Origin of the sequence: Nocardioides sp. (genome assembly GCA_037045645.1) — a bacterium.
Classification (GTDB): Bacteria; Actinomycetota; Actinomycetes; order Propionibacteriales; family Nocardioidaceae; genus Nocardioides.
On the sequence record JBAOIH010000001.1, the window covers coordinates 1487971 to 1603313 of the forward strand.

Annotated in this window: 108 protein-coding genes, 1 tRNA gene and 3 pseudogenes (2 of these 112 only partly in view); 83 read left to right on the forward strand and 29 right to left on the reverse strand. The window is 66.9% G+C overall.

Annotation, left to right across the window (positions count from 1 at the left end):
* On the reverse strand, positions 1 to 26 hold the 5' end (the start) of the coding sequence (locus tag V9G04_07340; GenBank protein MEI2713104.1) for a glutamine synthetase family protein. The gene continues 1336 nt to the left of window position 1, outside the view; the window shows 26 of its 1362 coding nt (coding positions 1–26); it begins with the start codon at positions 24 to 26; its stop codon lies beyond the left edge, outside the window.
* Between the two features lie 30 nt (positions 27 to 56).
* On the reverse strand, positions 57 to 791 hold the full coding sequence (locus V9G04_07345; GenBank protein MEI2713105.1) for an FCD domain-containing protein: 735 nt from the start codon (positions 789 to 791) through the stop codon (positions 57 to 59).
* 153 nt (positions 792 to 944) lie between these two features.
* On the opposite strand from V9G04_07345, the gene V9G04_07350 reads away from it, so the two are divergent.
* From V9G04_07350 to V9G04_07360, 3 genes are all read left to right on the forward strand, one after another.
* Positions 945 to 2561, forward strand: a complete 1617-nt coding sequence (locus tag V9G04_07350; protein ID MEI2713106.1) for an amino acid permease — start codon at positions 945 to 947, stop codon at positions 2559 to 2561.
* A gap of 5 nt (positions 2562 to 2566) precedes the next feature.
* Positions 2567 to 3478, forward strand: a complete 912-nt coding sequence (locus V9G04_07355) for a phosphotransferase (GenBank protein MEI2713107.1) — start codon at positions 2567 to 2569, stop codon at positions 3476 to 3478.
* A 244-nt stretch (positions 3479 to 3722) separates the two neighbouring features.
* The gene (locus tag V9G04_07360) at positions 3723 to 6149 is read left to right on the forward strand and encodes an FAD-dependent oxidoreductase (protein ID MEI2713108.1); all 2427 of its coding nucleotides are present in this window, start codon (positions 3723 to 3725) and stop codon (positions 6147 to 6149) included.
* A gap of 5 nt (positions 6150 to 6154) precedes the next feature.
* On the opposite strand, the gene V9G04_07365 is transcribed toward V9G04_07360, so the two are convergent.
* Positions 6155 to 7171, reverse strand: a complete 1017-nt coding sequence (locus V9G04_07365; GenBank protein ID MEI2713109.1) for an Ig-like domain-containing protein — start codon at positions 7169 to 7171, stop codon at positions 6155 to 6157.
* Positions 7172 to 7307: 136 nt separating this feature from the next.
* Here V9G04_07365 and cobA point away from each other — a divergent pair, with 136 nt between their 5' ends.
* The 3 genes from cobA to V9G04_07380 all read left to right on the forward strand — a co-directional run bounded on the left by cobA (position 7308) and on the right by V9G04_07380 (position 10165).
* Positions 7308 to 8534 carry a uroporphyrinogen-III C-methyltransferase gene (gene cobA / locus V9G04_07370; protein MEI2713110.1) on the forward strand — a complete coding sequence of 409 codons (1227 nt, stop codon included), beginning with the start codon at positions 7308 to 7310 and terminating at the stop codon, positions 8532 to 8534.
* Positions 8527 to 9342 (forward strand): RNA methyltransferase, encoded by an 816-nt coding sequence (locus V9G04_07375; GenBank protein MEI2713111.1) that lies wholly within the window; start codon positions 8527 to 8529, stop codon positions 9340 to 9342. The genes cobA and V9G04_07375 overlap by 8 nt, the downstream gene beginning before the upstream one ends.
* Before the next feature lie 91 nt (positions 9343 to 9433).
* Positions 9434 to 10165, forward strand: a complete 732-nt coding sequence (locus tag V9G04_07380; GenBank protein MEI2713112.1) for a hypothetical protein — start codon at positions 9434 to 9436, stop codon at positions 10163 to 10165.
* A gap of 20 nt (positions 10166 to 10185) precedes the next feature.
* Here V9G04_07380 and def read toward each other — a convergent pair whose 3' ends face one another.
* The gene (gene def, locus V9G04_07385) at positions 10186 to 10782 is read right to left on the reverse strand and encodes a peptide deformylase (protein MEI2713113.1); all 597 of its coding nucleotides are present in this window, start codon (positions 10780 to 10782) and stop codon (positions 10186 to 10188) included.
* Between the two features lie 84 nt (positions 10783 to 10866).
* On the opposite strand from def, the gene V9G04_07390 reads away from it, so the two are divergent.
* A complete protein-coding gene (locus V9G04_07390) occupies positions 10867 to 12237 on the forward strand; it encodes an acyl-CoA dehydrogenase family protein (GenBank protein ID MEI2713114.1) in 1371 nt (456 codons plus the stop codon).
* Positions 12238 to 12250: 13 nt separating this feature from the next.
* Entirely contained in the window at positions 12251 to 13477 is a 1227-nt protein-coding gene (locus V9G04_07395) for an acyl-CoA dehydrogenase family protein (GenBank protein MEI2713115.1), read from the forward strand.
* A gap of 62 nt (positions 13478 to 13539) precedes the next feature.
* On the opposite strand, the gene V9G04_07400 is transcribed toward V9G04_07395, so the two are convergent.
* Positions 13540 to 13824 carry a YiaA/YiaB family inner membrane protein gene (locus V9G04_07400; GenBank protein ID MEI2713116.1) on the reverse strand — a complete coding sequence of 95 codons (285 nt, stop codon included), beginning with the start codon at positions 13822 to 13824 and terminating at the stop codon, positions 13540 to 13542.
* A gap of 107 nt (positions 13825 to 13931) precedes the next feature.
* Between V9G04_07400 and V9G04_07405 the strand changes: the two genes are divergently transcribed.
* Both V9G04_07405 and V9G04_07410 read left to right on the forward strand, forming a co-directional pair.
* Positions 13932 to 15146: a pyridoxal-dependent decarboxylase gene (locus tag V9G04_07405; GenBank protein ID MEI2713117.1), complete on the forward strand. Its 1215-nt coding sequence runs from the start codon at positions 13932 to 13934 to the stop codon at positions 15144 to 15146.
* Positions 15103 to 15381: a hypothetical protein gene (locus V9G04_07410; GenBank protein ID MEI2713118.1), complete on the forward strand. Its 279-nt coding sequence runs from the start codon at positions 15103 to 15105 to the stop codon at positions 15379 to 15381. Before V9G04_07405 ends, V9G04_07410 begins: the two co-directional genes overlap by 44 nt.
* 18 nt (positions 15382 to 15399) lie before the next feature.
* Here V9G04_07410 and galK read toward each other — a convergent pair whose 3' ends face one another.
* The gene (gene galK, locus V9G04_07415) at positions 15400 to 16554 is read right to left on the reverse strand and encodes a galactokinase (GenBank protein ID MEI2713119.1); all 1155 of its coding nucleotides are present in this window, start codon (positions 16552 to 16554) and stop codon (positions 15400 to 15402) included.
* 83 nt (positions 16555 to 16637) lie between these two features.
* Here galK and V9G04_07420 point away from each other — a divergent pair, with 83 nt between their 5' ends.
* Positions 16638 to 18080, forward strand: coding sequence for a S8 family serine peptidase (locus V9G04_07420; GenBank protein ID MEI2713120.1), 1443 nt, complete (start codon positions 16638 to 16640; stop codon positions 18078 to 18080).
* Between the two features lie 86 nt (positions 18081 to 18166).
* Entirely contained in the window at positions 18167 to 18730 is a 564-nt protein-coding gene (locus V9G04_07425; protein ID MEI2713121.1) for a nucleosidase, read from the forward strand.
* On the opposite strand, the gene V9G04_07430 is transcribed toward V9G04_07425, so the two are convergent.
* Positions 18709 to 19269, reverse strand: a complete 561-nt coding sequence (locus V9G04_07430) for a LysR family transcriptional regulator substrate-binding protein (protein MEI2713122.1) — start codon at positions 19267 to 19269, stop codon at positions 18709 to 18711. The two genes, V9G04_07425 and V9G04_07430, sit on opposite strands and share 22 nt — an antisense overlap.
* 105 nt (positions 19270 to 19374) lie before the next feature.
* Here V9G04_07430 and V9G04_07435 point away from each other — a divergent pair, with 105 nt between their 5' ends.
* Entirely contained in the window at positions 19375 to 19761 is a 387-nt protein-coding gene (locus V9G04_07435; GenBank protein ID MEI2713123.1) for a nuclear transport factor 2 family protein, read from the forward strand.
* Between the two features lie 97 nt (positions 19762 to 19858).
* Here the strand turns inward: V9G04_07435 and V9G04_07440 are convergent.
* A tRNA-Leu gene (locus tag V9G04_07440) sits at positions 19859 to 19947 on the reverse strand.
* 106 nt (positions 19948 to 20053) lie between these two features.
* Between V9G04_07440 and V9G04_07445 the strand changes: the two genes are divergently transcribed.
* Complete coding sequence (locus V9G04_07445) at positions 20054 to 21364, forward strand: M20/M25/M40 family metallo-hydrolase (protein ID MEI2713124.1); 1311 nt, start codon at positions 20054 to 20056, stop codon at positions 21362 to 21364.
* Here V9G04_07445 and V9G04_07450 read toward each other — a convergent pair.
* Positions 21361 to 22296, reverse strand: coding sequence for an aldo/keto reductase (locus V9G04_07450; GenBank protein ID MEI2713125.1), 936 nt, complete (start codon positions 22294 to 22296; stop codon positions 21361 to 21363). The genes V9G04_07445 and V9G04_07450 overlap by 4 nt on opposite strands.
* Positions 22297 to 22384: 88 nt before the next feature.
* Here V9G04_07450 and V9G04_07455 point away from each other — a divergent pair, with 88 nt between their 5' ends.
* Positions 22385 to 23209: an undecaprenyl-diphosphate phosphatase gene (locus tag V9G04_07455; GenBank protein ID MEI2713126.1), complete on the forward strand. Its 825-nt coding sequence runs from the start codon at positions 22385 to 22387 to the stop codon at positions 23207 to 23209.
* Positions 23210 to 23212: 3 nt separating this feature from the next.
* Here the strand turns inward: V9G04_07455 and V9G04_07460 are convergent, their stop codons facing one another.
* A complete protein-coding gene (locus V9G04_07460; GenBank protein MEI2713127.1) occupies positions 23213 to 24190 on the reverse strand; it encodes a magnesium and cobalt transport protein CorA in 978 nt (325 codons plus the stop codon).
* Positions 24191 to 24223: 33 nt separating this feature from the next.
* On the opposite strand from V9G04_07460, the gene V9G04_07465 reads away from it, so the two are divergent.
* The 4 genes from V9G04_07465 (at position 24224) to mshC (ending at position 27727) form a co-directional block, all read left to right on the forward strand.
* Positions 24224 to 24919, forward strand: a complete 696-nt coding sequence (locus V9G04_07465; GenBank protein ID MEI2713128.1) for a histidine phosphatase family protein — start codon at positions 24224 to 24226, stop codon at positions 24917 to 24919.
* Between the two features lie 9 nt (positions 24920 to 24928).
* Positions 24929 to 25504: a DUF3090 domain-containing protein gene (locus V9G04_07470; GenBank protein ID MEI2713129.1), complete on the forward strand. Its 576-nt coding sequence runs from the start codon at positions 24929 to 24931 to the stop codon at positions 25502 to 25504.
* Entirely contained in the window at positions 25501 to 26256 is a 756-nt protein-coding gene (locus V9G04_07475; GenBank protein MEI2713130.1) for an SCO1664 family protein, read from the forward strand. The genes V9G04_07470 and V9G04_07475 overlap by 4 nt, the downstream gene beginning before the upstream one ends.
* Positions 26257 to 26491: 235 nt before the next feature.
* Positions 26492 to 27727 (forward strand): cysteine--1-D-myo-inosityl 2-amino-2-deoxy-alpha-D-glucopyranoside ligase, encoded by a 1236-nt coding sequence (gene mshC, locus V9G04_07480; GenBank protein ID MEI2713131.1) that lies wholly within the window; start codon positions 26492 to 26494, stop codon positions 27725 to 27727.
* On the opposite strand, the gene V9G04_07485 is transcribed toward mshC, so the two are convergent.
* Complete coding sequence (locus V9G04_07485; GenBank protein MEI2713132.1) at positions 27724 to 28572, reverse strand: PAC2 family protein; 849 nt, start codon at positions 28570 to 28572, stop codon at positions 27724 to 27726. The two genes, mshC and V9G04_07485, sit on opposite strands and share 4 nt — an antisense overlap.
* Positions 28573 to 28648: 76 nt before the next feature.
* On the opposite strand from V9G04_07485, the gene metH reads away from it, so the two are divergent.
* A complete protein-coding gene (metH, locus tag V9G04_07490) occupies positions 28649 to 32374 on the forward strand; it encodes a methionine synthase (GenBank protein ID MEI2713133.1) in 3726 nt (1241 codons plus the stop codon).
* A 4-nt stretch (positions 32375 to 32378) separates the two neighbouring features.
* The gene (locus V9G04_07495) at positions 32379 to 32693 is read left to right on the forward strand and encodes a hypothetical protein (GenBank protein MEI2713134.1); all 315 of its coding nucleotides are present in this window, start codon (positions 32379 to 32381) and stop codon (positions 32691 to 32693) included.
* A 16-nt stretch (positions 32694 to 32709) separates the two neighbouring features.
* Here the strand turns inward: V9G04_07495 and V9G04_07500 are convergent, their stop codons facing one another.
* Both V9G04_07500 and V9G04_07505 read right to left on the reverse strand, forming a co-directional pair.
* Positions 32710 to 33099: a hypothetical protein gene (locus V9G04_07500; protein ID MEI2713135.1), complete on the reverse strand. Its 390-nt coding sequence runs from the start codon at positions 33097 to 33099 to the stop codon at positions 32710 to 32712.
* Positions 33093 to 33605: a hypothetical protein gene (locus V9G04_07505; GenBank protein ID MEI2713136.1), complete on the reverse strand. Its 513-nt coding sequence runs from the start codon at positions 33603 to 33605 to the stop codon at positions 33093 to 33095. Before V9G04_07505 ends, V9G04_07500 begins: the two co-directional genes overlap by 7 nt.
* A 16-nt stretch (positions 33606 to 33621) precedes the next feature.
* On the opposite strand from V9G04_07505, the gene V9G04_07510 reads away from it, so the two are divergent.
* From V9G04_07510 to arc, 12 genes are all read left to right on the forward strand, one after another.
* Positions 33622 to 33939: a hypothetical protein gene (locus tag V9G04_07510; protein ID MEI2713137.1), complete on the forward strand. Its 318-nt coding sequence runs from the start codon at positions 33622 to 33624 to the stop codon at positions 33937 to 33939.
* Between the two features lie 168 nt (positions 33940 to 34107).
* Complete coding sequence (locus V9G04_07515; protein ID MEI2713138.1) at positions 34108 to 34755, forward strand: HAD family phosphatase; 648 nt, start codon at positions 34108 to 34110, stop codon at positions 34753 to 34755.
* 261 nt (positions 34756 to 35016) lie between these two features.
* Positions 35017 to 36687: an ABC transporter substrate-binding protein gene (locus tag V9G04_07520; protein ID MEI2713139.1), complete on the forward strand. Its 1671-nt coding sequence runs from the start codon at positions 35017 to 35019 to the stop codon at positions 36685 to 36687.
* A 139-nt stretch (positions 36688 to 36826) separates the two neighbouring features.
* A complete protein-coding gene (locus V9G04_07525) occupies positions 36827 to 37837 on the forward strand; it encodes an ABC transporter permease (GenBank protein ID MEI2713140.1) in 1011 nt (336 codons plus the stop codon).
* A gap of 6 nt (positions 37838 to 37843) precedes the next feature.
* On the forward strand, positions 37844 to 38860 hold the full coding sequence (locus tag V9G04_07530) for an ABC transporter permease (GenBank protein ID MEI2713141.1): 1017 nt from the start codon (positions 37844 to 37846) through the stop codon (positions 38858 to 38860).
* Between the two features lie 4 nt (positions 38861 to 38864).
* Complete coding sequence (locus V9G04_07535) at positions 38865 to 39911, forward strand: ABC transporter ATP-binding protein (protein MEI2713142.1); 1047 nt, start codon at positions 38865 to 38867, stop codon at positions 39909 to 39911.
* Positions 39908 to 41023 (forward strand): oligopeptide/dipeptide ABC transporter ATP-binding protein, encoded by a 1116-nt coding sequence (locus V9G04_07540; GenBank protein ID MEI2713143.1) that lies wholly within the window; start codon positions 39908 to 39910, stop codon positions 41021 to 41023. The genes V9G04_07535 and V9G04_07540 overlap by 4 nt, the downstream gene beginning before the upstream one ends.
* Positions 41024 to 41033: 10 nt before the next feature.
* The gene (locus tag V9G04_07545; GenBank protein ID MEI2713144.1) at positions 41034 to 42806 is read left to right on the forward strand and encodes a glycoside hydrolase family 15 protein; all 1773 of its coding nucleotides are present in this window, start codon (positions 41034 to 41036) and stop codon (positions 42804 to 42806) included.
* Positions 42807 to 42816: 10 nt separating this feature from the next.
* Entirely contained in the window at positions 42817 to 43959 is a 1143-nt protein-coding gene (locus tag V9G04_07550) for a M50 family metallopeptidase (GenBank protein ID MEI2713145.1), read from the forward strand.
* Positions 43960 to 43968: 9 nt separating this feature from the next.
* Complete coding sequence (locus V9G04_07555; GenBank protein ID MEI2713146.1) at positions 43969 to 44916, forward strand: tRNA (adenine-N1)-methyltransferase; 948 nt, start codon at positions 43969 to 43971, stop codon at positions 44914 to 44916.
* Positions 44913 to 46085, forward strand: a complete 1173-nt coding sequence (locus V9G04_07560; GenBank protein MEI2713147.1) for a glycoside hydrolase family 16 protein — start codon at positions 44913 to 44915, stop codon at positions 46083 to 46085. Before V9G04_07555 ends, V9G04_07560 begins: the two co-directional genes overlap by 4 nt.
* Positions 46086 to 46249: 164 nt before the next feature.
* Positions 46250 to 47992, forward strand: a complete 1743-nt coding sequence (gene arc, locus V9G04_07565; GenBank protein MEI2713148.1) for a proteasome ATPase — start codon at positions 46250 to 46252, stop codon at positions 47990 to 47992.
* A 38-nt stretch (positions 47993 to 48030) separates the two neighbouring features.
* Here the strand turns inward: arc and V9G04_07570 are convergent, their stop codons facing one another.
* A complete protein-coding gene (locus tag V9G04_07570; GenBank protein MEI2713149.1) occupies positions 48031 to 48654 on the reverse strand; it encodes a class I SAM-dependent methyltransferase in 624 nt (207 codons plus the stop codon).
* Positions 48655 to 48806: 152 nt separating this feature from the next.
* On the opposite strand from V9G04_07570, the gene V9G04_07575 reads away from it, so the two are divergent.
* The 17 genes and pseudogenes from V9G04_07575 to V9G04_07655 all read left to right on the forward strand — a co-directional run bounded on the left by V9G04_07575 (position 48807) and on the right by V9G04_07655 (position 62860).
* Positions 48807 to 49061, forward strand: coding sequence for a proteasome accessory factor PafA2 family protein (locus tag V9G04_07575; GenBank protein ID MEI2713150.1), 255 nt, complete (start codon positions 48807 to 48809; stop codon positions 49059 to 49061).
* A pseudogene (locus V9G04_07580) lies at positions 49058 to 49240 on the forward strand (proteasome accessory factor PafA2 family protein). Before V9G04_07575 ends, V9G04_07580 begins: the two are co-directional and overlap by 4 nt.
* A 73-nt stretch (positions 49241 to 49313) precedes the next feature.
* A pseudogene (locus tag V9G04_07585) lies at positions 49314 to 50330 on the forward strand (proteasome accessory factor PafA2 family protein).
* Between the two features lie 373 nt (positions 50331 to 50703).
* A complete protein-coding gene (locus V9G04_07590; GenBank protein ID MEI2713151.1) occupies positions 50704 to 50985 on the forward strand; it encodes a GIY-YIG nuclease family protein in 282 nt (93 codons plus the stop codon).
* A 262-nt stretch (positions 50986 to 51247) separates the two neighbouring features.
* Positions 51248 to 51445, forward strand: a complete 198-nt coding sequence (locus V9G04_07595) for a ubiquitin-like protein Pup (protein MEI2713152.1) — start codon at positions 51248 to 51250, stop codon at positions 51443 to 51445.
* Positions 51445 to 52281, forward strand: a complete 837-nt coding sequence (prcB, locus tag V9G04_07600) for a proteasome subunit beta (protein MEI2713153.1) — start codon at positions 51445 to 51447, stop codon at positions 52279 to 52281. Before V9G04_07595 ends, prcB begins: the two co-directional genes overlap by 1 nt.
* A 43-nt stretch (positions 52282 to 52324) precedes the next feature.
* The gene (gene prcA, locus V9G04_07605) at positions 52325 to 53068 is read left to right on the forward strand and encodes a proteasome subunit alpha (protein ID MEI2713154.1); all 744 of its coding nucleotides are present in this window, start codon (positions 52325 to 52327) and stop codon (positions 53066 to 53068) included.
* A 45-nt stretch (positions 53069 to 53113) separates the two neighbouring features.
* A complete protein-coding gene (gene pafA / locus V9G04_07610; GenBank protein MEI2713155.1) occupies positions 53114 to 54475 on the forward strand; it encodes a Pup--protein ligase in 1362 nt (453 codons plus the stop codon).
* Between the two features lie 34 nt (positions 54476 to 54509).
* Positions 54510 to 55457, forward strand: coding sequence for an FKBP-type peptidyl-prolyl cis-trans isomerase (locus V9G04_07615; protein ID MEI2713156.1), 948 nt, complete (start codon positions 54510 to 54512; stop codon positions 55455 to 55457).
* 19 nt (positions 55458 to 55476) lie between these two features.
* The gene (locus V9G04_07620) at positions 55477 to 56439 is read left to right on the forward strand and encodes a WYL domain-containing protein (protein ID MEI2713157.1); all 963 of its coding nucleotides are present in this window, start codon (positions 55477 to 55479) and stop codon (positions 56437 to 56439) included.
* Positions 56436 to 57434 carry a WYL domain-containing protein gene (locus V9G04_07625; GenBank protein MEI2713158.1) on the forward strand — a complete coding sequence of 333 codons (999 nt, stop codon included), beginning with the start codon at positions 56436 to 56438 and terminating at the stop codon, positions 57432 to 57434. The genes V9G04_07620 and V9G04_07625 overlap by 4 nt, the downstream gene beginning before the upstream one ends.
* 25 nt (positions 57435 to 57459) lie before the next feature.
* Positions 57460 to 57693 carry a Sec-independent protein translocase subunit TatA gene (locus V9G04_07630; protein ID MEI2713159.1) on the forward strand — a complete coding sequence of 78 codons (234 nt, stop codon included), beginning with the start codon at positions 57460 to 57462 and terminating at the stop codon, positions 57691 to 57693.
* A gap of 98 nt (positions 57694 to 57791) precedes the next feature.
* Entirely contained in the window at positions 57792 to 58586 is a 795-nt protein-coding gene (gene tatC / locus V9G04_07635) for a twin-arginine translocase subunit TatC (GenBank protein MEI2713160.1), read from the forward strand.
* Positions 58587 to 58595: 9 nt separating this feature from the next.
* The gene (locus tag V9G04_07640) at positions 58596 to 58997 is read left to right on the forward strand and encodes a hypothetical protein (GenBank protein ID MEI2713161.1); all 402 of its coding nucleotides are present in this window, start codon (positions 58596 to 58598) and stop codon (positions 58995 to 58997) included.
* A gap of 32 nt (positions 58998 to 59029) precedes the next feature.
* Positions 59030 to 59896, forward strand: a complete 867-nt coding sequence (locus V9G04_07645; GenBank protein ID MEI2713162.1) for a diacylglycerol kinase — start codon at positions 59030 to 59032, stop codon at positions 59894 to 59896.
* Positions 59896 to 61881, forward strand: a pseudogene (locus tag V9G04_07650) (DEAD/DEAH box helicase). The gene V9G04_07645 and the pseudogene V9G04_07650 overlap by 1 nt, the downstream one beginning before the upstream one ends.
* Before the next feature lie 361 nt (positions 61882 to 62242).
* On the forward strand, positions 62243 to 62860 hold the full coding sequence (locus tag V9G04_07655; GenBank protein MEI2713163.1) for a hypothetical protein: 618 nt from the start codon (positions 62243 to 62245) through the stop codon (positions 62858 to 62860).
* 51 nt (positions 62861 to 62911) lie between these two features.
* On the opposite strand, the gene V9G04_07660 is transcribed toward V9G04_07655, so the two are convergent.
* The gene (locus V9G04_07660; protein MEI2713164.1) at positions 62912 to 63832 is read right to left on the reverse strand and encodes a 5'-3' exonuclease; all 921 of its coding nucleotides are present in this window, start codon (positions 63830 to 63832) and stop codon (positions 62912 to 62914) included.
* 598 nt (positions 63833 to 64430) lie between these two features.
* On the opposite strand from V9G04_07660, the gene V9G04_07665 reads away from it, so the two are divergent.
* Together V9G04_07665 and V9G04_07670 are read left to right on the forward strand one after the other, a co-directional pair.
* Positions 64431 to 64922 carry a hypothetical protein gene (locus V9G04_07665; protein ID MEI2713165.1) on the forward strand — a complete coding sequence of 164 codons (492 nt, stop codon included), beginning with the start codon at positions 64431 to 64433 and terminating at the stop codon, positions 64920 to 64922.
* Between the two features lie 10 nt (positions 64923 to 64932).
* Entirely contained in the window at positions 64933 to 65373 is a 441-nt protein-coding gene (locus V9G04_07670) for an Lrp/AsnC family transcriptional regulator (protein MEI2713166.1), read from the forward strand.
* A 30-nt stretch (positions 65374 to 65403) separates the two neighbouring features.
* Here the strand turns inward: V9G04_07670 and V9G04_07675 are convergent, their stop codons facing one another.
* From V9G04_07675 to V9G04_07690, 4 genes are read right to left on the reverse strand one after another with little or no spacing between them, the layout of a single operon-like run.
* Positions 65404 to 66450 carry a low specificity L-threonine aldolase gene (locus tag V9G04_07675; GenBank protein ID MEI2713167.1) on the reverse strand — a complete coding sequence of 349 codons (1047 nt, stop codon included), beginning with the start codon at positions 66448 to 66450 and terminating at the stop codon, positions 65404 to 65406.
* 23 nt (positions 66451 to 66473) lie between these two features.
* Positions 66474 to 66611 (reverse strand): hypothetical protein, encoded by a 138-nt coding sequence (locus V9G04_07680; GenBank protein ID MEI2713168.1) that lies wholly within the window; start codon positions 66609 to 66611, stop codon positions 66474 to 66476.
* Complete coding sequence (locus tag V9G04_07685; GenBank protein ID MEI2713169.1) at positions 66592 to 67188, reverse strand: SDR family oxidoreductase; 597 nt, start codon at positions 67186 to 67188, stop codon at positions 66592 to 66594. Before V9G04_07685 ends, V9G04_07680 begins: the two co-directional genes overlap by 20 nt.
* Complete coding sequence (locus V9G04_07690; protein MEI2713170.1) at positions 67185 to 69005, reverse strand: DUF6421 family protein; 1821 nt, start codon at positions 69003 to 69005, stop codon at positions 67185 to 67187. Before V9G04_07690 ends, V9G04_07685 begins: the two co-directional genes overlap by 4 nt.
* Positions 69006 to 69151: 146 nt before the next feature.
* On the opposite strand from V9G04_07690, the gene V9G04_07695 reads away from it, so the two are divergent.
* From V9G04_07695 to V9G04_07705, 3 genes are all read left to right on the forward strand, one after another.
* Positions 69152 to 70657, forward strand: coding sequence for an amidohydrolase family protein (locus tag V9G04_07695; GenBank protein ID MEI2713171.1), 1506 nt, complete (start codon positions 69152 to 69154; stop codon positions 70655 to 70657).
* Between the two features lie 421 nt (positions 70658 to 71078).
* Positions 71079 to 72605 carry an apolipoprotein N-acyltransferase gene (gene lnt / locus V9G04_07700; protein MEI2713172.1) on the forward strand — a complete coding sequence of 509 codons (1527 nt, stop codon included), beginning with the start codon at positions 71079 to 71081 and terminating at the stop codon, positions 72603 to 72605.
* Positions 72602 to 73087 (forward strand): FxsA family protein, encoded by a 486-nt coding sequence (locus tag V9G04_07705; GenBank protein ID MEI2713173.1) that lies wholly within the window; start codon positions 72602 to 72604, stop codon positions 73085 to 73087. The genes lnt and V9G04_07705 overlap by 4 nt, the downstream gene beginning before the upstream one ends.
* A gap of 30 nt (positions 73088 to 73117) precedes the next feature.
* Here V9G04_07705 and V9G04_07710 read toward each other — a convergent pair whose 3' ends face one another.
* The 5 genes from V9G04_07710 to V9G04_07730 all read right to left on the reverse strand — a co-directional run bounded on the left by V9G04_07710 (position 73118) and on the right by V9G04_07730 (position 78973).
* Positions 73118 to 73501 (reverse strand): RNA polymerase-binding protein RbpA, encoded by a 384-nt coding sequence (locus tag V9G04_07710; GenBank protein ID MEI2713174.1) that lies wholly within the window; start codon positions 73499 to 73501, stop codon positions 73118 to 73120.
* Between the two features lie 179 nt (positions 73502 to 73680).
* Positions 73681 to 75087, reverse strand: a complete 1407-nt coding sequence (locus V9G04_07715) for an MFS transporter (GenBank protein ID MEI2713175.1) — start codon at positions 75085 to 75087, stop codon at positions 73681 to 73683.
* A complete protein-coding gene (locus V9G04_07720) occupies positions 75084 to 75899 on the reverse strand; it encodes a glycerophosphodiester phosphodiesterase (GenBank protein MEI2713176.1) in 816 nt (271 codons plus the stop codon). Before V9G04_07720 ends, V9G04_07715 begins: the two co-directional genes overlap by 4 nt.
* Before the next feature lie 14 nt (positions 75900 to 75913).
* The gene (locus V9G04_07725) at positions 75914 to 77440 is read right to left on the reverse strand and encodes a UDP-N-acetylglucosamine 1-carboxyvinyltransferase (GenBank protein ID MEI2713177.1); all 1527 of its coding nucleotides are present in this window, start codon (positions 77438 to 77440) and stop codon (positions 75914 to 75916) included.
* Positions 77441 to 77512: 72 nt separating this feature from the next.
* A complete protein-coding gene (locus V9G04_07730; protein ID MEI2713178.1) occupies positions 77513 to 78973 on the reverse strand; it encodes an SGNH/GDSL hydrolase family protein in 1461 nt (486 codons plus the stop codon).
* 112 nt (positions 78974 to 79085) lie between these two features.
* Here V9G04_07730 and V9G04_07735 point away from each other — a divergent pair, with 112 nt between their 5' ends.
* The 6 genes from V9G04_07735 to V9G04_07760 are packed head-to-tail and all read left to right on the forward strand — an operon-like array spanning position 79086 to position 86277.
* Positions 79086 to 81368: a molybdopterin-dependent oxidoreductase gene (locus V9G04_07735; protein MEI2713179.1), complete on the forward strand. Its 2283-nt coding sequence runs from the start codon at positions 79086 to 79088 to the stop codon at positions 81366 to 81368.
* Positions 81365 to 81817: a helix-turn-helix domain-containing protein gene (locus V9G04_07740; protein MEI2713180.1), complete on the forward strand. Its 453-nt coding sequence runs from the start codon at positions 81365 to 81367 to the stop codon at positions 81815 to 81817. Before V9G04_07735 ends, V9G04_07740 begins: the two co-directional genes overlap by 4 nt.
* Positions 81818 to 81821: 4 nt before the next feature.
* Positions 81822 to 82313, forward strand: coding sequence for a hypothetical protein (locus V9G04_07745; GenBank protein ID MEI2713181.1), 492 nt, complete (start codon positions 81822 to 81824; stop codon positions 82311 to 82313).
* Entirely contained in the window at positions 82258 to 83874 is a 1617-nt protein-coding gene (locus tag V9G04_07750) for a M3 family metallopeptidase (protein MEI2713182.1), read from the forward strand. Before V9G04_07745 ends, V9G04_07750 begins: the two co-directional genes overlap by 56 nt.
* A gap of 34 nt (positions 83875 to 83908) precedes the next feature.
* On the forward strand, positions 83909 to 85144 hold the full coding sequence (locus tag V9G04_07755) for a sulfotransferase (GenBank protein MEI2713183.1): 1236 nt from the start codon (positions 83909 to 83911) through the stop codon (positions 85142 to 85144).
* Positions 85144 to 86277, forward strand: coding sequence for a hypothetical protein (locus tag V9G04_07760; protein MEI2713184.1), 1134 nt, complete (start codon positions 85144 to 85146; stop codon positions 86275 to 86277). The genes V9G04_07755 and V9G04_07760 overlap by 1 nt, the downstream gene beginning before the upstream one ends.
* Before the next feature lie 15 nt (positions 86278 to 86292).
* On the opposite strand, the gene V9G04_07765 is transcribed toward V9G04_07760, so the two are convergent.
* The gene (locus V9G04_07765) at positions 86293 to 87795 is read right to left on the reverse strand and encodes a hypothetical protein (GenBank protein MEI2713185.1); all 1503 of its coding nucleotides are present in this window, start codon (positions 87793 to 87795) and stop codon (positions 86293 to 86295) included.
* Between the two features lie 153 nt (positions 87796 to 87948).
* Here V9G04_07765 and V9G04_07770 point away from each other — a divergent pair, with 153 nt between their 5' ends.
* The 5 genes from V9G04_07770 to V9G04_07790 are packed head-to-tail and all read left to right on the forward strand — an operon-like array spanning position 87949 to position 92036.
* Positions 87949 to 90306 (forward strand): excinuclease ABC subunit UvrA, encoded by a 2358-nt coding sequence (locus V9G04_07770; protein ID MEI2713186.1) that lies wholly within the window; start codon positions 87949 to 87951, stop codon positions 90304 to 90306.
* Positions 90307 to 90321: 15 nt separating this feature from the next.
* Positions 90322 to 90531, forward strand: coding sequence for a type II toxin-antitoxin system VapB family antitoxin (locus V9G04_07775; protein ID MEI2713187.1), 210 nt, complete (start codon positions 90322 to 90324; stop codon positions 90529 to 90531).
* Positions 90532 to 90534: 3 nt separating this feature from the next.
* Positions 90535 to 90927, forward strand: coding sequence for a PIN domain nuclease (locus tag V9G04_07780; GenBank protein ID MEI2713188.1), 393 nt, complete (start codon positions 90535 to 90537; stop codon positions 90925 to 90927).
* Between the two features lie 22 nt (positions 90928 to 90949).
* A complete protein-coding gene (locus V9G04_07785) occupies positions 90950 to 91600 on the forward strand; it encodes an MOSC domain-containing protein (GenBank protein ID MEI2713189.1) in 651 nt (216 codons plus the stop codon).
* A gap of 1 nt (position 91601) precedes the next feature.
* Positions 91602 to 92036 (forward strand): Fur family transcriptional regulator, encoded by a 435-nt coding sequence (locus tag V9G04_07790; protein MEI2713190.1) that lies wholly within the window; start codon positions 91602 to 91604, stop codon positions 92034 to 92036.
* Here V9G04_07790 and V9G04_07795 read toward each other — a convergent pair.
* A complete protein-coding gene (locus V9G04_07795; GenBank protein ID MEI2713191.1) occupies positions 92033 to 92389 on the reverse strand; it encodes a VOC family protein in 357 nt (118 codons plus the stop codon). The genes V9G04_07790 and V9G04_07795 overlap by 4 nt on opposite strands.
* Before the next feature lie 9 nt (positions 92390 to 92398).
* Entirely contained in the window at positions 92399 to 92872 is a 474-nt protein-coding gene (locus V9G04_07800) for a hypothetical protein (GenBank protein ID MEI2713192.1), read from the reverse strand.
* 78 nt (positions 92873 to 92950) lie between these two features.
* Between V9G04_07800 and V9G04_07805 the strand changes: the two genes are divergently transcribed.
* Entirely contained in the window at positions 92951 to 94843 is a 1893-nt protein-coding gene (locus V9G04_07805) for a hypothetical protein (GenBank protein MEI2713193.1), read from the forward strand.
* Between the two features lie 192 nt (positions 94844 to 95035).
* Complete coding sequence (locus V9G04_07810; GenBank protein MEI2713194.1) at positions 95036 to 95611, forward strand: hypothetical protein; 576 nt, start codon at positions 95036 to 95038, stop codon at positions 95609 to 95611.
* Between the two features lie 514 nt (positions 95612 to 96125).
* On the opposite strand, the gene V9G04_07815 is transcribed toward V9G04_07810, so the two are convergent.
* Positions 96126 to 96938 carry a hypothetical protein gene (locus V9G04_07815; protein ID MEI2713195.1) on the reverse strand — a complete coding sequence of 271 codons (813 nt, stop codon included), beginning with the start codon at positions 96936 to 96938 and terminating at the stop codon, positions 96126 to 96128.
* A gap of 197 nt (positions 96939 to 97135) precedes the next feature.
* Here V9G04_07815 and V9G04_07820 point away from each other — a divergent pair, with 197 nt between their 5' ends.
* Together V9G04_07820 and V9G04_07825 are read left to right on the forward strand one after the other, a co-directional pair.
* A complete protein-coding gene (locus V9G04_07820; protein MEI2713196.1) occupies positions 97136 to 98014 on the forward strand; it encodes a DUF6576 domain-containing protein in 879 nt (292 codons plus the stop codon).
* Between the two features lie 272 nt (positions 98015 to 98286).
* Positions 98287 to 98997: a peptidylprolyl isomerase gene (locus V9G04_07825; GenBank protein ID MEI2713197.1), complete on the forward strand. Its 711-nt coding sequence runs from the start codon at positions 98287 to 98289 to the stop codon at positions 98995 to 98997.
* Here the strand turns inward: V9G04_07825 and V9G04_07830 are convergent.
* Positions 98984 to 100075: an oxidoreductase gene (locus V9G04_07830; protein ID MEI2713198.1), complete on the reverse strand. Its 1092-nt coding sequence runs from the start codon at positions 100073 to 100075 to the stop codon at positions 98984 to 98986. The two genes, V9G04_07825 and V9G04_07830, sit on opposite strands and share 14 nt — an antisense overlap.
* Before the next feature lie 143 nt (positions 100076 to 100218).
* Between V9G04_07830 and V9G04_07835 the strand changes: the two genes are divergently transcribed.
* From V9G04_07835 to V9G04_07895, 13 genes are all read left to right on the forward strand, one after another.
* Positions 100219 to 101742, forward strand: a complete 1524-nt coding sequence (locus tag V9G04_07835; GenBank protein MEI2713199.1) for a gamma-glutamyltransferase — start codon at positions 100219 to 100221, stop codon at positions 101740 to 101742.
* Positions 101739 to 102782, forward strand: coding sequence for a tocopherol cyclase family protein (locus V9G04_07840; protein MEI2713200.1), 1044 nt, complete (start codon positions 101739 to 101741; stop codon positions 102780 to 102782). Before V9G04_07835 ends, V9G04_07840 begins: the two co-directional genes overlap by 4 nt.
* Positions 102783 to 102839: 57 nt before the next feature.
* Positions 102840 to 103283 (forward strand): NAD(P)H-dependent oxidoreductase subunit E, encoded by a 444-nt coding sequence (locus V9G04_07845; protein MEI2713201.1) that lies wholly within the window; start codon positions 102840 to 102842, stop codon positions 103281 to 103283.
* Positions 103280 to 103513 (forward strand): hypothetical protein, encoded by a 234-nt coding sequence (locus tag V9G04_07850; GenBank protein MEI2713202.1) that lies wholly within the window; start codon positions 103280 to 103282, stop codon positions 103511 to 103513. Before V9G04_07845 ends, V9G04_07850 begins: the two co-directional genes overlap by 4 nt.
* Positions 103482 to 104771: an NADH-ubiquinone oxidoreductase-F iron-sulfur binding region domain-containing protein gene (locus tag V9G04_07855; GenBank protein MEI2713203.1), complete on the forward strand. Its 1290-nt coding sequence runs from the start codon at positions 103482 to 103484 to the stop codon at positions 104769 to 104771. The genes V9G04_07850 and V9G04_07855 overlap by 32 nt, the downstream gene beginning before the upstream one ends.
* Positions 104772 to 104776: 5 nt before the next feature.
* Positions 104777 to 107611: a formate dehydrogenase subunit alpha gene (fdhF, locus tag V9G04_07860; GenBank protein ID MEI2713204.1), complete on the forward strand. Its 2835-nt coding sequence runs from the start codon at positions 104777 to 104779 to the stop codon at positions 107609 to 107611.
* A 136-nt stretch (positions 107612 to 107747) separates the two neighbouring features.
* A complete protein-coding gene (locus V9G04_07865; protein MEI2713205.1) occupies positions 107748 to 107879 on the forward strand; it encodes a hypothetical protein in 132 nt (43 codons plus the stop codon).
* 40 nt (positions 107880 to 107919) lie between these two features.
* Entirely contained in the window at positions 107920 to 108702 is a 783-nt protein-coding gene (locus tag V9G04_07870; protein MEI2713206.1) for a formate dehydrogenase accessory sulfurtransferase FdhD, read from the forward strand.
* 60 nt (positions 108703 to 108762) lie between these two features.
* Positions 108763 to 109920 carry an exonuclease SbcCD subunit D gene (locus V9G04_07875; GenBank protein MEI2713207.1) on the forward strand — a complete coding sequence of 386 codons (1158 nt, stop codon included), beginning with the start codon at positions 108763 to 108765 and terminating at the stop codon, positions 109918 to 109920.
* The gene (locus V9G04_07880) at positions 109920 to 110948 is read left to right on the forward strand and encodes an SMC family ATPase (GenBank protein ID MEI2713208.1); all 1029 of its coding nucleotides are present in this window, start codon (positions 109920 to 109922) and stop codon (positions 110946 to 110948) included. The genes V9G04_07875 and V9G04_07880 overlap by 1 nt, the downstream gene beginning before the upstream one ends.
* Positions 110902 to 112941, forward strand: coding sequence for an SMC family ATPase (locus V9G04_07885; protein MEI2713209.1), 2040 nt, complete (start codon positions 110902 to 110904; stop codon positions 112939 to 112941). Before V9G04_07880 ends, V9G04_07885 begins: the two co-directional genes overlap by 47 nt.
* Before the next feature lie 17 nt (positions 112942 to 112958).
* Positions 112959 to 114476 carry a TldD/PmbA family protein gene (locus V9G04_07890; GenBank protein MEI2713210.1) on the forward strand — a complete coding sequence of 506 codons (1518 nt, stop codon included), beginning with the start codon at positions 112959 to 112961 and terminating at the stop codon, positions 114474 to 114476.
* On the forward strand, positions 114476 to 115343 hold the 5' portion of the coding sequence (locus V9G04_07895) for a metallopeptidase TldD-related protein (protein MEI2713211.1). Its footprint extends 518 nt past the window's final position; 868 of the gene's 1386 nt are visible here — the first part of the coding sequence; it begins with the start codon at positions 114476 to 114478; its stop codon lies beyond the right edge, outside the window. The genes V9G04_07890 and V9G04_07895 overlap by 1 nt, the downstream gene beginning before the upstream one ends.

Genomic DNA, 115343 nt, shown 5'->3' on the forward strand with positions numbered 1-115343 from the left:
AGGTAGCGGTCGTTCGGTGCGGTCATGCGCTCATCTCTCTTCCGTTGGGCAGGGCTTCACGCCACCAATCCGCGCAGCAGCGCGGCGGTGTCGTCGCAGTGTTCGAGCATGGCTGTGCGCGCGGCGTCGGGGCGACCGGCCAGGATGGCCTTGACCAGGCGCGCGTGTTGGCGATGTGAATGCGCGATGTTGGTCTCCAGCACCGGGATCGCACTCAGCATCTCGTGCAGCGTGGCCTGCACCGACGCGACCGCCTCGATCACGCGGGGTGAGGCGGACAGCGCCGCGACCGTGAGGTGGAAACGGCTGTCGGCTTGTCGATGTCCCGCCCTCGTCGTGGCCGTCACGACCGCATCCTGGGCGTCGACGAGTTGCTGACGCCGTACGTCGTCGAGCTCCGTGCCGGCCGCGAGTTCGGCTGCTCCGGGTTCCACGACCCTTCGGAAGGCCAGCGAATCCAGCCAGTCCGCGCGCTGCGCCGCAGTGAAGCGGGCTGCCTTGCGTGCCGACGGGGAGGCCGGCCGCAACGTCACGATGGTGCCGCCCGAACGTCCCCGCGTCGTCTCGACGAACCCGGCCTGACGCAACGCCACCATCGCCTCGCGCAGCGTCGCTCTGGAGACTCCGAGCCTGGCCGCGAGCTCACGTTCGGACGGCAATGTCGAGCCGCGTGGATATACCCCGAGGCGGATAGCGGTGGCGAGTTGCTCGACGCAGGCCTCGAATGCGTGGTGACCGCGCACCGGGCGCAGCAACGCCTCGCTGAGATGATCGTGCGGCACAGCGGTCACGGCGCCAGTGTGCCAGAGCCGTCGACCGTGTAAAGGTCTGACTCCATACCAATTTCCGCCAGGGCCGCGAAGGTCATGGACGTGACCCACGTCACGGGTCTAACCTCGCCACAGCCGGACCCGGCCGCCGGGTCCCGTCCTGGAAGGTGAGACATGCCCGAAGGCCACGAACACGTCGATGAGACCGAGCTCACCGAGGACGAGAAGCATCTCGCAAAGCTCGGCTACAAGCAGGATCTGCACCGCTCCTGGTCCGGGTTCTCCAACTTCGCCATCTCGTTCTCGATCATCTCGATCCTGGCCGGCTGTCTGACGAACTTCGGCGCCGGATTCAACAACGGCGGCCCGATCTCGATCTCGTGGTCGTGGCCGATCCTGGGGCTGTTCATCCTGATCATCGGGTTCACGATGAGCGAGTTGGTCTCGGCCTATCCGACGTCCGGAGGTATCTATTGGTGGGCCTCCAAACTCGGAGGTCCTGCCGCAGGCTTCTTCACCGGCTGGCTGAACCTCATCGGCCTGGTCGCCGTGACGGCTGGTGTCGCGTACGGATGCGCGACGTTCTGGGACCTGACCATCTCGACCTGGTCTGAAAGCTATGCGGGGTCCTACTCACTGACCCGAGTGTTCGTCATCTTCTTGGTCGTGTTGGGCATCGCTGCCGGTCTCAACATCTTCTCCAGTCACCTGATGGCGATCATGAACAACGTCTCAGTGTGGTGGCACGTCTTCGGCGCTGCCCTGATCGTGCTGATCCTGGTCTTCGTGCCCGACCATCACCAGAGCGCGAGCTATGTCTTCACCGAGCGTTTCAACAACTCGGGATTCTTCGGTGGTGACACCGGGGGAGCGGGCTTCTGGTTCATGATCATCCCTTTCGGCTTCTTGCTGACGCAGTACACGATCACCGGCTTCGATGCTTCGGCTCACCTGTCGGAGGAAACGTCGGCGGCCTCCACTGCAGCGGCCAAGGGCATCTGGCAGTCGATCTTCTATTCGGTCGTCGGTGGTTACATCCTGCTGCTCGCGGTGGTCTTCGCGATCCCCAACGACGCGTCCGGCAACCCCGACAACGCGGGCGTCGGCGCCGGCGGTGTGGCGTACATCTTCACGTCCGCACTGGGCAACAAGTGGGCCACCTTGGTGCTGTTCATCGCGGCCGCCGCGCAACTGTTCTGCGCCACCGCGTGTATGACGTCGGCGTCGCGGATGACGTACGCCTTCGCTCGCGACGGCGCGATCCCCGGCTCCAAGCGTTGGGCCGCGCTGAACAAACTCAAGGTGCCGGCAAATGCTGTGGTGCTCGTCGGCATCGTGGCCGCGATCGTGACTCTGCCCGCGCTGATCGAGGTCAACCTGGGCACTCCCGAGGAGCCGCTGATCATTCCGGTCGCCTTCTATGCGGTTACCTCGATCGCGGTGATCGGGCTCTATCTGGCGTTCGCGATCCCGATCTGGCTGCGGTGGCGCCACGGCGACGAGTTCGAGGTTGGTTCGTGGAACAACGGCGCCAAGTACAAGTGGATGAACCTGATCGCGGTCGCCGAGATCATCATCGTCTGCGGTGCGCTGATGCTGCCCTTCGTACCCGAAGCTGTTCCCGGCAACGAGGACTTCGCGTGGAAGTTCGTGAACTACGCACCGATCATCACGATCGGCGCACTGGTGGCGCTGACCATCTGGTGGTTCGCGTCGGCGAAGAAGTGGTTCACCGGGCCCAAGCACACCATCGACCAAGCTGTCATCGACGCGTTCGACGAGCGCTCCTGAGGCACGTGACCCCCGAGATCGAGGCTCTCCTCGACCAGATCCCGATCCTGGCTGATCGGACCCTGGTCGAGGAGTTGTCGGGCGGGCTGACCAACCGCAACCTGCGTGTCCACCGCCCCAGTGGTGACGTGGTCGTACGCCTGGCCGGCGCTTCGGGTGAACTGCTGGAGATCGATCGCGTGGCCGAGCACCACGACAGCGTCGCTGCGGCGGCCTCCGGTGCGGCGCCGGAGGTGTTGGCCCACCACCCAGAGCTCGCGGCCATGGTGATCGACTATGTCCCGGGCTCCACGCTGAGCAACGACTCTTTCGCGGACGCCGGGGTGATGGCACGAGCCGCCGGCGCCGTGCGCCAACTCCATGCGGGGCCGGCCTTCGCGCGTACGTTCTCCATGTTCGAGCGCCGCGAGCGATACCTGGCCACGATCGCCGAGCGTGGCTTCGAGCTGCCGCCGGACTATCACCGGTTCGACGCACACTGGGCTGACGTACGCCGGGTGCTGGAGGGGACCGCCGCCGAGTTGGCGCCGTGCAACAACGACCTGCTCGCCGAGAACTACGTCGACGACGGCGACCGGTGCTGGCTGATCGACTACGACTACGCCGCCAATGGCGACCCTGCCTTCGACCTCGGCAACACGGCCACCGAATGTGAGTTCACGCCCGAGCAGACCGAGGCGTGGGTGGAGCAGTACTACGGTGCGCTGACGCCCGCGCGGCTGTCCCGGGTACGGCTGCAAGCGCTGTGCAGTGCGTACGGCTGGTCGCTGTGGGGCTATATCCAAAAGGACGCCAGCGACCTGGACTTCGACTACGAGGGCTGGGGTCTGCACCGTTTCGACAAGGCCGCGCGGGTGTTCACCAGCCCGCACTTCACCCGACTGCTGACCGCCGTGGTTGAGGAGCGAACGACGTGAGCGTCTCGAAACCACTCCCGCCCCGGGCACCTCATCCGGTGGTTGAGGAGCGAACGACGTGAGCGTCTTTAAACCACTCCCGCCCCGCGCACCTCATCCGGTGGTTGAGGAGCGAACGACGTGAGCGTCTCGAAACCACTCCCGCCCCGCGCACACCATCCGGTGGTTGAGGAGCGAACGACGTGAGCGTCTCGAAACCACTCCCGCCCCGCGCACCTCATCCGGTGGTTGAGGAGCGAACGACGTGAGCGTCTCGAAACCACTCCCGCCCCGCGCACAGGTGGTGATCATCGGCGGCGGAGTGATGGGCTGCTCGACGGCCTATCACCTGGCGCACCTGGGCTGGACCGACGTCGTCGTGTTGGAGCAGGGGCGGCTCTCGGGGGGCACCACCTGGCACGCGGCAGGCCTGGTCGGACCGCTGCGGGCCAGCGAATCTGGGACCCGACTGGTGCAGTATTCCGCCGAGCTCTACGCCCGATTGGAGGCCGAGACTGGCCTGGCGACCGGCTATCGCAACACCGGCGGCCTGGTGCTGGCTCGCACTCCTGACCGGCTCACCGCGATCACCCGCACGGCCGCCAACGCGGTCGCCTACGACCTGCCCTGCGAGTTGATCTCGCCCCGACAGGCCCAGGAACTGTGGCCACCGATGCAGGTCGACGATCTGCTCGCGGCGTTGTGGCTACCCGGCGACGGCAAGGTCAATCCGACGGATCTGACCATGTCTTTGGCCAAGGGTGCTCGCAACCTGGGAGTGGTGGTCCGAGAAGGTGTGCGGGTCCGCGAGATCCTCACCGACGGTGAGGGTCGTGACCGCCGCGTGACGGGCGTACGCACCGACATCGGTGAGATCGAGGCTGAGTACGTCGTCAACTGCGCCGGTCAGTGGGCGAAGGCACTCGGCGACTCGGTCGACGTCACGATTCCGATGCATTCGGCCGAGCACTTCTATGTCGTGACCGAGGCCGTGGCGGGCACTCACCCCGACCTGCCGATCATGCGCGACGCCGACGGGTGGACGTACTTCAAGGAGGAGGTCGGCGGTCTTGTCGTCGGCGGCTTCGAACCCAATGCCAAGCCGTGGGTTGCCCCGGACCAGATCCCCTACCCCTTCGAATTCGCGCTGTTGGAGGAGGACTGGGAGCACTTCTCGATCCTGATGGATGAGGCGCTGCATCGGATCCCGGCGCTGGAACACACCGGCATCCGCAAGTTCTACAACGGCCCGGAGTCGTTCACCCCGGACAATCAGTTTCTGTTGGGTCAGACGCCCGGACTTCGCGGGCATTTCGTCGGCGCGGGCTTCAACTCCGTCGGGATTGCGTCGGCCGGTGGAGCCGGCCGGGCACTGGCCGAGTGGATCGTCGCGGGGGAGCCGACCTCGGATCTGGTGGCGGTGGACGTACGCCGGTTCGGCCCCTTGCAGAACGACAACGCCTGGCTTCGCTCACGGGTTGCCGAGGTGCTGGGGGTGCACTACGCGATTCCGTGGCCCAACCGCGAGTTCACCAGCGGGCGCGACCAGAAGCACTCGTCCGTGCACGACCAGTTGGTCGCGCGCAACGCCTGCTTCGGCTCCCGCAACGGCTGGGAACGCCCGCTCTTCTTCGCGCCGGAAGGGCAGACCCCCGGGATCGACTACTCGTGGGAGGCACAGAATTGGGTGCCATGGGTGGATGCCGAACAAGTCGCCTGCCGTACTGGCGTGGCGGTGTTCGACCAGTCGTCCTTCAGCAAATACGTCGTGGCCGGGCCGGTCGAGGCCCTGCAACAGATCTGTGCCGCGGATGTCGACGTGGCCGTCGGCACGGCCGTCTACACGCCCTGGCTGAACGCACGCGGCACGTACGAAGCCGACGTGACGGTGACTCGGGTCGCGCCGGGGGAGTTCCTGATCATCTCCAGTGCGGCGACCACGCAGCGTGACCTCGACTGGCTGGCGCGACACCTGCCGGACACCGCCGGGGTGATCGACCTCTCCGAGGACTTCGCGGTGTTCGGCGTGATGGGTCCGCGCTCGCGCGCACTTCTGGGCGAACTAACCACGGCCGACCTGGACGACTTCGACTTCGCCACCTCACGTGAGATCCCACTCGCCGGTGGACAGGTGCGTGCAACGCGGATGACGTACGTCGGCGAACTCGGCTGGGAGTTGATGGTCAACGTCTATGACGCGCCCGAGGTGCATCGGGCGTTGCTTGACGCCGGTGCGGCCCCTGCGGGCTACTACGCGATCGAGGGGTTGAGGTTGGAGAAGGGCTACCGCGCGTTCGGACGCGAGTTGACCCCGGACCTGACGCCCGTCGAGGCGGGCCTCGTCTTCGCCACCGCGCTCGCCGGCGACAAGGAATTCCTGGGGCGCTCGGCGTTGGAGGCGCATCGTGCTGCGCTCGCGCGCGGGGGTGAGCGACGACGAATCGTCTCGATCCGTTGTGCCGAGCCGGACGCCGTGCTCTGGGGTGGCGAACTAGTGCTGCGCGATGGGCAACCGACCGGCCAGGTGACCAGCGCCGCCCGTGGCGCGACCGTGGGGGCATGGGTCGGGTTGGCACTGATCAAGGCCCCCGGCCCCGTCACCTCAGACTGGCTGACCCACGGGGACTGGACCGTGGACGTCGCGGGTCGCCGCGTGCCGATCGTCGTCGGGCTCAAGGCGCCGCTCGGGTGACGGGGTCAGACCGTCTTCTTGAATGTGGGGGCTGCCGAGGCCTGGAATCGCGTCTGCCCGACGTATTGCACCACGATCTTGTACGTGCCCTTCCGGGGTGCGGGCGCGGTGAAGACGGCGACGCCGTTCGACGACACCCGGACCCGCTTCTTGGCCGGTTTCAGACCCTTGTGGGTGACGATGAACTGCACGCTGCCCAGCATGGGCATGCCGTGGGCGGGCACCACCCGAGCACGCACCCGCAGCGTCTTCCTGGCCAACTTGTAGGCGGCTCTGGCCGTGGTGGTCGTCGCGTCCTTCACCACGTTGATGGTCCACGCCCCGTCGTCGGTGGTCGCGAAGTTCTGCACGTTGTCGGGTCGGTAGTTGACCTTCACCTCGCGCTGACCCACGAGCGCCTTCGGCAACTGCCAAGTGGCGCGTCCGGTGTCCGGTGAAACGCGCAGCGGACCTGAGGTCTGGGAGTGGTAGTGGAAGTTCACGGTGCCCACCGGCGTGAAGCCGTTCGCGGGCACCACGGTGGCCGTGACCTCGCCGCTCTCGCCGTAGGCGAGGGTGGCGGGCCCGGCCAAGGAGACCTGGGCCGGCAGTCTGGCGATCAGGACCGGCGCGCCGTCGGCCTCAGCCGCGGTGTACGCGCTGCCCGGTGCGGGAGTGAACCACACCGTGAGCGGCCGGGGGCCGCCGGCATCGAGGAGCGGCATCGAGAACAGAGCCGTGCCGTTCGCGTCGAGCGGCCGGGCCTTTGCCCCGGTCTCGTTCCACGCACCCATGACCAGGGAGACGCTTCCCCGAGCTACTCCCGCTGCGCCGGACACGCGGACAGTCACGGGCAGAGGGTCGCCGTAGGTGAGGTGGGCGACTCCGCCGACGAGGGGCACACTGCTCGGATAGGTGATCGTCACCACCGGGTCAGTGGCGACGGCAGCGACCTCGGGAACAGCGGTCGCAGGTGAGTTCAGCGCGGGCAGGCACAGGACGGCAGCGGCGCCCAGAGCGCCAGCCAGTGTACGAAACTTCATGGGGGGACTTTCGATCGCTCGGTGGAGGGTTCAGGGTCGCCCTCACATGAGCGCAGGTTATCTGCTTCCTTTCGAAGAAGGTCCACGAATTCCCTCGTGTAATCGCGGATGCGTGCCGTCTGGGAAGATCCACGACATGGGATCTCAGGAGCCGTCGATCTATCCCGTCGGGCTCCGCCTGGCGGGTCGGCGCGTCGTGGTGGTCGGCGGGGGACAGGTCGCGCAGCGACGAGTCCCCGCCCTACTAGCGGCAGGAGCTCTCGTACGCCTGGTCTCACCCGAGGTGACTCCCGCGCTGGAAGGCATGGCCGCAGAGTTCGAATGGGAGCAGCGCGGCTTCGAGCCCTCCGACCTGGACGACGCATGGTACGTCGTCGCCGCCACCGACGACCGCGCCGTGAACGAGGAGGTCAGCGCGGCGGCTGAGGAACGGCGGGTGTTCTGCGTACGAAGCGACGACGGCGCAGCCGCGAGTGCCTGGACACCGGCCACGGGCCGACACGGCAGTGTCACCGTGGCGGTGCTGGGCAATCGCGAGCCACGCCAGTCCGCTCGACTGCGCGACGACATCCTCACGGCGTTGCGCGACGGAGCGTTGAACACGACCGGCGCTCTCGATCACGCGCCCGGAGTGGTCCTGGTGGGTGGCGGCCCCGGTGATCCCGAACTCGTCAGCGTCGCCGCCAGGCACGCGCTCGCCAGCGCGGACGTCGTGGTCGCGGACCGGCTGGCCCCGCGCGAGCTCCTCGCCGAACTGGCACCGCATGTGGAGTTGGTCGACGTCGCGAAACTCCCCCGCGGGCGGTCGGCACAGCAGGCCCGGATCAACGAGGTCATCGTCGACCGCGCGCGACAGGGCAAGCGAGTCGTGCGCTTCAAGGGCGGCGACAATTTCGTGTTCGGCCGAGGTTTCGAAGAGGTCCTTGCCTGTCGCGAAGCAGGTGTACCGGTCAGCGTCGTGCCGGGCCTCTCCAGCGCGATCGCGGTGCCGGCTCGGGTCGGCATCCCCGTCACGCATCGCGGCGTGGTGCACGACTTCACCGTCGTCTCCGGCCACCTGCCTCCTGGCCATCCCGAGTCGCTGGTCCAATGGGACGCCCTGGGGCGCAGCCGCGGCACGCTCGTCCTGCTGATGGCCGTAGACAACGCCGGCCCCATCGCCGAGGCGCTGCTCACAGCGGGCCGCCCTACGGGCACCCCGGTGGCGGTGATCGCCGACGGAACGATGCCAGAGGAGCGGGTCGTCCTCGGCACCCTCGCCACGCTGGCTGATCGCCTGGCTGAAGAGGTCGTACGCCCGCCCGCCGTGATCGTGATCGGTGAGGTCGTCGCGCTGGCCCACCCCGAGGCGTTCGGTGGCTGAGTACGTCGAGATCGAAGATCCGACCGATCCGCGACTGGCCGACTACCGCGACCTGCGCGATGTGGAGTTGCGCAAGTCGTTGGAGGCCGAGCACGGCCTCTTCCTGGCCGAGGGTGAGAAGGTCGTACGCAGGGCACTGGAGGCGGGCCATTCGCCGCGCTCGTTCCTGATGGCGCCTCGCTGGCTCGCCGGCCTCGTGGATCTGCTCGACGGCACTGACGCTCCCTGTTATGTGGTGGACGAGGCACTCGCCGAACAGGTCACCGGCTTCCACGTCCATCGTGGCGCCTTGGCCGCCCTGCAGCGCACGCCGCTGCCTCGCGTGGAAGACATCGTCGCGCAGGCACGTACGCTGCTCGTGTTGGAGGATCTGGTCGATCACACCAATGTCGGCGCGATCTTCCGATGCGCCGCGGCCTTCGGTTTCGACGCGGTCCTACTCGCGCCGCGCTGTGCCGACCCGCTCTATCGCCGAGCCGTCAAGGTCGCCATGGGCACGGTCTTCGCGATCCCCTGGACCCGACTGGACGACTGGCACGATGCGTTGGAGGACCTCAATTCACGCGGGTTCCGGACGGTCGCGCTGACCCTCGCGGCCGACGCGCAACCGCTGGAGGAGGCCGTCCGAGGGGCCGACCGTCTCGCACTCGTGCTGGGGTCGGAGGGCCACGGACTGTCGCGTCGGTGGGAGGAGACCGCGCAGCGGCGAGCCGTCATCGAGATGGCACCCGGAGTCGACTCGCTCAACGTCGCGGCTGCTGCCTCCGTGGCCTGCTATGTCACGGCGCGACGATCAGCTTCCCGCTGACACCTTGACCTCGGTTTCCTCGGTTTCCTCGGTCTCCGGACTGCTAGCGTGCTGTTTCGTCCACACCGCCTAGCCGCATCGGGGCCTCCTCATGAGCATGCCGCCGCCCTATCCACCGCCCGCCCAACCCCCCGCCGCACCGTTCAGCGTCGGAACCGGCCTGAGCTGGGCCTGGGAGAAGTTCAAGACCAACCCGGTGCCATTCCTGCTGGTGATGCTGGTGGGTTTCGTCGCCAGCCTGTTGGTGGCCTTGCCGTTCGGTGTCTTCAACGCCATTACCGACGGCCTGGACACCACGAACAGCGACGGATCGCTCGACGGGACCAACTTCTCGCTGATGATGGGCGGCGGAGTGCTCCAGTTGGTCGGACAGATGCTGAGCACCGTGGTCGGCCTGATCTTCTCCGGCGCGATGGCCAAGGGTGCGCTCGACACGACCCGAGGTGCACCCGTGTCACTGGGCTCGATGTTCCAGGACCTGCCGTGGGTGCCGCTGATCCTGGCCGGATTCGTGATCGGTGTCCTCGGCACTATCGGCCTCCTCTTGTGCCTCATCCCCGGTCTGATCGTCTACTTCTTGACGATGTGGACGACGTACTTCATCGTCGGCCACGGTCAGGACGCCTTCACGGCGATGCGTTCGAGCTTCGCGCTCGCGACGGCACGAGTCGGCGACAGCCTGCTGACCCTGATCACGGTGATCGCACTCGGCATCGCGGGCGCCTGTGCCTGCGGTATCGGACTCCTGGTGACCATCCCGCTCGGTGTGCTGCTCACCGCGTGGGCCTTCCGGACGCTGGTAGGCGAGCCGGTCGCACCCTGAGCTGATCCTCGGACCTGTACTCAGGCCGGCCACCCTGCCGGGAAGTCGTCCACGGCCCCGTCGTGCTCGCGACGCAACTTCTTCATCGCGCGAGCTGAGATCCGGTCGCCGAAGACCATCCCGACAGTGTGGTCGGTCTCGTGCTGCAGGCATCGCGCCAGCAGCCCGTCTCCCGAGAACTCGACGGTTTCTCCGGTGAGCCCGAGCCCACGGACGTACGCCCGGTCGGGACGCGCGCACGACACGAAGGCGCCCGGGTAGGACAGGCATCCCTCCAGATCGTCGTCGAGTTTGCGCTCTCGGCCTTCCGGCAGCACGAGTTCGGGATTGCACACCACACCCACCACACGTTCGCCCGACTCATCGGGGCAGTCGAAGACGAAGACCGCCGCATCGACCCCGATCTGGCACGCTGCCAGGCCGACGCCGTCCGCTGCGTACATGGTGGCCACCATGTCGGCCACCAGCGTGTGGAACTCGTCACCGAAGTCGGTGATCGGGCGCGCAGGGCGATGCATCACGTCCTCGCCCCATCGGGTGATGGGGCGTACTGATCCGCCCGTGGGCAGCAGGCCGTACGGGGCACGTACGGCGCGTCTCTCGTCGCTTTCGGCCATGTGCGCGATCCTACGAAGCAACGTGACGAGTCCCACCGCAGGTCGGTCTGGGCGATGTTGTAACTCCAAGTTACGGTGAAGGGCATGGCAGTGACAGATCGAACCACCCCACGAGGCGGCAACCGCTTCGGGCTGGCCTCCGGCGAGACGCGCGACCCCCTGGGGTTGGTCGTACGCGGACTCAACCAGCTCGCCAGCGCCGACGTCCTCGACCGCCTCGGCTTGCGCAAACAGACCGAACGCGCGGTCTTCGCGATCACCCGCTCGGGCTTTCGCACCGCGACTTCGGCCGCGCGGGCCTTCGCCAAGGCCGGCAAGCCCCGACAGCCGGGCAGTCGGCCCAGGACCGCAACGGCTGGCGCGGTCTTCGACCTGACTCCGACCGAGGACGAGCAGATGCTGGTCGACGTCGTCACCGAGTTGGCCACCGAGGTCGTACGCCCGGCCGCGGCAGCGGCGAACGAGACCTGCACGGCTCCGGCCGAGGTGCTCGACGCCGCCCGAGAACTCGGCCTGCCTATCTTGGGTGTGCCCGAGGCGCTGGGCGGCATCTGCGAAGAGCGCTCCGCCATGGCGGGCGTGCTGGTGGCGGAGGCCCTGAGCAAGGGCGACATGGGACTCGCCGTCGCGGCGCTCGCGCCCGGCTCGGTCGCCACCGCGCTGGGACTGTGGGGTGACGATGCCCAACAGCAGACCTATCTGCCGGCCTTCAGCGAGCCTGCGGCACCCGCGGCTGCGTTGGCGCTCAACGAACCCACGGTGCTCTTCGACGTGCTGTCCCCCACGACCCGGGCAGTGCGTGACGGCGACGAACTCCTGCTCAACGGGGTCAAGTCGATGGTCCCGGTGGGCGCCGACGCCGAACTGTTCCTGGTCGGCGCGAACCTTGAGGGAGACAACGTGCTGATCCTCGTCGAGGGCGGCACCGATGGGCTGACGGTCGAGGCCGAGCCCAGCATGGGCGTACGCGCGGCCGGACTGACCAAATTGATCCTCCACGACGTACGCGTGCCCGCCACCGCGATCCTCGGCGAGTCCGACGGTTCGACTTATGCCGAATGCGTACGACTCTCGCGACTGGCGTGGTGCGCGTTGGCCGTCGGCACCGGACAGGCCGTGCTCGACTACGTGATCCCCTACGTCAAGGAACGCAAGGCATTCGGTGAGCCTGTCGCACACCGTCAGGCCGTGGCGTTCATGGTCGCCGACATCGCCATCGAGTTGCAGGCGATGCGGCTGGTCACCTACAAGGCAGCGTCGCGGGCTGCCGCCGGGAAGGACTTCGGCCGCGAAGTCGCACTGGCCCGGCAGTTGTGCGCGGAGAAGGCCATGAAGATCGGCAACGACGGCGTCCAACTCCTCGGCGGCCACGGCTACGTCAAGGAACACCCGGTCGAACGGTGGTACCGCGATCTGCGCGCCATCGGCCTCGCGGAAGGAGGAGTCCTCGTCTGAGGACACACCCGACATGATCAATCTTGAGACACCCAAGAAGCACCGCACGCTGATCGACCAGGCCCATCAGGTCGCCATGAACATGCTGCGACCGATCTCGCGCAAGTACGACGCCGCCGAGCACGCGTACCCCAAGGAACTCGACATGCTGGCCGCGATCTTGGACGGCCTGTCGGAGTCGGGCGCCAGTGCGGGGGCAGGTGCGGCCGGTGTGAAGCGCAGTGAGGACGAACCTGCACAGGACTCCGCGCAGCGCCGGATCAAGAACGGCACCAACCTCGCCTCCGTCCTCTCCATCGCCGAGATGTGCTGGGGCGACACGGCTCTGCTGTTGGCGTTGCCTCGCCAGGGTCTGGGCAACTCGGCCATTGCCTCGGTCGCCGATGACGCACAGCAGGCGAAGTTCGCCGGCACCTGGGCGGCGATGGCGATCACCGAGCCGGGGATGGGCTCGGACTCGGCCGCATTGACGACCACCGCGACCAAGGACGGCGACGAATACGTCCTCAACGGCGAGAAGATCTTCGTCACCTCCGGCGATCGCGCCGACAGCGTCGTCGTCTGGGCCACGCTCGACAAGTCGCTCGGCCGTGCCGCGATCAAGTCGTTCGTGGTGCGCAAGGGGACGCCCGGGATGACGGTCGAAAGGCTGGAGCACAAGCTCGGCATCCGTGCCTCCGACACCGCGGTCATCACGTTCACCGACTGCCGGGTGCCCGCGGAGAACCTCCTGGGTTCGCCCGAGATCGACACCAGCAAGGGATTCGCGGGTGCGATGGCCACCTTCGACAACACCCGGCCGCTGGTCGCGGCGATGGCCGTCGGATGTGCCCGCGCCTCCCTCGACCTCACCCGCGACCTGCTGGAGCAGGCGGGGGTGGAGATCGACTACGACCGACCGGGGCGGGTGCAGTCTGCCGCCGCCGCGAAGTTCCTGCAGATGGAGGCCGATTGGGAGGGCGCAAAGTTGCTGATGATGCAGGCTGCCTGGAAGGCCGACAACCGACAACCCAACTCGCTGGAGGCCTCGATGGCCAAGGCCAAGGCGGGACGAGTCGGGAGTGACATCACCCTGTCGTGCGTCGAACTGTGCGGCACGATCGGCTACGACGAGGGTGAGTTGCTGGAGAAGTGGGCCCGCGACTCCAAGATCCTCGACATCTTCGAGGGGACCCAACAGATCCAACAGCTGATCGTCGCGCGGCGGGTGCTCGGGTTGAGCAGCGCCGAACTCAAGTAGGCATCAGACAGCAAAGCGCCCCGCACCGGATCTCTCGGTGCGGGGCGCTTTGCTGGTGTTGGTCAGGCTGCCCTGAAGGGGTCGTGTTCGGCGAGGAGTTTGTCCACCCGGGCCTGGTCGAGTCGGTGGATCACGCTGCTGTCCTCCTGCTGGTCTCGGATCACCTTGGCCAGCGTGAAGGCAGACGTCGTGAGGTAGCAGATCCCGATGCCGAGGAAGGCCTTGATCCAGCCGTCGGCGGGCAGGAAGTAGACCCCACACAGGACGGTCAGCAGCGCCAGTCCGAACGAGATGGCGGCCTGGGCGAAGAAGGCGGACGTGTTCTTGGTGTTCGTGTTCGTCGTCATGACACCAGCCAACCGGGCCGGGGCGGGCTGTCGGATCGGACTTTCGACCCGGTGGAGGTGAGTACGCAGCCTCATCTTCGGCTGGCACGATGGGCGTCGTGACGCATATGCCTCCCGAGGAGTTCCGACGCCTCGGCCACCAAGCTATCGACTGGATCGCCGACTACTGGGAGAGGCTCGACGACTTGCCGGTGCTGGCCCAGGTGGAGCCGGGAGACGTACGAAAGGCGTTGCCGGCGACTCCGCCGGAGTCAGGAGAACCTTTCGACGCGCTGCTCGACGACCTCGATTCGCTGGTGATGCCCGGGATCACGCACTGGCAGCATCCACGCTTCTTCGCGTACTTCCCGGCGAACTCCTCACCGGCGGCGATCCTGGCCGATCTGCTCTCCAGCGGCATCGGAGCACAAGGGATGATCTGGGCCACCAGTCCGGCCGTCACCGAGGTCGAGCAGGTGGTCGTCGACTGGCTGGCCCAGGCGCTCGAACTCCCCGAAGGGTTCCGTGACGGCTCGGGCCGAGGTGGGGGAGTCATCCAGGACACCGCCTCCACTGCCACCTTCACCGCACTGCTGGCGGCGTTGCATTCCGCCAGCGGTGGGCAGGCTCGCGACGCCGGTGTCGGCGACGCCAGCTGGCGGGTCTACGGCTCCACGCAGGCGCACTCCTCCTTGGTCAAGGCGGCATTGATGGCCGGACTCGGTGCGGAATGCGTACGCGCGATCGAGGTGGAACCGGCGACCCAGCAGATGGATACCCGAGCCCTGCGAGCAACCCTGATCGCTGACCTGGAGGCTGGTTGTCGGCCGGTCTTCGTCCAGGCCGCGATCGGCTCGACGTCCACAGGTGCCATCGACGACGTGCAGGCCATCGCGGAGGCGATCGACGCGGCGTACGAAAAGCACGGCGACGAGGGCATCACCGGTCCCTGGCTGCACCTCGACGCGGCGTGGGCCGGGGTGGCCGCGGTCTGCCCCGAACACCGAGACCTGCTCTTCGGCAGCGCCCACCTGGCGGACTCGATCGTCACCAATCCGCACAAGTGGCTGCTGACCACGTTCGACTGTTCGGTGTTGTGGGTGCGCGAACGCCGCGCGTTGACCGAGGCGCTGACCCTCACGCCGGAGTACCTGCGCAACCCGGCCTCGGATTCGGGGCTGGTGGTGGACTATCGCGACTGGCATCCGCAACTCGGCCGCAGGTTCCGGTCGTTGAAGCTTCTGGGCGGTGCTGCGTACGTACGGCCTGGAGGGCCTGCGCGCACATATCCGCTCGGGCGTGGCGATGGCCGAACGATTCGCCGACCTGGTGCGCGAGAGTGACGAGTTCGAGTTGGTCACCGCGCCCGTGCTCAGCCTGGTCGTCTTCGCGCATCGAGACGGCGACGAGGCCACGATGCGGGTGATGGCACAACTCAACGCGTCGGGTCAGGCCTACCTGTCCCACACCAAGGTCGAAGGACGCTCCGCTCTGCGACTTGCGGTCGGTTCGTGGCGTACGACCGACGCCGACATCGACGCGACCTGGAACGCATTGCTCGACCTGGCCCCCGCGTAGTCCCAGGGCGCCCGGCGCTCAGATGGAGCGAGAGCGTGCGCCGTCGGACGGTGTCGCGACCAGCCAGTCAGGGGTACGCCAACCCGCCTCGGCGAAGGCCGACTCGATGGCGGCCACACTCGGGGCGACCGCCTTCGACTCCACGAGAGCGATGGCGGATCCGCCGAACCCGCCGCCGGTCATCCTGGCTCCCAGCGCGCCGTTGTCCAGTGCGACGTCGACGACACGGTCGAGTTCGGCGCACGAGATCTCGTAGTCGTCGCGCATCGAGGCGTGCGATTGCGACATCAGCTGGCCGAAGGCGGGCCAGTCACCCGCAGCCATCGCGACTGCTGCGCGTTCGACGCGAGTGTTCTCCGTGAAGATGTGCCGCGCCCTGCGATGCAACCGGGGGTCCTCGAGCTCGTCGAGTCGTTCGATCCCGAGGTGACCCAGGGGTGCACCTAGTTGCGCTGCCGCAGCCTCGGTGTCGGCGCGTCGAGAGCCGTATCCGCCATCGTTGAGGGAGTGACTGACTCGCGTGTCCACGACGAGGAAGGTGAGGCCGTCCTGGTCGGGAGCACACGCCACGTGGCGATGCTCGTGGCGTCCGAAGTCGATCAACAGGGCGTGGTCGGCCCGCCCGCGGATGGAGATGGTCTGATCCATGCCGCCCGTCGGGGCGCCGGCGAACTCCGTCTCCGCCCTCATGCAAGCCTCGATGAGGACGTCCGGGTCGACGTCGTCGAGGTCGAGGACCGCGGCTGCCGTGGCACACTCCAACGCGGCAGAGGAGGACAGGCCCGCCCCGACCGGTACGGCACTGTCCACCATCAAGTCGGCTCCGCCCACCGGCAGTCCGGCGCCGCGCAGCATCCACATCGTGCCGACGACGTACGCTGCCCAACCCGGCACCGAGCCGGGGGAGATCTCGTCCAGGCGCCCCTGCCAGGTCTGCTCTGACTGGCGTGAATGCAGGCGTACGAGTTCGTCGTCGCGGAGGTTGGCCGCCACGGCAGTGCGATGCGGCAGCGCCATCGGCAGGCAGAGCCCGGCGTTGTAGTCGGTGTGCTCGCCGATCAGGTTGAGTCGCCCGGGTGCGGTGCCGAGTCGGGTCGGGGGTGAGGTGAACACGGCTTCGAAGTGACGACGGACACGCTCTTCGAGGTCAGGGGCGGCAAGGAGTTCGGGCACAGGCCCAGCGTAGGCGTGACCAATTGTCATGCTCGTCGTTGGCGTGGGTGAGTCCGACGTCAAGCATTCAAGGAGACATCTCCATGCGCAGACCACTTCCGATCCTCTCCGCCGCCGTTGCCGTCGCCGCCTGCGCGGTGCTGTCCCTGGCGCCCGGCGGTGCCGCTGCCGCCGAATCCGCACCGGTGCAGGACTACTTGGCCGAGCGGCTCTCCTCGCTCTCCAGCCTGAGCAAGGAGACCGTGCTCGTCCACGGTGCGTCATTGACGGCAGCACGAGATGCTGTGGCGGCCAGCGGCCTGGATGAGGTCACCAGTTTCGACAAGATCGGTGTGGTAGTCGCGCGCGGCACCAAGGCGGAGATCAGGAGCGTGACCACGCAACCGGGCGTGACCTACGTCGAGGGCAATCAACCGATCGAGCTCGCCCAGTTCACCTCCAACAAGGCGACGCGCGGCGAGGAGGCGCTGGCCACCGTCACGGGGGCCGACGGAGCCCGCCTCGACGGGCGCGGCGTCTCCGTCGCAGTGATCGACTCCGGGGTCGACCCGACGCATCCGTACCTCAAGAATGCCGACGGCACTTCTGCCGTAGTGAGCAACCAGAAGGTGGTCTGCGACCTGACCGAGACCCTGTGCCAGGTCCTGAAGGTGCCCAACCTGGTGGACACCGACGTGCTGGCGGTGGGTGGGCACGGCACCCACGTCGCCGGGATCGTGGCCGGGCGCGAGACCACGCTCTCGGACGGGCGCCAACTCCACGGCGCTGCGCCCGGCGCGAGCATCGTGTCCATCAGCACCGGCGCAGTCCTCTTCATCATCGGGGCCGACCAGGCCCTCAACTGGGTGTTGGAGAACCACGAGGCGCCCTGCGGTGCCGGAGTGCCCGCGTCGACCTGCCCGCCGATCAAGGTGACCAACAACTCGTACGGGCCCTCGGGTGGCGGCGACTTCGACTCGAACTCCGCGACCGTCAAGTTGCAGCGTGCGCTTGCTGCGGAGGGCGTCGTCACCGCGTGGGCCAACGGCAACGACGGTGGCGACGGGTCGCAGAGCCTGTCCAACCCGCCGGGAATGGATCCCACGGGCGGCATCATCTCGGTGGCCTCCTACCACGACCTGGAGACTGGCACGCGCGACGGTGAGGTGAGTGAGTTCTCCTCGCGGGGTCGGGCCGGCGACACGTCGACGTACCCGGATATCTCGGCCCCGGGCGACACGATCACGTCGTCGTGCCGGATCTATCTGCCGATCTGCACCACCGGTGGCGACGTGATCGAGGCGGGCAACTACAACACGATCAGCGGCACCTCGATGGCGACCCCGCACATTGCCGGGATCGTGGCGCAGCTGTTCCAGAAGTCGCCGTCGGCGTCGCCGGGTCAGGTCGAGCAGGCGCTCAAGTCGACCGCGCACCGCTATTCCTACGGAGCGCCCTACGAGTCTGGTCCCGGCGGACTGCTGACGTCGTACGACAAGGGCACAGGCCTGGTCGACGTCGTGGCAGCCGCCCACGCCCTCCCGTGAGCCAGCTTCACGAACTTCCTCGAGAGGGGTGGGGAAGCGGACCCGGTCCGTCAGTTGCCTTGCGTGGGGGCAGCCAGCCTGCGCAGGTGACGGATCGGGTCCTTATCGTGTCGGCGACCGCCAGTGAGGCTGCGTACGTGCCCCCTCACCTTCCGCTGCTCATCACGGGCATCGGCAAGACTCCCGCCGCAGTCGCGCTGACACGCGCGTTGAGTGCGTACGACGACCTCTCCGGCCTGGAGGTCGTGAACATCGGCACCGCCGGAGCCCTGCGAGCAGGAATCTCGGGGTTGTTCGAGCCCGGGGTCGTGGTCAACCACGACGTGAACGCGGACGTGCTGCGCTCGCTCGGTTACGACCCGGGCGAGCGGATCGTCGTCGGGAGTGATCCGATGGTCCTCGCGTCGGGCGATGTCTTCGTCGCCGATCCCGACCTGCGCGATCGGCTGGCCGGCCACTCCACGCTGGTCGACATGGAGGGGTTCGCGGTGGCGTACGCCTGCGCGGCCTTCGAGATCCCCTGTCGACTGGTCAAACACGTGTCGGACAACGCGGGGGAGGATGCGCTGGATTGGCCGACTCTGGTCGATCGGAGTGCGCGAGTCCTGGGGGAGTGGGTTAGCGCGAACTACGCGCAGTCCGGCCCCTGACGATCCCGATGAAGCTTCTGGATGGCCTGCTCCTCGTCACGCTCGCTCAACCAGGCGAGGCCGATCTTTGTCGGCGCCAACTCGGGCACGGGACGGACTGCGGCGTCCTTGCGGTGATAGAGCCGCGCCACTGACTGCGGCACGATCGCTACGCCCGCGCCGCTCGCTGCGGTCTCGATCGCATCCTTGAGGGACATGACGGGGAAGTCGAGCCTGCCAGGGCTCACGCCGGGCGGCCTGCCGAGGACGAACTCTTCCCCGTCGAGTTCCTCCAGCGGCACTTCGTCCAGCACGGTCAACAGATGGTCCTTGGCCGTGACGACGACCTGCGCCTCGTCATAGAGCGGGATGCAGTGGACGCCGTCGCGCTCGATCGGGAGTCGGGCCAGCACCATGTCGGCCTCTCGGGTGTCGAGCACACGACGCTGGTCAGCCTCGTCGATGAGGGTCAAGTCGATCCGATCGCGGTGCCGCTCACGCCACACACCCGCCCACTTGTCCGGGGTGCAGCCGGGAACGAAGGCGAGTCGAAACGTCACGGGAGCGAGCCTAGGTTGAGTTGGGTCTCCCTGGGCATCGAGTTGGGTCTAAAGTGTCACTGCAACAAGTTGCATATGCTCTGTAACAGCCGAGAGGACACCCTGATGAAGCAGTTCCGTGCCGCCGTCGAGGCCCGCGACGTCGAGGCGATGAAGGCGTGCCTGGCCGAGGACGTACGGTTCGTCAGCCCCGTGGCCTTCAAGCCGTACGACGGCAAGGCGATCACCTCCGCGATCTTGAGCAACGTGATCCAGGTCTTCGAGAATTTCCGCTACGTCAGGGAGATCGAAGACGACCCCCACAGCGCGCTGGTCTTCGAGGCTGAGGTGGACGGCAAGACGCTGACCGGCTGCGACTTCATCGTCGTCAACGAAGAGGGACTCATCTCGGAGTTCATGGTCATGGTGCGACCGCTCTCGGGAGCACAGGCGCTCGCCGAAGCGATGGGCGCTCGCTTCGACAGGATCGTCGCCGAGGCTGCCGGGCAGTAGCTGGGCAACGGGGGCTGCGGAGGCGCCCGAGGACCAAGAAACCCCGACCCTGCGGGCCGGGGTTTCTCACATTTCCGCTGGTCAGCGGCATGTTTCCTGGTGTCCGAGGGGGGACTTGAACCCCCACGCCCTAATACGGGCACTAGCACCTCAAGCTAGCGCGTCTGCCAATTCCGCCACCCGGACGAGTGCGACGGGAAGACTAGCAAAGCCCAGCGCCGATCCCCGCATCGGTAGCGCCTCTTCGTGGTGACCTGCTTGACCCCCCGCACATGGATGACAGGATCGAGATATGCCCGAGCCCTCGACGACCCACGATCCGGCCGCCGAGGTCGTGGACCTGTGCAGCGAACTGATCCGGATCGACACCTCCAACTTCGGCGACCAGGACGGGCCAGGGGAGCGCAAGGCGGCCGAGTACGTCGCCGGCCTGCTCGACGAGGTGGGCATCGAACCGACCCTCGTCGAAGGCCTCCCCGGTCGCACCTCCTTGCTGGCCCATTGGGGCGGCACGCACGGGGAACCGCTGCTGATCCACGCCCACCTGGACGTCGTACCGGCCCAGGCCGACGACTGGCAGGTCCACCCGTTCTCCGGCGAGGTGAAGGACGGGTACGTGTGGGGTCGCGGCGCGGTCGACATGAAGGACTTCGACGCGATGTTGCTGTCGGTCGTACGCGCTCGGGCACGAGCCGGACGGGTGCCGACGCGACCCGTCGTGTTGGCGTTCACCGCCGACGAGGAGGCCGGTGGCCATCACGGCGCCCAAGTCCTGGTCGAGCAGCATGCAGAGCATTTCGAGGGTGTCACCGAGTGCGTGGGCGAGGTGGGCGGCTTCTCCACGACCGTACGCGGGCAGCGGATCTACCTGATCGAGGCGGCCGAGAAGGGGATGGCCTGGATGCGGCTCACCGCTCGTGGCCGCGCCGGTCACGGGTCGATGATCAACGACGACAACGCCGTCACTCGGATCGCCGCCGCCGTGGCGCGCATCGGGGCGTACGAGTGGCCGGTGCGACTCACGCCTGCGATGGAGACTCTGTTGGGGACGGTCGGTGAATTGGCGGGCATCGAGGCGACACCTGACAACGCGCAGGCGCTGATCGACGAGTTCGGTTCCGCGGCCCGGATGCTCGGTGCGGTCCTGCGCAACACTGCCAATCCGACGATGCTCCAGGCGGGCTACAAGACCAATGTGATCCCCGGCGAGGCCCAGGCGCGAGTCGACGGGCGTTCTCTGCCCGGCTTCGAGGACGAGTTCTATGCGACCTTGGCTGAGCTGTGCGGCGAGGGCGTGGAGATCTCGTACGAGAGCAAGCAGGACCCCTGGGAGACGCCGTACGACGGAGCGCTGGTGAACGCGATGACGCGTTCGCTGCTGGCCGAGGATCCCGACGCGCTGGTCGCGCCCTTCTTGATGAGCGGTGGCACCGACGCCAAGCACTTCCGCAAGCTGGGCATGCGGTCGTACGGCTTCGCGCCCTTGCGGTTGCCCGCCGATCTCGACTTCACCGCGCTCTTCCACGGCGTGGACGAGCGGGTCCCGACCGACGCGCTCGAGTTCGGTGCGCGGGTCTTCGATCGGTTCCTCGACGAGATCTAGGCCGAGACGTCGTCGAGCGCGGCGGCGATCTCCGGTGGGAGCACGAGTGACTCGGTCGCCAGGGCCGGGGTGAGTTGGGCAGCCGTACGCGCTCCGAGGATCGGGGCGGTGACGCCCTCACGGTCGCGTACCCAGGCGAGCGCAACCTGCAGCGGCTCCCAGTCCAGACCTTCCGCCGCGCGACAGACCGCTTCCACGATCCGGCCGGAGTGGTCGTCCAGGTAAGCGCTCACGAAGCTGGAGAAGGAGGACGATGCGCCGCGCGAGTCTGACGGCGTGCCGGTGCGGTACTTGCCGGTCAGCACCCCACGTCCCAGCGGCGACCAGGGGAGTACCCCCAGCCCCAGTGCGGCGCAGGCCGGCAACACCTCGCTCTCGATACGCCGATTGAGCAGCGAATACTCCATCTGCGTCGACGCGAGCGGCGTTCGTGACTGTTGCAGGGTGGCGGCGCGGGCGGTCTGCCAGCCGGAGTAGTTGGAGATCCCCACATAGCGAGCGCGACCCGAGGTCACCGCCATCTCCAACGCGGAGAGCGTCTCCTCCAACGGCGAGTCGTCAGACCAGGTGTGCACCTGCCACAGGTCCACGTACTCGACACCGAGGCGAGACAACGACGCGTCCAGGGTGCGCAGCAAGTAGCCGCGCGAGGTGTCGACGGCGCGTTTGCCTGGCCGCCGGAACATCCCGGCCTTGGTCGCCACCACGATCTCGTCGCGCGAGACCACGCCGCCCAACAGCCGGCCGATCAACGTCTCCGATCCGCCGTCGGTGTAGCCCGCGGCCGTGTCCAACAGGGTCCCGCCGGCATCGACGAAAGCCTCCAACTGTTCACGGGCCTCATGCTCATCGGTCTCGCGACCCCAGGTCATCGTGCCCAGACCCAGCCGGGAGATCGAGAGGCCCGTGGCACCCAACCGACGCTGCTGCATGCGGCGACGATATCCACCACGCCAGGCGTGCCTGCCTCGACTCGCGGGTCGTGTAGGCCGAACAAACAGCGGCGCGTACGCTTCCCGCGTGATCGACCTGCTCAAGGCCGTCGTTCTGGGTCTCATCCAGGGCCTGACGGAGTTTCTGCCCATTTCCAGCAGCGCGCACCTGCGCATCTACCCGGAGTTGTTCGGCTGGGGTGACCCGGGGGCGGCGTTCACCGCCGTCATCCAGATCGGCACCGAGTTGGCCGTGCTGATCTACTTCCGCCACGACATCTGGCGGATCGCCACGATGTGGCTCAAGTCGCTGGTCAACGCCGAGTATCGCGGGCATCTGGACGCGCGGATGGGCTGGTACGTGATCATCGGATCACTGCCGATCGTGGTGCTCGGGATTGTGCTCAAGGACGTCATCGAGAAAGACTTCCGCAGCCTGTGGATCGTCGGCACCACGTTGATCGTGATGGGCATCGTGCTCGGGATCGCGGACGCGACGTCGAGCAACGAACGTACGGCCAAGCAGTTGCGGCTGCGCGATGCGGTGCTGATGGGCGCGGCCCAGGCGTTGGCGCTGGTGCCTGGGGTGTCGCGTTCGGGTGCGACGATCTCGATGGGCCGCTTCCTGGGGTTGGAGCGCGAAGCGGCGACGAGGTTCGCGTTCCTCCTGGCGATCCCGGCCGTGATCGGGGCCGGACTCTTCGAGCTCAAGGAGATCCCGCACGGCGCGAACGAGTACGGCTGGACGCCCACGATCGTCGCCACAATCGTCTCGTTCCTCGTCGGGTACGCCGCCATCGCCTGGCTGCTGCGCTACGTCTCGACGAACTCGTACCGCCCGTTCGTGCTCTACCGCGTCGCGCTCGGCGCGCTGACGCTGGGACTGTTGGCCGCGGGTGTCCTCACGGCCTGAGGCTCACAGCCACCCCGACTTCCGGAAGTACCAAAACAGGCCGATCACCGACAGGGCCATAAGTGTGAGGGCGAACCAGAACCCAAACACGCTGTTCGGGGAAGGCGTCAAATGAAAGTTCATGCCATAGATCCCGGCGATCAGGGTCGGGACGAGCACGAGGCCTGCTCCGGCCGAGATCTTGCGCATGTCGTCGTTCTGACGCATCGAGATCTGTGCGATGTGCGCGTTGAACGCCGTCGACAGCAGGTCGTCGAGCGAGTCGATCTGCTCCGCGACCCGAGCCAGGTGGTCGCTGACGTCGCGGAAGTAGGGCGCCGCATCCGAGTGAATCCCCGAGACCGACCCGGCCGCAAAACAGTGGATGGGATCGCGCAGCGGCAGCACCGCACGCCGCATCTCGGCTAGTTCGCGTTTGAGGACGTAGATCCGGGCGCTGTCGTAGGTGACGGCCTCGCTGAAGACCGACGTCTCGACCTCGTCCACGTCGGCCTCGACGGCCGATGCCACCGCTTCGTACTGATCGACGACCTCGTCGCAGACGGCGTAGACGACTGCACTGGGGCCGTGTGAAAGCACCTGCTCGCGGCCCTCCAGCGCTCTGCGAGTGGTGGCGAGCGCAGCGCCCTCTCCGTGGCGCACCGTGATCACGAAGTCCGGGCCGACGAAGACGTTGATCTCTCCGGTCTCGACAGCGTCCTCGGCCTCGACGTACCAAAGCGTCTTCAAGACCAGGAACAGGTGCTCGCCATAACGATCGAGCCGGGGGCGCTGGTGGGCGTGCGCGACGTCCTCGACGGCGAGAGAGTGCAGATCGAACGTCGCCTGCAGTTGCTCGAGCTCGGCGGCCGTCGGCGTGTGCACTCCCACCCAGCAGAAGTCACCCGGACCGGCCGACGCCCGCAACGAGGCGAGATCCGTACGCTCCAGGGCACTTTCCACCCGACGTCCGTTGCGGTAGACGGCACTGTCCACGATCACGCGGCCGAGACTAGACCCCCTAGGCTCGCGACCATGGCAACGGTGATCTTGGTGCGCCATGGACGGACCACGGCCAATACGAGTGGACTGCTCGCGGGCCGTACGCGTGGCGTGGCGCTCGACGATCTCGGACGCGAACAAGCCTCGGCGGCCGGCAAGCGACTGCGCGACGTGCCACTGGCGGCACTGGTGACCAGCCCACTCGAACGCTGTCGCCAGACGGCCAAAGCGATCGCCGCCGCCCAGAGCCCGCAACCAAGCACGGTGATCGATCGGGCTCTGAACGAATGTGACTACGGCGACTGGGCTGGTCAGCCGCTGAAGTCCCTGGTGAAGGAGAAGTTGTGGCGCGTGGTGCAAGACCACCCGTCTGCAGCGGTCTTTCCGGGAGGTGAGTCGATGCGCGCGATGCAGGATCGCGCGGTGACAGCGGTACGCATGCGAGACGCTGAGCTGCCACCCGAGGCGACCTGGGCGGCGGTGAGTCACGGCGACGTCATCAAGTCGATCCTGGCGGATGCACTAGGAATGCACCTCGACCTCTTCCAGCGGCTGCACGTCGACCCGGCCTCGATCTCGATCGTCAGTTATCACGACTCCCGGCCCAGGGTGCTCGCGATCAACAGCACGGCAGGTGACCTCGGCTGGCTGCGACCACCCAAGCGCAAGAGGCGACGTACGTCCGACGCGGCCGTCGGGGGTGGCGCAGGCCCTGGGAACGCCGATTAGGTTGTGACTATGCCTGTGATCCACGAGTTCGACCCGCCGGAACGGTTCGTTGCCGGCACGGTCGGGGAACCCGGTGACCGTACGTTCTTCCTCCAGGCACGCAGTGGGGCCCGATTGGTGTCGGTCGCCCTGGAGAAGCAGCAGGTGGCGGCCCTGGCCGAGCGGATGGACGAACTGCTCGACGAGTTGATGAACGCCCAGGGAGTCAGCACCTTGATCCCGGCAGTCGCGCCGGTCGGACTGCAGGACGCCGAGCCGTTGGACCAGCCGATCGAGGAGGAGTTCCGGGGCGGCACGATGACGCTCTCCTGGGATCCCGAGCGTGCCCAGGTGGTCGTCGAGGTCTTTCCCTTCACCGAGGCGGCCGTCGTGGCACCCGATCAAGTCGGCGATGACCTCGCGGAGCCCGAACCCGACGAGATCTTTCTGGTCAGACTGGCTCCCGGCCAGGCCCGCGCTTTCGTGCAGCGAGCCGAACTCGTCGTGGAGGCGGGTCGCCCGAGTTGTCCGTTCTGCGGAGGGCCGATCGACCCCGAGGGTCACCTCTGCGTCCGCGCCAACGGCTTTCGACGCCGCGATCCGTGAAGATCCCAACCGGGGAGCTGGTCCTGCACGGGCGGGTGCTGCCAGCGTCCAACGCCACCTTCTTCGGCGACCTGAACGGGACCAGAGTGGTCTACAAGCCGATCGCGGGGGAGCGCCCGCTGTGGGACTTCCCCGACGGCACCCTCGCTGGTCGTGAGGTCGCCTCCTTCCTGGTCTCGGCCACGACCGGGTGGGACGTGGTGCCGCAGACCTGGCTCGGGGACGGCCCGCACGGTGCGGGGATGCTGCAACGCTGGCAGGAGCCCGACCCGGACCAGAATCCGGTCGACCTCGTGTCGGCAGGTCAGGCGCCGCAGGGCTGGCTCGAAGTCTTCGACGGCCTCGATGGCCACGACCGCCCAGTCACCCTGATCCACGAGGACACCGAGGCGCTGCGGCGGATGGCGGTCTTCGACCTGTTGGTCAACAACGCCGACCGCAAGGGTGGACACGTGCTGCCGATGGGCGACGGCCACCGGTTCGGAGTCGACCATGGCGTGACCTTCCACGTCGAGCACAAGCTGCGTACGGTCCTGTGGGGCTGGGCAGGCGAGCCACTCACCGAGGATGAGCTGGAGGGGGTCGAACGCCTACGCGTAGCAGTGCCGGGGGCGCTCGGTGAGGCATTGGCGTCTCTGGTGACTCAGCGCGAGATTGCGCAACTCGTACGTCGCTGCGAGCGGGTGCTGCGCGACGCGAGGTTCCCCGAGCCGGGCGCGGAGTGGCCCGTGATCCCCTGGCCGCCGTTCTGACCCCGACGCGGTTCCCGAGTGGGTGGTGGTTTCGAGACGGGCTGCGCCCTCCTCAACCACCGACAGTGCGGGTCTGCGTGTGGGTGGCGGTTTCGAGACGGGCTGCGCCCTCCTCAACCACCGACAGTGCGGGTCTGCGTGTGGGTTGTGGTTTCGAGACGGGCTGCGCCCTCCTCAACCACCGGCAGTGCGGGCGTCTCGAAACCACGGGGACTCGGTGACTAGAGTTCGCCGCATGCATGCGTGGCCGGCACCTGACGTCCCCCAGTTCGATGTCCGCGGCCCTGCCGTACGAGTGCACGACACGGCCACCGGACGCCTGGTCCAGACCGACCCCGCGGGCGTGGCCCGCTTCTATGTCTGCGGGATCACGCCGTACGACGCGACTCACATGGGGCATGCGGCGACGTACGTCGGGTTCGACCTACTCAACCGTGCCTGGCGCAGCGCCGGGCACGAGGTGACGTACGTCCAGAACGTCACCGACGTCGACGACCCCCTGCTCGAACGTGCCGACAAGATCAACATCGACTGGCGGGAGTTGGCCCTACGCGAGACCCAACTCTTCCGCGACGACATGACGGCGCTGCGCGTGATTCCGCCCGCGCACTACATCGGGGCCGTGGAGTCGATCGAACTCGTGCACGAGTTGATCAAGGATCTCGAAGCGCGAGGGGCCACCTATCGCGTGGCGGACGACCTCTACTTCGAGGTCGGCAAAGACCCGCGCTTCGGGCAGGAGTCGGGTTGGACGCGCGAGCAGATGCTCGACATCTATGGCGAGCGCGGTGGCGACCCCGAACGCGAGGGCAAACGCGATCCACTCGACTGCGTACTCTGGCGCGCCGAACGTCCGGGCGAGCCGTCGTGGCCCAGTCCGTGGGGCCCGGGGCGCCCGGGATGGCATATCGAGTGCACCGCGATCGCGCTGCAGCATCTCGGCGGTGGATTCGACGTCCAGGGTGGCGGTTCGGACCTGGTCTTCCCGCACCACGAGATGTCAGCGTCGCACTCACACGTCGCGGGTGATGACCCCTTCGCTAAGGCGTACGTGCACGCGGGGATGGTCGCCTACGACGGCGAGAAGATGTCGAAGTCCAAGGGCAACCTCGTCTTCGTCTCCGCGCTTCGCAACAGCGATGTCGACCCGATGGCGATCCGATTGGTGCTGCTGCGCCACCACTACCGCGGTGATTGGGAGTGGACCGACGACCAGCTCTGGGATGCGGTCGACACGCTGGATCGGTGGCGTCGTGCGTTGGCATTAGGAGCGGGAGCCCCCGCGGCGCCCGTCGTGGAGGGCGTCCTGGCCGCCCTCGCCGAAGATCTCGACGCACCCCGTGCGCTGGCACTCGTCGGTGGATGGGTCGACGCCACCCTCGGGGAGGACCACCTCGCCGATCACACCGACCCCGACGCCGCGGCTACCGTGCGTACGCTCCTCGACGCAGCGCTGGGTCTGGCGCTCTAGTCTTCGTTCCCGCCGCGCTTGAGATACTGCTCGAACTCCCGGGCGATCGCCTCACCGCTCGCCTCCGGAAGATCGGTGGTGTCGCGGGTCTCCTCCAGGGCACGGACGTAGTCGGCGATGTCCTCGTCCTCCTCGGCGAGTTCGTCGACGCCCTCCTCCCAGGCTCGCGCGGCATCGGCCAGGTCGCCCAAAGGCAGCGACGCCTCCAATAACTCTTCCAGCGCCCCCAGCAGTGCCAGCGTGGCCTTGGGGCACGGCGGTTGAGCCACATAATGCGGAACCGCGGCCCAGTAGGACGCCGAGGGGATGTCGAGTTTGACGCACGCGTCCTGCAGCACGCCGACGATCCCGGTCGGCCCCTCGTACGTCGACGGCTCGACTCGCAACCGATCGATGAGGTCGAGTTCGGTCGCGTTGCCGTGCACCGGGATGGGGCGGGTGTGGGGCGTGTCGGCCAGAAGCGCGCCCAGTGTCACGAACAACTCCGCGCCGAGGCCATCGCACGCGGCCAACAACTCCGCGCAGAACTGGCGCCACCGCAGATTCGGTTCGATGCCGCGGACCAAGATGATGTCGCGGTCCAGCTCTGGCGGCGACGCGATCGCGATATGTGTGGTCGGCCAGGTGATCCCTCGGTGGCCCCGACTATCGGTGCCGACCAGCGGACGATTCACCTGGAAGTCATAGAAGTCCTCGGGGTCGACCGCCCCGATGATCTTGGCGTTCCAGGCTCTGATCAGATGATGTACGACGCCCGATGCGGCGTCGGCGGCGTCGTTCCAGCCTTCGAAAGCGGCGATCACCACCGGATTGACGAGTTCACCCACTTCATCGATCTCGATCACTGCGTCAGCCTAATCAGTGCCGTCCAGTGCTCGGTCGCGATTCGGGTTCAGCGGCGCGGGATGCGACCATGCGGCAGTGCCTGACCTGAGAGATGACGCCAGTGAAAGCCTGACCGCGATCCTCAACGACAGGGTTCTCGTCCTCGACGGAGCGATGGGAACGATGATCCAGACGTACGGGCTGGAGGAGGCCGACTACCGCGGCGAGAAGTGGGCCGACTGGACCCGCGACCTGCGAGGCAACGCCGACGCTCTAAGCGTTTCGCGACCTGACGTGATCCGCGAGATCCACGAGGGCTACCTCGAAGCCGGCGCCGACATCATCACGACCAACACGTTCAACGCCCAGCGCATCTCCCAGGCCGACTATGGCCTTGAGGACGTGGCGTACGAGCTCAACGTGGCGGCTGCCAGGCTCGCGCGCGACGCGGCCGATCGGGTGTCGACCCAGGAGCGGCCACGCTTCGTCGCTGGTGGGCTCGGCCCCACCAACCGCACCGCGTCGATCAGTCCCGACGTGAATGACCCCGGCGCGCGCAACACCTCGTTCGAGGAACTCGTCGACGCCTATCTCGAACAGGCCAACGGCCTGGTTGATGGCGGAGTCGACATCCTCTTGGTCGAGACGATCTTCGACACCCTCAACGCCAAGGCGGCGATCTTCGCTCTCGAGACGCTCTTCGAAGAGCGCGGGCGCCGGTGGCCGGTGATCATCTCCGGCACGATCACCGACGCGTCGGGACGTACGTTGAGCGGCCAGGTAGTCGAGGCGTTCTGGAACTCCGTACGCCACGCCAAACCGCTGGCGATCGGACTCAACTGTGCGCTCGGCGCCGCCGAGATGCGGCCCTACCTGGCCGAACTCAGCGGACTCGCGGACACCCACGTGTCGAGCTATCCCAACAACGGCCTGCCCAACGAGTTCGGGGAGTACGACGACAGCCCGGAGGTCTTCGCCGAACAGGTCTCGGAGTTCGCCACGAGCGGCCTGGTCAATCTGATCGGCGGCTGCTGTGGCACGACGTACGACCACATCCGGGTGCTGGCCGAGGCTGTCGCGGACACATCCTCGCGACCGGCGGCCGCACATCGCCCCGGCATGCACCTGTCGGGCCTGGAGCCATTCAACATCACCGAGGACAGCCTGTTCGTCAATGTCGGTGAGCGCACGAACATCACCGGGTCGGCCCGTTTTCGTCGGTTGATCAAGGACAACGACTACGACACGGCACTCACCGTCGCCGCGCAGCAGGTCGAGGCCGGGGCGCAGGTCATCGACGTCAACATGGACGAGGGCATGATCGACGGCGTCGCGGCGATGGACCGCTTCACCAAGCTGATCGCCTCGGAGCCCGACATCTCGCGAGTGCCGATCATGGTCGACTCGTCGAAGTGGGACGTGATCGAGGCCGGCCTGCGCAACGTGCAGGGCAAGGCGATCGTCAACTCGATCTCGATGAAAGAGGGAGAGGAGAAGTTCCGCGAGCAGGCGCGGCTCGTACGCAAGTACGGCGCGGCGGCAGTCGTGATGGCCTTCGATGAGGAGGGGCAGGCCGACAACCTCGAACGTCGTAAGGCGATCTGCGAACGGGCCTATCGGATCCTGGTCGACGAGGTGGGTTTCCCAGCCGAGGACATCATCTTCGACCCCAATGTCTTCGCCATCGCGACAGGCATTGAGGAGCACGCGGCGTACGGTCGCGACTTCATCGAGGCCACCCGCTGGATCAAGCAGAACCTCCCCGGCGCCCTGGTGAGCGGCGGCATCTCCAACGTGTCGTTCTCCTTCCGAGGAAACAACCCCGTGCGTGAGGCGATCCACGCAGTCTTCCTGTTCCACGCCATCGAGGCGGGCCTCGACATGGGCATCGTCAACGCAGGCGCCCTGGTGGTCTACGACCAGGTCGACCCCGAGTTGCGCGAACGGATCGAGGACGTCGTCCTCAACCGCCGTCCCGACGCGGGGGAGCGGCTGCTGGAGATCGCGTCGAGCTTCAACAAGGCAGCCGATGCCGAGGACGAAGCCGAGGACGAGTGGCGCTCGCTGCCGATCCGCGAACGCATCACGCACTCCCTGGTGAAGGGTCTGGATCAGCACATCGAGGCCGACACCGAGATCCTTCGCGCCGAACTCTTCGAGGCCGGCCGACGCCCCTTGGAGGTGATCGAGGGTCCGTTGATGGACGGCATGGGTGTCGTGGGCGACCTCTTCGGTGCGGGCAAGATGTTCCTGCCGCAGGTCGTCAAGAGCGCGCGCGTGATGAAGAAGGCGGTGGCGTACCTGATCCCCTTCATCGAGGAGGAGAAGGCCAACAACCCCGAGCTCGCCGCAGCCAAGGACACCAACGGGACCATCGTCACGGCGACCGTGAAGGGCGACGTACACGACATCGGCAAGAACATCGTGGGCGTGGTCTTGCAGTGCAACAACTACGAAGTGATCGACCTCGGGGTGATGGTTCCGGCGCAGAAGATCCTGGACGCGGCCGTCGAGCACGACGCGGACATCATCGGACTCTCCGGGCTGATCACGCCGTCGTTGGACGAGATGGTGCATTTCGCGTCCGAGATGCAGCGCCAGGGCGTGTCGCTGCCGTTGCTCATCGGCGGGGCCACGACCTCACGCGCGCATACTGCGGTGAAGATCGATCCGAAGTACGACGGCCCGGTCGTGTGGGTCAAGGACGCGTCGCGCTCCGTACCTGTCGTGTCGCAGCTGTTGAATCCCACGCAGCGCGAGGCGCTGATGGCGACGGTCAAGGACGACTTCGACGCATTGCGCAAGCGCCACGCGGCCAAGCACGACCGACCGATGGTGTCGCTGGCGGATGCGCGGGCGAACGCCCCGGCCCTCGACTGGTCCTCGTACGAACCCCCGGCGCCCGCAAACCCGGGCGTCACAGTGCTCTCGGACTACGACCTTGCCGAGTTGCGCGAGTTCATCGACTGGCAGCCGTTCTTCAACGCCTGGGAGATGAAGGGCAAGTTCCCCGACATCCTGAACAACCCCACCACGGGCGAGGCGGCGCGCAAGCTCTTCGATGACGCCCAGGAGATGCTCGACCGTGTGATCGCGGAGAAGTGGCTGACAGCGAATGGCGTCATCGGGTTCTTCCCGGCCAACGCGGTCGGCGACGACGTGCTCGTGTACGCGTCTGAGGAACGCTCGGAGGTGCTGACCACCCTGCACCACCTACGCCAACAGGGCCTGCACCGCGAAGGCATCCCCAACAAGGCACTCTCCGACTACGTCGCACCGTCGTCGACCGGCCTCGCCGACCACATCGGCGCCTTCGCCGTCACCGCGGGCCTCGGCGCGCAGGAGCGGATCATGGCGTTCAAGGAGGAGTTGGACGACTACTCGGCGATCCTGCTGGAGTCGCTGGCAGACCGTCTGGCCGAGGCGTTCGCGGAGCGGCTGCACCAGCGCGTACGCACGGAGTTCTGGGGGTTCGTGCCGTCCGAAGACTCGTTGTCCAACGATGATCTGATTGCCGAGCGTTATCAGGGCATCCGGCCCGCACCGGGCTACCCCGCCTGTCCCGAGCACACCGAGAAGAAGACGCTCTGGTCGTTGCTGGACGTCACCGCCAACACCGGCATCGAACTCACCGACTCGATGGCGATGTGGCCGGGTGCTGCCGTCTCGGGCTTCTATTTCTCTCACCCCGAGAGCCAATACTTCGTCGTGGGTCGCCTGGGTCGCGACCAGGTGGAGGAGTACGCATCGCGCAAGGGCTGGACACTGCGCGAAGCCGAGCGGTGGTTGAGCAGCAACCTGGCGTACGAGCCGGAGGACTGATCGCGTGCCCGAGCGCCCCGAGATCGTGTGCATCTGCGGCTCGACCCGGTTTGCCCGCGAGATGGCCGAGGCCAATCAGGCGCTCACCTTCGACGGTGTGATCGTGCTGGCGCCTGGAGTCTTCGCGCACGCGGATCCTTCGCTGACGGTCACCGAAGAGCAGAAAGCCGCGTTGGACGTGCTTCATCTACGCAAGATCGACCTCGCTGATCGGGTGCTGGTCGTGAACCCGGGTGGCTACGTCGGCGAATCCACCAGTCGCGAGATCGCGTACGCCCGCTCGACCGGCAAGCCGGTCGAGTTCACCGATCCTGCGTGAGGCTTGCCCACCCCGATCACGAGGGAGGGGTGACGTCCGAATCCGACGTGCTGTCGACGGAGGCCTCCGTCGAGTCGTTCGTCGACTGGGTCCGACGGTTGCGGGCCGCAGTGGACAGGCCACGCAGCGCTGACAGGGCAGCCGGTTCGTCGGCGATTCCATCGCCGTCACGGTCAACCCGGCGGAAGGCTCGGGTCGCGGACGACCCGGCGCCCACGATGGCACTTCCCGCACTCTTCATAGCAGTGAGAGCCTGCGGTTCGTCCGGGATGCCGTCGCCATCGAGGTCCACGCTGCGAAAGACCCGCGTGGTCTTGTCCGCAGCCAATGCCAACCATGCAGCCGTCGAGGTGGCCGCCGCATCCAACGCGGCAGCGGCTCGATTCGGCTCCACGTCATTCAGCACGGGACCGCCTTCGAGGGACAGATTCGCGGGAAAGTCGTCAGGCGCTTCGGCGAACGCCACGCGCGATGCGGCGACCACTTCTCTGCCGAGACGAACCGGGTCATCCCACCTGCTTCGGCACCGACGCCGTATTGCACGGCGGACTGCTGGGTCTTGGAAAGTCCTCCGCGCATCTGATCGAACTGGCCCCTCTGAACTACACCTACCAAGTCCGTCGCCTTGCTTCCCGGCAACTGAGATGCCAGCGTCTCTGCCCAATGCGACCAGTCTTCTTTACCAGCCACAAACTGCGCGCCGAGCTCGGTGGGCGCGTGATCGGCCTCAGCCACGTCGCTGGCCATCTTTGAAATCTGCTCCTGGCTCACGCGCTCGTTCGACAGGCCGTAGACCAACGCCTTGGATTGGTCCTGGTCCAGATCCATGCCATGGATCTCGGCCAGCGCCAATTGGAAGATCGCGGTGATCTCGAACTGAACGCGTTCTTCGCCCAAGGGCACCATCTGCACAGCTCCTGTGCGGGCCATGTTCTTGGCCGAGCGACCCGAGATCGTGTGCATCTGCGGCTCGACCCGGTTTGCGACCGAGATGGCCGAGGCCAACCGTGCGCTCACCTTCGCGGGAGTGATCGTGCTCGCTCCGGGTGTCTTCGTGCATGCGGCCGGGGAGTCGGTCACCGACGAGCAGAAGGCGGCGTTGGATTCCTTGCACCTGCGCAAGATCGATCTGGCCGATCGAGTGCTGGTGGTGAATCCGGGTGGCTATATCGGCGAATCCACCAGTCGCGAGATCGCGTACGCCCGCTCGACCGGCAAGCCGGTCGAGTTCACGCACGCGTCGTGAACTGGCACATGAAGGCGAATTCCCTGCCCGCTGTGAAATCTAGGGCGGGACCGCACAATGCCGAAGCAGGCCCTGGGCAGCCAGGTGCAAGCCCTCGACGAGTGGGCAGTTGGCGACACGTTTCATTAGATTTCGCGCCTCCAAGTGCCCACTGGGAGGATTGTCCGCGTGACTTTCCCCGAAGCGGTCCTGTGGGACATGGACGGCACCTTGGTCGACACCGAGCCCTATTGGATCGAGACCGAGTACGAGCTCGCCGAGCGCTTCGGCGCCACGTGGAGCCAGGAGCAGGCGTTGACGATGGTCGGCTGGGACCTGCTCGACTCGGGCGCGTACATGAAGACCCAGATGGACCTTGACCTGACCCCGGCCGAGATCGTCGATCTGTTGCTCGACGGGGTCGTGGAGCGCGTACGCCAGGAGATCCCGTGGCGCCCGGGCGCGCGTGAACTCCTCGAAGACCTGCGCTCGGACAACGTGCGCTGCGCGCTCGTGACGATGTCGTACCAGCGGTTCGTGGAGCCGATCCTGGAGCAGTTGCCCGAGGGCACCTTCGAGGTGATCGTCACCGGCGACCGCGTCGAGTTCGGCAAACCGCACCCGGAGCCTTACCTCAAGGCGGCCGAGGAATTGGGCATCCGTACGGCCGACTGCGTAGCCATCGAGGACTCCAACACCGGCGCCAAGTCGGCCGAGGAGGCTGGCTGCTTGGTGCTGTGCGTGCCCAACCACGTGCCGATTCTGCCGGGGGAGCGCCGGGTGTTCCGGGATTCCTTGGTGGGTGTGACGGCCGATGAGTTGGGGCGGCTCGGCTAGGCGTGGTTTCGAGACGGCCGCTGCGCGGCCTCCTCAACCACCGGAGAGCAGCGTGGTTTCGAGACGGCCGCTGCGCGGCCTCCTCAACCACCGGCACCTGGCTGCGTGGCCTCCTCAACCACCGGCTCGCGTTCAGGGCAGGGCCACGATTCGGTAACGCCGTTTGACAGTGCGTGACGCGGATCACCCGAGGGGCTAGGTTGCGGTGAGTGCGACGTCTAGACCAGTTGCATCCCGACTCGGAAACAATGAGGTAACCACGTGCGATCACGATTCAGATCTCGAAGCGCCCGGCTGGCCACGCTCGGCCTCATCGCCGGCGCTGCCCTGGCGGGCTGCGCAGAGAGCGACCGGAGCGAAGGCGACAGTGGCGGTGACGGCAGCACCTTCACCTTCGGGGCAGCAGGTGCTCCGGAGATGTTCGACCCCTTCTACGCCACTGACGGTGAGACCTTCCGGGTCACCCGCCAGATGTTCGAGGGCCTGGTCGGCATCAAGGCCGGCAGCGCCGAGATCGAGCCTGAATTGGCCACGGAGTGGACCCCTAACGACGACGGCACCGAGTGGACCTTCACGTTGCGCGAAGGCGTCAAGTTCCACGACGGCACCGACTTCAACGCCGAAGCCGTGTGCACCAACTTCGAGCGCATGTTCGACCAGAACAAGGCCGGTCGGACGGCCGGCGAGTACTGGGGTTACGTCATGGGGGCGTTCTCCGACGCGCCCGACGACTCGCTCTACCAGGGTTGCGAGGCCACCGGCGACTACGAAGCCGTGATCTCGATCAGCGGCCCGACGTCCGGCTTCCCGACGATGCTCTCGCTCGACTCCCTGTCGATGCAGTCGCCGACTGCCTTGGAAGAGGGCGACGCCAACGGCATCAAGACCGAGGGTGACGGCTTCACCTTCCCGGCGTACGCCAATGCACCGGTCGGCACCGGACCGTTCAAGTTCGGCGAGTACGACGAGGCCAACGGCACGATCACGCTGGAGAAGAACGACGACTACTGGGATGACCAGGCCAAGGTCGACGAGCTCGTCTTCAAGGTGATCCCCGACGAGAGCACCCGGCGTCAGGAACTCGAGGCCGGCAGCATCGACGGGTACGACCTGCCCAACCCGGTCGACTGGGCTGCTCTGGAGGACGCCGGCAACACGGTGGCTATCCGTGACCCGTTCAACATCCTCTACATGGGCCTACAACCGAAGGCCAACGAGACGCTCAAGGACCTCAAGGTCCGGCAGGCGCTCTACCACGCGCTCGATCGTGAGCAGCTCGTCCAGACCCAGTTGCCCGAGGGCGCAGCCGTCGCGACGCAGTTCATGCCCGACACCGTCAGCGGGTACGACTCCTCCATCGAGCCGTACGCCTACGACCCCGACAAGGCCAAGCAACTGCTCAAGGAGGCCGGCGCCGAGGGCATGACCTTGAAGTTCGCGTACCCGACCGAGGTCTCGCGTCCCTACATGCCGGATCCGCAGAAGATCTATGAGGCGCTGCGTACGAACCTCGAAGCGGTCGGCATCAAGGTCAAGCCGGTCACGGCGGCCTGGAACGGTGGCTACCTCGACAACGTCACGGCCGGCAAGTACGACGCGTACCTGCTCGGCTGGACCGGTGACTACGACTCGGCCTACAACTTCATCGGCACCTTCTTCGGCAACACCGCCGACAACGAGTTCGGCACCGACGTGATGCCGTGGGGTGACAAGTTGGCCAAGAGCCTCAAGGCCGCGGACGCCGTGGTCGACGAGGGTGAGCGCACTGCCGCGTTCGAGCAGGTCAACCAGGAGCTGATGAGCACGTACCTGCCCGGTCTGCCGATCAGCCACTCGCCGCCGGCACTGGTCGTCGGACCCAACGTCGAGGGTGTCGTGCCCAGCCCCCTGACCGCGGAGGAATTCGCCGGGGTCTCGGTCGGCGGGAAGTGAGTCTGGGTCGAGGCCCCGGTCGGGCGTACTGCCTGGCCGGGGCCTCGACCGCTATCCGAGGACTCGACTTCAGCTCGACCGCCGGCGGGGCTCGACCCTCTCGCCCACCAGTCCACCCGACCACCTTTGGGAGGTCCCGTTGTTGCGCTTCATCGTGCGCCGTCTGATCCAGATGGTGGGCGTGGTCTTCATCTTGTCGATCATGCTCTTTGCCTGGCTGCGCGCGCTTCCGGGCGGACCCGTGTCTGCCATCCTCGGCGAACGGCAGACACCTGAGACGCGCCGGGCCTTAGAAGAGGCGCTCGGTCTCGACCAGCCGATTCCGGTGCAGTACTGGCGCTTCCTGATGCGCGCACTCCAAGGCGACTTCGGTGTCTCCACCAAGGTGCTTCCGGGCCGGGACGCGATGGACATCTTCTTGATGCGCCTGCCGGCGACCATCGAACTCTCCGCCGTCGCGCTGTTCATTGCGATCGCCGTCGGCATCCCGTTGGGCTACTTCACCGCGAAGCGACGAGGGTCGTTCTTCGACACGGCCGGGGTGATCAGTTCCCTGGTCGGCGTCGCGGTCCCGGTCTTCTTCACGGCCTTCCTGCTCAAGTACTTCTTCGCGGTGCAATGGCATCTGCTCCCCGTGTCGGGACGCCAGTCGACCGGCATCGACGCGACCCGCGTCACCGGCTTCTTCATCCTCGACGGGATCCTCACTCAGGAGTGGGATGCCGCGTGGGACGCCTTCTTGCACGTGCTGCTCCCCGGGGTGGCGCTGGCCACTATCCCGTTCGCGGTGATCTTCCGGATCACTCGCGGCTCGGTGCTGGAGGTGCTCGACGAGGACTACGTACGCACCGCCGAGGCCAAGGGCCTCAAGAACCGGGTGATCCGGGGCCGACACATCCTGCGCAACGCGATGCTCCCGGTCGTCACCACCATCGGTCTCCAGGTCGGTGGCCTGCTCTCGGGCGCGGTGCTGACCGAGATCGTCTTCTCCTATCGAGGAGTCGGGGACGCGTTGGCGACAGCCTTCCGAGACAAGGACTACGCAGTGTTGCAAGTGTTGATCATGATGGCCGCGATGATCTACGTCGTGGTGAACCTGCTGGTCGACATTGCGTACGCCATCATCGATCCGCGCGTCAGGACGAGGTGAGCGCCCATGAATGACTCCGAGACGAGCGACCACAAGAACGAGCAGCGTGCGCAGTCAAGTGAAGGCGAGCAGGCGCCGGGGCGCCGTTCGTACGGACAAATTCGGCGCGACCGGATCGACGCCCTCGCCGCCGCCTCCGTGGGCGATGAGCCGGGCGTCTCCCTGTTCGCGACGGCCTGGCTGCGGCTGCGCCGCAACCCGGTGTTCCTGCTGGGCCTGGCCATCACGATCGCCTTCGTCGTGCTGGCCATCCTCTCGCCGTGGTTGGCGCCTTGGGATCCGGCGGCCCGGCCGTTGCTGGACAAGGTGCGTCCGCAAACCAACCCGGTGCCGGGTCCCGAAGCCGGTCATCTGCTGGGTGCCGATGACCGGGGACGCGATCTGCTCTCACGACTGCTTGTGGGCAGCCAACAGACGCTCATCGTCGGCGTCTTCGCCACGATCTTCGGCTTGATCGGAGGCGTCTCCCTGGGCACGCTGGCGGGCGCCTTCGGTGGCTGGGTGGACTCGGTAGTGATGCGTTTCGTGGACGTGTTGTTGTCGATCCCGTCACTGTTGCTGGCCTTCTCGATCGCGGCCATGGCCACGCGACCAAGCCAATGGACCGTCATCATCGCGATCGCGGTCGTCCAAGTGCCGATCTTCGCGCGACTGCTGCGCGGGTCGATGCTGCAACAGCGCGCCAGCGATCACGTGCTCGCGGCGCGCGCGTTGGGCGTACGTCAGACGGCAATCGTGTTCAGGCACATGCTCCCCAACGCGATGGGCCCTGTCATCGTGCAGGCGACGCTGGTGCTGGCGTACTCCATTATCGATGCTGCGGCGCTCTCATTCTTGGGGCTGGGCAACCCTGACGACCGTTCTCCCGAATGGGGCCAGATGTTGGGCAAGGCCCAGCCCTTTATCGCGGAGGCGCCGCACCTGGCGTTCTATCCCGCAGCCTGCATCATCGTGGTCGCTCTCGGCTTCACACTGATGGGCGAATCGCTGCGTGAAGCCCTCGATCCGAAGTCTCGGAGGTGACGACGTGACCGAAACGATGACGACCAGCGGTTCACGTACGAGTGACTCTCGCGCCCTGTTGTCCGTGCGCGATCTGCGGGTCAGTTTCAAGGGTCTGCGCGGCGACGAGTTCACGGCCGTCGACGGAGTGTCCTTCGACGTCGAACCCGGGCAGACGGTCGGGCTGGTGGGCGAGTCCGGTTGCGGCAAGTCCGTCACGTCCCTGGCGATCATGGGTCTGCTGCCCAAGCGTGGCAACACCGTGACCGGTCAGGCCCTCTTCGAGGGCACCGACCTGCTCTCGCTCTCGGATCGGGAGTTGCGTGATCGTCGCGGCCAGGACATCGCGATGATCTTCCAGGACCCGCTGTCGTCGTTGAACCCGGTCGTACCCATCGGCGTCCAGGTCACCGAGGTGATGGAACGCCACCGCGGCCTGTCTCGCAAGGAGGCGATGCCCGAAGCCGAGCATCTCCTCAACCGAGTCGGGATCCCGGACCCCCGCGCGCGTTTGAAGAACTACCCCCACCAGCTCAGCGGCGGCATGCGGCAGCGAGCGCTGATCGCGATGGCGCTTGCCTGTGCCCCGCGGCTGCTGATCGCCGACGAGCCGACCACAGCCCTCGACGTCACCATTCAGGCGCAGATCCTGGCCCTGCTGAAGGAACTCGTGATCGACACCGGCACCGCACTCGTGATGATCACCCACGACCTGGGAGTGGTGGCGGGTCTGTGCGACCAGGTCAACGTGTTGTACGCGGGCCGCATCGTCGAACGAGGGGATCGCCACGACCTCTTCCGCGAGCCACGCCACCCGTACACCGGAGGTCTGCTCGCCTCCATCCCACGGTTGGACGCACCACGTGGCGAGTCGCTGCACCCGATCCCGGGGTCGGTCAGCGACAACCTGCCCTGGACATCGGCATGCGCATTCGCTCCGCGGTGCTCCAGCGCGACCGAGATCTGCCGGGAGCAGACACCCCAGTGGGACGGCGACGACCGAACAGGCTTCCAGTGCTTCAACCCCCTCTCGGGCGCGACGGAGGCAAACGTCAAGGAGGGAGCACGATGACGGAGACCCTGCTCCAGGTGTCGGGTGTCAAGGTGCACTTCCCGATCAAGAGCGGACTGATCGTGGATCGCACCGTGGGGTACGTCTACGCCGTCGACGGAGTGGATCTGACCATCAACCGCGGTGAGACGTACGGACTCGTCGGCGAATCCGGCTGCGGCAAGTCGACGCTGGGCAAGGCGATCCTCAACCTGGAGACCCCCACCGACGGTGAGGTCGTCTTCGACGGGGTCGACATCGCCTCGCTGAAGGGAGAGGACCTGCGCAAGGCGCGACGCCGCTTCCAGATGGTGTTCCAGGATCCGCTGTCGAGTCTCGACCCGCGACAGACAGTCGAGTCCCTGCTCTTGGAGGGCATGAAGGCGCACGGTCTGACGAAAGACAAGCAGGCCACCAAGACCCGTCTTCGCGAACTGATGAGCTCTGTGGGTCTGCCGCCTGCTGCGCTGAGCAAATATCCTCACGAGTTCTCCGGTGGTCAGCGCCAGCGGGTCGGCATCGCACGAGCACTGTCGGTCAATCCCGATCTGATCGTGGCCGACGAGCCGGTCTCCGCCCTCGACGTGTCGGTGCAGGCCCAGGTGATCAACCTGCTCCAGGAGTTGCAGGAGGAGTTGGGCCTGACATTCCTCGTGGTCGCGCACGATCTGGCTGTCGTACGCCACATCAGCGATCGCGTCGGCGTGATGTATCTCGGGGGACTCGTCGAGGAGTCCGAAGCGGGGGAACTCCATGAAGTCCCGCTGCACCCCTACACCCGTGCCCTGATGAGCGCGGTGCCGGTGCCCGACCCGGATGTCGAGGACTCACGCGAACAGATTCTGCTCACCGGCGACCTGCCGTCGCCCTCGAAGCCACCGAGCGGGTGTCGCTTCCACACGCGTTGTCCCTGGCGGCAGGAGACTCGCTGCGACGACGAACGTCCCGAGTTGCGGGTCGTGGCGATCGAGGGTGCGTCTGAGGGTCATCGGGTCGCCTGCCATTGGGCCGAGCAGATCGCTTCGGGCGAGATCGCCCGGCACGAGGTCGATGCCCTGGAGGTGCTGAAGGAGAGCCAGGCCGGGCCTGAGGACGACGGCTCGGTCGAGACCCACGTCCCGCCGACCGTGTGAGACTGGCTGGATGAGCCGACCCATCGAGGACTACGCCGTTATCGGTGATCGGCACACGGCAGCGCTGATCGGCCGAGATGGTTCCGTCGACTGGCTCTGCCTGCCGCGCTTCGATTCCGGTGCCTGCTTCGCGGCGCTCCTCGGAACTCCCGAGCACGGCCGATGGCTCCTGGGGCCTGACCAGGATGCGACGACGACACGGCGCTATCTCGACGGCACCACGATCTTGGAGACCACGCACACCACGGACGAGGGAGTCGTGGTGGTGACGGACCTGATGCCGACCGGCGATCGGCGTGCCGATCTCGTACGCCGGGTTACTGGTGTCCGCGGCACGGTGCGGATGCGGCACGAATGGATCGTACGCACCGACTACGGCCGCGTCCGGCCCTGGATCTCGCGGCACGGGTCCGGGGACGACGAGGTCCTGGTCGCGATCGCAGGCCCCGATGCGCTCGTGCTGGCCGGCGACCGGCTGCCCGAGGACGTCAACCACCATCACGCCGACGTGTTCGAGGTGAACTCAGGGGAGACGCTGACCTTCAGCCTGACCTGGCTGCCTTCATGGGAGAAGGACCGCTCCAGCGCCGACTTCGACGAGGCGCTGGAGCGTACGCGGCGCGACGACACTGCCTGGCTGGGTGATCGGCTCGCCGACGTGCCCCAGGCGAACCTCGTACAACGCAGCATTCTCACGCTGCGTCTACTCACCCACGAGCAGAGTGGGGGCATCGTGGCGGCACCGACCACTTCGCTGCCCGAGGACTTCGGCGGCGAACGCAACTGGGACTATCGGTACTGCTGGCTACGAGACGCGGCCCTGACGATCGAAGCGATGGTCACCGCAGGGTTCCAGGAAGAGGCCGGCTTCTGGCGCGACTGGCTGATCCGCGCCGTCGCGGGCGATCCCGAGCGCATGCAGATCATGTACGCCGTCGACGGAGGTAGAAACCTTCCCGAGCGCGAACTCGAACATCTTCCGGGATACGCCGACTCCAGACCGGTGCGGATCGGCAACGCTGCCGTCGACCAGCGCCAGACCGACGTGCTCGGCGAGGTGATGGTCGCGCTCGACGTCGCGCGCGAGGCTGGGCTCAAGGACAACCAGGACTCGTGGGACCTGCAGCGCGTCCTGGTGGAGCGGCTGGCCGAGGAGTGGCACAAGCCTGATCACGGGTTGTGGGAGATCCGCGGTCCCGAACGGCACTTCACCCACTCCCGCGTGATGGTCTGGGCTGCGTTCGACAGGGCCGTACGCGGGGTCGAGGTGCACGGTTTCGAAGGTGATGCGACCCGGTGGAAGGCACTGCGCGACCAGGTGCGCGACGAGATCCTCTCGCACGGCGTGGATCGAGAACGGGGCTGCTTCACTCAGCACTACGACACCTTGGAGGTCGATGCTGCGCTGCTGAACATCCCGCTGGTCGGCTTCCTTCCAGGGGACGACCCACTCGTGACCGGCACGATCAGAGCCGTCGAAGAAGACTTGATGCAAGACGGTCTTCTGCTGCGTTATCGCACCTCGTCTGGGGTGGACGGCCTGGCGGGAGACGAGTACCCGTTCCTGGCCTGCTCCTTCTGGCTGGTCTCGGCGTACGCCGCCGCTGGCCGGGTCGAGGATGCGACCGAGCTCTTCGATCGGCTCTGCGCCCTGGCCAACGACATCGGCCTGCTATCGGAGGAGTACGACGTCCAAGGCGCCAGGATGGCCGGCAACTTCCCGCAGGCGTTCAGCCATCTGACGCTGGTGCAAGCGGCGTTGGCGCTGCACCGCGTCGGCTAGCCTGACGGTCGTGTCCGGTCCCGCGTCCGCCCAAGACCAGCGTCCCGTGGGGATGTTGCGGGTCGGCAGCTTCGCCGGGGCGCCGATCTATGTCGCCTCGTCGTGGTTTCTGATCGCCGGCCTGATCGCGGTCGTCGTGGCGCCACGCGTCGAGCAGGTTCAGCCGGGACTGGGCGCCTGGCGCTTCGTCGCCGGGTTCGCGTTCGCGGTGATCCTCTATCTCTCCGTACTGCTGCACGAGGCCTCCCACGCGGCGGTCGCCCAGCGGTTGGGCTACCCGGTCACCTCGATCACGCTCAACTTCCTGGGTGGCCTGACCGCGATCGAGGGGGAGAGCAGACGGCCCCGCCATGAGTTCTGGATCGCCGTTGTCGGACCACTGACCTCGATCGCGGTAGGGCTGGGCGCGGTCGCGCTCTGGTTCGTCACACCCGAGGGCCTGTTGCGGATGGCGGTCGAAGGCCTCGCCGGGGCCAATCTCGTGGTGGGTGCCCTCAACCTCGTGCCCGGGCTGCCTCTCGACGGAGGGCGCGTGCTGCGTGCCGGAGTCTGGGCCGCGACCGGCAACCAGCACACCGGCACCACCGCGGCCGGCTGGGGTGGTCGACTAGCCGCACTGCTCGTGCTGGCGTGGCCGCTGCTGCAGCAGGTGCTGTTCGATATCGAACCCACCTTCCTCGACTTCGTGATGGTGGCGGTGATCGGCATGTTCCTCTGGACCGGAGCCACCGCCGCGATGACCGGCGCAAGGCTGCGCGCCCGACTTCCTGCGCTCGTCGCCCGTGAACTGGCGCGGCCCGCACTCGCGGTGCCCGAGGATCTCTCGATCGCCGAAGCGGTACGGCGTGCGCAGGAGGCCCATGCCGGCAGCATCATCACCGTGGCCTCCTCGGGAGTCCCGACAGGGATCGTGAACGAATCGGCGGTCCTGGCCACCCCCGAGGAGCGACGCCCCTGGGTGGCGGTCTCCTCGGTGGCGCGGCGCACGGACGACACGCTGGTGTTGCCCGTCGATCTCTCCGGTGAGCCGCTGATCCGGGCGATGTCGGCCAACCCGGCAGAGGAGTATCTCCTGGTCGGACCCGAAGGCCGGATCTTCGGCGTACTGGCGACCGCCGACGTCGATCGGGCTTTCCGAGCCGAGCGGCACTAACCTGCCTGGGTGCCAGAGCCCGAAGACGTCCCCGCCGAAGCCTTCTCAGGCGTCCATCGCGGTCCACTGCGGGCCGGTGAATGGGTGCGCCTGACCGACCAGAAGGGCCGTCGGCACAACTTCGAACTGGTGCCCGGCAAGCGCTTCTTCTCCAGCCGTGGCCACCTCGAACACGACGATCTGATCGGGCGCGAGGAGGGCTTCGCGATCACCGCCAGTGCGGGAGGGCAATACCTGGTCTTTCGCCCCCTGCTCAGTGAATTCGTGGTGTCGATGCCGCGCGGCGCGGCGGTGATCTACCCCAAGGACAGCGCCCAGATCGTCGCGCTCGCCGACATCTATCCGGGTGCCCGCGTCGTCGAGGCCGGAGCCGGTTCGGGTGCGCTGAGTTGCTCGCTGCTCCGGGCTGTCGGACCCTACGGCCACGTCACGTCGTACGAACTGCGCGAGGAGTTCGCCGAGGTCGCGCGGCGCAACGTCTCCCGATTCTTCGGTGGCACCGAAGACCACCCGCATCCCAACTGGACGTTGCGCGATGGGGACCTGGCCGAGGGCCTCCGTACGCACGGTGAGCCTGCCGACCGGATCATCTTGGACATGCTGGCGCCCTGGGACTGTGTGGACGCCGTGGCCGACGCCCTCGTGCCCGGTGGCGTCGTGTGTGCCTACGTCGCGACCACGACCCAGTTGAGCCGCGTGGTGGAGACGCTGCGAGTTCACGGAGGATTCACCGAGCCGCACGCGTGGGAGTCCTTGGTCCGCGACTGGCACGTGGAAGGATTGGCCGTACGTCCCGGACATACCATGCAGGGACACACAGCGTTCCTGGTCACCGCCAGGAGGATGGCCCCGGGGGAGCGGCCGCCGCTCAAGAAGCGTCGCCCTGCACCCGGCGCCTACGGCCCGGACTACCTGGGGCCGCGACCGCCCGGTACAGCACTGGAGGAGATTGAATGACCCGCCTCGCTCGGCGTATCGCCGGAGCCCTGGCTCTCGGAATCCTGCCCCTGTCGGCTCTCGGCGCCACGGTTGCGACCGCAGATGCGACCGCGGGTGCCTCCTCCGCGCAGGCGGCGAAGCGGGCACCGTCGATCCATCTCAAAGCGCTGCCACCGATCGCCCAGGCCGGTGTTGCACCCGCAGCCTCATCACGGGGAAGCCTGATCTCGGCACGCTTCAAACCGTTGTCCACCGGCCAGGTAGCGACCTTGCAGACCTTGACCGCCGCGGGGACCTGGCAGACGGTGACCACCACCACCGTCGACGGCCTGGGGTACGCCAACTTCACCGGTGCGGCGAATGGTCACTACCGCGTCGTCGGGGCGGGGGCGGTGTCCAAGACCGTCAAGGCCAAGCTCAGGCGCCCCGCCTTCCGCGACGAGTTCTCCGGCACTCGCCTCAACGCCAGGAAGTGGGCGACCTACAACATCGGCTACAACAAGGGCGGGCTGCGCACCTGCGCCAAACCCGGAGCCGCGTACTCGGTCGCCGACGGCACGGTCCGGCTGGGCATCAGGAAGGACCCCCGAAAGCTGGGCAAGGTCTGTCGTTATCGCACCCGCAAGGGCATGGCGAACGCTCCATGGCTGCTGAACACCCAACTCACGACCGTGGGCAAGTTCGAGTTCAAGTACGGCGTGGTCGCCGCGCGCGTGAAGTTCCAGCCAGCCCGCGGCAGCCACGTCGGCACCTGGATCCAGTCACTGCGCTACCGCAAGCCCAACCGCCCGGCGACGGGGGTGGAACTCGACTACGGCGAATACTTCGGCCGTGGGGGCCAGGTCGACGCGCTGGGTGCCTTCCTCTACATGTCCGGGCCCAACATGCGCACGATGAAGCTCGGCGGTCTGATGCCGCGGACCAATCGGCTGATCCCGCCCGGTCACACCTGGTGGAACTCCTACCACGTCGTCTCAGCCGAATGGCGCAAGTCGGGCTACACCCTTCGCATCGACGGGCGAGTCTTCTGGAAGACGAAGAAGTGGGTCTCACGGTCCTGGCAGTACCTGGTCCTGAGCAACCTGTCGTCCGACTACGAACTCAAGTACCTGACTCCGCAGTCCTTCGCCGAGCCCGCGCACGTCGACTGGGTGCGGGTGTGGACCCGCAAGGCGTACGTGCGCTGACCCCGCCGCTGACCCCACCTCAGTGCTGCGCAAACTGTGCCGCCAGGGGGAGCGCTCCCACTGCCCGAGTCCACCAGGCGAAATCGTGATGTGACTCGGCGCTTCGTCCACTTCCGTGGTCGGTTTCGGCGGGTAGGGTCGAAATCATTGAGGAGGTGGTCTTGATGTCCACGTCACGAGACTCGGGCCGGACGCCCGAACAACTCACCGAGCAGGTGCGATTCCTGCAGGCCGAGATCTCCCAGTTGCGCCAGCGCCTCAGCGATGCGCCCGCACACAGCCGCGGACTGGAGTTGCGCTTGGCTGACACGCAGCGCTCCCTTGCCCAGGTGACCTCGCAGAACGAGCGGCTGGCGCAGACGCTGCGCGAAGCTCGCGACCAGATCACTCGCCTCAAGGAGGAGGTCGACCGGCTGGCTCAGCCACCGGCGGGGTTCGGCACGTTCTTGCAGCGCAACGACGATGACACGGTCGATGTCTTTACCGGAGGACGCAAACTCCGCGTGAGTGCGTCACCGGCGGTTCCGCTCGACTCGCTACGTCGCGGCCAGGAGGTCATGCTCAACGAAGCGCTGAACGTGGTCGCCGCGCTCGACTTCGAAGAGGTCGGGGAGGTGGTGATGTTCAAGGAGCTGCTCGCCGACGGCACGCGAGCCCTGGTCATCGCCAACGCCGACGAGGAGCGGGTCGTACGCCTGGCAGCGCCGCTGCGCGAGATCACGCTGCGTGCGGGCGACAGCCTGCTGATGGAGTCGCGCGCGGGCTATGCCTACGAGCGAGTCCCCAAATCCGAGGTGGAAGAACTGGTCCTCGAAGAGGTTCCGGACATCGAGTACGAGTCCATCGGCGGACTGATCTCCCAGATCGACCAGATCCGCGACGCGGTGGAGTTGCCCTACCTGCACCCCGAGTTGTTCTTGGAGCACAAACTCAAGCCCCCCAAGGGGGTCCTCCTCTATGGACCGCCCGGTTGCGGCAAGACGCTGATCGCCAAGGCCGTCGCGAACTCGCTGGCCAAGAAGGTCGCCGCGAAGACGGGCCAGGAGGGCAAGTCGTACTTCTTGAACATCAAGGGCCCCGAGTTGCTCAACAAGTACGTCGGGGAGACCGAGCGGCACATCCGACTGGTCTTCCAGCGCGCTCGCGAGAAGGCGTCGCACGGCACTCCGGTCATCGTCTTCTTCGATGAGATGGACTCCCTCTTCCGTACGCGCGGCTCGGGAGTCTCGTCGGACGTGGAGAACACCATCGTGCCCCAGTTGCTCAGCGAGATCGACGGCGTGGAGTTGCTGGAGAACGTGCTCGTGATCGGTGCATCGAACCGTGAGGACATGATCGATCCGGCGATCCTGCGCCCGGGCCGACTGGACGTGAAGATCAAGATCGAGCGCCCTGACGCGGAGTCGGCGCGCGACATCTTCAGCAAGTACCTCACCGCAGATCTGCCGTTGCACACCGACGACGTTTCCGAATTCGGGGGCGACAAGCAGGCCTGTGTCACCGGCATGATCCAGGCGACGGTCGAGCGGATGTATACCGAGTCCGACGACAACCGTTTCCTTGAGGTCACCTACGCGAACGGCGACAAGGAGGTCCTCTACTTCAAGGACTTCAACTCTGGTGCCATGATCCAGAACATCGTGGATCGGGCGAAGAAGATGGCGATCAAGGACTTCCTCGACCACGGCCAGCACGGCCTGCGTGTCCAACACATGCTGCAGGCGTGCCTGGACGAGTTCAAGGAGAACGAGGACCTGCCCAACACCACCAACCCCGACGACTGGGCGAGGATCTCGGGCAAGAAGGGTGAGCGCATCGTCTTCATTCGGACGTTGATCACCGGCAAGCAGGGCACCGAGCCCGGCCGCTCGATCGACACGATGTCCAACACGGGTCAGTACCTGTAGCGAACGGCCCCTCGTCAGTGAACGGCCCGCGGCGCTGATCAGGTGGCACGCGCAGCCCCGCGAGTCAGATAGGTCAGTGCTCGCCCAAGGCTCGGGCCGGCGAGATAGTGCTGCTGGATCGTCTCGATCACCAGGCCCGAGGCCTGAACCTGTGCTGGCACGTCGCGGGTGAGATGGCAGCCCCCCGCACACCGGCGCTGGAGGGGTTCGAGCCGCCGCTGCCAGCGGGCGACTCCCACCTCCGGGCTCAGGCCGTGTTCGAGAAAGGCGAAGACCCCGCCGGGCTTGAGCACGCGTACGACCTCACTCAACGCCCTCTCGATGTCGGGAATCGTGCACAGCGTGAACGTGGACAAGACACAGTCATAGGATCCCGACGCCTCGTCGAGACGCTGACCATCGAGGCCACGACGTTCCACGGGGATAGTGGCTCGGGCCCTACGGCGCTCGGACAGCGCCCAGCCGACGTCGGAGGGTTCGACCGCATGCACCGACTCGACAGCGTCGGGATACCAGCGCACATTGAGGCCCCCACCAAAGCCCAACTCGAGCACACGGCCGTACAGCGGCGCACAGGCCACCGCGCGCTCCTCGCCGACGTCGCGGCCCTTCAAAGCCGCGTCCGCAAGCCTGGGTACGACATGCTCGGTCCACCACGCCATGGCTCCAGTCCACCAGACTCCGGTTAGGTTCGGGGCATGAAATATCTCCTTCTTCTCGTGCTCTTCGTCGTCATCTTGTTCTTCGTCCTGCCCAAGTTGCGACGTTGAGGGGCGCCCCTGCCAGCCCTTCACGCGGGACATAGGCTCGCGTCATGACCGTGCGACGCGTGATGGGGACCGAGGTCGAGTACGGCATCTCGGTCCAGGGGCAGCCGCTGGCCAACCCGATGGTCGCGTCGTCGCACATCGTGAATGCGTACGCCAGCGCGACGGTGCACGCGCGGCGGGCACGGTGGGATTTCGAGGAGGAGTCGCCACTGCGCGACGCCCGCGGCTTCGACCTCGGTCGCGCAGGTACGCCGACCCGTCGCAACTCACCGACGAGGACCTCGGTCTGGCGAACGTGATCTTGACCAACGGCGCGCGGCTATACGTCGATCACGCGCACCCGGAGTACTCCACCCCCGAAGTCACGACGCCTCTCGACGTCGTGCGGTGGGACAAGGCGGGGGAGCAGGTGATGCTCGATGCCTCCCGATTCGCCGCTCAGACCAAGGGGGCCGCGCCGATCCTGCTCTACAAGAACAACACCGACAACAAGGGCGTCTCGTACGGTGCGCACGAGAACTACCTGATGAGTCGGTACGACGCCCTTCGCCGACATCGTCAAGCACCTGATCCCGTTCTTCGTGTCGCGCCAGGTCGTGTGTGGGGCCGGCCGCGTCGGCATCGGCGTGGATGGGCGCGACCACGGATTCCAGATCAGTCAGAGAGCCGACTTCTTCGAGGTCGAAGTTGGACTCGAGACGACCCTCAAGCGGCCGATCATCAACACTCGCGACGAACCACACGCCGATCCTGATCGGCACCGCCGACTGCACGTGATCATCGGCGACGCCAACCTCGCGGAAGTGTCGACGTACCTCAAAGTCGGCACGACGTCACTCGTCCTGGCGATGATCGAAGCGGGCTTCCTGAACAAGGACCTGACCGTGCTCGACTCGGTGAAGTCGTTGCAGAGGGTCTCGCATGATCCGAGCCTGCAACATCTGCTGACGTTGGCCGACGGCCGCCAGCTGACGGCCGTGCAGTTGCAACGCGAGTATCTCGATCGGGCGGTCGACTATGTCGAGTCCACTCTCGGAGCGGATGTCGACGTCCAGACTCATGACGTGCTGCACCGTTGGGTGTCCGTGCTGGATCGACTCGAACAAGATCCGATGCTGTGCGCGCGCGAGCTGGATTGGGTGGCGAAGTGGCGTCTGCTGACGCAGTATCGTGACCGCGACGGACTCGAGTGGAGCGACGCGAAGTTGCATGCCATCGATCTTCAGTACAGCGACATCAGGCCGGAGAAGGGGCTGTATCAGCGCCTGGCCAACGCTGGCCGGATCGAACGCCTGCTTACGCCGGCCGAGGTGGACGATGCGATGCACCAGCCACCCGACGACACCCGCGCCTACTTCCGTGGCCGGTGCCTGGAGAAGTACGCCGACCATGTCGCCGCCGCATCGTGGGACTCGGTCATCTTCGACCTGCCGGGACGAGACGCGCAGCAGCGGATCCCGACGCTGGACCCCCTACGCGGCACCCGCGCCTCCGTCGGCGACCTGATCGACGCCAGTGACACCGCCGAGGACCTCCTCCAAGCCCTCGCCCGCCCCACCGGTGGTTGAGGAGCCCGCACAGCGGGCGTCTCGAAACCACACCCCCGGCCCACCGGTGGTTGAGGAGCCCGCGCAGCGGGCGTCTCGAAACCACACGCTCCCATCCCACCGGTGGTTGAGGAGCCCGCGCAGCGGGCGTCTCGAAACCACACGCTCGCGTTCTACCGGTGGTTGAGGAGCCCGCACAGCGGGCGTCTCGAAACCACACGCTCCCATCCCACCGGTGGTTGAGGAGCCCGCACAGCGGGCGTCTCGAAACCACACGCTCCCATCCCACCGGTGGTTGAGGAGCCCGCAGCGGGCGTCTCGAAACCACACGCTCCCATCCACAGGCCAGCAGAAGTTGCTGGCCTCGGCGCTATTCACCGGGGAGCGTGGTCCGATGCCTTGGACCTACATCCTGAAATGCTCGGACGACTCGTACTACGTCGGCAGCACCGTGAACCTTGAGGCGCGACTCTCTCAGCATCGTGACGGACGCGGCGCCGCGTACACCCGCCACCGCCTCCCCGTGATCCTCGTCTGGGCTGCGGAATTCGACCGGATCGAGGAAGCTTTTCGCGTTCGAGAAGCGCGTGCAGGGGTGGTCGCGCAGGAAGAGGGAGGCGCTGATCACCGACCGCCTCGATCTGCTGCCTGGGTTGTCACGAAGGGGACCGTCTGACTAACCGTGGTTTCGAGACGCGCCTGCGGCGCTCCTCAACCACCGGTGGGGGACGTCGTTTCGAGACGCGCCTGCGGCGCTCCTCAACCACCGGTCGAGGACGTGGTCTCGAGACGCGCCTGCGGCGCTCCTCAACCACCGGTCGGGGACGTCGTTTCGAGATGCCCGCTGCGCGGGCTCCTCAACCACCGGTCGGGGACGTGGTTTCGAGATGCCCGCTGCGCGGGCTCCTCAACCACCTGGTGGGGGATAGGGTCGGAACATGGCCCAGGAACAGAAGCAGCCGCGCAAGTCGTCCCAAGACGAGGCGGTCACCGAAGAGGTCGTGGAGACCGATGTCGCCGAGCGGAAGGAAGTGCTCGACGACGATGTCGACGCGATCCTGGACGAGATCGACGAGGTGCTGGAGAGCAACGCCGAGGACTTCGTGAAGTCGTTCATCCAGAAGGGCGGGGAGTAGTGCCGCACGCGGACGCGCGCCTTTCCAGTGTGTTCTTGCGCCCCGGCACGTCGTCCTTCGCCGACTTCTTGACCGAGGCGGCACCGGAACTGCTGCCCAGTCGTCGGGCGCTGCCAGCGGGCCAAGCCGCCGACCTCGCCCCACATGCGACCACGATCGTGGCGGCCGCGTTCCCAGGCGGGGTCGTGATGGCCGGAGACCGCCGCGCCACGATGGGCAACATCATCGCGCAACGCGACATCGAGAAGGTGTTCCCTGCCGACGAGTTCTCGGCCGTGGGGATCGCCGGCACTGCCGGCCTTGCCGTCGAGATGGTGCGGCTCTTCCAGACCGAGCTGGAGCACTACGAGAAGATCGAGGGCATCACGCTCTCCATGGACGGCAAGGCGAACCGGCTCGCCGCCCTGATCCGCGCAAATCTCGGACTGGCGATGCAAGGACTCGCCGTGGTGCCGCTCTTCGCCGGGTACGACCACGAGGCCGACCAGGGCCGGATCTTCTCCTACGACGTCACGGGCGGGCGTTATGAGGAGACCGCGTTCCACAGCGTCGGCTCCGGGTCGCTGTTCGCGCGCGGCTCACTCAAGAAGCTCTACCGCGACGATCTGTCCGCCGAGGAGTGCGTCACCGCGGTCGTACAGGCGCTCTATGACGCCGCCGATGACGATTCCGCGACCGGCGGACCTGACATCGCGCGCAGGATCTTCCCGGTGGTGCACGTGATCACCGCCGAGGGCGGGACACGCATGCCCGACGCCGAGGTCGCCCGGATCGCCGACCGCATCCTGGAGAGTCGTCTGACCCGCCCGGACGGTCCCGCGGCATCGCTGACGTGATCTCGACCCGCTCGCTCGATTCGAACCTGGAAGTGAACCATCTATGAGCATGCCGTTCTATGTCTCGCCCGAGCAGTTGATGAAGGATCGTGCCGACTTCGCTCGCAAGGGCATCGCCCGCGGACGTTCCGTCGTCGCGGTGCAGTACGCCGACGGCCTCCTGTTCGCCTCGGAGAATCCCAGTCAGGCCTTGCACAAGGTCTCCGAGATCTACGACCGGATCGCCTTCGCCGCAGTGGGGCGCTATAACGAGTTCGAGAACCTGCGCATCGCGGGCGTACGACTGGCCGACATGCGCGGGTATTCCTACGACCGCCGCGACGTGACCGGCCGCGGCCTGGCCAACGCGTACGCCCAGACGCTCGGGACGATCTTCTCCTCCGGCGGGGAGAAGCCGTACGAGGTCGAACTCTTCGTCGGCGAGATCGGCGATGTGGCAGCCGACGACCAGATCTATCGACTGACGTACGACGGCCAGGTCGCCGACGAGCACCGTTATGCCGTGATGGGTGGAGCGGCCGACGTGGTGTCGGCCTATCTGGAGGAGCACTTCGCCGACGACCTCGACCTGGCAGGAGCCGTACGCCTGGCCACCGCCGCGCTGGGTCACAGCGAAGCCGGTGATCGGGTGATCGCAGCGGACGACCTCGAAGTCGCGGTGCTGGATCGCACCCGCACTCAGCCGCGCAAGTTCGTACGCCTGGTCGGGCCTCGACTGCAAGCGTTGCTGGGGGAGCGCGGCCCGGAGTCGCCGTCGCCAGAGCCTGGGGAGCCCGACGAGGCCTGAGCGCGTCTGACCGCGCGCGCTGGACGGCGCACCTAGGCTGGCCACATGGACCGCCGCATCTTCGGGATCGAGAACGAGTACGGCGTCACCTGCACTTTTCATGGACAACGCCGGCTCAGCCCGGACGAGGTCGCGCGCTATCTCTTCCGCAAAGTCGTCGCGTGGGGCAGAAGCAGCAACGTCTTCTTGCGCAACGGCGCTCGGCTCTATCTCGACGTCGGCAGCCACCCGGAGTACGCGACTCCTGAGTGCGACGACATCGTCGAGCTCGTCACCCACGACAAGGCCGGCGAACGCATCCTGGAGGGCCTGCTGACCGATGCCGAAGAACGTCTTCACGACGAAGGCATCGAGGGCGATATCTACCTGTTCAAGAACAACACCGATTCGGCCGGCAACTCCTACGGCTGCCACGAGAACTTCCTGGTCTCCAGGTCGGGGGAGTTCTCCCGACTCGCTGACGTCTTGATCCCGTTCCTGGTGAGCCGCCAGATCATGGTGGGCGCGGGCAAGGTCGTGCAGACCGCACGGGGCGCGCAGTACAGCGTCAGCCAGCGCGCCGAGCACATCTGGGAGGGCGTCTCCAGCGCCACGACCCGTAGTCGCCCGATCATCAACACCCGCGACGAACCGCACGCCGACGCGGAGAAGTATCGCCGCCTGCACGTCATCGTCGGCGACTCCAACATGAGTGAGACCACCACCCTGCTCAAAGTGGCCTCGGCGGATCTGGTGCTGCGGATGATCGAGGAGGGCGTGGTGATGCGCGACCTCACGATGGAGAACCCCATCCGGGCGATCCGAGAGATCGCCCAGGACATGACCGGACGTCGCAAGGTGCGCCTCAACAACGGCCGAGAGGCCAGCGCGTTGGACATCCAGACCGAATACCTGGGCAAGGCGCGCGACTTCGTCGACCGGCGCCAGATCTCCACGCCGGTGATCGAGCGGGCCCTCGACCTGTGGGAGCGCTCGCTGAAGGCGGTCGAGTCCGACGACCTTGGGCTGATCGAGCGCGAGATCGACTGGGTGATCAAGTGGAAGCTGATCGAGCGCTATCGCGCCAAGCACGGGCTGGCGATGGAGCATCCCCGAGTCGCCCAGTTGGATCTGGCCTACCACGACATCCGTCGCGACCGCGGCCTCTACTACCTCTTGGAGAAGCGTGGCGCCGTGGCGCGGGTGACCACCGATCTGGCGATCTTCCAGGCCAAGACGGTGCCGCCGCAGACCACCCGCGCGAAACTGAGAGGTGAATTCATCCGGCGCGCCCAGGAGAGGCGCCGCGATTTCACCGTCGACTGGGTCCATCTGAAGTTGAACGACCAGGCCCAGCGCACCGTGTTGTGCAAAGACCCGTTCCGAGCCGAGGACGAGCGCGTGCAGCGCCTCTTGGACGGCATGTGAGGCCGGTTTCGCCCGGCCGGTAACGTTTCGCCGCGTGACTCGACGTACGAAGGCATTCGCCGCCAGCATCGCCCTGCTCGCCACCCTGACCGCGTGCGGAAGCGAGCAGGCCGCCAGCGACAGCGCCGGATCCGGCAGCGACCTCGGCGCGGTCTCGATCTCAGGTGACTTCGGCAGCGAGCCCAAGGTCGAGTGGAAGAAGCAACTGGTCGCCAAGGAACTCGACGCCGAGACCCTGGTCGAGGGCGATGGTGAGAAGGTCGGCGGCAGCGACCAGGTGTTCGTACGCCTCTATGTCGGCAACGGCTACACCAAGTCGACGGCATATTCGACCTTCGGCAAGGACGCCAAGCCTGACCTCCTGCCTGCTGCTGGCCAACTGTCGGCCGGTCTCAAAGAGGCGATCGACGGCCACACCCTCGGCTCGCGCGTGGCCGTGACGGCGCCGCCCAAGGATGCGTTCGGAGAACAGGGCAACCCGCAACTCGGCGTTGGCAACACCGACTCGGTGCTCTTCATCGTCGACCTGATCTCCACGCTGTCTACCAAGCCGAGCGGGGAGACGACCAAGCCCGCATCCTGGGCGCCCAAGCTCACCGGCAGCGCGGACTCGCCGACAGGTTTCGACTTCGCGGGCACTCCCCAGCCGAGCGAGAAGTTGCAGACCACCTACCTCATCAAGGGCGACGGGGAGAAGACCAAGACCGGCGACACGGTGTACGTGAACTATGTCGGTCAGGTGTACGAGGGCAAGAAGCCTTTCGACTCCAGCTTCGAGCGCGGTGAGCCGTTCGACTTCACTCTGGGTCAAGGTGGCGTCATCAAGGGCTGGGACCAGGGCTTCACCGGCGTCCCGATCGGCAGCCGGATCATCATCTCGGTGCCGCCGAAGCTCGGCTACGGCAAGGCCGGCAACAAGGAGGCCGGGATCAAGGGGACCGACACGCTCTTCTTCGCGGTAGACGTCCTCGGAGTGTCCTGACCCCGCTAGGGTCTGCCAGGTGGCGCGGAAGACCGAGCGGCTGCTCAACCTGCTGATCATGCTGCTCGTGCAGCGCCATTTCGTCTCGCGCGAAAAGATCCGCTCGATCCTCTACGGCGACCAGTCCGATGAGGCCTTCGACAAGATGTTCGAGCGCGACAAGGAAGAGTTGCGCAGCCTCGGCGTGCCGATCGAGGTCGGCCATGTCGACAACTACTTCGAGGACGAGGTCGGCTACCGCATCCGCCCGGACGCCATGGCGTTGCCCGACATCGAGTTGACGCCCCAGGAGGCGGCCGTCGTGGGACTCGCGGGTCGCGTCTGGGAGCACGCCACGTTGGCGGAGGCCGCCTCGGATGCCGTACGCAAGTTGATGGCCGCGGGAGACCCCGTCGACACCGAGGCGTTGGACCTGGTCGCGCCCAAGGTCAATGCTGAGGAGCCGGCGTTCGAGGTGCTGTTCCAGGCGGCTGTGGAGCGGACTCCGGTGGAGTTCGAGTACGCCCGCACCGGGCGCGCCGCGAGCACGCGTCACCTGCAGCCGTGGGGAGTCGTACGGTTCTCCGGTCGCTGGTATGTCGTGGGTTGGGACGTCGTCCGGCAGGCCGAACGGATCTTCCGGATCTCGCGGATCGTCGGCCCCGCGCGCCTCAGCGGCGCCGCCGGCTCGTACGACATCCCGGCCGGCATCGATCTGCAAGCCGTCACCCGTCGACTCGCCCCTGCCGCGCCCGAGACGACTGTACGCGTCCGGGCTCGCGCCGGCACCTGCCTGCCTTTGCGGCGGGCTGCGAACGCGTCCCTGGAGCAAGCAGCGGACGATGACGACGGATGGGACGACCTCACACTGCCGCCCGGCGCCTGGACGGCCGAGGAATTCTTGCCCTACGGCGCCGACGTGGTCGTCCTGGAGCCCGTAACGCTCAGGGACCAGATCCGAGATCGGCTGGCCGGAGTCGTGGCCAAGGCAGGTCTGCGATGACCACCACCCAACCCAACTCCAAGGACCAATTGGCGCGGCTGCTCGTGCTGGTGCCTTACTTGTATGCGCACGCGGCCCGTGGGGGAGTGACGGTCGAAGAGGCTGCGTCTCTGCTCGGGGTGTCGCACAAGCAGGTGCTGCGCGACCTCAAGGTGTTGTGGATGTGCGGCCTGCCCGGCGGCCTGCCCGACGATCTGATCGATGTCGACCTGGAGGCGTTGGAGGGTCCTGACGCCGACGGCCTGATCCGGATCAGCAACGCCGACTACCTCGCCCGGCCGTTGCGGCTGCGACCGACCGAGGCGGTCGCGCTGATCGTGGCGCTGCGAGCGCTGCGCTCGGGGGCGAATCCCGAGACACGAGAGATCGTCGACGCAGTCCTGGCCAAGTTGGAGAACGCCGCCGCGAGCGGTTCGGCCTCGCAGGTCGATCTTTCAGACGAGCAGGTCGGCGGCCCGGACCCGGCCCCTCTTGCCTCCGCGATCGCCAACGGGCGGCAGGTGCGCTTGGTCTACTACGTGCCAGCACGTGATGAGGAGTCCGAACGGATCGTGGATCCCCACCGCCTGGTGAACCAGGAGGGTGCGACCTACCTCGACGCGTGGTGTCACAGCGCGGAGGCCAAGCGATCGTTCCGGCTCGACCGGATCCGGGAGGCAACGGTGCTGGACACGCCGATCGCCATCGAGCCGGATGAGACGACGCTGGCCGACGGCATCTTCGAGATCGGTGAGAGTCAGGTCGTCACGTTGCGCCTCGATGAGGCGGCTCGATGGGTGCCCGAGTATTACCCGGTGCTGGCCAGCCGAGACGTGGGCGACGGTAGCCTCGAAGTCGACCTGGCGTACGCTGACGAGCGCTGGCTGCACCGCCTTCTGCTGCGCTTGGCGCCGTACGCAGAGGTGATCCAACCCGTCGAACTCTCCGCACCTTTCGTCCAGATGGCGCGGGAGGCACTCGCGCACTATGACCACGACGTAGACTCAACCCGCTGAACCTCGTTCCTCGAAAGGCCACACCATGCTCGCTCATATCGCCGGACTCGGGCCCGGAGAGTTGATGATCGTCCTGGCGATCGTCGTGCTCCTCTTCGGTGCCTCCAAGCTCCCCGACCTGGCTCGCGGCAGCGGTCGTGCTCTGCGGATCTTCAAGGCGGAGACGAAGGGCCTCAACGAGGCTGACGGCGACGACGACCTCAAGAGCCCGGAGCAGCGTGAGATCGAGGCGCGCGAGCGCCGCGACGACACCTACTGAGTGCGTCCCCCAAGGCTCGCAATCTAGTGAGGTACTTGAAGGGCTTCGCCGGACTTTTCCGCGGTGCGCCTCTGCACCCCGTAGGTCCCGGGGGCCAAATGGCGCTCTCGGATCACTTCCGAGAGTTGCGCGCACGCTTGATGCGCATCGCGGCGTACCTGATCATCTTCGGTGCGTTCGGCCTCTACTGGGCTTACAACCATCCCTTCGGGCTGCCCTCGCTCTTCGACCTGATCTCTGAGCCCTACAAGAAGGCGCAAGAGACGCTGAAGGAGAAGGTCATCACCGAGCCGGTGATCGGTGACCTCGGTGGCCCACTGCTCTTCCAGCTCAAACTCGCGGGTGTTTTCGCGTTGATCGCGACCTCGCCCTTATGGCTGTTGGAGATCTGGCGTTTCATCTTGCCGGGCCTGCACAAACACGAGCGCAAATACACTCGCCTGTTCGCGGTGGTTGCCGGTCCGGTGTTCCTCGGGGGCGTTGCACTGGGCTACTACGTCTTGCCCAAGGGCATCTCGGTGTTGTTGGGTTTCACGCCTGGTTTCGTGACCAGCCTGGTGGACTTCGGCAACTACTTCAGTTTTGTGGTCCGGATGTTGTTGATCTTCGGGGTCGCGATGGAGATCCCGCTCTTCGTGGTGCTGTTGAACCTCGCAGGGGTGGTCCCGGGTCGCACGCTGGCGAAGTACCGCCCCTGGATCATCTTGGGCACGTTCATCTTCGCGGCCGTGGCCACGCCCTCGACTGACCCGTTCTCGATGCTGATGCTGGCTCTGCCGATGGTGGTGCTCTTCATCGCGGCCGAGATCTTCGCGCGGGTGAGCGATCGGATGCGAGGGCGAAATAGGCACAGCACCGACCAGTGGCGCGATGACGAACTCTCACCCATCTAGCGGGCTGCGATGACGGACGGACACTCGGGATCCTTCGGCGACATAGACCCGTTCGACCTGCCCGAATGGCTGGGCGACGGCGAGGTCATCTGGCGCCCGGAGCACGGGGTGCACGTCGGTGCCCTGGTCACGGGGAAGCTGACCGGACCTACGGGCCAGACCTTGCCCTGCGATCTGCTGGGCGTGGACGAGGCCTACCCCGCTCCCGTCGCCGACGACACCGCCCGCACCGTGTGCCACAAGACCTGGCGCCACGGTCAGGTCTGGTTGGTCGAACGTGAGGGGCGACTGACGCTGCTGGTGCCAGGACGCGACTTCAACGCCGACAAGGCGCTCGAGGCACTGCACCGTTTCGCCAAGGCGCTGGGCGCCAAGCCACAACGATTCGCCGCGCTGCTGCGGCTGGCCTGAAACAGTCTCATCTGCGGGATAGGGTCGCGGCTGTGACGATCGCGTTGCTCACCAACCCCACCTCGGCCAAGGGGAAGGGTGCCAAAGCCCGGACCATCGCGCTGGAAAAATTCGCCGCCGCCGGGATCGACGTACGCGATCTCGTGGGCCGCGACGCCGACGAGGCCCACGATCTGGCGCGGGCTGCGCTGGACGACGGGGCCGAGGCGCTCGTTGTGTGCGGTGGTGACGGGATGGTGCACCTGGGCGTGCAGTTGGTCGCCAACACGGGCACGCCGCTCGGGATCGTGCCGGCCGGCACCGGCAACGACGTTGCGCGCTACGTCGAGCTTTCCCGCAAGGACCCGGCTGCGGCCGTCGACACGATCCTGCGGGGCGGCACTCGTACGCTCGACCTTGCCCGCAGTGGTGAGCGCTACTTCGTGACCGTGTTAGCCGCCGGCTTCGACGCCATCGTCAACGAACGGGCCAACCGGATGACCTGGCCCAAGGGCCAGATGCGCTACAACCTGGCCACGCTGGCGGAGTTGCGGACCTTCACGCCCCTGCCGTACGTGCTGGACATCGACGGGCGCACGATCGAGACCGAAGCGATGCTGGTCGCGGTCGGCAACGGGCCGTCGTTCGGCGGAGGGCTACGCATCACCGAGGGTGCCGCCTTGGACGACGGTTTGCTCGACGTGGTCATCATCAAAGCGATGACCAAGCTCGACCTGATCCGCACCTATCCCAAACTCTTCAAGGGCACCCACACCACGCATCCCAAATACGAACACCACCCGGCGCGTCGCGTCACGGTGGCTACGCCGGGCGTCGTGTCGTACGCCGACGGCGAGCGATTCGGGGCCTTGCCGTTGACGGTGGAGTGTGCTCCGGCTGCCTTGCGGGTGTTCGCCTGATGGCGGATTCTCTCGGGCCAGCCGAACGTTATGCGGCGTTCCGCGACGGACAACGTACGCCCGTACTCACCCAGTTCCGGTCGCTGCAGGCCTTTCCGCTCGACGACTTCCAGGTACGCGCGTGCGAGGAGATCGAGGCGGGGCGAGGAGTGCTCGTGGCGGCGCCGACGGGATCGGGCAAGACGATCGTGGGGGAGTTCGGCATCCACCTAGCGCGTGCGCAGGGCCGCAAGGCGTTCTACACGACCCCCATCAAGGCGCTCTCGAACCAGAAGTTCCACGACCTCGTACGCACGTACGGCGCGGAGAACGTCGGCCTGCTGACCGGCGACAACTCCGTCAACGGCGAGGCCCCGATCGTGGTGATGACCACCGAGGTGCTGCGCAACATGATCTATGCCGGGTCGCGCACGTTGCTCGGCCTGGGCTATGTCGTGATGGACGAGGTGCACTACCTCGCGGACCGTTCGCGCGGGGCGGTCTGGGAGGAGGTGATCATCCACCTGCCCGAATCCGTCACGGTCATCTCCTTGTCAGCGACCGTGTCCAACGCCGAAGAGTTCGGCGCCTGGCTCAACACGGTGCGCGGCGACACGACCACGATCGTGGAGGAGAAGCGGCCCGTACCCCTCTTTCAGCACGTGATGGTGGGGAAGCGGCTGCTGGACCTGTTCGCGTCCTCCGACGTCGACGCGTCGGCGGGTTTCGTACGCGAAGGCGCGCCGGTCAACGAACAGTTGATGCGGATCGCGCGCGACGACTGGGCCTCGTCGCGATTGATGAAGGACCGTCGTTCTCCTCGGCATGGCAAGTCGGGCGCGCCCAAGCGCAAGCGCGACATCGGCAACGGTCGACGCGTCTGGATCCCGTCGCGCGCGGAGGTGATCGAGCGGCTCCAACGCGACCGCCTGCTGCCCGCGATCTATTTCATCTTCAGTCGGGCGGGGTGTGACGCGGCACTGCAACAGTGCCTCCAGGCCAACCTGCGCCTGACCAACCCCGACGGACGCGACGAGATCTACGGCTACGTCGAAGCAGCCGTCTCGCATCTGCCGCCTGACGATCTGGACGCCCTGAACTACGGGGACTTCCTGGATGGCCTGACCCGTGGGATCGCGGTGCACCATGCCGGTGTGCTGCCGCTCTTCAAGGAGTGCGTGGAGCAGCTTTTCGTACGCGGGCTGGTCAAGGCGGTCTTCGCCACCGAGACGCTCGCGTTGGGTATCAACATGCCGGCGCGCACGGTGGTGATCGAAAAGCTGACCAAGTACAACGGCGAGGCGCACGTCGACCTCTCGCCGGGGGAGTACACCCAACTCACCGGGCGTGCCGGGCGCCGTGGTCTCGACGTGGAGGGCCACGCCGTCGTGCTGTGGCAGCCCGGGATGAACCCACGCGAGGTCGCCGGGCTGGCCTCGACGCGCACCTATCCGCTCCGTTCCAGCTTTCGGCCGTCGTACAACATGGCGGTCAACCTGGTGCACCAGTTCGGACGGGCTCGGGCTCGGGAGGTGCTGGAGATGTCGTTCGCACAGTTTCAGGCCGACCAGGCGGTTGTCGGGTTGGCGCGTCAGCAGCGCAAGGCCGAGGACGCCTTGGCGGGCTATCGCGAGGCGGCGCAGTGTCACCTGGGCGACTTCATGGCGTACGCCGGGTTGCGCCAACAGATCAGCGACCTGGAGAAGCGCGGTGCCAAGTCGCGCCGCGACGACCGACGCCAGGAGGTGATCGCGTCGCTCGTACGACTGCGCCCCGGCGACATCATCCGGGTGCCGAACGGCAAGTTCGCCGGCTGGGCGGTCGTGATCGATCCGGGCCTGTCCGGAGATGAGCCGCGACCGTCGGTGGTCACGATTGATCGCCAGTCACGCCGGTTGGCACTGCTCGATTTCCAGACGCCGGTCCTGGCCTACGACCGGATGCGGGTGCCGAAGAACTTCAACGGCCGCAATCCGCAATCGCGCCGTGAGTTGGCGACGGCCTTGGCGGCGCGCGTACGCCGGTTGGATACGGACTCGCCCCCGGTGGTTGGCCAGGGCTCGGGTGTGGTGGTTGAGGAGCGCTCCCCGGTGGTTGGCCAGGGCTCGGGTGTGGTGGTTGAGGAGCGCTCCCCGGTGGTTAGCCAGGGCTCGGCAGTGGGTGAGCTTGCGCTCCCCGGTGGTTGCGGCGAACTCGGACGCGGCTGGGCCGCGCTCCCCGGTGGTTGAGGAGCGAGCGTCTCGAAACCACCAGATCGATGATCTGCGCCGCCAACTCAAACACCATCCTTGCCACCGATGCCCCGAACGCGAGGAGCACGCTCGCTGGGCCGAGCGCTGGTTCAAACTTCACCGTGACACCGAGACGTTGAGCCGACGCATCGAGCAGCGTACGAACACGGTGGCGCGCACCTTCGACCGCGTCTGCGACGTGCTGGCGTCACTGGACTACCTCACAGCGGCCGAGGGCGATCTTGCCGTGACCGAGCAGGGCAGGCACCTGATGCGCATCTATTCCGAGTGCGACCTGGTCGCCGCGGAGGCGATTCGCACGGGTCTGCTCGACGAACTGCGTCCCAGCGAACTCGCGGGCGCGCTCTCGGTGCTCGCCTTCGAGGCTCGCCGCCCCGATGACAGCAACCCGCGGGTGCCGGGTGGGCGGTTGAAGACTGCGATCGAGGGGCTCGAACGGCTCTGGGGTCAGTTGGCCTCGGTCGAACGCAGCCACAAACTCGACTTCTTGCGCGAACCGGACAGGGGCTTCGCGTGGGCCGCCTATCGCTGGGCGGAGGGCGACGACCTCGACGACGTGCTCGACGTGACCGGGATGCCGGCCGGAGACTTCGTACGCGTGATGAAGCAGTTGGTGGACCTGTGCGGCCAGATCGCCGACGCCACCGGCGAGGACGCATCGTTGCGGGGCACCGCACGCGATGCCCGCGACCTGCTGCGTCGCGGCGTGGTCGCGTACAGCGCCCTCGACTGACCTGTCGCATCTGCTCCGCGAGAGGCCGCCGACCTGTCGCGTTTGCACCGGCTAGCGCGAGGACATCGCCTCGACGACCCGGGCTAGGGGCGATTCGAGATTCCAGCGCTCGCTGAGCTCGAGGAGGCGGGCGTGATCAACCGGCGTGTGCGGCAGACGCGAGTCGTACGACCCCAGGTCGAGGCCGCGTGCCACCGCCACCACCTCGGGTGCCACGGCCAGATAGTCCAGCGCGGCCGAGATCTTGCTGCGTGGTCCAGCGGCCAACTCGGCGGCCGGATCGGACAAAGCCGCGACGATGCCGTCGATGTCCCCGAACTTCCGCAACAGACTGGCCGCGGTCTTCTCCCCGACTCCGGCAACGCCGGGCAACCCATCGGATGCGTCGCCGCGCAGGGTGGCGAAGTCGGCATACTGACGTGCGTCGATGCCGTACTTCTCCCGCACGACGTCATTGGTGATGCGTTCGTGGCGCCCCACGCCGCGGGCGATATAGAGCACGCGCACCTCGCGCTCGTCATCGACCAACTGGAAGAGGTCGCGGTCGCCGGTGACGATGTCGGCCGGCATGGTGGCGGTCGTGGCAAGGGTGCCGATCACGTCATCGGCCTCATAACCATCCGCGCCCACGACGCAGATCCCCAGCGCGACGAGCACGTCGAGGATGATCGGGAGTTGCGCTTCAAGAGGATCAGGCACCTCCTCAATATCGGGTGCCGGCCCCGGGACGACCTGCACGACGCGATGCGCCTTGTAGGAGGGGATCAGGTCTACCCGCCACTGTGGTCGCCAGTCGTTGTCCCACGCACAGACGAGATCCGTCGGTTCGTACTCCTTGACCAGACGGGCAATGAAGTCGATCAGACCGCGCACCGCGTTGACGTTGGTCCCGTCTTTCGCCAGGACTTCCGGAACTCCGTAATAGGCTCGGAAATACATCGAGGCGGTGTCGAGGAGGAGGATGCTAGGCATGCGGGCATCTTGCCAGCCTCAAGCACATCGTCTCAGGGAGCCATCTACGCCAATGCCGCGAAGAGTTGTTGCCGCCGTCCTGGTAGCGCTGGTTTGCACCGTCTTGCCCACGCATGCCACCGCCGACGTGCTGACTGACCCGGTGCGACTGAGCGTCAACGGGCCGGCCCGGCAACTTGCGGCGGGAACCACTGTGGTGCTCCGGGTGCCAAAGGCAGGTTCGCGAACGCTGTTCGCGTGGGATGGGGCACGGGCACGGGTGTCGTACGCCGGAAAGCACGTCTTTGTGAACGCCACCTCTGTCGTGGCCGAGCCCGGCGAGCCGGTGAAGGTGGCTGGCGAGAGCCAGTGGCCGAGGCGAGCGTTGCGCCCTGGTGAGAGTGTTCTGGTGCGATTCGCCACGGCCGCCAGGGTGCAGCTTTCGAAGCCGGATTCGCGATCGGCCCGGCTGGACGGCCCTGCCGTGAAGTTGGACAACAGCATCGCGGGGCGTGAGCACAGGATCCGGGTCAGGATCATTGCTGGCACCTGGGTCTCGTTACAGGGGTACGCACCCCTCAGCGACGATGTCTCCCTACGCAGGGCGAATGGATCCCTGGTGCCGCCGACCGCCGAGAACTTGTGGCCGATCAAAAGGACGGGGACGTACGCCTTCCACGTGCGTCCCGATCGTGCTCGTGCGCGCCTCGCCCAGCTTAAGGTGCGGGTGCGTTCTGCTGTCGAACTGCCGGAGCTCGTGATCGGAGTTCCACGCCCGATCTCGGTCCGCGAACCCGACCGCGTGGTGGTGGCACCGTTCTCATTCCCCGACCCTGCCGGGGAAGCCCGACTCGTGGCAACGGGCTCCACCTTTCCCGGCACTTGGCTCGCCACCATCCAAGCGCGCCATGTGGTGGGCTGCTCGATCCTGGCCGGGTCAACGTGCAATGAGCAGACTTCTGCGTGGATCAACGAACGGCGCTTGGTGTCCGACTGGATCTATCGGCCACCCAACCTCACCAGGGCGTGGGCTGTGGTGCTCACGCCCGAAGCGACCGGCACGATCGAGTTGACAGTTGCGTTCAGGGCGTGGGGAACTCGAGCCGATTAGGCTCACGATCGTGGAGAAGACCGATCGCCAGATCCTGACCTTGCTGGCCGAGGACGGACGGATGTCGTTTACCGACCTCGGAAAGGCGACGGGGCTGTCGACCTCAGCGGTGCACCAACGGGTGAAGCGGCTGGAGGAGCGCGGCCTGATCGTGGGGTATGCCGCGCGTGTGGATCTCGCGGAGATGGGTCTGCCGCTGACCGCGTTCGTGTCGATCACGCCGATCGATGCCGCCCAGCCCGATGACTATCCCGAAAGGCTGCGCGGGATCGAGGCGATCGAATCCTGCTGGTCGGTGGCGGGAGAGGAGTCGTACATCTTGAAGATCCGGGTCGCCAAGCCGACTGATCTGGAAGATCTGTTGGGCCGGATCCGATCCTCGGCCAATGTCAGCACGCGTACGACCATCGTGTTGTCCACGCCTTACGAGGACCGCTCGGTCCTAGGCTGAGCCCGAACTCAACACCCAGACAGGGCCAACTCAACGGGAGGCGGCGGCCCGCACAGCCGCCACGAAAGCGTCCACGTCTGCCTCGGTGGTGTCGAAGGAGCACATCCACCGCCGCTCACCTCGGGAGGCGTCCCAGTCATAGAAGCGGAACTGCGAGCGTACGGTCTCCGCTACCTCGTCGGAGGTGATGGCAAAGACTGCATTGGCCTGCACCGGCTGGGTGATCTCCACACCGGGTACGCCAGCAAGGCCGGCAGCCAGGCGCGCGGCCATCTCGTTCGCGTGCGACGCGGACCGCAACCACAGGTCGTCGCCCCACAGCGCGATCAACTGCGCTGACACAAACCGCATCTTGGAGGCCAGTTGCATGCTGAGTTTGCGCAGGTAGATCAGGCCGTCGGCATGGTCGGACAGCGAGACCACGGCCTCACCGAAGATCAGACCGTTCTTGGTGCCGCCCAAGGACACGATGTCGACGCCCACGTCCGTCGTGATCGCCGAGAGGGGGACCCCGAGAGACGCAGCGGCGTTGGCAATGCGGGATCCGTCCATGTGGACGGCCATGCCGTTCTCGTGTGCGAAATCGGTGATCGCCTCGATCTCGTCAGGGGTATACACCGTGCCGAGTTCGGTGCTCTGAGTGATCGACACCGCGAGCGGCTGGGCCCGGTGTTCGTCGCCCCAGCCCCAGGCCTCCTTGGCGATCAGTTCGGGGGTGAGTTTGCCGGCGGGGGCATAGACCGGGAGCAGTTTCATGCCGCCCATCCGCTCGGGCGCGCCGTTCTCGTCGCAGTGAATGTGCGCGTTCGTCGAGCACACCACCGCACCCCAGCGCGGCAGCAACGACTGCAGGGCCACCACGTTTGCCCCGGTGCCGTTGAAGACCGGGAAGACGTCGACTGGCTGGCCAAAGTGTCCCGCAAGCACCGAGTGCAAGCGTTCGGTGTAGACGTCCTCGCCGTACGCGACCTGGTGACCGTCGTTTGCCTCTGCCAAGGCCGCGAGCACCTCGGGGTGCACGCCGGAGTAGTTGTCGGAGGCGAACGTACGGATCTCGGGGTCGTGCAGCCTGGTCACGCCCGTATTCTTGCGCGACTCGGTCACGAGGCGCCCGTCAGGTCGAGCCGCGCACCATTGATCAGGGCCGCGTCGGCGTCGAGGAGGCGTACGAACTCCTGCGCCAAGTCGCGCACGTCGGTGAACCCGGGGAACTGCTTGTCAGGGTCGGCAGCGCGCATCGCGTCGTGGACGAGCGCCTTGATCACCAGCACCGTCGAGGCAGCGCGCAGATCGGATCCTTGGAAGCTTGGCGAACGAAGCGGCCAACGCCTGCATCCACGTCTCGGATGCGGCCTTGGCCATCGCATAGTTGGCCCCGCCCGGGGTCGGCTTCTTCGCGGCGGTCGCCGACACGATGAACGCACGTCCCGCAGGGGAGGCCACCAGGTCGTCGTGGAACTCGCGCGTCGTGTGCCGCAAGGTGTCGATCAACAGTGTGGACAGGAACTCCCAGTCCTCGTCGGTGTTGGCGGTGAAGCCCTTGCCACCACGCCAGCCGCCGATCAGGTGCACCAAGACGTCCACCGAGCCGTGGTCGGCGCGGATGCGAGCACCCAACTGCGCGGCTCCCTCGCGTGTGGAGACGTCGGCTGCGTACGACGCGACTCCCTCGATAGCGGGCGCTTGAAGGTCGACTGCGCAGACCGTACGCCCGGTGTCGCGGATCGCTTCGACAGCGGCCCGGCCGGCTGCACCACCGGCTCCGACGACCACGACTACGGGCTCGCGACTTGGCTCGACCGCCTGGGGGCTCACGCGGTGATCCCGGCCGTCGACTCGATCACGTCGCCCATCTTCTTGCTGAGAGCCTCGAAGAACATCGACAGCGGGAACTCGTCGTCGAGCACCGCGTCGGTCATCTCCTTGAGCGGTCCGGTGAGGGGCAGCGCGGACTTGCCCTGCGCCCACACCGACGCCGGGTGCGGCTCGACGACCGACGACACCAACTCGTACGCCGCCAGCCAGTGCGAGATCTTCGGTCGGTCGATGGAGCGCCAGTAGAGGTCCTCGATCGCCTCGCCCAACGCGAGCACGTGCTCGGCGACCCGATCCCACTCGATCGTGAGCCGGTTGTCGGTCCAGTGCAGCACCCGCGCCTGGTGCAGCCAGGCGAAGAGCAACTGCCCGCCGAGACCGTCGTAGTTGCGCACTCGCGAACCGGTGATGGAGAAGCGGAAGATCCGGTCGAACAACACGGCGTACTGCACCAGCCGCGCGTGCGGCACGCCTTCGGCCTCCAGTTTCACCGACTCACGGAAGGCGGTGAGATCGCAACGCAACTCCTCCAGCGAATAGAGGAAGTACGGCATCCGCTGCTTGATCATGAAGGGGTCGAACGGGAGGTCACCACGCATGTGGGTGCGGTCGTGGATCAGGTCCCACATCACGAAGGTCTCTTCGGTGAGTGCTTGGTCGGTGAGCATCCGCGCCGCGTCGGGCGGAAGCGCCAAGCGGGTCACCCGAGCCGCCTCGGCGAGCACCCGGCGGAAGCGAGCAGCCTCGCGGTCTTGGAAGATCGCCCCCCACGTGAACTCCGGCACCGCCCGCATCGCCACCGTCTCGGGGAACAGCACGGCCGAGTGCGTGTCGTACCCAGGCGTGAAGTCGAGGAACCGGATCGAGAGGAAGAGCTTGTTGGAGTACGCGCCCGCCTCCAGGTCGGCGATGAACTCGGGCCAGATCACCTCGATCAGCACGGCCTCGAAGAGGCGGTCGGGGGAGCCGTTCTGGGTGTACATCGGGAACAGCACGAGGTGCTTCATTCCGTCACGGCGCTCGGCGGCCGGCGCGAAGGCCACGATCGAGTCGTAGAAGTCGGGGACACCGAACCCGCCGGCAACCCAGGCATCGAGATCCTTGGAGAGGGCAGCGAAGTAGTCGGCATCGTGCGCGAACGTGGGCGCCAGCGAGACCAGGTCGGAGTCGATCCTGGTGACCAGCGCGCGGGCGCGAGCGTGATGTTCGACCGACGGGATCGATCCGTCCTTGATCTGCATCTCGCGCAGTTCCAGCACGGCGTTCTTGAGGTCGAGCCAGGCGGGGTCCATCGCGACGGAGGAACCGGTGCTCTCGACCGTACGACGGCGAGCGGCGTGGAAGATCGCCATCTCCAGCAGTGCGGGGCTGCCGGACGCACCCAGGAGCACAACCCGACCGTCGCCGCACGAGCCGTGGGCCGCGACCACGTTCGCGCCGGCGCGCAGGAGTGCGGTGAATTCTCCGGCGTACGCGGTGTGCGACGTCAGGGCCGAGACGTCGACTCGCGCGAGCAGGTCCTCGTCGGGCCACGCGGTCTCCGCCTGCGCTCGCGTGCAGACACTCGTGGGCGTCACGTGGGCGGTCGCACCCAGCAGGGCGAGTCCCTCGGGAGCTCCCACCGCCACCAGGCCGAGACCGCCGACGACAGCCTGCGCCACCTCGGGCGAGACGGCTGCAGGCGCTCCGACGACGATCACATCGGCGTCGCCGAGCGCCTCGACGACTCGGATCCCACGAGGGGTCAGGGTGTCCCGGATCGACTCGCGGGTGGGCGCGTCGAAACCGAGCATGAGCAGGCGCGGAAAGCGGTTCACGAGGCAGGTTCCTTCGAACGAGCCGGGATGCGACCCCGGCGACAATTACACTGGTTCGAGGCTAACAGCACCGCATGATATGGCTCCAACTCGCGCGCGAGCCGCAAATCTTTCGGAGCAGGCGTACCAGGTGGCAGTCTTCTCCCGTGTCCGCACCCCTTCGCCTCGTCGGTGCTCGCGTGCTCGTGCCCGACGGCGGGCTCACCCCCGCCGACGTCGTCATCACCGGCGACCGGATCGCGCACGTAGGGCCTCCCGGCTCGGGGGAGTCGTACGACTCGGCGACCCGAGTAGACCTGCACGACGCCGTCATCCTCCCGGCGTTCGTCGACGCACACGTGCATACGGTGCAGACCGGGCAAGCACTCGACGGACTCGACCTGACGGGGATCGCCTCGCGGGAGGCGACACTGGATGCCGTCGCAGCACACGTACGCCACGCGCCACGCCAGCGCGTGCATGTCGCTGCCGGTTGGGACGAGACCCTGTGGGCAGACCCGATGCCGCTGGCCGCGTCGGAGTTGGAGCGCGCCGCTCCTGGCGTCGCGATCCTGCTGTCGCGCATCGACGGGCACAGCGCGGTCGCATCGGCACCGTTGTTGGATCTGGTGCCTCGCGCTCGTACCGCCGACGGCTACAGCCCCGACGGACGCGTCGAACGGGCAGCCAAACTGGAGCTCACGCTGGCACTGAACGAACTAGTCGGTCCGGACGACCGGCTCGAATCGGCACGTGTCGCGATGCGGGAGATGAAGCGCCAGGGGATCGCTGCGTTCCACGAAGCAGCGGCACCGCACATCGGTCCGGAGTACGAACTCGACCTGGTGCGACAGGCCGCGGGCGAGGCCGGACTGGACGCACGGCTCTATTGGGGCGAGGCCATGGCCTTCGAGAAGGTGGCGGCACTGGGGGTCGCCGGACTCGCCGGTGACCTCAACGCAGACGGCGCTCTGGGCTCACGCACCGCGGCCCTGCGCACGCCGTACGCCGATCGGGACGCACTGTGCGGGCACGCCTTCCTCGACGCAGAGCGCATCGCCGAGCACGTCGTCGGCTGCACCACGCGAGGCTTCCAAGCCGGTTTCCACTGCATCGGCGAGGCCGCACTCGACGCGATCGGTGCAGGTTTCGCCCGCGCCGAGGCCTCGCTGGGCACGCAGGCGCTGCGACGCGCCCGGCACCGCTTGGAGCATGTCGAGATGGCGTCCCCGGACGTCCTTGCCGTGCTGGCGCGCTGCGGCGTCGTGGCAAGCGTGCAACCCATGTTCGACGCGCTCTGGGGTGGCCCGGACGCGATGTACGCGGACCGGGTCGGCTCGCGCTGGGCCGATCTCAACCGGTTCGCAGATCACCGCGCCGCGGGCCTGACGCTGGCGTTCGGCTCCGACGCGCCCGTGACCGCGCTCGGCCCGTGGGATGCGATCGCCGCGGCGACGTCACACCGTACGCCTGGGCAGTCGCTGAGCCTGGCGGACGCGATCCGGGCTCATACGCAGGGAGGGTGGCGCGCCGCCCGGGTGGACGATGCGGGCGAGATCCGAGAGGGACAGCGCGCCTACCTCGCGGCCTGGGATGCGGTCGAACTCTCGCCCGGTATGCGCCCTGACCTGGTCGCTCTGTTCGCTGCCGGACGAGCCCTGGACGTCCCTTAGCGCCCCGACGGCCGCCAGAGCGTGCCGACACGCCGAGAATCTCGAAGAATTGTCAACCAGTTTCTCGTCGCGGCCATGGCTCTGACCTGCACAAACGCGCATCTTCCCAGGTCAGAGCCGAGTTGACAGGCTCCCGGCGGATCGCGGAAGGTTCCGGGGTCCACCTTTGCAGCTCGTGGTCGCGAGACCGGATCCGAGTGGTCGAGGCCGCCCGCAGGAAGCCACCTGCGTCGAGGTCTCGTACGCACGGATCCGGCCTCGTCCCGCGAGGGTGGAGTGGGAGGGGCCGGCGCTCACTAGACAACGGCCATGTCGGTGCGCACCACGCGCCGACGGGTCGGCACGAAGGGCGGTCGGCTCCTCCCACTGTCTGCCCTCCCACTGTCGGAAAAGTGTGTGCGCCGGGCTACCGTGCTGCCTCATGTGGCGAGGTCTGGTGGCGGTGGTCTCCGGGCTCGCCGTGGCGTCCGCCTTCGAACCCCTCGCCTTCGCGCCCGGACTGATCGTCGGATTGGTCGGCTTCTTCTGGGCCACCTGTCGCGGCTCCTTGCGCCGCGGACTGCTGCTCGGTTGGCTGTTCGGCGCCGCCTATCTGGGCGCGCACCTGCTCTGGCTGCGCTCGGTCGGCTGGGACGCCTGGGCGCTGCTCGCGGGTCTGCAAGCGGCCTTCTACGGGCCGCTCGGCGCGGCTTGCGCCGCGTTCGGGCGTACGCGGTGGTGGCCCGTGCTGGCTCCGCTCGGTTGGGTGAGCGTCGAGACCGTCCGTGGCTCCTGGCCGCTGGGGGGGATGCCCTGGGGACGCCTGGCCTTCGCCACCCCCGGCACGGTGTGGGACCACGCGTTGCCCTACGTAGGCGCCTCGGGAGTGGCTCTGCTGCTCAGCCTCACCTCGGCGTTGCTCGCCTGGCTCCTGGTGCGCCGACCGGGACCTCGCACGATCGCCGGTGCGATCGGCCTGCCCGTGGCGCTGACGCTACTGCCGGTGCTGATGCCGTACGACACCCCGGTCTCGGGCACTGCGACGGTAGCGGTAGTCCAGGGCAACGTCCCCGGCGACGGCACGAACATCCTGTACGACTATCGCGGGGTGACCCGCAATCACCGCGACGCCACGGTGGCGCTGGCGGCCGACATCCAGGCCGGCAAGACCCCGCAACCCGACGTGGTGATCTGGCCGGAGAACTCGACGGCGATCGATCCCTTCCGGCACGCCGACATGACCTCGGCTATCGAGGAGTCGGTGCAGGCCGTGGGAGTGCCGATTCTGGTCGGCGCGATCGCCGACCACCCCGAGGACGGCCGCGTCCTGAACCAGGGGATCGTGTGGGATCCGGCGTCGGGACCGGGGGACCGCTACACCAAACACCATCCGGTGCCGTTCGGCGAATACATCCCGTGGCGAGACAGCAACCCGCTCACCAGCAGGTTCGAGCGCTTCGCGCTCATCTCTCGCGACATGGTGGCAGGCACCGGAGACGAACCACTGCGGGCTGGGGGAATCGAGATCAGCGACGCGATGTGCTTCGACATCGCCTTCGACGACGTGGTCTACCCCTCCATCCGGCGTGGAGGAGAGGTGTTGGCCGTCCAGACCAGCAACGCCACGTACATCAACACCGAGCAAATCGCCCAGCAGTTCCAGATCAGCCGGGCACGCGCCATCGAGACCGGCCGTTGGACCGCCATCGCGGCCACCAACGGCGTCACGGGGATCATCCGCCCTGACGGCAGCGTCGTGCAGCGACTGGCTCGCAAGACCCAGGGCTACGTGGTCGCTCAGGCCGATCTGGCAACCGCGACGCCTCCCGGCGTGCTCATCGCCCCCTGGGTCTCGCGTGCTGCCGCGTTGGTGACGGTCCTCGCGCTCCTGGTCCTCGCGGCGACGTCGCGGCGGCATACCCGGTCGTCAAGGCCGGTTGACCGTCCGGCTGTCACACTGGAACGGTGACGCAAAGCCCTCCTCGACCGCACCCCAACCGCCCGCGCCGACTGCGCTGGTGGCTCATCCTGGGAGCCTTCGTGCTGGTGCCGCTTGTCGAGATCTGGGCGATCATCCAGGTAGGGCAGGTGATCGGCCCCTGGTGGACCATCCTCCTGCTGGTCGCCGACTCCATGTTCGGTGCCTGGTTGATCAAGCGCGAGGGCCGGCGCGCCTGGACCGCGCTCAACACCGCCTTGCAGTCCGGCCGGATGCCCGCTCAAGAACTGGCCGACGGTGCGCTGATCCTGATCGGCGGCACCCTCATGCTCACGCCCGGCTTCGTGACCGACCTGTTTGCGCTGTTGATCATCTTGCCGTTCACGCGCCCCCTGGCTCGCCGGGTGCTGGCCAAGGCGGTCGCAAAACGGCTCACCATTGCCACAATGCCCGCCCCCCGTGAGGGGAGCGGGCACCGTGGAGACGTCATCCAGGGCGAGGTCGTCGACTGACGCACTCGCCCTGCCGGGGTCAGTTGGCGGTCAGGAGACCTTGCGACGCTTGGCGTTCGCGCGGTGCAGGTGCGCCGGGCCGATCTCGCCACCGCGGAGCAACTCGAGTCGTTCCTTGAGGATGTCCTCAAGTTCGCGCTCGGAGCGACGCTCCAGCAGCATGTCCCAGTGCGTACGCACCGGACGCTCGGCCTTCTCCTCGGGCACGATGCCTGCGGTGCTCAGGGCCTCGGCGCCGCAGCGCGGGCACTCCCAGTTAGCCGGCACGTCGGCCTCGTCGGACATGGTGATCTCGAACGCGTGCCCCTGCGGGCACAGGTAGCCGGCCTGCTGCCGACCCGCGAACTCGATGCCGCGCTCGTCCTCGAAGCTCTGGCCACCCAAGCGGGCTCCACGCAGAGTGCGTTCTGCCATGTGAGCCACCTCCCAAAACGTTGAATTGCGCCACTCGTCAATGGGTGAGACGAGGGCAGGTCGTGGCTATGACGCGGTTGCGTCATCAACCTATTGAACTCTCAACGGTAGTGGGCGTGACAATTGTTCCGCCAGGTTCGCGGGAGGTGGCTCACACGACCCTGCTCACACCGGGCTGCTCACACCACTGCGGGCACCGTGTTCCCCGCGTCGCGGATGCCCCGCGCGGTGTCCACACGCCACAACAGCAGGCCGCCGAGCACGAAGAACACGATCAACGCGAAGATCGCGGGCCGGTAGGACCCGGTCATCTGCAACATGATCGCCATCGTCGCGGTGCCGAACCAGGACGTGCCCCGGTCCATCGCGTGGTAGAAGCTGAAGTATTCAGCCTCCTTGCCGCATGGGATCAGCAGCGAGAAGTACGAGCGGGCCAGCGCCTGGGTGCCGCCCAGCACGACGCCGATCGCGGCACCGAGGGCCAAGAACATCGGTACGTTGCCCGCCGGAAGGAACAGCGCCACCGTCACGATCACACTCCAGATCACCAGGCCCGCGAGGATGGTGTTCTTCGCGCCGTGGCGCTGGGCCAGCCGACCGAACAGCAGCGCGCCACCGAACGCGACGAACTGCACCATCAGGATCGTGGCGATCAGGATCGTCTGGCTGTGGCCGAGTTCCTCCTTGCCGTACACCGCGGACGCGCCGATCACCGTCTGGATGCCGTCGTTGAAGAACAGGTACGCCAGCAGGAACGTCACGGCCATCGGATAGTTCCGCAGTTCGCGCAGGGTGTCGTACAACTGGGCGAAGCTCTGCCGCACGACGCCACCGGACCCGGCGGGGACCACGTCGAGAGGCTTGTGGTTGCGCAGGCGCAGCACCGGAATCAGCGTGAACGCGGCCCACCACACCGCGGCCGAGAGCATGCTCCAACGCGCGGCTTGACCTTCGGTGAGACCGAAGGTGTCGTGCATCGTGAACACGATCAGGTTGGCCAGCAGCAGCAGTCCGCCACCCAGGTAGCCCCAGGCCCAGCCGCGCGAGGAGACCCGGTCCCGCTCGTCCTCGGTCGAGATCAGCGGAAGGATGGAGTCGTTGACGACCATCGAGGCGGCCAGGAAGAAGTTCGCGCCGATGATCGCGATCGCGCACAGCACCCAGTTGGAACCGGTGCTGAAGAAGATCAGGCTGGCGAACGCCGCGCCGATCCACGCGAAGATGCCCAACAGGCGCTTCTTGTTGGCCGTACGGTCTGCGATCGCGCCGAGCGGCGGCAAGATGAAGGCGCCCAGGATCGTGGAGATGGTGATCAGCCAGAAGTAGATCGATCCCGGTTCCAGGTGCATCCCCAGCACCGGCACCAGGTCGGACCCGGCATCCTCGGCCGCGCTCTCGGCCAGCGCGATGAAGTAGGGGCCGACCATGACGGTGCCGATGGTGGTGACGTACGCGCTGTTGGCCCAGTCGTACCAGTACCAGGACTTCTGGTCGCGCTCCATCGCCGCGCGCAGCGGACGTAGGTCCGCGATCCCGCCGTCTGGGCCGCCTCGGGGTGAGCCTTCGATCGAATCGTCCGGAATCATGTCGTTGCCTCCCACAGGCCGCTCTCGGTGAGCACAGTCTTGAGTATGTCGGTGCGATCGGTCATCAACCCGTCGACACCACGATCAATCAGTTCCCGCATTTCGTCCGGATCGTCAATCGTCCACACGTGCACGTGCAGGCCCGCACGGTGGGCGCGTCGGATCAGCCGAGGTGAGGCTACGGTGAATCCCTTGTGCTTGTGTGGGATTTGCAGCACCGAGATGGCTCGACCGGTCACCCGGTGGGCCAAGGCGCCCGGCAGAAGCGCGTACGCCGCCACCTCGATCTGGGCCGCACTGGTCGGCACCCTGCCTTGGGTGAGGCGGCGAAACGCCTGGAGTCGGGCGCGACTGAAGGAGCCGACAAGCACCCGATCGTGCACCTCACGCACCTCGATGAAGTCGGCAAGCGGCTTGATCGCCCCGGCCGCCTTGATGTCGATGTTGAACCGGGCCTGGGGCAGTGCGTCGAAGAGTTCGGCGAGCGTAGGAATCCGCTCGTCACCGGTGCCGATCCGCGCGTGTTGCACCTGGGCGTACGACACCTCGGCGATCGCCCCGACCTGATCGGTGACCCGATCGAGCACGTCGTCATGGAAGGCGAGCAGCATCCCGTCTCGCGTCACGTGTACGTCGGTCTCCAGATAGACGTAGCCCTGGGCGACGGCGTGCTCGAACGCGCGCAGCGTGTTCTCCAGGCCCGCGATCTCGGGGTGATTGGCGCCGCCACGATGGGCGAACGCGAGGACCTTGGTGCCGTCGTCGAGATAGCGATGCCCGGTCTTGGGGCTGGGCACCCGACGGCGTCGCATCAAGACAGTCCCTTCTAGATGTCGCGAAACGTCTCGATGCTGGCGCCCAGGGTGTTGAGGCGCTCGGCGAGGTCTTCGTACCCACGATGGATGACGTACGTGGACCGCAGCACCGACTGTCCCTTCGCCGCGAGCATCGCCAACAAGATCACCACGGCCGGCCGCAGGGCGGGCGGGCACATGATCTCGGCGCCGGAGAAGTGGGTCGGGCCCTCGATCATCACGCGGTGGGGGTCGAGGAGTTTGACGTTGCCGCCCAGTTTGGTGAGTTCGGTCAGATAGATCGCGCGGTTCTCGTACACCCAGTCGTGCAGCAGGGTCTGCCCGGTCGCCACGGCGGCGATCACGGCGAAGAACGGCAGGTTGTCGATATTGAGGCCCGGGAAGGGAAGGGGGTGAATCTTGTCCAGGGGCGCCCGCAACTGCGACTGGCGGGTCGTGATGTCGACGAGTCGGGTCTGCCCGTTGAGCGCCACGTATTCGGCGGTGCGCTCGTATCGAAAGCCCATCTCCTCCAACGTGGCCAACTCGATCTCGAGAAACTCGATGGGGACTCTGCGGATCGTGATCTCGGAGTTGGTCACGATCGCCGCCGCGAGCAGCGACATGGCTTCGATGGGGTCCTCTGCCGGCGCGTAGTCGACGTCGACGTCGATGGAGTCGCGCCCTACGACCGTGAGGGTCGTGGTGCCGATACCTTCGACGCCGACCCCGAGCTTCTGGAGGTAGAAGCACAGGTCCTGGACCATGTAGTTGGACGAGGCGTTGCGGATCACGGTGCGGCCCGGGTTGAGCGCAGCGGCCATCAGGGCGTTCTCCGTGACCGTGTCCCCACGCTCGGTCAGCACGATCGCGCGGGCGGGACCGACGTTCGGAGTGACCGACGCGTTGTAGGAACCGTCGGTGGCGACCACCTTGAGGCCGAAGTGGCGCAACGTGGCCATATGCGGCTCGACCGTGCGCGTACCCAGGTTGCAGCCGCCGGCGTACGGCAGGGCGAACTCCGAGGACTGGTGCAGCAGGGGGCCGAGGAACATGATCACCGAACGGGTCCGGCGCGCGGCGGCCTCGTCGATCGAATCGAGCTTGAGTCGAGCCGGCGGCACGATCTCCAGATCGTTGTCGTCGTTGAGCCACCGCGTCTCCACGCCCAGGCTGTGCAGCACCTCTAGCAGCCGGTTGACCTCTTCGATGCGGGCGACCTTGCGCAGCGTCGTACGCCCTTTGTTCAGCAGGGAGGCACACAGCAGCGCGACGCCGGCGTTCTTGGACGTCTTCACGTCGATGGTGCCGCTCAGGGTGGTCGGTCCGTTCACGCGCAGGTGGACCGGCCCGGCACCCAACGCCACGATCTCGGAGTCCAGCGCCTCGCCGATGCGCGCCAGCATCTGCAACGAGAGGTTCTGGTGACCACGCTCGATGCGGTTGATCGCGCTCTGGCTGGTGAGCAACTTCTCGGCCAACTGTTGTTGGGTCAAGCCACGGTGTTTGCGCGCGTCACGGATGAGGTTGCCGATGCGTCCCTGGTAGTCCTCGGTCACGATCCACGAGCGTATCTCAGATATGAGATAGGTCTAGGTTGTCACGCCCGGGCGTGTTCTCAGGCGCGGCCCTCAGCGTCGCACCGTGACCCGGCGGGTGGCGGACTTATGGACGCCGCTCGCGTCGCGGTAACGGATCTTGAGCACGCGGACGCCGGGCTTCAGGCCGCGTAGCCGGAGCACACGACGGCCGTCGTGTGCGGCGCGCAATCGCTTCACGGCCAACCGCTTGCCGCTCTTGAGGCGTACGACGATCCGCCCGCGCGGTGTCGAGTCGTCGGCCCGGGCGATCCTGACGCGAAGCACAGCGCGCTGGTCTCGACGCAAGGTGCGGTCCACTACGCGTACGCGCATCCGCACCCTGACCGGCTGCGTCGCCGGGGGAGTCGTGGGCCCCGTCGACGGGGTAGGCCCAGGCGAGGGCGTCGGAATGGTCGGCGTCGGCACCGCGCCGAAGGTTCCGCCGGCCAGGAGCAATTCCGCGTACGCGGCCTGGCCCTTGGCGTTGGGGTGGTACCAGTGCTTGAGGTCGGCGTTGCCGGCCTGTTCCACGATCCACGTGTCGGGGTTGGTGAACGCGGCATCGGGCTCGTGGCCGGCGAACTTCGCCGCCACGTTCCCGACGAAGGTGAACTGGCCGGGCACGCTTGCGTTGGCGACGTCGGCGACCTTGCCCAACTCGGCCATCGCGTCGGCGATCAACTTGCGCACCTCGTTCCCGGCCGGATAGGGGCCGGACACGGAGGGGAGCGTGAAGTTGTTGTCGACCTGGAGATAGGGATAGCCGAGTTGGACGATCTTCGCGTCGTTGCGCAGGCCCCTGGCTCGCAGCAGGTCGATGTTGTCGATCAGGCGCTGCTTGATCGTCGGCACCATCGAGCGCGCGTGCTCGACTACCGTGCGGCACTTCGACGCCGTACGCGTGATCGTGACGAAGCAGTGCTGGACGATGTCGACGAAGCCCGCGTCATTGCCGCCCATCGTGAACACGACCAGGTCCTTGTCAGCAGTCACGTGGTCGACCTGGGGGCGCACGAATCGCGAGCACTCGTACGTCATCGTCCCGGCGAGCAGTCGCGTAGGCCGGTAGCGCCAGAACTCCTCGTCAGGGAATTGTCTGGAGTTGCACGGGTCGTTGGCCTCGAGCCACGTCTTGGCCTGGTCGGTCGTGGTGACTCCCGCCGGCGCGAGTTGGACCTTGGTCTGCGTGTCCTCCATGGAGCGGGGCTGGGCGAAGTCCGCGGTGACACCCCCACTGCATGCACGTACCTCGAGATTCACGACGTGCCCGCCTGCCCGCAGGCCCGCGGCGTACTTATGGGCCCAATTCTCGCTGTTGCGGTAGCACCCCGAGGGGCCGACGATCTGCCCGTCACCGCCGTTGCCGGCGGAGTAGGAGTCGCCGAGCACCAACAAGTCCAGAGCAGCCGGGTCGGGTGCGGCGGCCGCGGTGCTGGCGGCGATCCCTCCCAGTCCGGCCAGCAGGGTGCCGAGAGCAGCCGTGGTGGCGACGAAGTTACGGGCGGGGGTCATAGGGGCCTCCATCGAGCCAAGCGTACAGATCACGTCACCCAAACGATCGCGCCGTTCGTCTGGTCACGTTAGCCTCAGTTTCGTTAGTGAACTTTCTTCGCCAAGGGGACCGATGAGCACCACCACCGAATCCCACGTTGCGCCGCTTCCGGCGTCAGAGTGGAAACCCAGCGCCTGCATTCTTTGCGAATGCAACTGCGGCCTTGAAGTGCTGGTGAATCCGCAGACCCGCGCCTTCGAGAAGATCCGCGGCGACAAGGCGCATCCGTCCAGTCAGGGCTACACCTGCAACAAGGCGCTGCGGCTCGACAGCTATCAGAATGGTCGTGCCGACCGCCTGATCGCACCGCTGCGTCGGCGCGAGGACGGTTCGTACGAAGAGATCGACTGGGACACCGCCCTGCGCGAGATCAGCGACCGCCTACGCGCCCTGCAACGGGCCCATGGCGGCGAGTCGATCTTCTATTACGGCGGGGGAGGGCAGGGCAACCACCTCGGGGGTGCGTACGCCCCGGCGACGATGGCGGCCTACGACGCCCGATTCCGCTCCAGCGCGCTGGCGCAGGAGAAGACCGGCGAGTTCTGGGTCGGTGCCCGGCTGCTGGGCAAGCCTGCTCGCTCCGACATCCACCACGCAGAGGTTGCGGTGTTCGTCGGCAAGAATCCCTATCAGTCCCACGGCTTCCCCCGCGCTCGCGCGGTGCTGAAGGAGATCGCGAAGGACCCGTCGCGGTCGATGATCGTGATCGACCCGGTGCGTACGGAGACCGCCGACCTGGCCGACTTCCACCTCCAGGTGCGCCCGGGCACGGACTCCTATCTCTTGTCGGCGATGGTCGCGATCTTGTTGCAGGAGGACCTGATCGCCCACGACTGGCTCGCCGAGCACGCCGACGGCCTGGAGGAGGTGCAAGCGGTCTTCGGCGCCTTGGATGTGGCCGATTTCTGCGCGCGCGCCGGCGTGGATGAGCAGTTGGTGCGCGCGGCCGTACGCCGTCTCGCGAGCGCATCCTCCGTCGCGATCCTGGAGGACCTCGGGGTCCAGATGAACCGCGACTCCACCGTGAACTCCTATGTGGAGAAGTTGCTGTGGCTGCTGACGGGCAACTTCGCCAAGCCGGGTACGCAGTACGTGTTCAGCGCGATGGCGCCGATCGCGCGCGATCGTGGGCATGCCTTCGACGTGGGGCCGAAGTCGCCCGTCACGGGATCGCCGATCATCAGCGGCCTGATCCCGTGCAACGCGATTCCCGACGAGATCCTGACCGACCACCCCGCTCGCTTTCGCGCGGCAATCGTGGAGAGCGCCAACCCACTGCACTCCCTGGCCGACAGCCGCCGCATGACGGAGGCGTTCGACGCGCTCGACCTGGTGGTCGTGATCGACGTGGCGATGACCGAGACGGCACGACACGCGGATTACGTACTGCCCGCGCCGACGCAATACGAGAAGGTCGAGGCGACGTTCTTCAACTTCGAGTTCCCCGACAACTACTTCCATCTGCGTCAGCCCCTGCTGCCCGCTCCTGCTGGCATGCTCGCCGAGCCGGAGTTGCACGCGCGACTGTGCGAACTCTCCGGCGTCATCACTGAGGAGGACTACGCGCCCTTGCGGGCCGCGCTCGACGAGGGTGGACGCGAAGCCTTCGCGATGGCGTTCTTGAGCGTCTTGGGCGACCCGCGCCTCAAGAGGTTCGCGACAGTCCTGCTCTATCGCACGCTCGGCCCCTCCTTGCCGGAGGGCATGGCCGGGGCCGCGGCGCTGTGGGGCGCGGCCAACATCTGTGCAATGGAGAACCCGGTCGGCGTCGAGCGCGCCGGCTTCGGCACCGGTCTGATGGCTGGGGACCGCCTCTTCGAGGCGATCTTGGCCAACCCGTCCGGAGTCGTGATCACCGCTGACACGCAAGATGCTTCCTGGGAGCGGCTGGGCGGGCGCCGCATCAACTTGGAGATCCCCGAGTTGTTGGAGGTCGTACGCACCCTGCCAGCGCGCCCCGAGCCCGCACCGGATCCCGAGTTTCCCTATGTGCTCGCGGCGGGTCAACGCCGTGCGTTCACGGCCAACACGATCATTCGGGACCCCGGATGGCGTACGCGTGACGCAGCCGGCGCGTTGTGGATCTCGCGCGAGGACGCCGCGGACCTCGGGGTCGACACCGGCAACTCAGTCCGGATCGTCACCGCGGCGGGCGCGGCTGTCGTGCCGGTCGAGATCAGCGATCGGCTGCGGCCCGGCCACCTGACGTTGCCCAACGGCATGGGACTCACTTCGGCTGCCGAGGAGCGCGTCGGGGTGGCGCCCAACGAGTTGACCCAGTCGGGCCACCGAGACGAGTTCGTCGGGACGCCGTGGCACAAACTCACTCCCGCACGCGTGGAGCCGGTGTCGTGAGGCGTACGTCCTTCGCCTCCGAACCGTGCTCGGTCGCTCGCACGGTCGACCTGCTCGGTGACTGGTGGACGCCGCTGGTGCTGCGCGAGGCGGCGTACGGCACGACGCGCTTCGACCGTTTCGAACGTCGCCTCGGCATCGGACGCAACGTGCTGACCCAAAGACTCGCTCGGCTCGTGCAGGAGGGCGTACTGGATCGGGTGCCCTATCAGAACAATCCGGTCCGCTATGACTACGTGCTCACCGAGAAGGGCCGCGACCTGTTCGGAATCCTGGCAGCCATGCTGGCCTGGGGCGATCGGTGGCAGCAACCGGACGGGCCGCCGGTCCTGTTGCGCCACAATTCCTGTGGCCAGGACACGACTCCCCGGGTGTGCTGCTCCAACTGCGGCGAGGAACTACGTGTTGGCGAGGTGACGCCACGGATCACGACGGGTGCGGTTGGATGAACGCATGTCGAACCCCCTGCTGAGCCCGTCGGACCTGCCGTTCGGGCTGCCCGACTACACAACGCTCACCGACGCCGACTTCCGCGAGGCCCTCGAGACCGGCATGGTCGAGCAGCTCCAGGAACTCGACGCGGTCGCTGCCGAGAAGTCCCCGGCGACGGTGGAGAACGTGCTCGCAGCCTGGGAACGTACGGGCGCCACCCTGACCCGCGCCCTGTATGCCTTCTGGGTCGCCAAGGCCGCCGACACCAATGACGAACGCGACGCCATCGAGGCCGACCTGGCCCCGAAGTTCGCCGCGCACACGGATGCGATCCTGCTCAACCGCGGGCTGTACGACCGGCTGAGCGCGCTGGCTGCACGACGTGATGCCGACGAAGTCGACCTGGACGAGCAGGATGCCTACCTGCTGGAGCGCCTGCTCCTGGACTACGAGCGAGGTGGTATCCACCTCGACGACCAAGCCCAGCAGCGCCTCAGGGAAGCTCAACGGTGAGATCGCCGCGCTCTCCACGAAGTTCGACCAGTTGCTCGTGGCCGGACGCAACGCCGCAGGTGTGCACGTCACGGACGAGGCCGAGCTTGTCGGACTCGGGGAGGACGAACTGGCCAGGCTGGCCGACGCCGCACGACGAGCCGATCTGGACGGCTGGCTGATCGACATCACCAACACCTCCGGGCAACCGATCCTGGCGTCGCTGGACGACCGCAGCCTGCGTGAGCGGGTCTATCGCGCCTCGACCGAGCGCGGACTCGGTGGCGAGTTCGACACTCGGGAGACCCTGCTCGACCTGACCCGGCTTCGCGACGCACGAGCCAGATTGCTCGGCTACCCGCACCACGCGGCGTACGTTGCCGAGGACTCGGTGGCCAAGTCGACCGACACGGTCAACGAGATGTTGGCGCGGCTGGCCGCGGGTGCCGTACGCAATGCCGAGCGCGAGGCAGCAGAGCTCGCCGCTCGCTTCGCCCAGATCGAGCCGGGCGCGACGTTCTCGGCGTGGGACTGGCAATACGTTGCCGAGAAGGTCCGCGGCGAACGCTTCACCCTCGACTCGGCGGCATTGCGGCCCTATCTGGAGTTCTCCAACGTGCTGGAGAAGGGCGTCTTCGCTGCGGCGACCTCGCTGTATGGCATCACGTTCAAACTCCTCCCGGACCTGGTCGGGTACGTGCCGGACGCTCGCGTCTACGAGGTGTTGGAGCAGGACGGCAGCAGCCTCGGGGCGGTGCTGATCGACCCGTTCACCCGACCCACCAAACAAGGCGGTGCCTGGATGACGTCGATCGTCGACCAGTCCGACCTGCTGGATGCTCGCCCCGTGGTCACCAACACCTGCAACTTCTCGGTGCCCGCACCGGGCAAGCCCTCGTTGTTGTCGTGGGACAACGTGATCACGCTGTTCCACGAGTTCGGCCACGATCTGCACGGGCTGCTCTCGGATGTGCGCTACCCGTCTCGCTCAGGCACGGCGGTTCCGCGCGACTTCGTGGAGTACCCCAGCCAGGTCAACGAGATATGGGCCTGGCACCCGGCGCTGCTGGAGTCGTACGCCGTACACCACGAAACCGGCGAGCCGCTGCCCCGAGAGTGGATCGACACACTGCTCGCCGCCCGCTCGTTCGGGGACGGCTACGCCAAGACCGAGTCACTCAAGGCGATGCTGCTCGACCAGGCCTGGCACCAGGCCGCGGCCGACGACCTGCCCGTCTCCGGATTCGGGGTCGAGGCTTTCGAAGAACGGGCCTTGCAGCAGGCAGGCGTCGCCTTCCCGCTGGTCCCGCCGCGTTATCGGTCGACGTACTTCCACCACATCTTCGGCGGCGGCTATTCCGCCGGCTACTACTCCTACATCTGGTCCGAGATCATGGACGCCGACACGGTGGCGTGGTTCCAAGAGCACGACAACGGCGGGCTCAACCGCGAGGCCGGCGAGGCGTTCCGGCGTGGCCTGCTGGGGCGCGGCGGCTCGATCGATCCGATGGAGGCCTATCGGCGGTTCCGCGGAGCCGATCCCGAACTCCAGCACCGGCTGACCCGCATGGGCGTCGCCTGATTCGTACGCATTTCCAGTTCAAGGGAGAACACCCGTGACAGCACCCCAGCCCTACCGACCGTGGGGGATCAGAGCCGTGAATGCGGTGGGTGGCCTGGTCAACCGAATCGCCAGCGTCCCCTCCCTCGAACCCGACGCGCTGATCGAGCACGCACGGAAGGCGACCGGACTCAGCGATCTAGGACCGGAGACCTACCGTCCGGGCCTCGAGGCGTTGATGGACTCCCTTCGTGGTGAGGCGCGCCTGAACATGATCGGGCGCGTCTTCGCGCGGCAGTCGTACGAAGGCCGGCTCAAGGACCGGCTTCGGCTGATCGACTGGCGCAAGCGGCATCCCAAGATCGGCGAGCAGCGGATCGAACGGCCGATCTTCGTCCTCGGGCTGCCACGCACGGGCACGACGATCCTCTACGGTGCGCTGGCCGCCAGCCCGTCGCTGCGCTCACCGGTGACGTGGGAGATGCAGTTCCCGATCCCTCCCGCCGACCCCGGCACGCTCGACAGCGACCCTCGGATCGAGCAGATGCACAAGCAGTACGCCGATCTGCGCCGGATCGTGCCGGACGCCGAAAAGGTGCACGCGATGGGAGCGCTGCTGCCCCAGGAGTGCATCGCCATGCATACGTGCGAGTTCAAGTCGCTCGAACCGGTCGTCACCTTCCCCATCCCCAGCTATTTCGAATGGATCAAGGAGCACGGCATTCGCAGTGCGTACGCCTTCCAGCGCGAGTTCCTCCAGCACATGCAGTCCGGCTATGCCCGCAAGCACTGGTTGTTGAAGTCACCGGCCCACCTGATGTGGCTCGATCAGTTGCTGGAGGAGTTCCCCGACGCACTGATCGTGCAGACGCACCGCGACCCCGCCAAGGTGATCGGCTCGGTGTCGAGTTTGTACGCCACCTTCGACAATGCGGTCACCGAGCACCCCGACCCGTACGCCGTGGGGCGCCAGCAGTTCGAGCAATGGCGGTGGGGACTCGACCGCGCCACCCAGGTACGTGAGTCGATGCCGGACGAGCGGGTGATCGATGTGCAGTTCTCCGACATCGTGCGCGATCCGATCGGTGTCGTACGCAGCATCCACGAGAAGTTCGGCCTCGACTTCGACGCCGAGACACAGACGCGTACGCAGGCCTTCCTCGACGACAACGCGCGCGACAAACACGGGCTGCACAGCTATTCGCTGGAGGACTTCGGTCTGGACAGGGCCAAGGTCGACGCGGCCTTCGCCGACTATCGCGCGCAGTACGACGTTCCCCAGGAGGACTGATGACGCAGTTGGACCAGGCGTGGGAGTCGTTCCTCGCCTCGCTGGCAGCAGCCAAGGACGTCGTCACCGGGCCGCTCGGAGGCCGTGATGACCGAGAACTCGCGGAGGGGCTGCGCCACGTCACCCGGCTGACCAGCGTCGCGCTGGAGATGATCGTGGAGAAGGGGGACCCGGCCCATCCCGAGATCACGCGGTGGATGTCGCCGTGGCGCAAGCTGATGGGCGACAACCCCGGCACGATCTATGACGCGGCGCTGATCAGTCCCGAGTTCACCTACGAGATCTCCGGCGAGATCGGCGACGCCGACTATCTCGGGATCTGTATCTATGGCACCAGCGCCGACGGGTCACGGCGTGTGGCGACATCGGTGGACCGTGAGATCGCCTACGACGACGGTCGCTTCACCCTCGTACTCGCGGCGACGCGGCCTTCGGATCTGCCCGAGGGTGCCACGTTCGTCGAACTGCCGGAGGACGCGACGGACCTGTTGATCCGGCAGTACTTCCGGGCTACCGATCGGGGCGAGGCGTCGTACGACATCAGGGTCCTGCCTGAAGCCGGCCCACCTCCCGCGCTGGACGGCGACGTGCTGGCTACCCGACTCATCCGGGCAGGGGAGTGGGTGCGTGACCTGATCGAGGTCGAGGCGACGGTCAGCGCACTGTCTGAATCCGGGGCTCCCGAGCAGATGAAGGCGCCCTCAAAGACCGGCACTCGGGAGGTCGGGGAGATCGACTGGAACGTGATCAATCGCGTGCAGCCGACTCCGGCCATGGACTACAGCGGCGCCTGGTTCGCCGACCTGGCCGACGACGAGGCGATCCTGGTCGAGGGCGTGCTGCCCGAGTGCGACTACTTCTCGGTGCAGTGGCTGAGCCGGTGGATGGAGTCGGGGGACTATCACCACCACACGGTGGCGCTCTCAGGCGAGGAGATCGCGACCGATGGTGACGGCCGCTTTACGGTCGTGATCGCGCACCACGATCCGGGAGTGCCGAACTGGATCAGCACGACCGGCATCCGGCACGGCAACGCGGTCGGGCGCGCCCTGCACGCCGCCGAGCCCGCCCAGATCACCTTCCGCCGCGCCCGCCTCGCCGAGGAGTCACAAGATCCCGCCGAGGAGTCATGAACTTCGCGCGAGGGGTCAGGGACGCTCGCAGCGGACCGTCTTCTCGGCGACGCAGTAGTCCCGTTTGCCCGCGCGCCCGTCGGCATGGTCGCTGCCGCGTCCGCCGATCAACCGATCGGCGACACCGGTAGAACTGCCGATCAACCGGTCACGACCGGCACCGCCACGCGCCTCGAGCACCTTCTTCTTGGGCGACTTGCCCCCGAAAGGCGCAATGGTCAGGAGGTCGAGGCGGATTCGGTCGGCGCCCTTGCCGCCCCACACCCGCAGGTTCGCTGCCTGGGCGTACACCTGGTCCGCACCAGATCCGGCGCGCACTCGCGCGTGCCACGCGTCATCGACGTCGAGGTCGTCATCTCCTCCCCGGCCTTCGAGACGAACCCGGGGAGCCGAAGCGACCAGGCGGTCGGCGGCAGGCGTGCCCACCAGCACGACTTTGCCGGTCGAGTTCAAGATGGTGGAGCCCACGTCCTCGAAGCCGGCGAACGGGTGCGTGGTCCGGCTGGCCCCTTCCGAGCAGGTCATCGACTTGCTCAGGTCAATCCGCAGTTTGGAGCATGCCGTGGGCAGCCGGGCGAGATCCGTCCCCTGCCCACCGTCGAGCGAGCGGGGCAGGTCGGAGCTGCCGAAGTTCTGCAGGTTGAAGTGGTCGTCCCCACCGGCAAGCCTGATATCGCCGACCAGCCCGGCGATCTCGACGTACTCACCCAGGTCCGAACCCGCGAATGAGACCGTGGCAGGCGCCGGCTGGGGGACGGGGACCCGCTCGATCATGAATCTCGTGACGTCGCCGAGCCAACGCAGCGCAACGCCGGCCTGGGTGCGTACCTCCCGTGCAGCGTTGTCGACCACGACCTCGCCCGGACCGAACAGGCCAGGCTGGGGCAGCTGCAGTTCACCAGTGGTCGCGTCGCCCAGGTCAAGTGTCGCGCCTGCACCCATCGGTCCGGTGTACGCAACCTTCGCCTCGCCGCCGCCGAAGACGATCCGATCCTGGTTGGGTCCGCCCTCCGGCGCCATCGTCTCGACCCAGTCCGTGCCCCCGCCCATGGTGATCACGTCCGTACTCGGACCGGTGGGTCGTGTGGTCCCGTCGTCCGCCCGGCTGTCCGCGAACACGTGCTCCCCGACGTTGCTGCCCAGGAACGTGTCGTTGCCCGCTCCCAGCCCGGCCGTCACCGTGCCTGTGGCGGAGTTGCTCCACAGGTTCACGACGAGGTCGTCCCCGGCGCCCGCGTCGACGCGCCCGGCCGGGGGATAGGGCTCTGGCCCGGTCGGGGTCACCGGTTTGTTGACACAGATGGTGTCGTTGCCACCTCGGGCATCGAACTCGTACCAATTCCCCGGCATGAGCCAGACCACGTCGTCGCCCTCCGTGCCGGTCCGCACGTCGAGGTTGCCGACGATGGTGACCGGCTTGCCCTGACAGCTTTCCGCAGCGGCGCTGGCCGCCGTCAGCGAACCGCCTCCCACGAACCCAGATGTCACCAGCAGTGCCAGTGCGAGTGTGCGCTTCATTTCGCTGCCCCTTCGACCGAGAAGTCCGACTGTCTGACCAGACGCCGACGTTCGCCGTTTGGTTCGTCGGGTCCGCGTCGGGTGCGAGAAGTTCACCTGATGTGACGTCCCGGGATCGTGCGGGTGTCAGTGGGCCGCTCTAACGTACGCCCCATGGCAATTCATCGAGCGGACGCCCACGACCTGATCCGCGTGCAGGGCGCGCGCGAGAACAACCTCAAAGACGTCGACGTCGAGATCCCCAAGAGGCGACTGACCGTCTTCACCGGGGTGTCCGGTTCGGGCAAGAGTTCGCTGGTCTTCGGGACCATCGCTGCCGAGTCGCAGCGGATGATCAACGAGACCTACAGCTCGTTCGTGCAGAACTTCATGCCCACCATGGCGCGTCCCGAGGTCGACGTCCTCGAGGGCCTGACGACAGCCATCCTGGTCGACCAGGAGCGGATGGGCGCCAACTCGCGTTCGACCGTCGGCACGGTCACCGACGCGAATGCCTTGCTTCGTACGCTCTTCTCACGCCTCGGCGATCCGCACATCGGGTCGAGCCAGGCGTACTCCTTCAATGTCGCGTCCGCGACCGGCGTCGGCGGGCTGAAGGTCGACAAGAAGAGTGCGAGCAACAAGCCCGAGCGCCGTGAGTTCACCATCACCGGCGGCATGTGCCCCAACTGCGAGGGCATGGGCAACGTCTCCGACTTCGACCTCACCGAGTTGTTCGACGAGGAGTTGTCGCTCTCGCAAGGTGCGTTGAAGGTGCCGGGCTATTCGATGGACGGCTGGTATGGCCGGATCTTCTCCGGCTTCGGCTTCGACATGGACAAGCCGCTGAAGAAGTACACCAAGACCGAGATGCACGACCTGCTGCACAAGGAGCCGGTCAAGATCAAGGTGGAGGGGATCAACCTCACGTACGAAGGGGTTATCCCCAAGGTGCAGAAGTCGATGCTGAGCAAGGACCGCGAATCCATGCAGCCCCACATCCGCGCCTTCGTCGATCGGGTGATCACCTTCCACCCCTGCCCGGACTGTGATGGCACGCGGCTCAACGAGGGCGCGCGCTCGTCGAAGATCAAGGACCTCAACATCGCCGACTGCTGCCGGCTGCAGATCAACGAGCTGGCCGAGTGGGTGCGCGGTCTCGACGAGCCATCCGTCGCCCCACTGCTCAAGACGCTTCAGGAGACGCTGGACTCATTCGTCGATATCGGGCTGGGCTATCTCTCCCTGGAGCGGCCGTCCGGCACGCTGTCGGGCGGTGAGTCGCAGCGTACGAAGATGATCCGACACCTGGGCTCGTCCCTGACCGATGTGACGTACGTCTTCGACGAACCGACCATCGGCCTGCACCCGCACGACATCGCCAACATGAACGATCTCCTGCTCCAGTTGCGCGACAAGGGCAACACCGTCTTGGTCGTCGAGCACAAGCCCGAAACCATCGCCATCGCCGACCACGTCGTCGATCTCGGTCCGGGCGCGGGCGCCGACGGGGGAGAGGTGGTGTTCGAGGGGGCGTACGACGACCTGCGCCACGCCGACACCCGCACCGGAAAGCACCTGCTCTACAAAGCGTCCTTGAAGGAATCCGTACGCACGTCCACGGGCAGCATCTCGATCAAGAAGGCCGACACCCACAACCTGCGGGACGTCTCAGTCGAGATCCCGACCGGTGTCCTGGTCGTGGTGACCGGTGTCGCGGGCTCCGGGAAGAGCTCACTGATCCACGGCTCGGTGTCGCCACGTGAGGGCGTGGTCACCGTCGATCAGGGTGCGATCAAGGGATCGCGTCGGAGCAACCCGGCGACCTACACGGGTCTGCTGGAACCGATCCGCAAGGCGTTCGCCAAGGCCAACGGCGTGAAGCCTGCACTGTTCAGCGCCAACTCCGAGGGCGCCTGCGAGGTCTGCAACGGTGCTGGTCTGATCTACACCGACCTGGGCATGCTCGCCACGGTCTCGACCGTGTGCGAGGAGTGCGAGGGCAAGCGCTTCAAGGCGTCGGTGTTGGAGTACGAGTTCGGTGGCCGCAACATCGCCGAGGTGCTCGACATGTCCGTGGCCCAGGCGGCGGGCTTCTTCGCCGAAGGTGAGGCCAAGACACCGGCTGCCGCGAAGATTCTCGATCGCCTCGTCGATGTCGGCCTTGGTTATGTCAAGCTCGGCCAGCAATTGACCACTCTGTCCGGGGGAGAGCGGCAGCGGCTGAAGTTGGCCGCCCAGATGGCCGACAAGGGAGACGTCTACGTGCTCGACGAGCCGACCACCGGCCTGCACCTGGCGGATGTCGAGAATCTGCTGGGTCTGCTGGACCGGCTGGTCGACTCGGGCAAGTCGGTGATCGTGATCGAGCACCACCAGGCCGTGATGTCACACGCCGACTGGATCATCGACCTCGGACCGGGCGCCGGCTCCGAGGGTGGACTCGTGGTCTTCGAGGGCACGCCTGCCGAATTGGTGGCCGAGGCCTCGACGCTGACCGGCAAGCACTTGAAGGAGTACGTCGCCGGCTAGGTGTACGCTTGGTGTATGGGACGCACCAATATCGAGATCGATGACGAGCTCATCGACCTGGTGATGTCTCGCTACGCACTCAAGACCAAACGCGAAGCGGTTGACTTTGCGCTGCGCCGCCTCGTCGGTCCCGTGATGACGCGCTCGGAGATGCTCGCGATGGAAGGAACCGGCTGGGACGCAGACCTGGATAGCCTGCGTCGTGACGACGTGGCAGTGGTCTGATACGTGCTGGTTGATACCTCTGTCTGGATCGATTTCCTGCGCGGCCGACCGGGCGCGGCCACCGACTGCGTGCGCGAAACTCTCGGCAATGACTGCACCACGACAGAACCGGTCATGATAGAACTTCTCTCCGGCGCGGCCCCCGGGCCACGCACATTCGAGATCGAGCGACTTCTGCTCTCTCAGCGGTGGGCTCGCCTGGTGCCAGCCCTCGACTATCGCGGCGCAGTGGATGTCTATCAAGCAACGCGCGCCACCGGCCATCAGCCGCGAGCGCTACAGGACTGCCTGATCGCAGCAATCGCCTTGCGCGTGGGCTTGACGATTGCTCACCGTGACGCTGACTACGAACGAATCGCCGCCGCCACCGGCCTTCGCACTCTCGATCTGCGGTGACCAGGCTCCGTACTCTTGCCACGTGACCGCACGCATCCTCACCGTCAACGTCGGGTCGGCTGTGCCCACTGAGCACTCGTCCATGCCGACGACCGGCATTGACAAACTGCCGGTCGAGTCGATCCACGTTGCCGACCCAGGTCCGCGAGACGGCGTCGGCGGCAGCGGCGTACGCGGTGACGAGGTGTCCGATGTGCGCCATCACGGAGGGACCCGCCAGGCCGTCTATGCGTACGCCCGTGAAGAACTCGAGTGGTGGGAGCGCGAACTCGACCGCGAACTGCGCAGCGGCCTGTTTGGTGAAAACCTCACCACGACAGGCTTCGATGTCGACGAGTCGCTCGTGGGGGAGCGATGGGTGGTTGGCGATGTGCTGCTGGAGGTGTGCGGCCCGCGCATCCCTTGTCGTACGTTCGCCGGGCACCTGGGGGAGCGCGGCTGGGTCAAACGGTTCACCCAGCGAGGGCGTACGGGTGCCTACCTGAGCGTGGTCACGCCAGGGACGATCACCGCGGGCACGTCGATCACACGCGTCGACATTCCCGACCACGACATCACGGTGCCGGTGCTGTTTCGTGCCTACATGGGCGACAAACAGGAGGCTGCGCGTGTGCTTGAGGCCGACGTTCTGCCCGAGCCCTATCGAGCCGAGCTTGTGGCGAGGTTGCGCTGACATGGTGTCTGCTGCCGACCACGCCTGGAAGACGCATCTGCGCAGCCGCGGCCACCGTTTGACCCCGCAACGCGAGCGCGTGCTGGCGGCGGTGGACCACCTGGGCCATGGCACTCCCGACCAGGTGCATGCGGAAGTCGTCGCGCATGCGCCGACCTCGTCGCTCTCGACCACGTATCGCGCGCTGACGTTGCTGGCCGATCTCGAGCTGATCAGCGTGGTGACGTTGGCGGACCGTACGCCGGTCTATCACTCCAAGCAGACCCCTCATCACGTACACCTGTCATGTGAGGCCTGCGGCTCGGTCAGCGACGCGGCGCCCGGGGAATTCGCCGATCTGACGGCTCAGTTATGCGAACGCCACGGTTTTGCCGTGTCACTCGAGCGACTGGTGATCGTGGGTCGATGCGCGGCGTGCCGAGAGGCGGAATCCTAAGAGCGCGCCAACGGCGCGTAGAACACCAACCCGTTGCCCTTGTTGTCGTAGCCGACCACCCTGCGCTCATGCGCGTCGTCGTACGGGCCCTTCACGATGCCGCCACCCGACTCTTCGATGGCCTTCGCTGCTGCATCGACGTCGTCGGTCTTGACCCCGACGACCACTTGGCCAGGGATGGGGTGGTCGATCGAGGTAGCCAACGCAATCGTCACAGATCCGCCATCGATGGCTGCAAAGTGAGTGCCGTCGCGAAACTTCAACGCCATCCCGAGCGTCTCGGTATAGAACGCGATCGAGGCGTCGAGGTCGTCAGTGGAGAGCAGGATCATGCGTACGTCGAAGTCGGCCATAGCCGCACCCTAGTCCTCACGGTTTCCCGCTTCGAAGTGACGTTGGAGCCGTCTATGGCGGTGCCCGAAGAACGCGTAGAGGGCCTTGGCCATGACCGGGGTCATGAGCCCGAGGCGGGGCAGGAATTCGATGTGATCAGTCACCCGCGTGCTCTCGTCATTCAACGCAGAGAGTGTTCGGCGGTGCTCCCACCAGCGCATGGTGAGCATGGTCGACTCTTCGTGGAAGTAGCGTCCCGGCTCGACGGCGACGATTGCCAGCCGGTCATATTCGATCGGGAGCAGACCGAAAAGCACGACCCAGGCCCGGCCGAGAACCGCGCCGATGGGCAAGGTCTCGATGGTCAGTCCGCGCGCCGACCGCGGCAGACGCATCGTGAGCCAAGGCCGCATCTCGTCGTTGATTCCCTCGGGGCTGACGACACGTTCCCATACCGCATCCGGCGGCGCCGCGACGACTGCGGATCGCTCGAAACTTGCCACTCCTGAACCCTACGAGTCATGGGTTGCGCATCCCATTTTTCCCACCGACGCCATGTCCGCTGCGCCATGATGAGTGCCATGGTCACGTCGCTACGCGTCATTTGGCGCACTTGGCTCGCCGTCTTCGTGAGCGTGCTCCTGGTGCCGTTCTCGGCGTGCACGGTGGATGGCTCGCAGAGCGGCGGCAAGCCGGATCAGGACTCCCTGGCCGCACACGTGGAGGTGGTCGAGGGCCGCGACGCAACGGCCCGCTCCGAGGACGGGTCACTCACGGTGGAACTTCCTTCGGAGTCCTTTGAGGGCAGCGGCGAGTTGCGCATCGTCCCGGCGGTCGCTGATGGAGTCGAGGGCTGGACGGTCGAACTCGAAGGAGCCGAGCTCACCGGCGAAGCCACGCTGAGCTTCAGCATGCCCGGACTAGCGCTAGGCGAACCCCCACCATTGGTGAGGTGGGCGCCCGCGATCGACCGACGACTTCGAATCGCGGACGCGACCGTGGAGGGCGACCGCATGGTGGTGCGTACGAGCCACTTCTCGTTCTGGTCGGCCATCTCGTGGAGCCGACTGCGCGAGGAGGTCCTGGCCTGGATCGGTCAGCAGCTCGACGCAATGAGCGCCCTGGCCGGTGCCTCAGATCCCACCTGCGCCGACGAGGAAGTGGTCCGTACCGACGGCTACAGCGTGTCCAGCGACTCCGGTAGGCGAGCCCTGTGGTGCATGGGCAAGGAGAACGGTCAACCCGTGCTCAAGGTGGTCAACGGACGCGGCTACGGCGTGGCGGCCGAATACTCGCCGGGACTCACCTTCAAGTCGATGGACGACAAGGACCTAGTCGCCACCCTCGCCAACTTGATCCCCTCCCCACCGATCACGCGGGGGAACTCGGTGGCCCTCCTGCCCAGCACCAACGAGATCCAGTTCACCGCGTCCGGAGTGCCGGCCAGCACCGTCATGCTGAGCCCAGACGCGGGTGCCTACCTGCTGTCGGCCCTGCTGTTCGGACTGGACACCTACGCCATGGTCGCGACCAAGGTCGCGGGGACGGCCGCCAAAGAGACGAAGGGACTGATGCTAACCTCGCTACAGGCCCAGTCCTGCGTCAACTCCTTCTCGTCGATGGCCACCAGCGACATCGACACCCCGGGCAAGGCACGGAAGTTCTTCGCAGACGCCCTGGGGGTCTCCTTCAGTTGTCTCACCGATGCCGCGAAGCAGGCCCACTTCAGCGGTCCGTTGGCGGTGGTGATCGAAGGCGTCATCTGGCTCATGTCGGGAGTGGAGACGCTCGTCAACGGGCTGGTCGGCGCGCTCGAAAGCTTCGACATGGACGGCTATCGGGTGATCGTGCACGGACCCACTACGCCTCCCACGGAGAAGGTCGTGGTGAACCCATTCACCTCGACCGGGCTGGCTCCCGGGTGGACGGTGGGGGAAGGCTCGGACGGAGTCGTCTTGGACTGTGTCTTCGACGAGGGCTCACCCCATGCGGTCGGCAAGTCCACCCACTGGTGCGGCTCGGTCGCAGACTCGGCCAACGCCTGTTGGTCTGCCCAGTCCAACACGGCGCAGTTGTGGTGTCTCAACACCTTCGACATGTCGGATCGAACGCTCCGGACCTACGACGCGGTCAACGTCGACGACGACACCCCTGCCCCGTCGGACCCCGAGCCGTTATGGCTGGAGCTGGAGGACGGCAGCCAGTACTGGTATCGAACCGGCGGCAGTTGGGGTGGTCGTGCCGACGATCTGCGAGGAGCGTACGGCTGTCTCAATGAGGTCGGGCTGTGCGCCACCGGGGAGGGCAACGTGATTCTGACGCCCTACGACACGCCACCGATCGACACGACTCAACCCGCCTGGCGCGTCCGGGTGGGACCCCTGGGCGGTCCGGACGAGCAGTTCCCGCCGCCAGAATGGGTCGACGTGACGCGGGCTTGGTTCATTGCTGGCCACCGCTGGCAGGGTGACTGAGTCGCGCGCAGCCAATTCGACAGCCATCAGGCAGCCGTCGGCGGTCTGCAGGGTGGAGTACATTCCTGGGCTGCAGGCGTACGTATGCGCCCTGCGGTCGGGAGAACCAAAGTGGTCGATGAGAGTCTTCGACGGGTGATCCCTCTGTCGACACTTCGCCGACAAGTAGCAAAAGCCTGCGTTCTCCAGGACATGGATGAGGTACTCCTGGCCGGGATCCCCGAGGACGGTCCAAATGGGCAGGTCATCTGGCTGCAACTCGCGCTCGGAGCGATAGATCGAGTGGAAGACGGTTTCCTTGCCGTTGAGGGTCCCGCACCCAACCTCATGAATGGACGGGCGGGGACCTTCGCGGGCATCTGGGTCCAGGGCAGGATCCGAGATCCCCAACCGGTAGCGTCAGAAAATCGAGTTCCTGTCGTGTTGCACGCTGATCCAATCTTGCCCCCGCCCTCCTCCCTTACTGAGGCGGCTTTTGAGGAGTTCCTGGCAGCCAAGGACCAGGCCACGAACGGAGTGAGTCTCGCCTCCGGCGGTACAGCAAATCGATCAGTGTCCTTCGTACTCCGCGTCACCAACACCCTCGCTGACTGGTGGCCAGACTTCAGCGACGTCCGGCTCGACCTTGGCGTCTGCGTTGTGCCCACCCACCTCTGGGAGCGCCTCGATGGTGATGCCCTCAACCTCGTCGGCAGACCGAGTCTCAACCCAGACAGGCCACTTGACCTCTTCTACGGCGTGAGCCAACCGAGCATTCGGATGGACTGACCGCGGTGGGCCGATGCTGGCACACGGGTTTAGTTGTACTCCCGCTACATTATCGCCGATAAGTGACATTATGTCAGGTATTGGTCTGCGTATGGGGCTTGGGCATATGTGTGTGCGAAACGGCCCGGTCCCCTGATCTGCGGGTTTGTGTCGATCTTCCGCGCTCGGGCGGTGCGCCCTCGTGCTGGAAACGGGTTTCCGTGGTCGTTTATCCGGCCGTGGGGTGGGTTTCCGTTGTCGGAAACTATGGGCGCCGCCGTCGTCTTCCCACTATGCAAACACGCCATGACGGGAATCATCCGCCGATTAGCACTGGCGCTGTGGGACCGCCACGACCGGGTGGCCATGGAGACCGTGGGTTTCTGCGTCGTGGACCTTCCCTCCACGGCATACTCGGCGAATCGGCGACGAGTCCTCGATCCGGCGTCGACGGTGGCGGCGTCAGTGCGTGCGGTCATCTCCTCTCCACCGGGCGAGCCCGGCGGACTTACGTCCCCAGAGTGACCGACCAGCGTCAGCTCTTGAGCGCAGCCTGAGCAGGCGTGGTCTCGCCGCTCTCGGTCAGCACGCCGGCGTCCACCAAAGCGTTCTTGGCGTGTAGGTAGGCCAGCATCTTGGGGATCAGCGGGATCAGGATCATCGGGGAGAACAGCCACGGCAGGTTCATGAAGACGAACTTCAACGCGAAGCCCCAAAAGCCCTGCTCGATGAACGCGAAGCCCGAGCGCGCCTCGGAGACGTAGTAGATGAAGATGACCGCTTGCATCATCGTCAACGCCACCGCACACCAATAGATGGAGCGCACTCGGATCTTGTCGTCGTGTCGACCCTTCCCGATCAGGATCCAGTGGTGATACATCAGCACGGCTCCGCACACGACCACGACCGTCTCCATGCCATAGATGCCCGGGTCACTGAGGAGGAATCGAGTGTCGGCGGCGCCATAGAACCACCAGAACCAGCCCCAGTGCTGGTCCTCAGTCAGATTCATATAGCCCAAGGCATCACCCACAAGCCAGGTGAGTTCCCACAGACCCTGGCTCAGTGCGCTGATCGGAAACCAGACGAGCATGAACTCGTACGCCTTCTCCAGCGTGGTCCGGTTCTCCCCCGGCGCGTCCCACCAGGCAGCGAACAGCGGCACCATGATCGGCACGCAGACGGCACCGGCGGCGATCGTGCCCATCGGCTCCGGTGACCACCACTCCAACATGACGCCGATCCACGGCGGGATGGTCACGAAGAAGCAGAGCACGCCCATCCAGAAGTAGATCCGCTTGCGATGCGCGGCCCACGGCCGGCCGAAGTCGTGTTGCTGCAACGCCATGTCGTCTGGACCCCTTCGCCCGAAAACAGAATCGAAATTCTGGCGATATTGACATGTGACAGCGGTTTACACAACGGGCGGTCTCGCTCTGCGTGCACGGCATCCCCCGATCAAGCGTCCCTGGAGCCAGTCCGCGACGCTCCGCCATCGAGCACTCGTACGCCCGCGGCGACCGCCCGACGTTTACGCTGATGCTCGTGTCTGATCGATTCAGCTTCCGCCGCGGCTACGGCGAGTCCGACCCGTGGTTTCGCATCGGTTCACTCGATGTCGGCACCACGCTGTTGGTCACGTTCATGTCGATCGTGTCGTTCTTCCTGTTCGCGCTCAGCCCGGCGATCGTAAGCGCACTAGCGCTCCAGCCCGCAGACGTCCTCAGCGGCTACCTCTGGCAGGTCGTGACCTGGCCGCTGGCCAATGCTCCGGACTTCTGGAGCGTCATCACGATCTTCATCTTCTGGTACTTCGGCACCGAGTTGGAGAACCAGGTCGGCAAGCAGAAGTTCGCCTGGCTGCTCGGCTTGACCACCGTCACGATGAGCGCGATCACCTTGGCACTCGGCCTGCTCTTCGGTGGGTCGCGCCCGATCCTGGGCGGGCTGGAGGCACTCCAGACGGTGGTGATCTTGATCTTCATCGCCCAGAACCTGCACGCGCGATTCTTCTTCAACATCCCGGCGTGGCTGATCGGCGCGATCATCATGGTGCTGCCGGTGCTGCGCTATCTCGGGCTCGGCCTGTATCCCGAACTGCTGAACCTCCTGCTCGGGTGGGCAGCGGCGGCGATCATCGCGCGAGCCCAGGGGCTCCTCCCCGACCTTGCGTTCATCCCAGCCGTACGCGCGCCGAAGCGCGACCGAAGGCAACGGCAGTCGATGCGGCGCCACCCGAGCCAGAGTCAGGCACCACGCCCGACGGTCGTCGAGGGCCCGTGGCTGAGCTCTGGCGCAGCCGGGTCACCCCAGGCCGAGTTGGACGACCTGCTCGACAAGATCTCCGAGGGCGGCCTCGACTCGCTGACCGAGCGAGAGCGCGCCCGCCTGCACGAGCTGCGCAATCTGCTGCGCGGCGAGTGACACCCATTCCTCAGGATCAGCCAGGACCGGGTCGGACGGTCGTCCGAAGAAGCACGTCCGAGGCTCGCGTACCCGGGCTTGTTCGGACGGCTGTCCGAAGAGGTACGCCGAGCCGAGCACCGGCAACGCAAGACCACCGCGGTCTGCGTGGGCCTCGACGATGCGTGAATCAAGTTCTGCGCGATGTCGCGCCCACTGCTGAGCGGGCCGAGAGTCCTTCGGCACCGCACGCGGTCGCAACAGCTGAGTCACGGTCGTTTAGCATCCTCGCCATGGTCTGGACCCCTCGTTCGAAACTGCTCATCCCCGGCATCGCCGCCCTCTTGGCGCTGTCCGCCTGCGGAGCGGACAAGGAGCCCGAGTCCGCGCGCGACACCACACCCACGACCGTGACCCCCACGACGGCGACCACCACGGCCGCACCCACCGACGGCAGCTGCGCGTACAACGCGGACGGAATGCCGGTGACCAAGCAGATCGACCCGCCGCCCGCCCAACCTGCGCAGAGCGGGCGCGTGAAGGCAGCCATCACGACCAATGCCGGCATCTTCAACGTGACGCTGGACGCTGCCAACGCGCCCTGCACCGTCAACAGCTTCGTGTCTTTGAGCGAGCAGGGCTTCTATGACGACACCTCGTGTCACCGCCTGACGACCGAGGGCATCTTCGTGCTCCAGTGCGGCGACCCGACCGGCACCGGCATGGGCGGCCCCGGTTACCAGTACGCCGATGAGCTCAAGGGCACCGAGACCTACGGTCCCGGCACCCTCGCGATGGCGAATTCAGGCCCCGACACCAACGGCTCCCAGTTCTTCCTCGTCTACGGCGACAGCCCGCTCGAACCCAACTACACGGTCTTCGGCCAACTCGACACCAAGAGCGTCCAGGCCATCAAGAAGATCGCCGAGGCCGGCACCCAGACCGGGGCCCCTGACGGACCTCCGAAGCAGCGCGTCAAGATCTCCCAGATCACCGTCGGTTGAACGGGAACTCCGTCTCGGTGAGGCGAAGCGATTCCTCCCACAGATCACGGGCCAGCCGTGGGTCGAGCGCGCGCGGCGAACGAGCTGCTCCAGCCGGATAGCCGCGCATCTCCCCCAGGCGATCGGGGCCGATGAAACTGTTGCCGGGCAGGTCGACCGTGGCCGCATAGAGGGTCATCAGTGCGCCGCGTGTGGTGGGCATCGCGAGGTAGTTGCCCACCTGGCCCAGCCTGGTGAAGGCCTTGTTGCCGGTCGACCTGGTGATGCCGCTCGAGGTCCAACCCGGATGGGCGCCGGTGGCACGCAAAGTCGATCCACTGGCGGTGAGGCGGCGCTGCAACTCCGCGAGGAAGAGCAGGTTGGCCAGCTTTGACTGACCGTACGCCGCATAGCGCCCATAACCACGGCGTGCGAAATCGAGGTCTTCGAGGTCCAGGTCGGCCTTGCGGTGGGCGACGGAACTGACGACCGTCACCCGATCGCGCAGCACCGGCAGGAGCAGCATCGTCAGCGCGAAATGGCCCAGGTGGTTGGTCCCGAACTGGGTCTCGAAGCCGTCGTGCGTAGTGCCTCGTGGAGTGCCCATCACCCCGGCGTTGTTGATCAGTACATCGACGGAGTCGATCGTCGCCGCGAACGTGCGGACCGACTCCAGCGAGGAGAGGTCGAGGGAACGTACGGCCACGGTGCCCGCAGAGGTCGTACGCCGAATGTCCGCAGCTGCCTGCGCACCCTTGTCGACGTTGCGGCACGCCAAGGTGACGTCGGCACCGGCCGCCACGAGAGCACGCGCGGTCTCCAAACCGATGCCTGAGTTGGCACCGGTCACCACAAAGTGGCGACCTGACTGATCGGGGGTGCTGAAACCGCGTCGGCTACGTGTCATGCGCGGATCCTGCCAGTCCTGCTCCCCCGCGTCGCGAGGTTCCTGAGTGGTGGTCAGCCGCGGCGGTGCCGACGCGCCTGACGACGCGCGTCCTGCTTGGCAGAGCTCGATATCGCGCAACTGGGCCCGATCCACTGCGGACCACGCCCGACCGGCGACGATCCCCTGGGCCACGTGCAACTGCGCGTTCATGAACTCTTCCATCCTTAGACTGCACTCTCGTCATGACCATCATGACTTTTCGGTGGTTACAGTCTAGTTGGCAATAACTCCGGGTCCGAACTACGGCGTACGTGATCTCCCCCACCACCAGCACGGCGTGACACGATCACGCCATGAGCAGTCAGCGAGTCGCGGTGGCGGCCACAGGGCGCCAGGCACTCGACGCGGGGCTGGGGGCCGGAGCCGACGGTGGCAATGCGGTCGACGCCGCACTGGCCGCAGCTCTGGTGGCCTTGGCCACCGAGCCCGGCATGGTCTCGATCGGCGGAGGGTGCTACATCTCGGTCTGGCCGGCAGACGGCGACCCCGTCGTGATCGACGGCAACGTCGAGATGCCCGGGCGTGGGCTGACACCGCAGGCTCTCGGACGCGGCGTGCGCGAGGTGAGCACCGAGTACGGCGGGGGCGTGACGATGCACGCCGGCGCTGGATCGGTGGCCACCCCGGGCATCCCGTCGGCATTCGCCGCTGCCCACGAGTCGTACGCTCGGCTCGACTGGGCGAACCTGCTGGCACCGGCCGAACGCGCGGCCCGCCACGGCTACCCGATGTCGTCCGCAGCAGCGCGCTACCTCTCCTTCACCGCCGACTCCCTCTTCGGTAGCGACCCGGAGGCTCATGCTCTGGTCACCCGCCCAGACGGCTCGCTCCTGGAGGGGGGTGAGGCGACGCGCAACCTGCTGCTCGCGGACGTCCTGGTCGAATGGGCCCGCGAGGGCAACGCCCTGTTCCGCACCGGCCGAGTGGCTCGCTCGCTCGCCGAGGCGATGGCCGACGAGGGACTGGTCACCGCCGAGGACCTCGTGTCGTACGCCCCGGTGACCCGGCCCGCGACTCGCCTCCAGGTCGGGGAGTGGGAGATCGCCTGCAACCCACCGCCCGCCGTCGGCGGGCCCATGCTGGCGATCATGTTGGGCGAACTCGGACGACGCGAACGTTGGGACTGGTCGGACGCGATCGAGATCCAGCGGGCAGTGCTCGGCTACCGCCACCGTACGCACGACCTCTCCCACGACCTGGAAGCAGACGGACTCGCCTTGCTGGAGTCGGTCGGCGTTCATGGCCTGAGCGCCTTGCGCGGGTCGTCCTCTACCGCCCACATCTCGGCCGTCGACGCCGACGGCAACGCGTGTGCGATCACGATGAGCAGCGGGTACGGCTCGGGGCTATGCATCCCGGGCACCGGGATTCTGCTCAACAACGCACTCGGCGAGGTCGAACTCAATCGCCACGGGCTGCACGCGGTGCCGGCAGGCACCCGGCTGGCCTCCAACATGGCGCCGACGACAGGACGTGCGGCCGATGGTCGGGCGTTGGCGATCGGCTCCCCTGGCGCCGACCGGATCACCACCGCACTGATGCTCGTCCTGGGCCAGGGAACCCTGCACGGAGCCGATCTGCAGCACGCGATCGCGGCGCCCCGCCTGCACCTGAGGCTGACCTCGGAGGGCTTCAAGGTCGAGTACGAGGCCGATGACTCACTCGCCGCGGCGGTCACGGCCTCCGGGTTGCCTGGACACGTCTATCCCGAACCTCATATGTACTTCGGCGGGGTGGGCGCCGCCTATCGGTTCGCCGACCACACCCTCCAGGCCGCAGGTGACGCACGTCGCGAAGCGGCGGTGGGGGTGCGGTGAACCCATTGCTGCGCGCCTACCGCGCCACCGGCGCAGACCAGCCCGGAGGCGACCCGCTGCTCGCGCACGGTGTCGCGATGGAGGGCTACTTCTGGCGCTTCACCGACGTGGCGCGCGCTCGCTCGGTGATCGCACTGATCGGAGTCAACCAGGGACCCCGCGGTCCCTGGGCCACTCTCGGACTCGCCGCCTGGCCCGGCTCTCATCTGGCGATCGCGGCACGCGAGGGAGCGTACGCCGACCCGGTCCGCGTGCACGCGGCCAGCGGCGACGCGTTCGACGGTGACGATCGGCGCGTCTTGGTGGATCTGGGTCCCGACGCCCGCCTGGACGTCAGGCTGCACGATCTGGTGCGTTGGCCACGTAGGCGCTGGGGCGGGTCGAGCATCTTTCACAGCGTGCCAGCGCTCAATCAGTACTGGCATCCCTGGCTGCTCGGCGGTCGCGCCACCGGCACCGTGAGCATGGACGGCGAGACGTGGAGTCTTGACGGAGCCCAGGTCTACGCCGAGAAGAACTGGGGCAAGGAAGGCTTCCCAGAGGCCTGGTGGTGGGGCCAGGCGCAGGGGTTCGAGGAGCCCGCTGCCTGCGTAGCCTTCGCGGGTGGCCTCGTCCACGCCGGACCGCTGCGCACCACCGTGACCGCCCTGGTCGTACGTCTGCCAGACGGACACGTGCTCCGTCTGGGCGATCCCGTCGTCTCCCCTGTCGAAACCCACGTCACGGACACGACCTGGACGTTGCGCGGGCGAGGATTTGGGTGGCGGGTGCGTGTCGATGCGTACGCCCCCTTGGCCGATGCCCACGTCTTGCCCGTGCCGCTGCCAAGCCGGCACAGGAACACCGCCGGCGCTTTGGAACATCTCGGTGGCGCTCTCAGCATCCGAGTCGAGCGGCGTGGCCGTCTGGTCTGGCAGGGAGACACCACTCTGGCGGGCCTCGAACACGGCGGGCTGGACCGCGCCGAGGATGAGTTGCGCCGACGTGCTGTTGCGTCAGGCGCGACCGGTGCGCCTCCTGCGAAACAAAGCGACCGCTGACCAACCTCGAAAGGCGTAGTGTGGTTGCCATCACATTCACCGTCGGCAAGGGTTGAGATGAGCAGTCGGCAAGACCTCGTGCGGGCGATCGCCGCCGCACATCACGACGATCGTGGGCCGCTGATGCCGATCCTCCACGACGTCAACGACGAACTCGGCTACGTCAGCGACGACGACGTCGCCACGATCGCCGACGCCCTCAACCTCAGTCGCGCCGACGTGCACGGCGTGCGTTCCTTTTATGAGGACTTCCGCACCGCTCCCCCACGTGCCCACTCGATACGGGTGTGCGGCGCGGAAGCGTGCCAGTCCCTGGGTGCCGAGGCCCTCTTCGAGCCCGCGGTGGTCTCGAAACTGACCGAGCGCGGCGATGTCGACCACGGCACCGTCTTCTGCCTGGGCAACTGCGCCCTCGGTCCCTCCGCCCTGATCGACGGCACCCTGGTCGGACGGCTGACCCCGCAGCGACTCACCAAGATGACCGAGGGGTGGCGCGCATGACCACGGTGTGGGTCCCTCTCGATGCCGCTGCCGTGTCGGTCGGCGCGGACGACGTGGCGGACGCATTCGCAGCCGCCGGTGCCAGCGTCAAACGCAACGGCACGCGGGGCCTGCTCTGGCTCGAACCCCTCGTCGAGGTGGAGCGTGAGGATGGGCGCGTCGCCTACCCCAACGCTGACGCCGGACCAGGTCGCGGCAGTGCTCGAAGGCTCGGCCCCCGACCTCGGTGACATCGAGACCCATCCCTGGCTCGCCGCGCAGCAGCGCGTGAGTTTCGCCCGCGTAGGAAGGGTGGAGCCCGCAGACCTCGACGCGTACGAAGCCGACGGCGGGTGGGCAGGACTTCGCAAGGCGCTCACCATGGCACCGGCAGACATCGTCACCGAGATCCTCGACAGCGGCCTTCGCGGCCGCGGCGGCGCCGGCTTCCCGACGGGCCTGAAGTGGCGCACCGTGCTGGAGACCGACGCCGAGCAGAAGTTCATCTGCGCCAACGCCGACGAGGGTGACTCCGGCACCTTCGCCGACCGGATCCTGCTGGAGGGCGACCCCTTCGTCTTGATCGAGGGCATGACGATCGCCGCGTACGCGGTCGGGGCGAGCGAGGGCTATGTCTACCTGCGCTCGGAATACCCCCACGCCATCGCGATGCTGCGCCGCGCGATCGAAACCGCGTACACCCGCGGCTTCCTCGGCGCCGACATCCTCGGCACGGGCTTCACCTTCGATCTGCACCTGCGCGTAGGCGCGGGTGCCTACATCTGCGGTGAGGAGTCCTCGATGCTCGACAGCCTCGAGGGCAAGCGCGGTGAGGTGCGGGCCAAGCCGCCGATCCCGGCCATCTCCGGCCTTTTCGGACAGCCGACCGTGATCAACAACGTGCTCACCTTCGGTGCGGTGCCGATGATCCTGGCCGACGGCGCCCAGGCGTACGCCGACCTCGGGCTCGGCAAGTCCCGCGGCACCCAGGTGTTCCAACTCGCGGGCAACATCAAGCAGGGCGGGCTCGTGGAGTTGCCCTTCGGCGTGACGCTGCGCGAGCTCGTCGAGGAGTACGGCGCCGGCACGCTGAGCGGTCGGCCGGTCGGCGCGGTCCAGGTCGGTGGCCCGCTCGGCGCCTACCTAGGACCCGACGACCTCGACGTGCCTCTGGCGTACGAAGAACTCGCCGAGGCCGGTGGCATGCTCGGGCACGGCGGCATCGTGGTGTTCGACGACAGCATCGATCTGCTCAAGATGGCCAGATTCGCGCTCGAGTTCTGCTCGGTCGAGTCGTGCGGCAAGTGCACCCCGTGTCGCGTCGGCTCCGTGCGCGGCGTCGAGGTGATGGACCGCGTCCTCGAAGGCCGAGACGTCGAGGCCAACCTGGTCCTGATCGAGGATCTCTGCGAGACCATGACGAAGGGCTCGCTGTGCGCCATGGGCGGCCTGACGCCGATGCCCGTACGCAGCGCGCTGACGCTCCACTCCGCTCGGAAGGACGGCTGATTCCCATGACCCAGGACGCGACCCTGGCGCCAGAGCGAGACCTCGGCACCCCAGCGGGGACCGGCACGACCGAGGTGACCGTGACCATCGACGGGCGCGAGGTCAGCGTTCCCGAGGGCACGTCGGTCATGCGCGCCGCAGCCGAGGCGGGCATCGACATCCCCAAGTTGTGCGCCACCGATTCGCTCAAGGCGTACGGCTCGTGTCGGATGTGCCTGGTCGAGACCGACACCGCGCGTCCCGGCACGACGCCCGCCTCGTGTACGACTCCGTGCAGCGACGGCATGACGGTGCAGACCAACACCGAGCAGGTCCAGGCGTTGCGCCGCGGGGTGATGGAGCTCTATCTCTCCGAACATCCGGAGGACTGTGCCGGTTGCGCGCGCGGCAACTGTGAGATCCAGGCATTGGCCGTACGCGTCGGCGCCGCCGAGGTCCGCTATGGCCGTCCCGGTCGCGAGGAGCGTCCGATCGACGACTCCAACCCCTATTTCGCCTTCGACGACTCCGCGTGCATCGTCTGCTCACGTTGCGTACGCGCGTGCGGCGAGGTGCAGGGCACCTTCGCGCTCAGCATCGACGGCCGCGGCGACGAGTCGTTCGTCAGCTCGGGCGGCACCGACTTCTTGTCGTCGGAATGTGTCTCGTGCGGCGCCTGCGTCCAGGCCTGCCCCACCAGTGCCCTCACCGAGAAGTCGATCATCGACCTGGGCATGCCGACGCGCTCGGTGGAGACCACCTGCGCCTACTGCGGCGTCGGCTGCACCTTCCGCGCCGAGGTCCAGGGCGAGGGCGACGACTCGCGCGTCGTCCGGATGATGCCCGCCAAGACCGGTGGCGCCAATGAGGGACACAGTTGCGTCAAGGGCCGGTTCGCGTACGGCTATGCCGCCCACGATGATCGCCAGCTGCACCCGATGGTGCGCGACACCCTTGACGACGAGTGGCGTCGGGTCTCCTGGGAGGAGGCGATCGCCAAGGTCGCCGAGGGATTCAAGGCGATCCAGGCCGAGCACGGCGTCGGCGCGATCGGCGGCATCTCGTCGTCGCGATGCACCAACGAAGAGGTCTACGTCGTCCAGAAGATGGTGCGCGCGGCATTCGGCAACAACAACGTCGACACCTGCGCCCGGGTGTGTCACTCCCCCACCGGTTATGGCCTCAACCAGACTTTCGGGACCTCGGCCGGCACCCAGGACTTCGAGTCGGTCGACCACTGCGACGTGATGTTGCTGATCGGCGCCAACCCCACCGACGCCCACCCCGTCTTCGGCTCGCGGATGAAGAAGCGGCTGCGTGAGGGCGCCAAGATCATCGTCGCGGACCCCCGCCGGATCGGTCTCGTACGCGCTCCGCACGTCGAGGCCGCCCACCACCTGCCGGTCCTGCCCGGTTCCAACGTCGCCTTCATCAACTCGATGGCGTACGTGATCGTCACCGAGGGTCTGCACGACGAAAAGTTCCTCCAGGAGCGATGCGAGAACGTCGAGGACTATCTGGCTTTCATCCGGCGCGAGGAGAACTCCCCCGAGTCGACCGCGGAGATCACCGGGATCGACCCGGCCGAGTTGCGCGCTGCGGCCCGGCTCTATGCCACCGGCGGCAACGGCGCCATCTATTACGGCCTCGGCGTGACCGAGCACAGCCAGGGTTCGACGATGGTGATGGGGCTGGCCAACCTGGCCATGCTGACCGGAAACATCGGCCGCCAGGGCGTGGGCGTCAACCCACTGCGCGGTCAGAATAACGTGCAGGGCTCGTGCGACATGGGGTCCTTCCCGCACGAGTTCCCCGGTTATCGCCACGTCGGGCTCGACGACGTACGCGCGATCTATGAGCAGTTGTGGGGCACCACGCTGCAGTCCGAGCCCGGGCTGCGCATCCCCAACATGTTCGACTCGGCGCTGGCCGGCACCTTCCGCGGACTGTATGTGCAGGGTGAGGACATCGCGCAGAGCGACCCCAACACCGCGCACGTCGAGGCCGCGTTGCGCTCGCTGGACCTGGTCGTCGTGCAGGACCTCTTCCTCAACGAGACCGCTCGGTTCGCCCACGTGTTCCTGCCCGGCACGAGCTTCTTGGAGAAGGACGGCACGTTCACCAATGCCGAGCGTCGACTCGGACGCGTACGCCCGGTCTTCCCCACGCGCGTGGGCAAGGACGAGTGGCAGGTGGTGTGTGACATCGCCACCGCGATGGGCTACCCGATGTCGTACGCCGAACCGGCCGAGATCATGGCCGAGATCGCCGCGACCACCCCTACCTTCGCCGGTGTCTCGTTCGCCCGCCTGGACGCCGAGGGCTCGATGCAGTGGCCCGTGAACGAGGCGGCGCCCGAGGGCACTCCGGTGATGCATGTGGACGGTTTCGTACGCGGCAAGGGTCACCTGATGGAGACCGTCTATGTGCCCACGACCGAGCGTACGAACCGACGGTTCCCGCTGATCCTCACGACCGGTCGGATCCTGTCGCAATACAACGTCGGGGCCCAGACCCGGCGTACGGCCAACAACACCTGGCACCCCGAGGACGTCTTGGAGATCCACCCCTCGGACGCGCAGATGCGCGGGATCTCGACCGGCGACCTGGTGGAGATCTCCTCGCGGGTCGGCACGACCGCGATGCGGGCCGAGGTCAGCGAGCGGATGCAGCCCGGCGTGGTCTACACGACGTTCCATCACCCGGTGAGCGGCGCCAACGTCGTGACGACCGAGAACTCCGACTGGGCGACCAACTGCCCCGAATACAAGGTGACGGCCGTCCAGGTCGGCGTCGCGAACGCGCGCGAGGCCGAGCAACAAGAGCATGCGGGAGTGCCGCTCGCGGAGGCGCACCGGTGACCGGGCTCGACAGCCAGGGCACTCCACCGGGAGCTGCGGATGGGCAACGACATCGCGCGGCACTTCGGACACCTCGACGACGACGCTGCGGCGGAGCGGATCGCCACGCACATCGAGAAATTTCTGGGAGCCCCGGATGATCGAGGCCCTCTCCGGCTTCGTCCGCGCTCGTCACCCTGATGCGGACCCGCTGCTGGCCGCTGCCGTCACCGCACTGATCCTGGACGACGTCGACCACGACGAGCTGGTCGAGCCGAGTGGCGGTTAGCGACAGGGCACGCCGTCCCGGGCCGACCGTCCGGTTGCGCGTGGAGGAGACTACGCACGAACGCACGCGTCAGCGCGAGGATCGCGTCGTCACCGAGGAGCCGCTGGAGATCAGGGTCGCGTCGCCCGGGGCGCAGGCGCAGCGCGTGTGGGTGACCATGCGTACGCCCGGCCAGGACTTCGAGTTGGCTGCCGGGTTCTTGGTCCACGAGGCGATCGTGCGTCCGGAGTGGATCCGCCAGGTCGCCTACTGCACCGACGAGAGTCTCGACGCGGAGCAGGAGTTCAACGTGGTCACCGTGAACGTCGACCGTCCCGTGGAGTTGCCCGAGCGTACGATCGGCGCCCAGAGCAGCGGCTCGTCTGCCTGCGGTGTGTGCGGCAAGGATTCGGTCGCCGCGGCGCTGGCCAGCCCGCCGGTGTCTCGGTGGGAGGGAGCCGACCTGAGCGCCGACGTCGTACGACACCTCCCGGGCGCGCTGCGGGAGCGCCAGAGTGTCTTCGCCAAGACCGGTGGCGCGCACGCGGCGGCGCTGGCCTCGTCGGACGGCACGTTGTGGGTCGTACGCGAGGATGTCGGTCGGCACAACGCCGTCGACAAGGTCACCGGCGCGCGGGTGCTGGCAGGTCAGTCCCCCGCCGAGGCAGCCCTGGTCGTGAGTGGTCGCGCCGGTTTCGAGTTGGTCCAGAAGGCAGCAGCCGCGGGTGTCGGGGCACTCGTCGCGGTGGGTGCGCCGACGAGCCTGTCGGTGTCTCTGGCCGAACGCAGCGGGTTGGCGCTCTTCGGCTTCACCGATGAGTCGAGGACCGTCAGGTACGCCTGAATCGGCCGGTCAGGGCGTGTGGTGACCCCGACTGTCGGTGGTCGAATCTAGGTTCGTCCTATGCGCATCCTGCACACCTCCGACTGGCACCTTGGCCGGTCGTTCCACCGCGAGGGGATGCTCACCCATCAGGGCGCGTACGCCGATCACCTCTTGGAGGTCGTGGAGTCCGAGCAGGTCGACCTCGTGGTCGTGTCGGGCGACGTCTACGACCGCGCGCTCCCCCAGGTCGACGCGGTCGCGTTGGCCGACGACACGTTCTCGCGGCTGGCCGCCTCGCGCGCGAAAGTGGTGGTGTCGTCGGGCAATCACGACTCTGCCCAGCGGCTCGGCTTCGGGTCGCGATTGATCGATGCGGCAGGGGTCTTCGTGCGTACGAGACCGGGTGAGGTCGGCACCCCGGTGCTGCTCGACGATGCGCATGGTCAGGTCGCCGTGCATGCCATCCCGTTCCTCGAACCCGCGGTGGTCTCCCCTGCCTGGTCCCTGCGCAGTCGCTCCCACGAGGCCGCGCTGACCGAGGCCATGCACCGGGTGCGCGCCGACCTGTCCGCACGTCGCCACACGCGCAGCGTGGTGCTGGCTCATGCCTTCGTGGCCGGGTGTGCGCCGAGCGACTCCGAGCGCGACATCAGCGTGGGTGGAGTCTCGATGGTCTCCGCCGACGTCTTCCAGGGCATCGACTACGTCGCCATGGGGCACCTGCACGGCGCCCAACGCGTCACCGAGCAGGTCCGTTATTCGGGCAGTCCGCTCGCCTACTCCTTCTCCGAGGCCACCCATCTGAAGGGATCGTGGCTGATCGATCTTGGTGCAGGGGGCATTGCGGCCACCACCTTCATCCCGGCACCGGTGCCCCGGCCGCTGGCGCGGTTGCGCGGCACCCTCGAAGAGTTGCTGTCAGACCCGGCGTTGGCGGGTGACGAAGCAGCCTGGGTGCAGGCGACGTTGACCGACGACAGTCGGCCGGTCCAGCCGATGGAGCGACTACGTCGTCGTTTCCCGCATGCCCTGGTTCTCGGATTCGAGCCGACGCGGGAGACCCCGTTGACGTCGGCGCGGCGGCGCTGGCACGAACGCGACGACCACGAGATCGCTCTGGCCTTCGTGAAGGACCTTCGCGGGCGCGGCGCCACCCCGGCCGAGTCGGCGCTGCTTCGCGAGGCGGTCGACGCCTGCTGCCACGACCGCGATCAGGACGCGGAGGTGGCGGTCTGATGCGGCTGCACGAGTTGCACATCACGGCCTTCGGGCCGTTCGCCGAGTCGGTCACGATCGACTTCGACGCACTCAGCGCCTCTGGACTCTTTCTGCTCAGTGGGGCCACCGGATCTGGGAAGTCCAGCATTCTCGATGCCGTGTGCTTCGCGCTCTATGGCGACGTGCCCGGTGATCGGTCGACCGCCAAGCGACTGCGCTCGGATCTGGCCGATCCCGCGACCGCTCCGCGGGTGCGGCTCGAATGCACTCTCTCGAGCCGACGGTTCCGGTTCGAGCGCTCGCCTGCTTGGCGACGAGCCAAACGGCGCGGCACCGGCGAGACCACCGAGCCCGCGAAGGGCGCTCTGCTCGAGCAGGTCGACGGCGAGTGGATCACCCGCTCGACCCGACTGGATGAGATCGGTCACCTGGTGGGCGATCTGATCGGCATGACCATGGCGCAGTTCTGTCAGGTCGCGATGTTGCCTCAAGGTGAGTTCCACACGTTCTTGCGTGCCAAGCCCGATGATCGTCAGCACTTGCTGGAGCGACTCTTCCGCACCCAGCGCTTCGGCCAGGTGGAGGCGTGGCTGCGGCACCACCGCACGACGTTGCGCCGTCAGTCGGAGCTTGAGGAAGAGCGCGTACGCGAACTCGTCAGCCGGATCAGCGAAGCCGCGACGTCCCCCATCCCGTCGGACTGGGATGGACACGACCTCGCCACCGTGGCTGGCGCTGCGGCGTGTTCGCAGTGGGCCGCCAAGGTGATCGATACCGTCACCGCTGATCACGCGGAGTGCACGGCATTCGCCCGCGCCGCCGCCACACGTCGAGTCGAGGCGTCCTCGCGTCGGGTCGACGCGGAGGCCCTGGCCGAGTTGCAAGGTCGACAGCTGGCTGCAGCCGCCCGCGCCGAGACTCTGGCTGCGCAGTCGCAGGCACACCTTGCGCGACTCGAACGCCTGAACGCGGCACACGCGGCAAGTGCGCTGGCGGTCGTTGCTGAGCCTGGTCGAGGAGACCGCGTGCAGCCACGACGAGGCTGAGGTGATCCTCGCCGAAGCGAGGGCTTCAGCCGCGGTCGACACCACCGATCGACACGAGTTGGCCGGGCTCGAGGTCAAGGCCGTCGAGGCCGTGGAGACGGCCAGGCTCGCTGTCGAGGACGCCAAGGCGCGCCTCACGGCCGAGCAGGCGATCGGCACCTACGACCGGGACCTGGCTGCGTTGGATGCCGAGGCGTCGCGGCAAGCGGCGATGGCCGATTCGGTGCCGGAGAAGCTGCGCGCCGCCCAGGAGTCGCTGCACGAGTCACGGGCCGCCGCCGACCGACTGGAGGCCACGTCGGCCCGGGTGCGTGCCTGGCAGCAGCGAGCCGACGCGGCCGAACGCGCCGAGCGGCTCCGCGTCGAACTGGTCTGCGCGCACGAGGCGCGACAGGACGCGGTTGATCGAGCTCAGGCCGCCCTCGATGTGGTCCACGACGTTCGCGAACGTCGGTTGTCGGGAATGGCCGCCGAGATCGCAGGTGGGCTGGCGGTGGGCTGCTCTTGTCCGGTGTGTGGTTCGGCAGATCATCCCCGGCCCGCCGAACCTGAGCCGGGGGCGCCGGCGGCCGAGGACGAACGCGCCGCTCGCAAGGCCGCCGACGATGCGAACGCGGCACGTCACCTGCACGAGGAGCACTGCCGAGACCTCACCACGACGCTGGCGCTGGCCAAGACCCAGGCCGACGGCGACCGGGCCACCATCGCCGAACAATTGGCCCAGGCACGTGCCGAACTCGACCTGACGCAGCACACAGCCGACCGTCTCGCTGCCGACCAACGCGCCTACGATGCACTCCTGACCCAATCGGGTGCGCTGGACGAGGCCAGACGTACGCTCGAACTCAAACGAGTGGGCATGGAGTCGGCCCGCGCCACGATGCTGGCGAACCGTGACTCGCTCGACGCCAGGATCAGACAAGCCGTGCCCGACGTGGCCGACGGTGATCCGAGTCCGCTGTTCGCCGAGCGTACTGAGGGGCTGGCCCACCTGCGCCAGGTGATCGCCGCCATGGACGTCGCGCGCACCCGCCGTACCGAGCGGCGACGTGCCCACCGGGCGCTCATGGCGGCGCTGGCCGAGACACCATTCGCTTGCGCGGACGAAGCCCGCGGTGCGCTCTGCACACCTGAGGTGATCAGCCGGTGGCAGGAGCAGGTCACCGCCCACGACCGTGACGTGGCCCAGGTCGAGGCACTTCTCGCCGACCCTGAGCTTGTCGCGGCGAGCACGCGTCCGGCCCCCGATCTCGACGTCCTCCGGGCCGAGGCGCAGGCGGCCGAACAGGCCGGCGTGGCCGCCGACACAAGCCTGGCGCGCTCTCGCGAGCGGCTCGGGCGCCTGTCGGGGCTCCGGGCGGCCCTTGACCAGGCACTCAGCCGCTGGGCGCCGCTGCTGGATGACGTCGCACTTGCCACGTCGCTGTCGCAATTCGTGGACGGGAAGTCGGCCGACAACCTGCTGCAGATGCGGCTCTCGGCCTATGTGCTGGCCTATCGCCTGACCCAGGTGGTGGAGGCGGCCAATGCCCGGCTGCTGACGATGAGCGACAGCCGCTACTCCTTGGAGCACAGCGACCAACGTGGCGCCGGTGAGACGCGCGGCGGTCTGAGTCTGCTCGTCCGCGACGACTGGACCGGCGAATCTCGCGATCCGGGGACGCTTTCGGGTGGGGAGACCTTCGTGGTCTCTCTCGCGCTGGCCCTCGGCCTGGCGGACACACTGACCCAGCAGTCCGACGCCAGCGCGATCGGGGATTCTCGCCTCGACACCCTCTTCGTTGATGAGGGGTTCGGCAGCCTGGACGCCGACACCCTCGAAGACGTGATGAACACCCTCGATGGACTCCGGGAAGGCGGCCGTGTGGTGGGGGTGGTCAGCCACGTGGCCGAGATGCACGATCGCATTCCGACCAGGCTCGAGGTCGTCAAGGGCCGCCGGGGTGGCTCCACCGTGCGGGCCTCGATCCCGGTGGTGGACGCGACGTCCTAGTCGTTAGGTTGGCGCCCATGGCCTCGGTTGATCCCACCTTCTTGGAGTTGCCCCTGCGGAGCCTCAGCCAGATCGCGCTGGCCCGGGCGGCCGAACTCGGCGCCACCCACGCCGACTTCCGGATGGAACGGATTCGCGGTCAGCGCATCGGAGTGCGCGATGGTGGCGTGCAAGGGATCTCCGACAGTGAGGACCTGGGCTTCGCGGTGCGCGTCATCCACCACGGGGCCTGGGGTTTCGCTGCCGGCGTCGTGCTGGACGAGGCCGAGGCTCCCCGCGTGGCCGAGACGGCCGTCCGCGTTGCCGAAGTAGCCAGCGGCATGACCACTGCCCCGGTGCAGATCGCGCCCGAGCCGACGTACGACGACCTGGCTTGGGTGTCTGCCTATGACATCGACCCGTTCGAGGTGTCAACGAGCGAGAAGTCGGCTCGTCTGGTCGAGTGGACCCGCCGTCTGCTGGATCACCCGACCGTGCAACATGCCAGTGCGTCGCTCTCGCAGGTGCACGAGTGCAAGTTCTATGCCGACCTGACCGGCACCACCCTGACTCAGCAGCGGATCAGGCTGATGCCGACCTTCGAGGCGATGGGCGCCGATGCCGACAGCGGGGTGTTCGACTCGATGACCTCCATCGCACCCCCGGCGGGGCGCGGGTGGGAGTACGTCGCGGACAACGAGCACTGGGACTGGGACGCCGAGATCGCCGAGGTGCCGGATCTGCTCGACGAGAAGCTCCGTGCGCCGAGTGTGACCCCGGGGACCTACGACCTGGTCATTCACCCCTCCAATCTGTGGCTGACCATCCATGAGTCGATCGGACACGCGACCGAGCTCGATCGGGCGTTGGGCTACGAAGCCAACTACGCGGGCACGTCGTTCGCGACCTACGACCAGCTCGGCTCACTGCGCTATGGCTCCGAGTTGTTGAACGTCACGGGTGATCGCACCGTCGAACACGGTCTGGCGACGATCGGATGGGATGACGAGGGTGTCCAGACTCAGGCGTGGGACATCGTTCGCGACGGCATCCTGGTGGGCTACCAACTCGATCGGGTGATGGGCCACGCCAAACCCGAACTCAACGGCGGACGCTCCAACGGTTGTGCGTACGCCGACTCTCCCGGTCACATCCCCATCCAGCGGATGGCCAACGTGTCTTTGCAACCTGCTGAGGACGGGCCTAGCACCGAGCAGCTCATCGCCGAGGTCGAGGACGGCCTCTATGTCGTGGGAGACAAGTCCTGGTCGATCGACATGCAGCGCTACAACTTCCAGTTCACCGGCCAGCGCTTCTTCAAGATCACCGACGGCCGCCTGGACGGGCAGGTACGAGACGCCGCCTACCAGGCCACCACCACCGACTTCTGGGGCTCGATGGACGCCGTGGGGGGACCCGACACATGGCTCCTGGGCGGTGCCTTCAACTGCGGGAAGGCGCAGCCGGGTCAGGTCGCCGCGGTCAGTCACGGCGCGCCCACCGCACGATTCCGCGGCGTACGAATCCTCAACACCCAAGACGAGGCGGGCCACTGATGACCACCACACCCCAGGACCTCGTCGAGGTCGCGCTGGCCGCCACCTCGGCCGACGACTGCCTCGCGATCGCGACCAACGAGGTCTCGGCCAATCTCCGTTGGGCCAACAACACCCTGACCACCAACGGCGTGATGCACGGGCTGACCCTCACCGTCATTTCGTTCGTACGCCAAGGTGGCGGGGTCAGCGCCGGATCGGTCACCGGCAGCGTCACCACGCCCGAGCAGGCGCGAGCATTGGTGGCTGCCGCCGACTCTGCGGCGCGATCGGCGGGTGCGGCCGAGGATGCGGCCGAGCTGGTGTCAGGCGACGCCTCCCCAGCCTGGTCAGAGCCGCCCGCCCAGACCGGCATCGACGTGTTCGCGGACTTCGCACCCCACCTGGGTGAGGCGTTCGGTGTGGCTACGGCGGCGGACCGGGTGCTCTACGGCTTCGTGGATCACCGGGTGCAGACCACCTACCTCGGCTCGACGACCGGTCTGCGGCTGCGTCACGCCCAGCCGACCGGGCACTACGCGTGCACCGGCAAACCCGGTGACCTCAGTCGCAGCGCCTGGGTCGGTGGCGCCACCCTCGACTTCACCGACGTCGATCCGTTGGCGATGGAGCAGTCGCTGGCGCGTCGGCTGGCCTGGGGGTCGCGCCAGATCGAGCTGCCGGCCGGGCGCTACGACACGATCCTGCCGCCGAGTTCGGTCGCCGACCTGATGATCGATGCCTACTGGTATGCCGGTGCGCGCACCGCGGCCGACGGCCAGTCGGTGTATAGCCGCCCCGGTGGCGGCACCCGGCTGGGCGAGGCATTGACCAAAGCGGGTGTCTCGCTCTTCTCCGACCCCGCCTACCCCGGCCTGGAGTGCGCCG

What these genes read in the sequence shown, in the direction of transcription:
- V9G04_07830 (MEI2713198.1), bottom strand. Translation starts at nt 100,075, where the DNA reads ATGAACGCGCAGTTGCACGTGGCCCAGGGGATCGTCGCCGGTCGGGCG.
- V9G04_07445 (MEI2713124.1), top strand. Translation starts at nt 20,054, where the DNA reads ATGCCCGAGCCCTCGACGACCCACGATCCGGCCGCCGAGGTCGTGGAC.
- V9G04_07575 (MEI2713150.1), top strand. Translation starts at nt 48,807, where the DNA reads ATGACCGTGCGACGCGTGATGGGGACCGAGGTCGAGTACGGCATCTCG.
- V9G04_07745 (MEI2713181.1), top strand. Translation starts at nt 81,822, where the DNA reads ATGTCGAACCCCCTGCTGAGCCCGTCGGACCTGCCGTTCGGGCTGCCC.
- tatC (MEI2713160.1), top strand. Translation starts at nt 57,792, where the DNA reads ATGGCGCTCTCGGATCACTTCCGAGAGTTGCGCGCACGCTTGATGCGC.
- V9G04_07770 (MEI2713186.1), top strand. Translation starts at nt 87,949, where the DNA reads ATGGCAATTCATCGAGCGGACGCCCACGACCTGATCCGCGTGCAGGGC.
- V9G04_07470 (MEI2713129.1), top strand. Translation starts at nt 24,929, where the DNA reads ATGCCTGTGATCCACGAGTTCGACCCGCCGGAACGGTTCGTTGCCGGC.
- V9G04_07395 (MEI2713115.1), top strand. Translation starts at nt 12,251, where the DNA reads ATGATCAATCTTGAGACACCCAAGAAGCACCGCACGCTGATCGACCAG.
- V9G04_07660 (MEI2713164.1), bottom strand. Translation starts at nt 63,832, where the DNA reads ATGCCTAGCATCCTCCTCCTCGACACCGCCTCGATGTATTTCCGAGCC.
- V9G04_07545 (MEI2713144.1), top strand. Translation starts at nt 41,034, where the DNA reads ATGAGCCGACCCATCGAGGACTACGCCGTTATCGGTGATCGGCACACG.
- pafA (MEI2713155.1), top strand. Translation starts at nt 53,114, where the DNA reads ATGGACCGCCGCATCTTCGGGATCGAGAACGAGTACGGCGTCACCTGC.
- V9G04_07365 (MEI2713109.1), bottom strand. Translation starts at nt 7,171, where the DNA reads ATGAAGTTTCGTACACTGGCTGGCGCTCTGGGCGCCGCTGCCGTCCTG.
- V9G04_07570 (MEI2713149.1), bottom strand. Translation starts at nt 48,654, where the DNA reads ATGGCGTGGTGGACCGAGCATGTCGTACCCAGGCTTGCGGACGCGGCT.
- cobA (MEI2713110.1), top strand. Translation starts at nt 7,308, where the DNA reads ATGGGATCTCAGGAGCCGTCGATCTATCCCGTCGGGCTCCGCCTGGCG.
- V9G04_07640 (MEI2713161.1), top strand. Translation starts at nt 58,596, where the DNA reads ATGACGGACGGACACTCGGGATCCTTCGGCGACATAGACCCGTTCGAC.
- V9G04_07715 (MEI2713175.1), bottom strand. Translation starts at nt 75,087, where the DNA reads ATGATTCCGGACGATTCGATCGAAGGCTCACCCCGAGGCGGCCCAGAC.
- V9G04_07510 (MEI2713137.1), top strand. Translation starts at nt 33,622, where the DNA reads ATGTTCTTGGCCGAGCGACCCGAGATCGTGTGCATCTGCGGCTCGACC.
- V9G04_07680 (MEI2713168.1), bottom strand. Translation starts at nt 66,611, where the DNA reads ATGCGCGCTGCCGACCCTGACAAGCAGTTCCCCGGGTTCACCGACGTG.
- V9G04_07560 (MEI2713147.1), top strand. Translation starts at nt 44,913, where the DNA reads ATGACCCGCCTCGCTCGGCGTATCGCCGGAGCCCTGGCTCTCGGAATC.
- V9G04_07880 (MEI2713208.1), top strand. Translation starts at nt 109,920, where the DNA reads ATGCGGCTGCACGAGTTGCACATCACGGCCTTCGGGCCGTTCGCCGAG.
- V9G04_07845 (MEI2713201.1), top strand. Translation starts at nt 102,840, where the DNA reads ATGAGCAGTCGGCAAGACCTCGTGCGGGCGATCGCCGCCGCACATCAC.
- lnt (MEI2713172.1), top strand. Translation starts at nt 71,079, where the DNA reads ATGTGGCGAGGTCTGGTGGCGGTGGTCTCCGGGCTCGCCGTGGCGTCC.
- V9G04_07875 (MEI2713207.1), top strand. Translation starts at nt 108,763, where the DNA reads ATGCGCATCCTGCACACCTCCGACTGGCACCTTGGCCGGTCGTTCCAC.
- V9G04_07590 (MEI2713151.1), top strand. Translation starts at nt 50,704, where the DNA reads ATGCCTTGGACCTACATCCTGAAATGCTCGGACGACTCGTACTACGTC.
- V9G04_07390 (MEI2713114.1), top strand. Translation starts at nt 10,867, where the DNA reads ATGGCAGTGACAGATCGAACCACCCCACGAGGCGGCAACCGCTTCGGG.
- def (MEI2713113.1), bottom strand. Translation starts at nt 10,782, where the DNA reads ATGGCCGAAAGCGACGAGAGACGCGCCGTACGTGCCCCGTACGGCCTG.
- V9G04_07350 (MEI2713106.1), top strand. Translation starts at nt 945, where the DNA reads ATGCCCGAAGGCCACGAACACGTCGATGAGACCGAGCTCACCGAGGAC.
- V9G04_07805 (MEI2713193.1), top strand. Translation starts at nt 92,951, where the DNA reads ATGGTCACGTCGCTACGCGTCATTTGGCGCACTTGGCTCGCCGTCTTC.
- V9G04_07765 (MEI2713185.1), bottom strand. Translation starts at nt 87,795, where the DNA reads ATGAAGCGCACACTCGCACTGGCACTGCTGGTGACATCTGGGTTCGTG.
- V9G04_07625 (MEI2713158.1), top strand. Translation starts at nt 56,436, where the DNA reads ATGACCACCACCCAACCCAACTCCAAGGACCAATTGGCGCGGCTGCTC.
- V9G04_07735 (MEI2713179.1), top strand. Translation starts at nt 79,086, where the DNA reads ATGAGCACCACCACCGAATCCCACGTTGCGCCGCTTCCGGCGTCAGAG.
- V9G04_07890 (MEI2713210.1), top strand. Translation starts at nt 112,959, where the DNA reads ATGGCCTCGGTTGATCCCACCTTCTTGGAGTTGCCCCTGCGGAGCCTC.
- V9G04_07400 (MEI2713116.1), bottom strand. Translation starts at nt 13,824, where the DNA reads ATGACGACGAACACGAACACCAAGAACACGTCCGCCTTCTTCGCCCAG.
- arc (MEI2713148.1), top strand. Translation starts at nt 46,250, where the DNA reads ATGTCCACGTCACGAGACTCGGGCCGGACGCCCGAACAACTCACCGAG.
- V9G04_07540 (MEI2713143.1), top strand. Translation starts at nt 39,908, where the DNA reads ATGACGGAGACCCTGCTCCAGGTGTCGGGTGTCAAGGTGCACTTCCCG.
- V9G04_07865 (MEI2713205.1), top strand. Translation starts at nt 107,748, where the DNA reads ATGATCGAGGCCCTCTCCGGCTTCGTCCGCGCTCGTCACCCTGATGCG.
- V9G04_07760 (MEI2713184.1), top strand. Translation starts at nt 85,144, where the DNA reads ATGACGCAGTTGGACCAGGCGTGGGAGTCGTTCCTCGCCTCGCTGGCA.
- V9G04_07720 (MEI2713176.1), bottom strand. Translation starts at nt 75,899, where the DNA reads ATGCGACGCCGTCGGGTGCCCAGCCCCAAGACCGGGCATCGCTATCTC.
- V9G04_07405 (MEI2713117.1), top strand. Translation starts at nt 13,932, where the DNA reads ATGCCTCCCGAGGAGTTCCGACGCCTCGGCCACCAAGCTATCGACTGG.
- V9G04_07790 (MEI2713190.1), top strand. Translation starts at nt 91,602, where the DNA reads ATGGTGTCTGCTGCCGACCACGCCTGGAAGACGCATCTGCGCAGCCGC.
- V9G04_07795 (MEI2713191.1), bottom strand. Translation starts at nt 92,389, where the DNA reads ATGGCCGACTTCGACGTACGCATGATCCTGCTCTCCACTGACGACCTC.
- V9G04_07835 (MEI2713199.1), top strand. Translation starts at nt 100,219, where the DNA reads ATGAGCAGTCAGCGAGTCGCGGTGGCGGCCACAGGGCGCCAGGCACTC.
- mshC (MEI2713131.1), top strand. Translation starts at nt 26,492, where the DNA reads ATGCATGCGTGGCCGGCACCTGACGTCCCCCAGTTCGATGTCCGCGGC.
- V9G04_07630 (MEI2713159.1), top strand. Translation starts at nt 57,460, where the DNA reads ATGCTCGCTCATATCGCCGGACTCGGGCCCGGAGAGTTGATGATCGTC.
- V9G04_07815 (MEI2713195.1), bottom strand. Translation starts at nt 96,938, where the DNA reads ATGGCGTTGCAGCAACACGACTTCGGCCGGCCGTGGGCCGCGCATCGC.
- V9G04_07710 (MEI2713174.1), bottom strand. Translation starts at nt 73,501, where the DNA reads ATGGCAGAACGCACTCTGCGTGGAGCCCGCTTGGGTGGCCAGAGCTTC.
- V9G04_07420 (MEI2713120.1), top strand. Translation starts at nt 16,638, where the DNA reads ATGCGCAGACCACTTCCGATCCTCTCCGCCGCCGTTGCCGTCGCCGCC.
- V9G04_07810 (MEI2713194.1), top strand. Translation starts at nt 95,036, where the DNA reads ATGGATGAGGTACTCCTGGCCGGGATCCCCGAGGACGGTCCAAATGGG.
- V9G04_07380 (MEI2713112.1), top strand. Translation starts at nt 9,434, where the DNA reads ATGAGCATGCCGCCGCCCTATCCACCGCCCGCCCAACCCCCCGCCGCA.
- V9G04_07825 (MEI2713197.1), top strand. Translation starts at nt 98,287, where the DNA reads ATGGTCTGGACCCCTCGTTCGAAACTGCTCATCCCCGGCATCGCCGCC.
- prcA (MEI2713154.1), top strand. Translation starts at nt 52,325, where the DNA reads ATGAGCATGCCGTTCTATGTCTCGCCCGAGCAGTTGATGAAGGATCGT.
- V9G04_07530 (MEI2713141.1), top strand. Translation starts at nt 37,844, where the DNA reads ATGAATGACTCCGAGACGAGCGACCACAAGAACGAGCAGCGTGCGCAG.
- V9G04_07850 (MEI2713202.1), top strand. Translation starts at nt 103,280, where the DNA reads ATGACCACGGTGTGGGTCCCTCTCGATGCCGCTGCCGTGTCGGTCGGC.
- V9G04_07730 (MEI2713178.1), bottom strand. Translation starts at nt 78,973, where the DNA reads ATGACCCCCGCCCGTAACTTCGTCGCCACCACGGCTGCTCTCGGCACC.
- V9G04_07775 (MEI2713187.1), top strand. Translation starts at nt 90,322, where the DNA reads ATGGGACGCACCAATATCGAGATCGATGACGAGCTCATCGACCTGGTG.
- V9G04_07465 (MEI2713128.1), top strand. Translation starts at nt 24,224, where the DNA reads ATGGCAACGGTGATCTTGGTGCGCCATGGACGGACCACGGCCAATACG.
- V9G04_07435 (MEI2713123.1), top strand. Translation starts at nt 19,375, where the DNA reads ATGAAGCAGTTCCGTGCCGCCGTCGAGGCCCGCGACGTCGAGGCGATG.
- V9G04_07595 (MEI2713152.1), top strand. Translation starts at nt 51,248, where the DNA reads ATGGCCCAGGAACAGAAGCAGCCGCGCAAGTCGTCCCAAGACGAGGCG.
- fdhF (MEI2713204.1), top strand. Translation starts at nt 104,777, where the DNA reads ATGACCCAGGACGCGACCCTGGCGCCAGAGCGAGACCTCGGCACCCCA.
- V9G04_07450 (MEI2713125.1), bottom strand. Translation starts at nt 22,296, where the DNA reads ATGCAGCAGCGTCGGTTGGGTGCCACGGGCCTCTCGATCTCCCGGCTG.